Source organism: Paraburkholderia phenoliruptrix (assembly GCF_019511605.1).
Taxonomy (GTDB): Bacteria; Pseudomonadota; Gammaproteobacteria; order Burkholderiales; family Burkholderiaceae; genus Paraburkholderia; species Paraburkholderia phenoliruptrix_A.
This window is the reverse complement of the sequence record NZ_JAEUAV010000025.1, coordinates 1-108,996: the sequence shown is the minus strand read 5'-3', so window position 1 is coordinate 108,996 and position 108,996 is coordinate 1. Positions and strand designations below refer to the sequence as shown.

Here is a 108,996-nt window from a genome sequence, read left to right as displayed (position 1 = left end):
CTGGAAATGCGAGCTGGAGCGGATCAGGAAGCTTCAGTGGTGGGAATCGGTGAAGGGGAAGGTGGAGGGGTTTCCGTCTAGTCCGGTGGTGAATCATGTTCATCCGGTGGGTTTGGTGGGGAATTTCTCTACGTCCAGCTGCTGTGCAATTACAGTGGAATTTCTGGAAAAAGTACTTGGCAAGTCTGGGGACTGGTTCACAGGAAAGGGCGGCTCGGCGTCCTTTCAACTGCATTTTCCTCAGAAATATCCGAACATTTTCAAATACGATAAAGAGAGATTCGTTTCGCTACTGAATAGAAAATTGGAGGACTATGATATTGTCGATTGTTATCAGAAGGCACATTTCCTTTCCCAATGTTTCCACGAGTCTGCCCGGTTTGAAACGACCATAGAGTTTGCTTCCGGAGAGGGATACAATCCGGGAGTACATCCCGATGCCGCCAAGAACGGCAATACGACCATGGGTGATGGTCCCAAATACAAAGGAAAGGGACTCATTCAACTGACGTGGAAAAACACCTACAAAATGTACTCAGAGTACAGAGGGATTGATTTCGTTTCAAATCCCGACTTGGTCGCCTCGAATATGGAGAACGCGATTGATGCCTCTTGTTGGTTTTGGCGCCACAAAGGGGGGATCGAAAAAAAATATGATGCGAGAGGTGATATCAATGTCCTTATTGACCATGAGAAAAACAACGTCGCGATGATTACTCTTGCCGTCAATGGTGGACACAACGGATTAGCGGAGCGACAAGCGTTGTTTGATAAAATTAAGAAAGAATGGGGGCTTAAATGATTTTTTCAAATCTGGCCCATCTATTGGCTCGGGGACTTCTTTGTATGGCCGTAGCGGTGCCGCTCCCAGCATCCTCGGGTCAAGCAAAATACAACTTGCCTTCTATTTATGCTGTCGACAAAGTGCGGCTATGCAACGCAAAGTCGGTTTGCAAAAACATTACGCCGACTGCGGAGCTCAAGAAAGCGATCGATGAGGGGTATGAAAATTTGTCTTTAGTTGATATCTATAGGGATGGCGATGAGAAACTGGTAGCAACAAGCGCGGGTGGATGCTCAAAGTTCTTTTTATTCAACCGAGCGACACAGACCTTTTCGCCAATAAGCTTTGTTGGCAACGGTAGAGATATCTGCAACTACAAAGTCGAAGGACGCCGCTTAATCAGTTCGTACAAGCTCGACTCAAAGCAGTATGAAGATGTTTACCGCATCAAAGATGGTGCCTATCAGCTCATCGTCAGTGACGGGTGCGTTGGATGCGATCAGATCACGCGTTCCGTCTACCATGACGGAGAACTGTCCGCGAAGCTGTTGGTCACCAATGAGACAAAGTATGGCAAACGCCGGCCAATCATCTCGTCTGTGAGGGCTGAATGGGCTGCGCTGTACTCAGCGGCATCGGATACTTCAATGACCAAGCTATATCTTGTTGAAGGAGACAAAGTTCAACTGCTCGACTTTGACGATTCGAACGGTCTTTGGTATCTGGTCAGATACGTCTCAAAACAAAACAGGTCGATCACCAAGTGGGTAAGGTGCAAAGATTTAACGATATGTAATTAGCCACAACGTACCTTTGCAGAGTTTCGCGAAATATATTTATACTCTCTCGGTCGGGAGAAGGATCTTCGCACAAGCTGGCGAATGAAAGAATTATGAGGCGAAGAGACGATGATCAGAACACTTGCTTGTTCCATAAAGGCTATAGCTTGGTTGATGATGCTGCGATCGATGGTGGCGTATGCAGCAGCATCTGTCGAACCGCCCGGACCCAACGAGCTGCCCATTTGCTTTCTTTCGGTGCCCGACTGGGTTGGGGTAAGCCATATCGACGAAGTCCCTCATGAAATCATAATTGAGCTTATTACAAAGGAAGGGCGCGCTACCCGAATTGCCGCATTCGACCAAGACGGTCCGGCGCTTCCAGAACTAGTCAGCGTTTTTGCAGCTAAGGTTAGCCGCAGCAAGATATTGTTTGCAATAGTGAAATGGCGTTATTACCTACCGGGAGTCAACACGGAAGGTGACTACTATGAGGTGCACGCGTATAACGCGATAAAAAACCGGGCGAGAAATGTTGTTTTTTCTGAAAACATAAAACTTTCTAATTTATTTGGATCTGGATTCGATGGAAAGCAGGAAGGAAAGATTGTCAATTTCCCGTTCAAAACCGCCACTGCAATCAAGAAGACTCTGAACAAATGAACGGGGCAAGCCCGGAAATCGCCACGGTCCTGTACTGGAAAGGGCGCAAGATTATCGTGCTGGTAAAGTGGCCGACGAACTCGAGGGCCGCCGATTTTTCCGGTGATTATTACCGCGTAAATATCTATGAATACTCCCGCATGTCGAGCAGGCAAGGATCAAAAAAGACAAGGCGATGATGAGACATTTTTTGCCTGGCAAGGATGGCCTCGGTAAAAATGGCAGAGAGATACACTACCAATTCAAGGATGCCACCTCGATACTGAAGAAACTCCGGGCCATGTACCTGAATGATCAATGAATCCCTCAAGACAATCCGGCTGCGAGGTGGCAAGCCCCCACTTTTCCTCACTGGCGAACAGGCCAGCAGCGCAGTTGCACGATCAGAGAGTGAACGCCCCGGAAGGCTTTGAGATGGCAGCGTTCCCAAAGTCCTGGCAAAGCCCTAGTCTCCGCAGTGGTGACGGCAGGCATCTTTGTTTAATTACACCTTTCACCAACGCATCGCAGGAAATATCCGTCCTGACCGCGCGAAATTTCTGATTCTCCGCTCAAGAAAATCGAGACGTTATCCCAAAATCTCAGGGAAGGCATACGATGGTATGCTGAATGGTAGGCGTACTGAATATTAATTTAAGACTGTTGCTGCGATTCGAAAACGCCGCGCCGTTCTTGGGGAACAACGCCGAGAGAAATACTGCGGACCGTATTGCGCAACCCCGCAGTATTCCCGACAGCAAGTCCATCAAGAAAAGCACACAACACCGTCGCCAAAAATTTCCCCGATGTCCTGGCCTATTCCTGATTTCAAGAAGGTCGAGTATCCCGAGCCTATTTCCGTGCGTTTCTGGCTGCCGGCACTCGTCGCACTCGCATTGGCTGCGGTGGCTGCCGTATTGTTCTTCTGGCCACAAGGTAAGCCGACCAACACCTATCAGTTCTGGTGCACGCTGGTTGGCGCTCCGTTCATCACGTGCTTGCTGACGTTCGGCTACAGGGTGGACCGGTGGGAGAAGGACCAAACGAATGCAGAGGAAACCGAACGGAACCAAGTCCGGCTTAAAACCATGTGGCGCGGATGGACTCGCCGTCACTTGTGCGTCATCGAGGCGGCAGCCTTCCCTGCCGCTACATCTGAAATTGCCTGCTTCGCAGGAGCGAAAGACGATCTCCCCACCAACAACGGCCGAAGCGTAACTTTCGACTGGACCAAAGATCGTGGGACGGAATTCCGATGCGCTCGCTTGTTGCATCTCATAGCCCGGCGTTTTGCCGGCAAGCTTCGGCTCCATAAAGAAGTCTTCGTCACGCTGATGCTGGACGACGCATCGCTCGCACATGATCAAGATTGGACAGCACAGCTGCTGCGCATTTTTACGCGCTCGATCCCGCAAACGACCTTCCATGTCGACGTGCAGTCAGCAAAAAACGGTGTGGACTGGATCACCCGGCACGTGGACCTCGTCGATTCCGCTACTCGGCTTGTCATCGCCGCTCAACTGTGGGCAGACGATGAAGACAAGCAGCAGCACGAATTCAGCGAAGGCGCTGCGGCGTTCTTGACCTCGCCAGACGCGGCGCCAGCGGGCTTTATCTTCCGCCCTATGACCAGCCCGCGCGATACGCTGCAAATCGGTCTTTCGCAGATAAAGGACTATCAGATAACGGCGGAACGCTTGGAACTTGCGTGGTTTACCCGCTGCGAGGAGGCCGAGTCGACCGCCATCCGTTCAGCTCTCACACCGGGCGCGAACGACTCGGCAGATGAACGCCTGCTCGACAAGTCGCTGGGATTACCTGGGCCCGCGAGCGGCTGGATTGCACTCGCAATTGCAATGGAAGCAATGCGCGGAAGCGGCGCGCAACTTGTCGGCTGGCGGGAGCCAGCATCTGACTCACTGTACTTGTGCACTCTGTCATCCCTGCCTCAGAAGGAAACACCAGCTTGAATAACGAAAAGGTACGTATCCTGGGCGGGGGTATGGTGATTCTCGGGTTGGCCGTCGTCGTGGTGTTGCTGCTTGCCTTCACAATTGACGCAAAAGATCTGCTCGCCTGGTCAACCCGGAATCTAGCGCTGCTCGTTCCCCTTGCATTGGGAATCATCGGCGCACTCGGCTTTGCTCTTTATCGACGCAGACGGATGCGGAGCGGGATCCAGCAGACATCCAAAAAGGAGGGCAGCGAACCGCCGGAAAAGACCGATCCTGCCGCTGACGCCGCAAAGGGTCGCGCGGAGCAACTCGAAACGTGGGCGAGGCAACTGCGATCTCACCTGAATCAGAAGCGCTGGTATCGCTTCGCCCCCGCACAACCCTGGATACTAGTTGCCGGCGACGCAGCAACGGTCACGGCTCTGATGCCGGAACTGGCCGCAGACGGCTCGATAATGACAGACGACGCCGTTCTTATCTGGGGCGGTTTGGGGACCGACGGTCGTCTCGACGAAAACTGGCTGCGCCAGATCCGTCGGTTGCGCTGCATTCAGCCGCTGGAGGCGATTGCGCTCCTGCTCGACGGCAACACGGAGCTACCGAATTCCGCACGCAGCAAAAGCACTTGGGGACTTCACCTCGCGCATATCGTCGAGCTTCTGCGCTGGTCCCCGCCAGTGTATGTGGTGGACGTCGCGGGCACGGATTCCGTGCACCACATCGACTCGCCGGTAACGGGCTGCGAATTCACTCGCCCGCTCAATGCGTCTGCCATTGAGGCTGCGTTGCTTGACCTGCGCGACAGAATGGCCGACCGCAGCGTGCACCAGCTTGCCCTCAATGGCAACGACAGCTACACGTTCGGGCTATCGCGGCGACTCGACACCCGCGCGGCGCCGCTCGCACGCTGGATCACGAGCCTCGCTGACTGGCAGCGGCGAGCATTGCCGATCGGAGGCGTCTTCTTCGCTCCGCTGGCCCTCGCGGGCACCACCACATCGGACTTCGCGGAACGTTCCCGCTTGCCGTTGTGGCGCTATCTCGCGACCGCCGCACGCCACACGCCGGGACGACGGACGTTCTCCAATCCACTGACGATCGTCTCCACGATCGCGCTCGCCATCATCGGCCTGTGGAGCGCTGGCATGCTCGTCTCCGGCATGAACAACGCACATGAAGTGATGCTCACGAAAGAGTCCTTGCAGGCGCTAGACCGCGCGAGCGACACTGCCGGTCGTCTGCGCGCGCTGCACGGACTCCAGCAGCGCATCGCGGCGCATGAAGCGCGCGTTCGCGAGCACACGCCCTTGCTTACCCGTTTTGGTCTGAACCACGACCGGGCCATGCTCAATGCGCTTTGGACGCCGTACGCGCGTGCCGCAAAGCCGCTGCTGGTGGCGCCGGTCCAGCAGGACATCGAAGGTCAGCTGGTCGATCTCGGGCAGATGTCGACCGCGCAGGTCGGCGCGCAAATCAGCCAGGTAGCGCAGGATGGGCAGCAGGCACTCAAGACTTATCTCATGATGGCCGACCCGCAACGCGCTGACGCCGCAGTCATGACGCCGCAGCTTGCGCATCACTGGAATATCGACACGGGTCTGCCGCCAGGCGAGAAGCTCGACCTGTCCACGCAACTGTTGGGCTTCTGGGCGCAGCATCTGCCGACGCATCGCGACTGGCGCATCCAGCCGCGCGAGGATCTCGTGGGCAACGCGCGTCTGACGCTGCTCGCGATAATTGGCGTAAAGAATTCGCAAGACACGATCTACCAGGAAATTCTCGACTCGGTCGGCCACAAGTATCCGGACCAGACTCTCGCGTCGCTCACGGCCGGCACTGACACGCGCGGTCTTTTCTCGACGTCGGCAACAGTCTCCGGCGTCTTCACGCGTCAAGCCTGGGAGGGCTCAATCGAGGCAGCAATCGAGGCTGCCGCGAAGCACAACGGTGTGGAGGGCAACTGGGTACTCGGCAACAGCGGTGAATCACAGGCTGGCGGAGCGATGACGCCCGATGCCCTTCGCACCGCTCTGCGTGCTCACTACTTCGCCGACTACGCCGAGCACTGGCAGGACTTCATGAACAGCATACGGTGCGAAGCTGCGCCTACGCTTCCGGCTGCGGTGGGGCAACTCAAGGTGATCGCGGATGCCCGGCAGTCGCCGCTTATTGCCCTAATGAAAACGCTTGCCTGGCAAGGCGCGACTGGCACGCAGCAGGCCTCGCTTTCGGATGCACTGGTCACGAAAGCACAGAACCTCTTTGGCAAGAAAGACGACGCGCCGCAGGCTGCGCAGGCCGCCCCGGCTGGACCGCTTGACGCATCGTTCGGACCGGTGATGAAGCTGGTCGGCGTGGCGGGAAACGGGGCCGCTGCAGCTGCCGCCGGCGGCGACCTGAGCATGGAACGTTTCACTGAGCGGGTAACCACGCTGCGACTGAAGCTGCAGCAGATTAGCGACAGCGCCGACCCCGACGAACTGGCGCGCCAGGTGGCGCAGGGGCTCTTCCAGGGCAAGGGCTCGGAGCTTTCGGATACGCTGTCTTACGCCCAACTGGTCGCGGCAAGTTTGGGTGAACAATGGGCCGGCATGGGTAGTGCGCTTTTCGTTCAGCCGATCGAACAGGCTACTCAGACCGTACTACGGCCGGCGCAGGCAAGCCTGAACGATGCATGGCGGCAGACCATCGTTGCTGCATGGAACCGATCGTTTGCCGGGCGCTATCCGTTCGCGAGCACGACCAACGATGCGTCGCTGCCCGAGTTCGCGCGCTTCGTGCGTCCTCAGGGCGGCCTTATCAACACTTTCCTGGCTACCCAACTGGCAGGCGCGTTGCAACTGCGGGGCGATCAATGGGTCGCAGCGTCAGTCGGAACGGGCGCGAGCAGTACTACGCGGGCCTTTGATCCCGCGTTCCTGAAGGCTATCAATACATTGCAGCAGATTGCCGGCCACCTGCTCGCACAGGGCGAGCCGCAGTACATGTTTGCGCTCGAGCCCGTGCCCACACCCGGTATCACGGATACGCTGCTTACGGTCGACTCCCAACCGCTTCACTACTACAACCAGGCGCAGACGTGGCAGACGATGACATGGCCATCGCGCGATCCGCAAAGCGCCGGCACACGGATCGAATGGCAGACGGAAACGGCGGGCACCAACCGCACATTCGAATACGGCGGGCGCTGGGCCCTCCTGCGCATGCTCGAGCACGCGAGTGTCGAACCCGTTGATAGCGCCACTTATCAACTGACGTGGCAGGCCCGACCTGAGAATCCGGAGGTGAAGGCCATCCTCAAGAAGGTGGAGGACGGTGCGGACCCTGCGGCACTGACTGCGCAAGAGCCACGCGCGCTCGCGCCCTTGAGTATGACTCGCCCATTGCGCTATCTGCTGCGTACCGACGTCGGCAAGGGTCCGTTGGAGTTGCTTGCGCTTAGGGGCTTTGCGTTGCCCACTCGTATCTTCATGGAGCCCACGGCGCCTGGCGCGAAAGCGCCGAAATCGAGCGGACCTCCGCCGTTGCCCAAGGCAGCTCTCGCAGCCGCAAGACACGCGTCCGTGCCCATCCCGCAGGGACAGGTGCCGGAATGATCCATCCATGTGACACGCGATGCGATTGTCCCAAAGCCTGATGCATAGCCAGACAAAGAGTCAGTACCATGACAGACCCTACCCGAGATAACGAGATCCTGCGCTATTACGAGGCAGAAATGCGCTACCTGCGCGAAGCGGGTAGGGAGTTCGCGCAGGCGTTTCCTGATCGCGCACGCGAGCTGGACCTTGACCGCGTAGGCGAGCGTGATCCGCATATCGAGCGGCTCTTCGAGGGCTTTGCGTTTCTGATGGGACGCCTGCGCCACAAGCTTGACGACGAACTGCCTGAACTGACCGAGGGACTGGTCAGCATGCTGTGGCCGCACTACCTGCGTATGATTCCGTCGCTGGCCATTCTGGAGCTGATGCCGGAAAAAGGCGCACTGCAAAAGCACGAAACTCTCGAACCTGGTTTGGAGGCCACCTCCGACCCGGTGGGCGACGGCAATGTCGCGACCGAGTGTGTCTACCGCACTACTCAACCGGTCGACTTATACCCGCTGGCCTTGAGCGAAGCTGGCGTGTATGCGCGCGAAGACGGACGCTCGGTTATTCGCCTGCGCCTCGATATCCAGACGCAAACCGAACGCGGGCGCCTTCAGGTGCCGCGCCTGCGCCTGTACCTGAACGCGGACCGCCCTGTCGCGCTCGCCCTTTATGCCGCACTCACGGCAAAGCCGTTGGCGATGCAGGTGCGCGTGCCGGGCTGGCCCGAAGACCGGCCAGGTGCGCCCGTGGCGCTGCCGGGTTTGCGTCTGGCTCCCGCGGGGTTCGCTGCAGAAGAACGTCTCTGGCCGAAGGCAGACAATGCGTTTGGTGGCTACCAGCTTCTGCTGGAGTACTTTACGTTCCCGGAAAAGTTCATGTTCGTCGACCTGTTCGGGCTCGACCTGCAAGCGATTCCTGCGTCGGCCACGTCGGTAGAAGTGGAGGTGGTGCTCGAGCGCCCCTATCCGGACGAGATGCGCTTCACCGCGGACAACGTCCGCCTATATTGCACGCCGGTCATCAACCTTTTCGCAGTAGGCGCAGATCCGCTGACGGTCACGCAACACGAGACCGAATACCGGGTACGGGCGCGGACCGAGCATGGTTCGCTCATCGACATCTATTCGGTAGACGGCGTCGAGTATTTCGAGCGCGGCCGGCGCTTCGAGTATGTACCTTTTGCCGCGTTCAAACATCGCGGCGGCATGCTGCGCCATGACATGCCTGAGCGCTACTACCATACCCGCATGCGGCGCGGACCGTCCGGTCGTTTCGATACGTGGATCGTACTCGGCGGCCATGCCTGGGATCAGGAGGACACACTGCCCACCGAAACGCTCACGCTATCGGTGACCGGCACTAACGGTATGCTGCCGCGCAAAGCGCTGCGCGAAGCGGGCATTACTCGCATGCGTGGCGGCTTCACCAACATCGGCGCGGTACGCAACCTCACGGCGCCCACGGTCCCCGTCTATCCGCCCACCGGCGACCGATACCACTGGCGCGTCCTATCGCATCTTGCGCCGAACTACCTGTCGCTACTCGACGCCGAAATCCTGCGCGGCTCTCTCGCGCTCTATGACTGGACGGAGGGCGAGCTCAACAGTAGGAGAATCAACGCTATCAGCGACGTTCGGCACCGGCCGCTCAGCAAACTGGTGAAGGGCGGACTCATGCGCGGCGTGGAAATCACTGTCACGCTGGATTCGGGGCGCTTCGCCGGCGACGGAGACCTCGAGCTCTTTGGCAGCATGCTTAACCGCTTCATTGCACTTTATGCGACGTTGAACCTCTATACGAAGCTCGTTATCGTGGCGCGGCCAACTGGACGCCGTATCGAATGGCCCGAAACGAAGGGCGAAGGGGCGCCGTTTTGAACGCACGCGCGACGCCTGCGGATGCTCCGGCGAACGCCGCGCCGCTGCTACCCGCGCTGTTCGCTGAAGCGACGCGGATGAACTTCATTCGCTTCTGCGAGCTGCTCGAATTGGCCGCTCCCAACCGGCCTTCGCTGGGAACGACGGATTCTCCGGCTGCGGATCCGGTGCGGTTCCGCTCTCGTGCGCGGCTGGGCTTTCCTGGCCGTGAGATTGATGCGGTCAGATACGAGATCGACAATCCCGCCGGCCCGCCCTCGGTGGTAACGACGTTCCTCGGGCTCTACGGCGTCGATGCACGTATGCCCGCCTATTTCATCGACGAAGTAGCGCAGCATCGCGATGGGGCGGAGCCGTTGTCGGCGTTTCTCGACATCTTCCACCACCGCATCGTCACGCAGTTCTACCGCGTCGCGCGCAAGTACCGGTACCCCGTCGGCTTCAGGAAAGACGGCACGGATCCCGTGTCGCGCTATTTGCTCAGCTTCGCCGGGTTCGGGTTCAGCGCGCCGAGCCGCGGAGCCGTCCCTGTCCGCGACCTGCCTGCGGGTGCAGCACCGGGTGAAGAGCCGAACTCGGGGGGCGCGCGTCGCAGGCTCGCGAGCCTGGCAGATAAGCGCCGACTGCTGTCGATGCTCGGACTCGCCATGCAGAAAACGCGCACGGCCGAAGGACTCGCGGGCGTACTGCGGCATGCGGTACCGGACGCCACCATCACGGTTGAGGAATTTCACCCGGCCTGGCGAGAGGTCACTGACTTTGAACCTTCGGCGCTGGGTGAGCAGTGTCTGCTCGGTCGCGGCTTCTACGATCGCGCCAACGTAGTTCGGGTCGTGATCACGCCGGCTTCGCGCGAAACGGTACTGTCGCTTGTTCCCGGGCAACCGGACCATCGCGAGATCATGACGTTGCTGCGCTTTTATCTCGGCTATGAGAGCGAGGCAGACCTTGAGATGCACGTGCGCGCGGATCTAATGCCGAGGCCAACGCTTGATCCACGTCAGACAAGCCTGGGTTTTACCGCACAGCTGGAAGCGCCGCTAGCGGACGCGCGAAATGGCGCGACTCGAATGACCCGCGTCCAGTTGGGCCGCTGGAACGGAGCAGAAGAAGCGCACGCATGAAATGCCGCACACTGCCGCCTCCCGCACCGCCAGCAGATTCATCCACAGCGTCAAGCACTTGCATTGACTATGCGCATGTTGTCCACAGGCCTTTCAACAAAATATGTGGACAACCGCGCATCCTCCCATCACAGCGGACTGAAAGTTGCATTTGAACGGGTGCGTGAATCAATCAAACTTCCGCCACCCCTGCACTGCCCATACATCGACCGCGCGCCAATTGGTCCTTTGCGTCAACCAGTTAGGTTGGCTATGCGAACGTTGTCCACAGATTTGCGAACAGTTTGTGTGGATAGCTTCTGCCATGCCTAACATGGGACACGCGAGGCGTTTTGCGGGGAATATAGTCGGGCAAATGCTCTTCATGGTATCGGCGAAGGGTCGCTCCATAAACCCGGCGCTGCGAATCACGGCCATCATTCTGAATGATGGCTGCGGCCTGTCCGGCTGTGTGCATGCCGGGCGAAGGAATCAGAGTTGACTTGCGCGCCGCTACCAGTTCGAAAGGGGGCGCGTGAAACGCCGCCCGGAGTGTGACCGCGCCGGACGCCCGCCGCCGTCCGGCATGAGTGCAATGAAGCGGCCGCCGGCGGGTTTTTCGCGCGCCCGCTGCGCTTCGACGGTGGCAGAGCCGGCAAGCGCCAACTCCCTGCGGGAAGATACCTGGTCGAGCCCATTCTTATCCTTTAAAAACTGGCCACATCGGTTTCTGTAAAGCTGTGTCAAGAATCGTCCGTCTCAATTTAATTAAGTTGACCTGATTAGTATTGAGTGGTCAATTAGCAATTCCGCAGCGGAATGTGTGTCGCTGGTCTTTTTCAGGGGACGGGGAGTGGCAGAGTCTGATCCGTTAATCCAGAGCATGACGGGACAGCAGGCATATTTTCTGGATGTGCCGGGCACCGGCAGCGCCGCCGCGCTCTCGGTCGTGTCTTTCGAGGCAACCGAAAAAATGGGCGAGCCGAATGAAGTGCGCATCGTGCTCACCCATGCGCAGCAGCTCCCGCGCGCGGACTACCTGAGCCGCGATGCGGTGTTCACGATCAGGCCTCACAGCGGCACGGTGCGCAAGTTCTCGGGGTATATCGAACGCTTCTCGACGGTGCAGACCACGAAGGATTTCACCAGGTACGAGCTCGTGCTGAAGTCGCATTTCGGGCGACTCCAGGCTGTCACGAACACGCAGACCTTCCAGCACCTGAGCACACCGCAGATCATCCGCGAGATTCTGCGTAGCCACGGCATGCGCGACCATCAGATGTCGTTCCGCTTGCGCAGCGGGTATCCGGCGCACCGGTGGCGTTTCCAGTACCAGATGACCGACTTCTCCTATGTGCACATGCTCATGCAGAAGGCCGGTATCTACTGCTTCATGGTCGAGACGGAGTACGGCGACCAGATCGTGTTTGCCGACGACATCGACCACTACGTCTACGATCCGCAACTGATCGCCCCATACCGGGAGACGGCGGGGCTCGAGGCAGGCGGCGTCGAGGCCGTGACTGCGCTGAAGACGCACACGCAGACGGTGCCGCAGTCGTTTGCGGTCGCGGACTATAACCCCGAGGCCGCATGGGAGCGGATGAGGGACGAGGCCAACGTCGCGCCGCGGGACGAAACCACCTACGGCCAGCCCTACATCTATGGCACCCATCATCTCGACCGGGCGGGGGCGAAGTGGCAGGCGCAGCTGCGCCACGAAGCGGCCATCGCGCGGCAGGTGGTGTACGAGGGCGAGAGCAATGTGCTCGCGTTGCAGTGCGCGCGCGTGCTGGAAACGGATCTGGTTCTTCCCGATGCGCCCAAAGGACACGTCATCACCGAAGTCACGCACAGCGGTGCGCGCGACAGGTCCTACACGAACCGCTACCGGGCCATCCCTGCGGGGCGGCGCTTCCGTTTGCAGTTCGAGCCGGCGAAATGGGCGCGCATCTCGGGCACGCTCAGCGCCCGCGTATGCAGCCCGGACAAGTACACGTATGGCTTCCTGAATGTCGCGGGCTACTACGTGGTCCGGCTGGATGCCGACTTCGGAAGTTCGCCCAAGGGCGGCGAGAGCGTGCCGCTGCGTCTGGCAAAGCCCTTCGCGGGCAAGCTGCAGACCGGCATGCACTTCGTCGCACTGGACGGCGACGAAGCGGTCATCTCGTTCCGGGATGGGGATCCCGACAAGCCTGAAATCACTGCGTTCCACCATCACAGCCAGGCGCGCGATCTGGTCACCAGCGACCGCCGCTGGCTGTCGCGCAACGTCATCCGTACCCAGAGCAACAACAAGCTGCGCATGGAGGACTGGGCGGGCCAGGAAGGCATCAAGCTCAGCACCGAGCACTCAGGCAAGAGCCAGCTGAACCTCGGTTATCTCGTCAACAGCAGGCTCGAATACCGGGGGGAGGGCTTCGAGCTGCGGACCGACAAAGGCGGGGCGGTTCGTGCCGGCGGTGGCCTGTTCCTGTCGAGCGACATTCAGGAGAGCGCCTCAGGCAAACAGCTTGACATGGATGCGGCCCTGAACCAGTTGCGGATCACGGCGGCACAGGCGGACGGCCTGGCGCAGGCCGCTGCCGTTGCGAAGGCTGAAATTGCCGACCTGAAGGCAGAAAACGAGTGGCTCAAAAACAGCGTGGCGGGGCTTCGTGAAGCGGTCATGCTGCTTTCGTCTCCAAAGGGAATCGCGCTTGCGACGCCGGATCGCGTGTCCATTGCGGCGGGTAAGGACGTCAACACAGCGACGAGCGGCGGCTTTAACGTTAGCGCGCTGAAAAACATGGTGGTGTCGGCGGCGGGTGCGATATCGCTGTTTGCTCAGCGCCTGGGTATCCGCATGATCGCCGCGCGGGGAAAGGTGCTGATCCAGGCGCAATCGGACGGACTGGACTGCGTCGCGCAGCAGAACATCGAGTTGTGCAGCGCAGGCGGAACGCTCACGGCCCATGCTGCCAATGGCGTCGTGCTCCAGGGCGGTGGCACCGCATATATCAAGATTCATGGCGATAGCGTCGAGATTGGCGGCGCGGGCAGTCTCATCCTCAAGGTGCCGGATATCGACAAGCAGGGGCCGGGGTCGCTTTCGCTGCCGATGCCGAAGTTTGGGCAGAGGAACATTCTGAACAACGAGAAGTTTGTCCTTTGTGACGAGCTAACGGGGCGCCCGCTCGCAAACCGCAACTATCGTATCCAGTTGGCGAACGGAAAAATCGCCGAGGGCAAGACGAACTCGAATGGTGAGACTTCGCTTTCGACCGACGAGGTGGCGCAGGGTCTGAAACTGATGCTTTCGAAGAAAAGGGACGTCTGACGATGAGCGACATGACGGAGAACCAGCCGGATAAAACGGCTACGCCAGACAGCGGTCGGCAACACTATCAGATGAACGTTGCTACCAACGTAGTGCCGATGCAGCGGGACCATCTCGGTCAGCCGTTCTGGGAGTCTTACATGACGCCCGATAGTTACCAGGTCTATGCCAAGGCGCTCGTTCCTCCGCATCTGCCGGGGGTGATCATCTTTGTTCACGGCGTGAATTCAGAGGGGGAGTGGTATGACGCGGCAGAGGCGAATATCTGCACAGGGTTGAATAGCCGGTTAGGCCGAGCGGACCTCGCCCCAAATATTTATGCAGATGACAACAGGAGGAATCTACATCGCACAATCAGTGTAAAAAGGTCTCCCGTCATCCGCTTCTACTGGGGTTATCGCTCCAAGGACGGCGACGAGCGGAAATGGAAGGTCCCGCTTAGGAACATCAAAGGTGATAACCAGTGGACGGATACAGGTTCCAGGCAGAAAGGACCTTGGTATTGGGGCGGCGGCCCTTTCCAGAATGGCACTAACAACCTTCAACAGCTATGGAGCAACAAGGGTTTTAACAGGTACCTGCTCGGCGTATTCAATATGCAGTGGTTCAATACCGAATGGGACCGTGAACTGCACAACGCTCCCGGTCGGCAGTATTACGCGCATGCAGCGCAGCGTCTCGCCGACCTGATCGACCGGATCAGGAGCACCTATCCAAAGGATACGGTGACTGTCATGTCCCACAGTCAGGGGACCATGGTCGCTATGGCGGCGACGTTGATGTGCAAGACCCGTGCGCCAGACTCGCTGGTGGTCATGAACTCTCCGTTCGCCCTTGAGGACAAGACTACGGATGCACTTACGTGCTTTAACCAGCGTCCGACCACGCAGGCGCGGGTGAACACCTTCAAGGCCATTGCGAAGCGTATCCGCGATGATAAGAGAGTTCTCACCGCGAACGACCTGGAGCAACTGCATGTTGGGGCGACACAGGAAAACGAACTATGGACTCCGGATGCCGCTTCCAATGGGATTAGGGAGCGCGACAACCATGGCCGCTTCTATGTCTACTTCAACCCCCATGACCGCGTGATGGGAGCCTCGCCGCTGCAAAGCATCGGCTGGCAGGGTGTGTCCAATGAGTTGATCGGCGAACTGGGAGAGACGGTCAAGCAGCGCATGCTTGCGCGTGGAACGCCCTGCGGCGACGCACCGGGGATGAAGAACTTCGGCTCGTTGCCGCGCATTCCCAATCCGGAACCGGGCGCGAAGCCGGACGATTTCTGGAACGGCAACCGGCGTGCGGCCGGTATGCAGTTATGGGCAGTGCCGAGCCGGAACCAGCAGGTGAACATCAATGCAGAACAGGTGCCGCTGCCGATCACAGCGGAGGAAATGTCGCGGCGGGCCTTGCGAGAAGTCACCTTGATGAAGGACGGCAAGGTTGTCAAGGAGCCGGGAGTTCCACGGTACTTTGACGAGGCTCGCTCGGATCAGGACGCACTCGGAGCGCGTGATGAGGCGGGCAATTACCTGGACCCTGGTGTGCCTTACCTCGAATCGATCCACGACCGGGAAAAGGAAGTGATTACCCAAGACCCTTATTCTTCAAGAGGGTGGAACAGCCGTCTCGAAACCAGGGGAGAGATGCTGAACCGGATTGAGGACTATCAGCCCATGCCGACCAATCACAGCACGCTTCCGCAGTTTGAGCCGTTCATGACCCGAGTAGCTGCTTGGGACTTGCCAATCGGGTTTTGTGACTCGTACGAAAACCCGGACTTCTGGTCGCGATTGATGCGGGACGCGGACTGGCTGAACTTTACAGACCCGTACTTTGCGGACGGAACATTGGATGTTCCACCCGTCCCTGACGGAATCGACAAGGAAACGGTCGCTGATGCCGTCTCGGAGGCTCAACAGGCGCAATTGAAAATGAGGAGGGCATATGAGGGTAACTGACCTTCGCATCGCTGCAGGTTTGGCGCTCGTGCTTTCTCTAGGTGCCTGCCAGCAGCAATGGGTCTATGAAGCAGAGCGCAACCAGCGTGCCCTCGCTTCAGGGCAGTATGAAGAAGTCCAGTACAACGTGCCGCCCAAGGTCGTCTACCGCATTGACGAGCACCGGTTCGTCACGCTCGAGAACTACAACGGCTGCCTCGGTGATGGCTGGTATAACGACACGCGAACCGGGGTGCGCACGAAGATTGGCTTGCTGTGGCCGACTGGTTATCGTGGGCGGCTCATCATTGATGATCCGACTGGAGTGAATGTGGCTATTCCGCGCGTTTCAAGAAATGTCTGCGGCGATAGGGGATGTATCGACTACGTTGCTTATTCGACCGATGGTGGGCGTTCGTTCAATTGGGTGCGGTATGACAATTATTACGTCAGTTTTGATCCCGTGAAGGATTCAAAGAAGTACGTGATTTCGGTCACCAAGGATGCGATGTACATCACGATGTTCACCTACAAGTACATGCCGATTTCGCCTTCGGGAGAGCGCCCGGATCCAAGCTATGACCTTCAGGAAGACTCTTCGATTACAGACCAGTATCCAATGGCACCGGGATACGTCTACGGGAAGAACGCAACATTGCCTGAAGGCATAACCATTAGATCCAACGTTCGGTTGCCATCAGGTCTTCACACGCCCTCTGGTGCGGACCACTTTACCTGCGACGAACTCGTCAATGATTCAACGGCGGAACAAAAATGAGCAAGCCGCTATGCAAAGGCGACAGGGCGAGCCACGCGGGCGTCGCGAAGACTGTACCCGTCAGGTTCATGCTGGATGGGCGCGGGGTCGCGCTAGTCGAGGACATCGTCCGGCGTCCCCAGTAAGGCGACGGTTACGGGGGAGGCTCTGCGGTGAGTGGTCGATGGTTGCCACACGCAATGCGGCAGCCGAGTGATTGCCGGAACGGACGGGATGAGAATCCGCTGACTCCAGAAAGGTGAGGCGCATTCAGTGAGAGAACGAAAACCTGGTTCGTTAAATCATCACACTGGCGTTGTCTGCTGCCGCTGCCGGTGTGCAGCAAACCGACGAATCTCGACGCACCTTTGGCAAGAGAACATCAATGACAACGCCGCTATGTGTAGGAAGCCGAGCCAGCTACGACGGAATAGTCAGGACGGGGATCCTGCGGGTCTGCGAGATGCGTTTGGTCGGTAATGGTGAACATTTAAACCTTCAAGAGCCGTCCTTTCCGGATAGTGAGTCAGAAAGATACGGTTTCCGATGCAGTATCAGAGGCTGAAAAAGCGCAATTGAAATTGAGGAGGGCATATGAGGGTAACTGACCTTCGCATCGCTGCAGGTTTGGCGCTCGTGCTTTCTCTGGGTGCCTGCCAGCAGCAATGGGTCTATGAAGCAGAGCGCAACCAGCGGGCTCTCGCTTCAGGGCAGTATGAAGAAGTCCAGTACAACGTGCCGCCCAAGGTCGTCTACCGCATTGACGAGCACCGGTTCGTCACGCTCGAGAACTACAACGGCTGCCTCGGTGATGGCTGGTATAACGACACGCGAACCGGGGTGCGCACGAAGATTGGCTTGCTGTGGCCGACTGGTTATCGTGGGCGGCTCATCATTGATGATCCGACTGGAATGAATGTGGCTATTCCGCGCGTTTCAAGAAATGTCTGCGGCGATAGGGGATGTATCGACTACGTTGCTTATTCGACCGATGGTGGGCGTTCGTTCAATTGGGTGCGGTATGACATCCACGATATCAGCTTCGATCCAGTCGTTGATTCCGCCAAATATCTATTCACAGTAACGAGAGATTCGATGTACTTAACCTTCTTTCGGGAAAAGACCCATGGTGCTAATGATGTAAAGGGCTTCAAAAATTCTACGATTTACGACCCGCAAAGTGACTTGTCAACCACTGATCGCTTCCCTCTGGCACCGGAATACGTCTATGGAGTAAACGGGAAATTGCCGGAAGGGGTGGGCATTGAGTTCAACGCGACTTTGCCTTCTGGTCTTCGCACTCCCTCCGGGGCCGACCGTTTCACGTGCGACGCGACCGTTCAAGAAGGCAAGGCGAGCGATTAATGAGCAAACCGGTCTTGCTTCCATTAAACCCACTAGTTCCGACGCACCTTTGGCAGGAGGACATCAATGACAACGCCGCTGTGTGTAGGAAACGGAATCAGCCAGCAAGTTTGCGCGCGTTGTCGCGACCGGGTTTTCTAGCCGGTATTAGCACGCCCTCTGGAGCAGACCGTTACACCTGCGACGAACCCGTCAACGATCCCAAGGCGGAACAGAAATGACCAAACCGGTCTGTAAGGGCGACAGGACGAGCCACGGGGGCGTCGTAAAGACGGCGTCCGCCACGTTTACGCTGGATGGGCGCAAGGTAGCGTTAATCGAGGACATCGTCTCGTGCCCCGAGCACGGCGATAACCCGATTATCGAGCACGGGGAGGGCTATGGCGAAGGTGGCCGCAAGTGGGTGGTCGATGGTTGCCGCACGCAATGCGGCAGCCGGGTGATCGCCGGAACGGACGGAATGAAAATCCGATGAGCTTGGACTGGAAGTTCTGCGAGACAAAGCAGCTCGAATACGGCAAGCCTCCGTCTGCATGGATCGCCGTGGTGATCATCACACTCGTTGGTGTAGCAGGATTTGGACTGGCGGTATTGACATGGCAGAAGAGCCAACCCGTGGTGTCCGTCTCCTTCTTCGCTCGCGCTTTGCTGGCCCCGCTGCTCGGTAGCGGTCTTCTGTGCGTGTGTGTGTACGCAGGACATGAGGATCACACAGGCGCCGTGGACATATGGAACTTCCTGTGTCGGCGACGCCGGGCGCGGTGGCGGGCTTGGTCGCAGGGGGGCGTCGCCATGCTCGAAAGCGTGACGTTGACTCCGGAGAAAGATCTCGCCGAACGCATGCTTGGTCTTGAAGGCAGTGAACCGCGAAATGAAGGGAAGATGCTGGCCCTATCCGCCGGTCGGCAGAGCGCGACGGGCGAGGCAGCCGACGACGTGCTGCTTACCGGTACGCGGCTCGAGGCAGTTCTTGAAATGCTCGTGGCCCCCTTTGTGCCCTGCATGGTGCGCTTCGGAACCCGACATACCTTCACCGTCATCCTTCAGTCTGAAGATGAGGACGGGATCAAGGCGTTGCGCGCAGTGTTGCGAAGACTTGAAGTCCCGAATGCCGACCGTATCGGGATCGACCAGGCCGGGTGCCCTCCCGATGCGTCGCTGGTTCATCAGTGGCTGAACGACAGGGCGATGCCAGAATTTTGCCTCGTACTGGCCTGCCAGCTCCACAAGCGGGACCAGGAGCCAAGGTATTCGGAAGCGGCGGTCGGTGTCCTCTTTGTTCGCGAGGGCATCATCAGTCAATACAAAGGGGAACTGAGCGCGAAGGCGTATGTCTTCCAGCCTGTGTCGTCAGCGGCGGATTCAGTAGCAGATGCACTGCGAGGCATGATCAACGCCCAGCAGATCTCACCGGACCGTCTCAGGCATTTGTGGCTCACGTCGATGCCGCGCCAGGGCGTCCATGCGGCTGTCGCGGCGGCGTCTGACGCTGGGCTGAAAGTCGCCGTGCACAACATCGATCAGGCGATTGGCAAACACGGTCCGGCTAGCGCTCTACTAGCACAGGCACTGGCCGCCGAGATGGTGCAGCACGGCCAGGGCATGCAGATCGTTGCCACGTCGGGCGGTACTGGCATCGTGCTCAACGTGACGGGCACGAAAAGGGCGGCAGCGCCTGCCGAACCGGAGTTTGGACTGCGTTACTTCAGGCCGCTGACGACTCTCGGGATCGCCTGTATGTGCGGTCTTCTGGGAATCTTTCTGGACGTCACGATCGCTCCCGCTGGTCTGTATGCGACGGTCCCGGCATTGTTCATCATCCTCATGACAAACGAAGCGCTCGGCGCGCAGGCCAGATACAACGAAGTGGAAGACGTGTTCTACGGGCGTTCGTCCTGACTGCATGACGCCTACTGGCGCCATCCCTGCACTGCCCATACATCGACCGCGCGCCAATTGGTCCTTTGCGTCAACCAGTTAGGTTGGCTATGCGAACGTTGTCCACAGGTTTGCGAACACTTTGCGTGGACAACTCCCAGCATCTCTACTCTGACGTCCCCGCTCTCAAGCCTTCAACCCGGACCCCGCCGCAGCCTCGTCCCGCGCCTGCACCTGCAACACCGCATCGCGCTTATCCAGCAGATGCTGCCGCAAAATCGCGCTCAGCTTCTTGCCGTCCCGCGCCTCGAGTGCCTTGAGCATCTCGTCGTGATCATGAATCGCGCGGTCCCACTTCGGGATCTGGAAATTGGAGCGAAAGCGCAGCGCCTGCAGGCGCCGGTTCACTGACACGTAAGTCTGTCGCAGTGCCGAATTTCGCGCGGCTTCATTGATCTTGTCGTGAATCGCCTGATTGCGGCTGTAGTAGCCAGCCAGGTCGTTTTGCGCGCGGCACGCGAGCATTGCGTAATGCAACGCCTTGATCTCGGCGAGTTCGGCGGCAGTCATTCGCTCGGCCGCAAGTTCGCCGGAGAAAGCCTCCAGCCCGCTCATCAGTTCGAAAGTCTCGCGCAACTCGGCTTCGGACATTTTCGACACCGACGCGCCGCGGTTCGGTGAAATTTCGATCAGCCCTTCGGCGGCCAACACCTTCAGCGCCTCGCGCAACGGCGTACGTGAAATGCCGAGCGTTTCGCACAGTTCGCGCTCGTTCAACTTCTTGCCCGGCTCCAAGACACCTTCGACGATAAACCGTCGAATGTGCTCGACCACCGTGTCATGCAAGCGTTGCCGCTCGACCTTCGGCAGTGCCGGCGACGCCGGCAAGCTGCCTTCAAATTCGGAATTTTGCATACAAACGTACCTGAAGCCTCGTTGACTTCATTTTATCGGATCACCGCGAGCGGCGTAAGAGCGCGGGTAAACACCTGTCCGCTAAGGCAATTTTTGCCTTTCTAGTCATCCGGCACGTCTGATATAGTTTTTTGCATGCAAAATTCAATCGGAGGAGCGTAATGCTGAAGTTAGATTTTCATCCCGCCGGCCGTCACTTCCTGCAGATTCCCGGGCCAAGCCCGGTGCCCGATCGCATCCTCCGTGCGATGAGCTATCCGACCATCGACCACCGCGGGCCGGAATTCGGCGAACTGGGTCTGAAGGTGCTCGAAGGGGTCAAGAAGATCTTCAAGACGCAGCACCCCGTGGTGATCTACCCGGCGTCGGGCACCGGCGCATGGGAAGCGGCGCTCTCTAACACGTTGAGCCCCGGCGATCACGTGTTGATGTACGAGACCGGACATTTCGCGACGCTCTGGAAGAAGATGGCGGAAAGCCTGGGTCTGAAGCCCGAGTTTCTCGGCTTGCCGGGTATTGAGGGCTGGCGGCGCGGGGTTCAGCCGCAGATGATCGAGGAGCGTTTGCGCGCCGACACCGGGCGTTCCATCAAGGCAGTCTGCGTTGTGCACAACGAAACGTCCACAGGCGTGACCTCCGACATCGCCGCCGTGCGTCGCGCGATCGACGCCGCGGGCCATCCGGCCCTGCTGTTGGTCGACACGATTTCGGGCCTTGCGTGCGCCGATTACCGCCACGACGAGTGGGGCGTCGACGTCACTGTCTCAGGTTCGCAGAAGGGCTTGATGCTGCCGCCGGGCATCAGCTTCAACGCGATCTCGCCGAAAGCTCTCGCCGCCAGCAAGCACGCAAAACTGCCGCGCAGCTTCTGGGACTGGAACGAGATAGTGGAGATGAACAAGACCGGCTACTGGCCGTACACGCCGAACACGAATCTGCTCTACGGCCTGCACGAGGCGATCGACATGATTCTCGGTGAAGGGCTCGACAACGTTTTTGCGCGGCACGAGCGTCTTGCCGAAGCGACGCGTCGCGCGGTGCGAGCCTGGGGCCTGGAAATCCAGTGCATGGACCCGGCCGTATATAGCCCGGTGCTGACGGGTGTGATGATGCCTGAAGGGATCGACGCGGACGCGGTTCGCAAGCTCATTTACGAACGTTTCGACATGTCGCTCGGCACGGGCCTCGGCAAGATGAAAGGGCGCATGTTCCGCATCGGCCATCTGGGCGACTGCAACGACCTGATGCTGCTTGCCACGCTCGCCGGCTGCGAAATGGGATTGCGACTCGCGGGCGTGCCGCTCAAGGAAAGCGGCCTGCCTGCCGCTATGAACTGGTTGAGCGAGCCGACGCAAGCCGCAGGTTTGAAAGCGGCAGCCTGACGGACCGGCAAGCCGGACCGGCAGACCGCGCCGGCAGGATCACGGCAACGCATCAGTACAAAACGAACAACGTAAGCAGGCATCAACGAAGTCAGTTCCATCATGAAGCCGCGCGCAGAACGCGGCCCTGAAATGCGATGGCGAGGCGGCGCGTGCCGCCTCGCGACGACGCAGCGCGCCATCTCAGGAGCGCCGTCGATACATGCAAACGGAGAGAGACGATGAAGCGGTTTCGTGTGACCAGTGCGACCAGTATTGTTCTAGTGATGCTCTGCATCATGTACTTCATCACCTATCTGGACCGCGTCAATGTGAGTACGGCGGCGGCGGGCTTCGGCAAGGAATTTCATCTCTCGCATACGGAAGTCGGCCTGGTTTTCTCGGCTTTCGCGTATCCGTACCTGCTGTTCCAGATTATCGGAGGCTGGGTCAGCGACCGATTTGGCGCGAGGCGCACCTTGCTCGCATGCGGCGCGGTGTGGGGCATCGCCACTTTGCTCACCGGTTTTGCGGGCGGCCTGATCTCGCTGCTGGCGGCACGCGTGCTGCTCGGTTTCGGTGAAGGCGCAACCTTCCCGGCGGCAACCTCGGCGATGGCGCGCTGGGTCGCCAAAGAAAAGCGCGGCTTCGCGCAGGGCATCACGCATGCGGCCTCGCGCGTCGGCAATGCGGTTGCGCCCGGCATTGTCGTACTTGTAATGGCGAATTGGGGATGGCGCGAATCGTTCTACATTTGCGGTGCGTTCAGCCTGTTGTGGGTTGTCGTGTGGGCGTTGACATTCACCGAGCACCCGAAAGACCATCCGCGCATCACGAAAGAAGAGCTCGAAATCCTGCCTGCTCCGAAAGCAAAGTCGTCGGCCGGCGTGCCGTGGGGCAAGCTGTTTCGCCGCATGATGCCCGTCACGATCGTCTATTTCTGCTATGGCTGGACGCTGTGGCTCTTCCTGAGCTGGATTCCGCAGTACTTCCTGCACAGCTATAACCTCGAATTGAAGAAGTCGGCGATCTTCGCTTCGGTGGTGTTTCTCGCCGGTGTGATCGGCGACACGCTTGGCGGCATTGTCACCGACTACATTTACACGCGCACTGGCAACCTCAAGCGCGCGCGCAGCTGGATGGTCTCGTCCTGCATGCTGTTCTGCCTGCTGTCGCTGATTCCGCTGATGTTCACCCACAGCCTGTATCTGTCGATGGCGTGTCTCGCGTCAGGCTTCTTCTTCGCCGAAATGACGATTGGTCCGATGTGGGCTATCCCGATGGACATCGCGCCCGAAGCGTCGGGCACGGCGAGCGGCATCATGAATACGGGTTCCGCGCTCGCGGCCATCATCTCGCCGGTGGTGGGCGGTTTCCTGATCGACTATTTCGGCAACTGGGAATTGCCGTTTGTCGGCAGCATGCTGTTGATGGCGCTTGGCGTCGTGCTGGCCTTCCGCATGCAACCGGAGAGCAAGTTCGCCGGCGGCGCGGCCGACAAGGGGCAAGTCTCCACCAGCATGGGCGTATAAGCGATGCTCCGGTCCTTGCACGCCGACGCCATGAAACTGGGCAGTTCGCCACTCAGCCGCCTGCTTGCCGATGCCCGCCGCAATCATGCGACGCTCGGCAAGCTCCAGCCCGGCCGCGCACCCGCCAACGTCGACGCGGCCTATGCCATCCAGCACGAAATACTCGGCATCACCGGCGCGCAGGTCGGCGGCTGGAAGGCTGGGTCGAAGTCGCCAGACGGTCCGATTCAGGGCGCGCCGCTGCCGGACGTCGATCTGCATCCCGACGGCGTCAGCCTGCCGCGCACGGACTTTGCGCCGTTGGGGCTGGAACTGGAGATCGCCTTCCGTTTCGGCCGCCGCTTCGAGCCTGCGGCAACGCCGTATAGCGAAGCGGACGTGCTCGCGGCAATCGGCTCGTTCGGCGCGACCATCGAAATCGTTGCCAGCCGTTTCGCCGAGTGGCCCGACGTGGACAGGCTTGCGCAACTCGCCGACTTGCAGAACTACGGTGCGTTGATCGTGGGCGAGTTCATGCCGTATTACGACGATTATCCGTTTGCCGCGCCGCTTCTGCGGTTCGAATTCAACGGGCGCGATGTCGTGGAGTTGACGCCCGCAAACCCGGCGGGCGATCCGCGCCGCTTGCTCACCTGGCTCGTCAATCACGCGAGCTCGCGCGGCATCGCGGTGACGCCGGACATGGTCGTCACCACGGGTTCATACACCGGCATGTTTTTTCCACGAAACGCGGGCACGGCGCGCGGACGAATCGAAGGACTGTCGCCGGTCAGCGTCACGCTTTACTGAACCGCATGCGGGGCATTCGGCATTCAGCGCGCCGCAGCGCTGTCCTCCGGTGTACTGCATGCAGTGCAACGCCCGTAGTGCAACAACCATCGACGTTATGACGAATCCCACTTCCGCTTTGCTGGTTAAGCCGATTCATCTGGTGCCGTCGGCGGCGCGGCTGACGACGCCGCTCGCGCAACATTTGCGCAAGGCGTTGCGCGGCGACGTGCTGTTCGACGCGGCAAGCCGCGGCCGTTACGCGACGGATGCATCCATCTACCAGATCATGCCGGTCGGCGTGGTCGTGCCGCGCGATCAGGACGACCTGCGCACGGCGCTCGAAATCGCGCGCAGCGAAAAAGTGCCGCTGCTCGCGCGCGGCGCGGGCACGAGCCAATGCGGGCAGACCGTCGGCGAGGCGCTCGTAATCGACACGAGCAAGTGGCTGAACAATATCGTGCACTTCGACGCAGAAGCACGCACCGTCACGGTCGAGCCGGGCGTCGTGCTGGATCATCTGAACGCATGGCTCAAGCCGCATGGCTTGTGGTTTCCCGTGGATGTGTCGACGGCCGCGCAGTGCACGATTGGCGGCATGGCGGGCAACAATTCGTGCGGCTCGCGGTCCATCGAATACGGCAACATGGTGCACAACGTCGAGGCCATCGACGCAATTCTCGCCGACGGCAGCGAAGCGCATTTTGCCTCCTTGCGCGAGCCGCCGCAGGGGCTGCGCTTGCAGCAGATAGTGGAAGGCGTCAGGCAGGTTGCACAACGCGAGCGCGACGAGATAGCGGCGCGCGTGCCGAAGGTGTTGCGCCGCGTCGCGGGCTACAACATCGACCTGTTCGATTGTCAGAACCCGCGCGCCTATACCGACGACGGCATAGCGAATCTCGCGCATCTGCTGGTGGGCTCCGAAGGCACGCTCGCCTTCAGCCGTCAGTTGACGTTGAAGCTCGCGCCGCTGCCCGCGCACAAGACGCTGGGCGTGGTCAATTTTCCGACCTTCTGGCAGGCGATGGATCTCACGCAGCACATCGTCAAGCTGAAACCGGTTGCCGTGGAACTGGTCGATCGCACGATGATCGATCTGGCGATGAGCAACCCCGCGTTTCGTCCGGTGGTCGCGAAGGCGCTGGTAGGTGAGCCGCAAGCCGTGCTGCTGGTGGAGTTCGCGGGCGACTCGCGCGACGCGCAACTGCGTTCGCTCCGCCAGCTCACCGAGTTGATGGCCGATCTCGGCTTGCCTGGCTCGGTTGTCGAAATGCCGGACATGAATGCGCAAAAAGCGCTGTGGGAAGTGCGAAAGGCCGGGCTGAACATCATGATGAGCATGAAGGGCGACGGCAAGCCGGTGTCCTTCATCGAAGACTGCGCGGTGCCGCTCGAGCATCTGGCCGAGTACACGAGCAAGCTGACCGAGGTGTTCCATCGGCACGGCACGGAGGGCACGTGGTACGCGCACGCAAGCGTCGGCACGCTGCACGTGCGGCCGATTCTCGACATGCGCCGCGACGGCGCGACGAAAATGCGCGCGATCGCCGAAGAAGCTGCGGCGCTGGTGCGCGAATACAAGGGCGCATATTCCGGCGAACACGGCGACGGCCTGTGTCGCGGCGAATGGGTGGCGTGGCAATACGGTCCGAAACTGAATCAGGCGTTCAGCGAGATCAAGGCGCTTTTCGATCCGGAGAATCGCTTCAATCCCGACAAGATCGTGCGTCCGCCGAAAATGGACGACGCACGCAACTTCCGTTTCGCGCCTGGCTACCGCGAACAGCGCATTGAAACCGCCCTCGACTGGTCCGCGTGGAACGTGGAGCGCGATCCTCTGACCGGACGCGAGAGCGCCCCGGGCGGCGGCAACGATCTGTCCGGCGGCCTCGCGAAGGCCGTTGAAATGTGCAACAACAACGGACACTGCCGCAAATTTGATGCGGGCACCATGTGCCCGAGCTATCGCGTGACCAAAGACGAGCAGCACGTCACGCGCGGGCGCGCCAACACGTTGCGTCTGGCGATCTCCGGGCAACTGGGCGAAGCCGGCCTCGCGAGCGACGACGTGAAGGAGACCCTCGATCTGTGCGTGTCGTGCAAGGGGTGCAAACGCGATTGCCCAACCGGCGTGGATATGGCGAAGTTCAAGATCGAGGCGCGCGCCGCACGTGTGAAGCGCCATGGACTCACGCTGCGCGACAAGCTGGTCGCGTTCATGCCGCGTTATGCGGCAACGGCGAGCCGCGCGCCGGGGCTGATGGCGCTCGCCGACAACGTGCCGGTGCTCTCCGCGTGGTTCAAGCGCTCGGTTGGCTTTGCCAGCGAACGGAGCTTGCCGCGCTTTAACAAGCCGTTTCTGTCGAACGTGAAGCCGGCCGTGAACTCGCGGGGCGCGGCGCTGAAGGAAGTGCTGCTGTTCGTCGATACATTCAACAACAACATGGAGCCCGAGAACGCGCGTGCTGCGCAACGCGTGCTGGAGGCAGCCGGTTACACGGTGCACTTCAATGCGCGGGAGGGGGAGCGGCCGGTGTGCTGCGGCCGCACTTTTCTCGCGGCTGGGCTCGTCGACGAAGCGAAGCAAGAAGCGCGGCGCATGCTCGATCTCTTCAAGCCGTTCGTGGAGCGCGGGGTGCCGGTTGTCGGTCTGGAGCCGTCGTGCCTGCTGTCGTTGCGCGACGAGTTCCTGCACTACGGTTTCGGCGACGAAGCGCAGCGGCTCGCCAGCCAGGCATTTCTCTTCGAAGAGTTTCTCGTGCGCGAGCAGCAGGCCGGACGCATGCAGCTCACGCTGAAACCTTTGGCCACGCAGCAGGCGCTTGTGCATGGCCATTGCCATCAGAAGGCATTCGACGCCTTCACGCCCGTGCAAGCCGTGCTGAAGTGGATTCCGGAACTGACGGTCTCGACGGTGGAGTCGTCGTGCTGCGGAATGGCGGGCAGTTTCGGCTACGAAGCGGAGCACTATGCGACCTCGCAGGCGATGGCCGAGTTGTCGCTATTGCCCGCGGTGCGCAAGATGCAGCCCGGCACGATCATGGTCGCCGACGGTACTAGTTGCCGCCATCAGATTCACGACGGCGCGGGTGTCGAGGCGATTCACGTCGCGCGCGTATTGGCGATGGCGCTGCAATGACGTGTGCTTGAGAATTCGGGCTGCGCCTTCATTGCTTGCGCGGTCGCATAGCTGGCATAGCTGGCGCATTTCGTTTCTGCCGCGCAGATCATCCCCAGCGCGTCGCGCGCTCTGCGACAAACTTCGCCTAGCGGATCGCCACGGCCTGCCGGTACGCGCCCGGTGATACGCCCACGCCCTCGCGAAACCGGTGGCTGAAATGACTGGCGTTCGCATAGCCGCAAAGCCCGGCGATCTGCGCGAGCGGCAGCGCGGTAGTACGCAACAGCGTGCGCGCGCGTTCCAGGCGCTGCTGCGCGATCCATGCAGCGGGCGGTAAACCGAACGACTCGCGGAACATCCGCGCGAGATGGAACTCGGACAGCGCAGCCACCTTCGCCAGTTCACCGAGCGTAAGCGGCTCTGCGAGATGGTTCTCGATGTAATCGCGCAGGCGCCGCCGCGTGGCCACCGACAAGCCGCCCTTCAGCGCGGCACCGGTGCGCCGCACGCCCTGCGCGCGCAACAACAGACTCAGCACTTCGTGCGCGGTTTCGTTGGTGCGCAGCAGGCCATCGGCATCGTCCCAGTGTTCGTTTGCAAGCAACTGACACAATCCGGCGATGCGCGGATCTTCGAAATACGTGCGATCGGCGAGCGTGAGTTCCCGCGGTTCGCGGTCGAGCTCCTGCACGGCGCGCTGCGTGAAGTGTTCCGGCAGGAAATACAGGTGCATGAAGTGCATGTGCCCGCGCACCCACCAGCGCGATTCGTGATCGCCGGGCAACGCGCATAGCCGCGACGGCGCGCCGTAACGACCCGGCAGTTTCTGTCGCTCGGTGCGATAGCCGCCGTCCAGATAGCACGACAGCGTGTGGTGGCCGGGCCGCTCATAGACGGTTTCGGCAATCTCGGTGTCGCGCGTCCAGACCGCAATGGCAAGGCCGTCGCCGAGCCATGCGAAGCGCTCCAGGTTCGCATTCGAAGTGCTCAGGGTGTGACACACCGACTGAATGCCGAACGGCGTTTCAGCGGCATCGGTCACGGGGAGGGGCGCGCTCGTGTTCACGGGACTGGCCTGGCGGGTGTCGTTCTTGCGGAGATAAGCGCGAGTATACGGCTCGCGACGCGCGACGACACACGCAGCGGCGAGGCGCGCCGAAAAATGCGCAATCCTGGACAAGTCGCGCGAGCCGCGCTGCGTCATAGTGCGAGTCCCGTACTCCGCTGTATGCAGGCCTGACCATGAATCTGTTCCTTTATGCGATTACCGTGCTGATCTGGGGCACCACGTGGATCGCGATCAAATGGCAACTGGGCGCGGTGCCACCGCCGGTGTCGATCGCATGGCGTTTCTGGATCGCCGCACTGGTGCTGTTCGCGCTGTTGCGCATCATGCGCCGGCCCATGTGGCCGCCGCGCGCCGCCTGGCGCTTTCTCGTCGCGCAGGGGCTGGCGCTTTTCTGCGTCAACTTTCTGTGCTTCTACTACGCGGAGCAGGTCGTGCCGAGCGGGCTCGTGGCCGTGGTGTTTTCCACCGCGCCGCTTCTGAATTCGCTCAACGGACGGCTGTTCATGGGCCGCCCGTTGCAGCCTTCGGCGATTGCCGGCGCGATGCTTGGCCTCGTGGGCATTGTGTGTCTGTTTATTCAGCAGATGAGCGGGCATCTGGGCGATCACGCGGCCTGGCTCGGGCTCGGCATCGCGTTTCTCGGCACGCTGTGTTTTTCGGCGGGCAATCTGCTGTCGAGCCGCATGCAATCCATGGGCTTGCATCCGTTCGCCACGAATAGCTGGGCGATGCTGATCGGCGCGAGCGTCCTGACCGTGGGCAGCGCGTTAGCCGGCTTTCCGTTTGCGATCGAGCCGTCGGCGCGTTATGTCGGTGCGCTCGCATATCTCGCGGTGTTCGGCTCGGTGATCGGCTTTACCGCGTATCTGATGCTGGTCGGGCGCATCGGCCCGGAGCGCGCGGCTTATTCGACCGTGCTCTTTCCCATCGTCGCGCTGGCGGTGTCGACGGTATTCGAGGGCTACCAATGGTCTGCGTTGGCGGTGATCGGCTTGCTGCTGGTGGTGGCAGGCAATCTCGTCGCATTCGACATGAGCCGGCGTATCTTCGGGCGGCGCAGTCATGGCAGCAATATCAAGCGTAAAGCACACCCCTAAAAGGGGTAGCGGGTGGTCTCTCGCAAAGCGTCGCAATGTCGCGGGCGCCCCGCACGTCGCCGCGGGGCATGGTCGGGCGGCGAGTGCGCCGGCTCGACTCGCGCGGATCACGAATAGACGGCAACGCGTGATCGGTATATAACAAGCGTGAACGGATGGCTCGTTCATCGACGCTTTAACGGGGAGATGCATCATCATGACGCAAGACGTAACACCCAAGCCGCCCACGGGCGACCAGCCCGATCTGCAAAACCTCGACGCGGCGCTGAGTCACGTGGATCAGCAGGTGTCATCCGGCAGCATCGCGTCGGGTGCGGCGAAAGGCATTCTGTACAGCCTGATCGAAACGCTAGGCACGTTGGTCGGCGATCCCGACCTGCCCGAGCATGCCCGTTCGGGCTACGAAGGGTTGCTCGAAGCCGCTCGCGAAATGCGCGCGAAGCTGGACCACTGAGCGTCGCTCGCGAATTGTCCGCTTAAGCACTGATGGTTGCCATGGCCCTGATCGGTTGCGGTCGGTCATCGCGGCGCGGTTGCCGTGCGCGGTGCTAGTCCGCTTCTGTGATAAAAAGGCGCACCGTTTCTAATCTTGCGCCTTTCCATGTTCTCTGCGTCCGCTATCGCGTTGTTCGCCGTCGGCATTGTCGTCGTGCTGATCACGCCGGGCCCTACCAATACGTTGCTTGCATCAGCCGGGCTGCGCCAGGGCGTGCGGCGCTCCGTGCCGCTCGTCGCCGCGGAGCTCGCCGGCTATCTGGTGGCCATTTCCGTGTGGGGACGCTTTCTCACGCACGCGGCGCACGCGCTGCCGTGGCTGCCCGCGTCGCTGCGGGCGGCGGCGGGCTTGTACATTGCGTGGCTCGCCGTCGACATGTGGCGCGCAGCCGTCGCGCTGCCCGACTCCACGCAGAAAGCGAACGGCATGCGCAGCCTGTTCGTCGCGACTCTGCTCAACCCGAAAGCGCTGCTCTTCGCGGGCACGATCTTTCCGGCTGACGCTTTTGCGCACTGGCAGGCATATGGGGTGACTATGCTGGTGTTCGCGTGCCTGCTCGTGCCCATTGCGCTTGCGTGGATCGCATTTGGCGCGGCGCTTGGCAGCGGCAGGCTTGGCTGGCTCGATCCGGCGAAGATGCAGCGCGGCGCGTCGGTTGTGCTCGGGGTGTTTTCGTTGTCGCTTGCGTGGTCGGCGTTGCATTGATTTTTTTGCGGACGTGGTGGAGGGGGGCCGCTGGCGCGGCTGGTGCGATTGGCACTGCGACTGCCGTTGCCGTTGCGGCTGTCATTGCCACTGCCACGCCACTGCGGCCGCAACCGCTGACCCGCTACACCGCTAGAACGTTGAACCGCTGAACCGCTGAACCGCTGAACCGCTGAACCGCTGACCCGCTGAACCGCTGACCCGCAAGACCCGCAAGACCCGCTGACCCGCAAGACCCGCAAGACCCGCAAGACTACTAACCCGCTGATCCCCTCGCGCCGACGCCGCCACCGGGCTCACACGTCTGCGCTCGCATCCACATCCGCGTCCGCGCTCGCCTTGGCACTCAGGTCCGCATTTCCGCCCAGCGCCTCCATCCATTCCGGCGCCGCCGACGTGATCTGCAATTGCGGTGTGCCGTGCCAATCCGCACACCGTTGCAACGCTCGCCGCAAATCGCCTGCGAGCCGGGCGCTCGGGCGCACGCCCGCTTCCATATGCACCGCTTTCAGCTGGAAGACGCCTTGTGCGCGGTGCGCTTTGGCATCGACGCGGCCCACCAGGCGCCCGCGGCTCAGGAGCGGCAGCACGAAATAGCCATACTTGCGCTTGGCCGCCGGTGTATAGCATTCGATCGCGTAGTCGAAATCGAACAGTGCGGCCGCTCGCTTGCGATCCCACACGACCGGGTCGAACGGCGACAACACAGTCGTCACGGTTGACGCGAGTTTGCCGCTCGCAGCGTCGTCGACGAGGGGCGCCAAATCGCGATGCACGAACGTGTCCTGTTTCCAGCCAGGCACCTGCACGGCGATCAGTTCGCCCTGATCGGCCAGCGCCCGGAGATCAGCGTGATACGGGCGGCGCGGCAACCGATAGTAGTCCGCCACCCAGTCGGCCCGCACGACGCCTAGCGCCCGGCAGGTGCGGCGCAGCAGTTCGCCGGAGACGACATGCGCCGGCGGCAGGTCGCGAGCGTCGCTCCAGTGCGGCAACACGCGTTCGGTCACATCGTAGACGCGCTGAAAATTGCGCCGCTCCGTCACCATCAGTTGCCCGATCGCAAACAGCACTTCCAGGTGACGCTTCTCCGGCTTCCAGTCCCACCAGCCGTTACCCTTGCCGGACTCGCGCGCGAAATCCGCCGAGCGAACGGGGCCGCTCGCGCGAATGCGCTCGAGCAGCCTGTCGATTTCCCCTCGATGCCTGGCGTGCCAGTCGGCCGCGTACTTCCAGCCCATGCCGCTCGGGTCCAGCATGCGATGGCGCAGCAGACCGTAGTCTTCGATCGGCACGAAACAGGCTTCATGCGACCAGTATTCGAAGAGTTTGCCTTCGGCGAGATGCTCGTCGAGCCAGTGCTGCGGGTAGGCGCCGAGCCGGCTGAAAAGCACGAGATAAGGACTGCGCGCGACCACGTGGATCGTGTCGATCTGCAATTGCGCCATGCGCCGGATTGCGTCGAGCACGTCGGCTTTGGTGGCCTTGCGGCGCGGCGGCGACAGCAGACCTTGTGCGGCGAGATGAAGCGTGCGGGCGGCGGACAGCGAAAGAGTCTTCACGCGAACGTCGTTCAGTAGGTGGCTGCGATGGAGCGGGCAGGGAGCGCCCCGGAATCGGCAGACGATACTGTAGCGTGAATATAACGGGACGGTGCGGGGCAGTCGGTTCGGCGTCCGGTCGCGCAGCGGCGAGCGGACGTGAGGCCGAAGCGAAGCGGCGCGGCACTTGACGGCGCGGTGGGTGCGGTGGGTGCGGTGGGCGCCGTGGATGTGGTGGCGGCGTTGCGGCGGCCCTCGTTCCCGTTCGCGACGGCGGCTTACCAGCCGCGTCCGTGGTGCTTGTCCCAGCCGCGGTGGCGCCCATGACCGTGGTGCCAGCGGCGCTCCCGGTAATAGTCGTCGCGATAGCCGTAGCCGTAGACCGGCCGCGGTGCATAGACGACGGGCGGGGGCGGCGCGTACATCACCGGCGGCGCGGCGTAGATGGGGCCCGGGGTGTTGACGAACACGCCGACATCGACGCCGGCGAACGCAGTAGTCGATGCGCAGGCGGCGACAAGTCCCAGGGCGGCAATCACGTTGGCGCGTGTCTTCATGCTTTTCTCCTGTGTCCAGCCAGACAATGGCTGTTTTGATCGTCAGCATTCGCTGTCGAATAGCTGACGTTCATATTACGATTCAGAAAGAAAAGCAGGTGCAACGAGTTGCAGGTGTGTGTAACAGGTCATTACCCCGTGAGTGCGGCGATCCCGGTATATGAAAACCCGCGGGTTTGCGGCTGCCCGGCGTCGCCGTACCGCAACGCCGCCCCGACCACCGCCGCTCCCGCCGCGGCAACCGCCAGGCCGCCGCCCTACGTTCAAGCCAACTCAGGCCACAGAAGCAACGGCTTCTTCAGGGGAAAGCGCGAGCAGTTGGTGAATCTGCGCGACCACGGCAGCACCTTCGCCGACCGCCGCCGCCACGCGTTTCGTCGAGCCGGCGCGTGCGTCGCCGATCGCATACACGCCTTTCACCGTGGTCGCGAGGTCGCAAGCCGAGGCTCCCTCTGCGCGGGTGCCGGTGAGCACGAAGCCCTTGTCGTCCAGTTCGACGCCGCAGGTGCGCAGCCAGTCGGTGTTCGGGTCCGCACCGGTGAAAAGGAACAGATGCCGCGTGTCGATGCGGTCGGTGCCGTCAGGTAGCGGCTTTTTCAGCGCGACCGCCGCGAGCCCGCTCTCGTCCGCGATCAGCTGGCCGACTTCCGAGTGGGGATGGACGACCACATTCGGCAACGAGCGAATGCGGTCGATCAGATAGCGCGACATGGTCGCCTCGAACCCGCTGCGCCGGATCAGTACGTGGACCTTCGCCGCGTGCGTCGCCAGATAGACAATGGCCTGCCCCGCCGAATTGCCGCCGCCCACCAGCACGACTTCCTGGCGCTTGCACAGCTTGGCTTCGACCGGCGACGCCCAGTAGTACACGCCGCGTCCCTCGAAACGGTCGAGTCCTTCGAGCGCCGGGCGCCGGTACACGGCGCCGCTCGCAATCACGATGGTGCGAGCGCTGATATGGCCGCCGCATTTCAGTTCCAGGCGGTACGGCGCCTCGCCGCAATGCAGCGCCTTCACGTTGACCGGAATTGCGACGTGCGCGCCGAATTTCTGCGCCTGCACGAACGCGCGGCCCGCCAGTGCCTGACCGGAGATGCCGGTCGGAAAGCCGAGATAGTTTTCGATTCGCGAGCTCGCGCCGGCCTGGCCGCCGGGTGCGCGGCTGTCGAGCACGATCACCGAAAGACCTTCCGACGCCGCGTACACCGCAGTGGCGAGCCCGGCCGGTCCTGCGCCCACGATGGCGACGTCGTACACCGTTGAGTCGTCCAGATCGGGCAAGAGACCCAGCGCGGTTGCCAGTTCCGGCATGCTCGGACGACGCAGCACCGAGCCGCCCGGGCAGATCACGAGCGGCATCTCTTCCGGCTGCGCGCCGAATTGCTCGACGAGACGCAGTGCTTCCTCGTCGCATTCGTCGATGGTGGAGTGCGGATGGCCATTGCGCGACAGAAAGCCTTGCAGCATGACGAGCCGCGCGTCGGTACTGCTGCCGATCAGGATCGGGCCGCCCGCGCCTTTTTCGATCAACGACACGCGCCGCAGAATCAGCGCGCGCATGATGCGCTCGCCGAGTTCCGCTTCAGCAACGAGCAGCGCGCGCAGCTTCTCCGGGGGAATCAGGAGCGCTTCGACATGGCTGAGCGCCATGCCGCTGACGAGCGCATGGCGACCGGACAGTTGGCCGACCTCCGCAAGGAAATGCCCGGGTCCATGTTCGCCTATCACGACTTCGCGGCCGATACCGTCGCGTTGATAGATTTTCACGCGCCCTTCGAGCAGCACGAACATGCCGGGCCCAGTGTGGCCGGTTTCGAACAGCAACTCGCCCGACTGCCATGTGCCCATTTCGCCGAACTTGCGCACGCGCTCGATCTCCGCCGCGGTGAGCGCGGGGAACATCTGATGCATCCGAGTGGACAGATTGGAGAAAGGCGCGTCGGCGACTACGGCCTCAGGCTGTACTTCGGGTTCTGCAGTGGAAAGCATCGAACCGCTCCTTCGGTGTTCATTGATTGACTGAACGAAGGCGCGACCATGCACGTCCGGCAGCGCGAACAGAGGCGCCGCGGGATCAAACCGCTTTGGGCGCGATATGCTCGACGGCGGCTTCGGGCGGCGGCATGCCGGGCAGGGCCTCGACAGGCCGGCCGGAGTCGCGCCAGGCTTCCATGCCGCCGCGCAACGGCAGCACGTCATCAAAGCCTGCTTCGTTCAACTGCTTGGCCATCCATGCGGCCGAAATTTCATTGGGACAAGAACAGTAGATCACCACTTTCTGGTCGCGCGGATAAGCAGCGACGATCTGGTCCAGTTGCCGCTCGTCGGCGAATTGCGAGCCCGGAATCACAAACGGGTCGAGCTTACGTTTCTCGTGCGAGCGAATGTCGAACAGCACCGGTGTCTTGCCTGCGGCGACCAGCGCGGCGAGTTCGTCCACTTCCATACGCGCGGACGCGAGCTTGTGGATGAGCTGCCGACGGCGAATCCAGCGGTACACCGCGTACAACAGCAACAACGCGATCGCAACGGCGCCGGCTGTACGCCCGAGCCGCCCCGCCGCAGCGAACACCATGTCGATCTGGTGCGCGAACAACGCACCGACGATCAGTCCGGTGCCTGACCACAACGCGGCACCAATGCTGTCGTAAGTGAGAAACGTGCGGTAGCGCGTACCCATGGCGCCCGCCATTGGAATCGACACGATCGACAAACCGGGGACGAACTTGGCGACGGCCAGCACGCGCACGCCCCAACGTCCGAAAAAGCGCTCCGTTTTCTTGACGCAGGTGTCACGCGAAAGCGACAGCCGGCAGATGGTTTTCAGTGTATTGCCGCCGTACACGCGGCCGGCCAGATACCAGGCGCTGTCGCCGATCAGCGTCGCGAATATGGACAGCACCAGCACCGGCAGCAATTGAGTGCCGACGGAGCCCGGATGCATGGCAGCCATCGCGCCGAACAGCACGAGCGACGGCATGGCCGGCACCGGCAGGCCGACCGAGGCGGCGAGCACGTTGGCAAAGATGAGCGCCGGGCCGTATTGCTCGACGAGATCATGTAGCATCGACTTACATCCGCGGCCTTTTCAGGCCCGGTGCGCAGTGAAAGAGCAAAGGAGAATGGAGCGATTATGGACCATTTTCAAGGCATGCAAAGCCCTTGAAATACAGCGGTTATTCGGGGTCGCGAGGTGAGCGCCGCTGGTCCGGCGGCCCGTGCGCGCTGGCCGCGCACAGCCACGCAGCGCGACCCGGACTGAATGAATAACGATTGAAGCTCACGAAGCCCCAACGGGGCGGCGGTGACAATAACAGAAGCGGCGCGCGGCGAGTGCAACGCTTCACGCGGCGCGGCACCGCGCTCCTTGCCGCCGCCGCGTTCACGGCATGGCGGCGCCCGCGCCTTTTTGTGCTAGCTGTTGCCGTTACTGACGATGGTTGTGCTGCTCGCCCGGCAACTCGGCGCCGTGCGCGCGAATCGCGGCAATCAGCTCGGCCGGCGTGATCTCGTAGCGCACTTCCCTATGTATGCCTGGCTTGCGCTCATCGACCTCGATCAGCAGGATGCCTTTGCCGTCTTCTGTCGACTCGAGGCGCAGCGTGCGCAGTTCGCGCCCGGTTGCGTCGTCGTATTCGGTGAGCAGGGCCATTGACCCGGAGGACCCGGTAGTGCGCATCGAAGTTGTCCTTGTTCCGTTGTTGATCAAACCATTGTACGGGCAGCATGGCGCGCCGTCTGTCGCGCAAAGTTGACGCTTGAGCGATTCACCCACGCCGCGACGGCGGCCCTCAGCGCTTTGAGTTTAACGCGACTCGTCGCCACGACGCCTGCATTTTTCCTGCCCCGTGGCGGTGCAGCTGTTGTTGGCAACTGTCACGCGCGTGACGTGCGGTACGGATAGACGCAGTGGGCGGGCGAGCGCAACGCGATCGGCAAAAACGCCCGATGCGAAAAGCGCGCAAGAAGCGGTGCGCGTCGGAAGATCATGCGCGGCGGCGCCTAGCGCACGATGCTATTGCGGGTGGTTGCGCTCTGCGCGCATGCGCTGCAGTTCGCGAATGTCCTCGCCGCGCAAAGGCGCGTCGCCGTCGAGAAAGAATTCGTCCAGCTGCGGCGGCGCAATGGCGGTGCCGCTCAGCATCGCATGAACCTGCCCGCGGTGGTGAAGCTGGTGCACGAACAGATGCGGCAGCACCTTGCCGACGCTCTCGCGCTGCACGCCGACCGTCAGCCCGCGATCGATCCGCACCTCGCGCTGCAAGTCGTTGCTGGTGAGGGATTCACAGAAGGCGAGCAACTTCTGATCGCTGTGCGCCTGCGCATGCCACAGTTGCGCCGCGCTCGAATAGGGCACTTCGTCATCGAAAATCGCAAGGCCTTGGCCGCCGTCGACGAGCGCGTCGTAATAGTAGCGATCCACGAGCAAGATGTGATTCAACGTAAGTTGCAACGACGGAAAGAAACTCACCCTGCGCGCGGCGAACGCTTCATCGGTCAAACTCAGGCAAGCGCGATACAGGCGCAGATTCGACCACGCGTTGTTGTGCGCCATCGCGGTGAAATGCGCGCACAAGGCATCGCGCGGTGGGGCGCCCTGCGAATCGGAAGGAATCATGTCGGCCTCCATGAATGCTGCCGCACGTGAGTCGGCGCGCGCGAGTTTGCGCGCATAAACCGCCGCCCGCCATACCGCGTCGCGGGAGCGCATCAACCGTCGCACTCCGGACAGTGTCGTGAGTGCGCATAAACCGCCGCCCGCCGCACAGCATCGTGACCGCGCCAAACCTCCGCGCTCCAGGCAGCATAGCCCGCGCGCAAAAAAACGGCCCGTCTGCCTGGACGGGCCGCTTAACGCCGTTGTTACTCGGGTCAGTCTGCCCTTGCATTCATTGGGCACTGACGCTTGCATCGTGAGGCGCCAATACGCTGCTGTCGAGGTGGGAGTAATGCCGATCTTTCAGACCAATGCGTCCTCGTCCTGCCCGAGTGCCTTAACGTCGTGAGCACCGTGTGCAGATTGCCGCGGCGCGCTTGCCGGGCTGGCATCGGCTCCGGCGTCGGCTGAAGCCGGGCGACGGGCCGGCGCCGCGGCATGCGACGCAGCGAAAGGGGCCGGCGCGGACCCCGACCCAGGCTCCGCCACGGTGAACAGGCGCACCGCCTCGCTCAGTACATCGGCTTGCGCGGCCAGACGCTGCGCCGTTGCCGCCGCCTGCTCGACGAGCGCGGCATTCTGCTGGGTGGCGCCGTCCAGATGCGACACTGCCTGGTTCACCTGGCGAATGCCCTCGGCCTGTTCGCTGCTCGCGTTCGCCACTTCCACGATGATGGACGACACGCGCTCCACCGCTTCGTCGATGGCACGCATTTGCGACGTGGTGCGGGTGACCAGTTCGGTGCCCGCCGCGACTTCGGCGGCGCTTGCTTCGACGACCGACTTGATTTCCTTCGACGACGCCGCGCAGCGTTGCGCGAGCATCCGCACTTCGCCCGCGACCACCGCGAACGAGCGTCCCGCTTCGCCCGCGCGCGCCGCTTCCACGGCGGCGTTCAGTGCGAGAATGTTGGTCTGGAAAGCGATGCCGTCGATTACGCCGGTGATATCGGCGATACGTCGCGAGGCGGCCGTAATGCCGGCCATGGTCTGCTCGACCTGACCGGCGATCCTGCCGCCCTCGGCAGCAGCGGCCTGAGCGTCTTTCGCGAGATCGAGCGCGCGCACACTGGCGTCTGCGTTCGCTTGCACGGTGGTGGTCAACTCTTCCATCGTCGCGGCGGTTTCCTCCAGCGAGGCTGCCTGCAATTCCGTGCGGCGCGCAAGGTCCAGGTTGCCGCTCGAGATTTCGCGCGCGTTGTCGAGCATGCCGTTGATCTGCTCGCGCACGTCGTAGACGATCGCTGCCAGGTTGGCCTTCAACTGATTCAGTGCCTGCAGTACGTCGCCGAGATCGTCATGACGCGCGACTTGCAGATCGACGGTCAGGTCGCCCGCGGCGAGGCGGGTAGCAAAGCCGCGCATGTCGCGCACCGGCGCACCGACGTGCTTTGTCAGCAGGCACCACGAAACGAAACTAACGGCGCTTGCCGCGGCGAACGCCATCCAGAACTGCGCAGGCGGCGCACCTTGCCACGCAGCGAGGCCGGTCGCTGCGAGCGCGAGCGGCGTGAGCGCGTAGCCTGCGGCGGCGCGCGTCGCCACGGGCAGACGCGTCAGCGCCTGTAGACGGCCGCGCAGCCCGGTGCGTACTACCACGCCGCGCAGCAGCTTCACGCCGCGCGCTTCGCCCGTCCGCATGCGCGCGTACAAGGCTTCGGCGGCGCGCACCGCGTCGCGGGTGGGCTTGATACGCACGCTCAGATAACCGACCACGGCGCCTTGCTTCACCACGGGCGTCACGTTCGCCTGAACCCAGTAATGGTCGCCGTTCTTGCGGCGATTCTTGACGAGCGCAGTCCACGGGCGGCCATCGCGAATCGTCGCCCACATGTCCGCGAAGGCTTCGCGCGGCATGTCCGGATGGCGGATCAGGTTGTGCGGCTGGCCGATGAGCTCGTCGTGCGTAAAGCCCGACACGGCGACAAAGGCCGGATTGCAGTACTCGATGCGGCCGGTCAGGTCGGTCGCCGAAACAAGCATTTGCGACGAGGGAAATTCGTACTCATGCCCTGTGACAGGCTGGTTATTGCGCATGGCTTTCCTTGCTGTACTGTCGCCGCGCAGTGCGCGGTCTTACGTCGTTGCAAGGAATAACGGCATTAGCCCTCATGTCTTGAGGGATTCCCACCATTCCACTCAGGTTTAGGGGCGCCCGCGCCGTTAACGCAGGGTTCGGGTGAGTTGGCGCGGGGGCGGATTTTCAAGTGCCGGATGCATCGCGCGGCACCTTCAAAACGACTACACTGCGCCGATGTAGGCCAGCAGACGTGGTTCGCCGGAAATCGCAGCGGTCTGCCTGCGGGAACCGCAACTTACTCGAGCCGATGCAGAAAATCCTTGATCGTAGTCAAGAGTCACTCGCTCAAGCGTTTGCCTCGCTCGCAAAAAATTCGAAACGCCAGCAGCGGGTTTATCTCGCGACAATCGGCCTCCTGATGCTGATGGTGGTGGTCTTTGCGCTCGTGCTGGCGGTGGTCGCGGCGTTCAAGCAACTCGAATACCGCCGCTCTTACGCCTCGCAGAATGCCACCGACCTGTCGCTGCTGCTGCATCGCGAAGAGTCGTTCTTGCGGCGCGCCGAATTCACCCTCGACTATTACTACAGCGCAGCCGACGTGCGGCGCGCGCCCGAAGCGGTCGAGCAATCCATCGCGCAGACGGGCGTGGCGCGCGGCAAGGTGGATCGTGTCGACGCGGACTTCGACATTCTGGTTGGACCGGCCGCGCGCACCGCCTGGGGCACGCAATCCGGCGACAAACTCGGGCGGCTCTACGAAGCGGCGCAATCCACGCTGGTGACGCAGCAGGCGTTCGAACTCGCGCAGCGCGCGGCGCTGATCGGACTCGATGACGATTACGCCGTGCTTCTGCCTTCGCTCGCGGGGTCCGCAACGGATGCCTGGGCCGGGGCAACCGGTCTCGCTGCGTCTGCGCCGCAGGTGGAGGTCATCGCCACGTTGCGCGAGGCGATCCAGCGGGAACTGCAGGCGCAAACGGGCAAGCGTGTGCCGGCCAAGGGCGAGCGCGTGTGGGTGGGGCCTTATCGCGACCCACTGGGCAACGCGCAGGTGATCTCCGCGGTGAGCGCATATTACCAGGGGAACACGCCCGTCGCGCTGATCAGCGCAAGCATTCCGCTCGATGTGCTCGCCGCGCGCATCGCGCCGCCAGGCGGCGCGGGCACGACGCTGCTGATGGCGCCTGAGCGCCGCATCCTCGTGTCTTCGGCCGCGCTCGACGCGCGAACCAGCGCCATGCTGCAACAGACGGTGGCGGCTACTGCGCCGCATGCTTTCCACTTCGGCGCGGAAGGGGTGGTTTTCCACGAGCCGTTGATGCCCGGCTTCGGCTCGCTGGTCGGCTATGTGCCGTGGGGCGCGCTGGCGGCGGCGCTCGGTTGGCAACTGGGCGTGATCGGCGCACTCGCGTTGCTGGTGCTGCTCGCGATTGCGCTGACGGCGCGCTTTTTCGGACTGCGACTTTTGCGCAACGCGTTCGCCGAGACAACGCGCGCGCTGGAAAGCGAGACGCTCAATCACATCCTGGTGAGCGCAACGCCAATTGGGCTGTGCATTGTCGGGCGAAGCGATTATTCGATATTGACCGCGAACGCGCTCGCGCTCGAATTGCTGCGTATCGAGCCGGGCACGGGCACGAGCCGCCTGCCGTCGCATATTGCCGCTGAGTTCATTGCCGAGGCGCCGCAGCAGGATTCGGCCGCGGCGTTTGCGCGGGTGGCCGCGTTTGTCGCGCCAGCTGAGCCGCTGCAGCCGGCGCATGCCGCGGCCGCCCATTCTCGCGACGCTTCGACGTCGGCGGAAGCCGGCGCCGAGCCTGCCCGGTTTCTGCAGTTCACCTATGCACCCGCGCGCTATGCGGGCGAGGACGTGTTGTTCTGCGCGGTGCTCGACGTGACCGCTCAGCACACGCTCGAGCAACAGTTGCGGCACGCGCAGCAGACCTCGGAAGCGATGATGCGTGCGCGCACGAATTTCTTTGCGGCGATGAGCCACGAGATCCGCACGCCTTTGAACGCGCTGCTCGGCAATCTGGAGCTGTTCGCGCGCACGCCCGGGCTCGAGGCGCATAGCCAGCGGCTTGCCAGTCTGAACGTGGCGGGCGATGCGCTGCGCCGTGTCGTGAACGACATTCTCGATTTCTCCAAGATCGACGCGGGCGAAATGCTGCTGGTGCGCGAACCGTTTGCGCTGCTCAATGCGTTCGAGAATATTGCGCTTTCGTATGCGTCCATGGCCGGCGATCGCCCCGTGCGCTTCTATTCGCTGCTGTCGCCGACGCTGGATCGGACTGTCGTCGGCGATAGACAGCGCATCGCACAGGTCGTCAATAATCTGTTGAGCAATGCGTTCAAGTTCACGTTGAGCGGCAAGATCACGCTGCAGGCGGAAGTTGTCGCGAATGCGCAGGGTCAGCCGGTTTTGCAGTGCCGCGTGTCCGATTCGGGGCCCGGCATGAGCGACGAGCTGGTCGCGCGTCTGTTCAAGCCGTTCGTGCAAGGCGAGGCGGGCGCGTCGCGCGGCGCCGAAAGCACCGGCCTCGGGCTCGTGATCTGCGCGCGCCTGTGCGAACTGATGGGCGGCGCGATTTCGGCGGACAGCGTGGTGGGCGTGGGCAGCGTGTTCAATGTATCGATTCCGCTCGCCGCGACACCGGACGAGCGGCCGGCGCAGCCGCGGCAAGCGGACCGCGGACCGCTCCTCGCGCTGTTCCACGACCGCCAGGTGGTCGATCTGCTTGGCCGCTGGCTCGAATATTTCGGCTGGACCGCACACGTCGTGTCCACGCTCGCGGACGCGCAGGCCTGGTTGCGGGTCAACCGGCCGAAGGCGCTAATCGTGTCGGGTGCCTACGATCTCGCTACGATTGCCGGCTTGCGTGCTTTGCAGCCGGTGGGCGCTGTCTGGATCACGCGGGAGGGGCCGCATCGGCCGCAGGCGCGCGGCGAGGGCGTGCTCGAAGTGACCGAATTCAGCGGGACGGCGGTCCGCACTGCTATCGAGCTGGCCGCTGAAGGCATGCCCGTTGCCGCCCCGGCATCCGCGGCGTCTGACGGCACGCCCAGCCCGACGCCTGCACTGGCGGCGCAGCGGGCATTGCACGGGCTTGCGGTTCTCGTCGCTGAAGACAATCCGCTGATACAAAGCCTGATTGCCGAACAGCTTGCCACGCTCGGTTGCGCGCCGACCGTCGCGGCGGACGGCGCACAAGCGCTCAGCCTCTTCGAGTCGACGCCGTTCGACGTTGTGCTCACCGACATCCACATGCCGGACATGGACGGCCACGGACTTCTCGCCGCGCTGCGCAAGCGCGACGCGCAGGTGCCGGTGCTTGCGTTCAGCGCGGTAGCCGAGAATCACGAGGCGCAAAGCTGGCTGGAACGCGGTTTTAGTGGTCATGTGTCGAAGCCCGCTTCGTTGGGCGAACTTGAAGCCGCGTTGGTTGCGGTAGCGCCTGCGCTGGAAGACCGGGTTGTTCGAGCGCAGCCGAGAGCGGGGACGACAGAAGGAGCAACAGCGGTTGCCGCAGCGGGCGTCGCATCGGGCGTCGCAGCGCCCGGCGTCATGCACGCCGCCGCGTCCGGCGCCATGCCTCGCGCCGATCACGCCGCAGCGCCCGAGCCCGCGTCCCGGTCCATATCCACACTGCCATCCACGGCCGCGGCGCCTACGCCCTCCGCCCAACCCGCGCCGCTCGCCGCAGAGGACAAAGCCCGCTACACAGCCATGCTCAAGGAGCACTTGCGCAACGACCTGCCACGGCTTCTTGCCATAGTCGACGAAGAAGACCGCGAGGCGCAGGCCGGCTGGGCGCATAGCGCGACCGGCGCATTTGTCATCGTGCAGGAGCCGAGGTTCGTCGAAGAATGCAGGCAGTTGCAGCGGCTATGCAACGACAGCGAACGCTGGACCACGGAAATGGACGAGCGCGCCATTTCGCTGCACGACGCCTTGTGCGACCACTATGGGATGGACGAGGAGTCGGCGCATTGAACCCCGGCGCCCGCGCCGCATTTAGCCGGGCCGCCGTGCGATGAAATCGATTTCCACCAGCGCGTCGCGCGCCAATGCAGTGACGCCGATGCAGGTTCGCGCAGGCAGGGCGTCGGCGGGAAAGTACGCGCGGTAGATCTCGTTCATCGCCGCATAGTCGCGCTTGAACTCGGTCAGAAAAATGCGTACGGCAACCACGTGTTGCAGGCCGAGACCGACGCCGTTCAGCACGAGCATGAGGTTGTCCATCACGCGCTTCGTCTGCGCGACCACGCCTTCGGGAAGCGGCGCGGCGTCGTCAGTAGGCGAAGTCGGCATCTGGCCGGTGACGAACACCCAGCCGTCGGCTTCGGTGGCGTGGGAAAAGGGGCCGACCGGCGTCGGAGCGCCGGGGATCATCCAGAAAGCGGGGGTCGGGCTCATGGAGCGTGCACCTCACGGCTGCGAGTGTCGGGTGCACACCATAACCGATCAAAACTCACGATGCCGACGCGCCGGCCGGCATCGTGACCCCGACTCGTGCTTAATCGTGCTTAAACCAGCCCGGTCGCGTAATAAACACCGATCACGAAGAACACGGCCAGTGTCTTGATGACCGTGACCGCGAAAATGTCGCGATACGACTGACGGTGCGTAAGCCCGGTCACAGCCAGCAACGTGATCACCGCGCCGTTGTGCGGCAACGTGTCCATGCCGCCGCTCGCCATGGCGACCACGCGGTGCAGCACTTCCATCGGAATGTGCGCGGCTTCGGCGCCCTTGATGAACACGTCGGACATGGCCGCGAGCGCGATGCTCATGCCGCCCGACGCGGAGCCCGTAATGCCCGCCAGCGAACTGACCGACACCGCTGCGTTGACGAGCGGATTCGGAATGCTCTTGAGTGCGTCGCTGACCACGAGAAAGCCAGGCAATGCAGCGATCACGCCGCCAAAACCGTATTCCGACGCGGTATTGAGCGATGCCAGCAGCGCGCCCGCCACGGCTGCCTTGGTGCCGATGGCAAAGCGCTCGCGCACGCGACCGAAGGCCGTCAGCACGACGAGGACGATGCCGAGCAGCAGCGCGCCTTCGACAGCCCAGATGGCGACCACGGTCTTGATCGTCGTGGTGAGCGGCGTGTGGACACCCGGCAGGATATCCGGCGCGACGGTGTACGAAGTGCCGTAGGCAGCCGGGATCCAGCGGGTCAGCGCGAAGTTTGCGACGCCCACCAGCACGAGCGGCGCAATCGCCAGCAGCGGATGCGGCAGTTGCCTGGACTCCACGCGCTCCGGCTCGTTGACGAGATCCGTGCCGTAACCCTCGCCCGCCGCCATTGCGGCGCGACGGCGCCATTCGAGATAGCTCAGACCGACCACGATGATAAACAGCGAACCGATCACTCCGAGCGCGGGCGCCGCCCACGACGTCGTCTTGAAGAACGTGGTCGGGATGATGTTCTGGATTTGCGGCGTGCCCGGCAGAGAATCCATTGTGAACGAGAATGCGCCGAGTGCGATGGCGCCCGGCATCAGCCGCTTGGGAATATTGCTCTGCCGATACAACTCGGCCGCGAACGGATACACCGCGAACACCACCACGAACAGCGAGACGCCGCCGTAGGTGAGCAGCGCGCACACCGCGACGATCACCGCATTGGCACGCGAACGGCCAATGTAGCGAATTGCGGCAGCCACGATGGACTCGGAAAAGCCGGACAGTTCGATGACCTTACCGAACACGGCTCCCAGCAGAAACACCGGGAAATACAGTTTGACGAAGCCGACCATCTTCTCCATGAAGATGCCGGTGAATACAGGCGCGACGGCGGCCGGGTCGACCAGCAGGACGGCGGCCAGCGCGGCGATAGGTGCGAAGAGAATAACGCTGTAGCCGCGATAGGCGGCGAACATCAGGAACGCCAGCGCGGCAAGGACGATGACAAAGGACATTGAGTCTCCAGAAGCTTGGTTTGTTCTACGTGTGCGCCGTCTCCAGCCAGCGACGGCATGGCGCCCGCGAACGCAGGTTCCATGCCATGCGAGCCGCAACGGCCAGCGCGCGGGGCGCGCCGGGCCGAAGCCGACAATAACCGGAGGACAGGGTGCCGCTGATTGTACCGAAACGTCTCCAATCGGGGACGTCAACCGTGCGATGTTTGTTGCTGTCAGGGTAAAACCCTTGTCGCACGAGGTTGTCGGCGATCTCCGCATTGAGATAAGCTTGTCTACGAACAGAGACAGGCGGCGACCAGAACGATAGACGGAGACAGCGACAAGATGATGAACGACTGGGCGGGACTTCCCGCCGCCTATAGCGACGTGCTCCGTCGCGCAATGGACTCGCTTTTTCGCACTTTCGAAAACTTCAGCGAAGGCACCTTTATCGTCGACGCCGCAGCGCGCGTCGTCTGGATCAACAAGCGCTACGCGGCGCGCTTCGGCTTTGCCGACCCGCAGCAGGCCATAGGCCGCGACTGCGAAGCGGTGATTCCCAACAGCCTGATGCGCGAGGTCGTGAAGACCGGCAAGCCGATCCTGCTCGACATTCTGGAGACGGACCGCGAGCCGCTCGTCGTCACGCGCCTGCCGTTAAAGGACGATGCGGGCGCGACGGTCGGCGCAGTCGGTTTTGCGCTCTTCGACGAGTTGAAGGCGCTCACGCCGCTCTTTTCGCACTACTCGCGCGTGCAGGAAGAATTGATCGCGACGCGTCAGTCGCTCGCGCAAGCCCGGCGGGCCAAATACACGTTCGGCAGCTTTGTCGGCACGAGCACGGCCAGCCTGGAAGTAAAGCGCCAGGCGCGCCGCGCGGCGCAGCTGGAATCGCCGGTGCTTCTGCTCGGTGAAACGGGCACGGGCAAAGAACTGCTCGCGCACGCGATTCACGGCGGCTCCGCACGCGCGAACCAGCCGCTCGTCACAGTGAACGTAGCGGCAATTCCGGACACGCTGCTGGAAGTCGAGTTCTTCGGCGCCGCGCCCGGCGCGTACACGGGCGCGGACCGCAAGGGGCGCGTCGGCAAGTTCGAACTGGCCAACGGCGGCACGCTCTTTCTCGACGAGATCGGCGATATGCCGTTGCCTTTGCAGGGCAAGCTGTTGCGCGTGTTGCAGGACAAGGAATTCGAGCCGCTCGGCTCGAACCGGATCGTGCGCGCGGATGTGCGGATCATCGCCGCGACCTCGGCGGATCTGCCCGCGCTCGTCGCGGCCGGACGCTTTCGCGCGGACCTGTTCTACCGCCTGAACGTGCTGACCCTTCATGCGCCGCCGTTGCGCGAGCGCGCTTCCGACATCGAGGCGCTTGCGTATGCCATGCTCGAGGACCTGTCGACCCAGACACGCAGTGGCAGCCACTACGAATTGCAGGATGACGCATTGCGCCTGCTCTGTTCGTATGCGTGGCCCGGCAACGTGCGGGAATTGCGCAACACGCTGGAGCGCGCCGTCATGCTGTCGGACAGCGAGCGTATTGACGCGCGCGCGCTCGCGCCGTTCATCGGTTCCGGGCAGACGAGCGGCGGGCCCGGCGCGCCGATTCCCGCATCGGGCGGCGAGTCGCCGGCGGCGAGCGCTGCCACTGCGACCGCTGCCACCGCTACGGATATAGCGTCCCAGCCGCTGTCATGGAGCGACGCAATGGCGGCATTCGAAAAACGCTTTCTGAGCGATGCGCTGCGCGCGAACGGCGGCCGCGTGATCGAGACCGCCGCGCAAATCGGCATGGGGCGGGCAACGCTCTACAAGAAGATCGCGGCGCACGGCATCGAGGTTTGAGCGAGCCCGCTGCGCCGTGGGGCACGCAGTGTAAGAGTCGCGTGGCACAATCGCGTGATCGAAAAACAAGACGTGATCGGGGTCTCACATGAACCGCAGCTTCTCTTTCCTTGCGCGCCGTGCCCATTACGCGGTGCTGACGGTCGCAGCCAGCGTTACGCTGGCCGGCTGCGGCAGCAGCCCGCCGCTCTTTCTGTCAGACGGCCGTCCGACTACGCTCGTCGAATGTCCCGCAGGTTCGGATTCCTGCACGCAGCAGGCCGCCGCAAGCTGCGGCGGCGCATTCGATACGGTGCGCCGCTCCACCAGCAACGGCACGCTCAGCCTGATCTACGCCTGCCGGGCCAAATAAGTCAGCCGGCGCAGGTGAGCCGGCGCGCTGTGTCCCGCGCGCGCCGCCATAGCCACGGTCTCCTTCGACGGCAAAGCGCCCGCTTTTGGTTTGAATCGCGGCTTTGACGCTAATTGCGAATCAATTCGCCTCCTATGCTTCTCACCATTGACGCCGATAGCCGCATTTCCGATAAGTGCGGCGGCGTCATGAATATCTGCGTCTAATGAGTCCCAACGCCGAATAGCACGACTATGCGCCTCGCATATTCTGAGCGCTTTCGCGCGATTTATCCCAAACGGATCGACAGCGATAAAAAGTCACGGTATTTTTTCGCACTGGAGTGAAGTCGGTGCGCCAGGCAACGGAACGTGAAATCCCGCGGCAGTATTCTTTTTTCACAGGTTCGCTAGCGCATGCGATCAGCAGCTTTTGCCGGACAAAGAGAGGTCGCCGGTAGAAGCGGGCAGAACTTGCCGATCCAAAAAGCCGTCGGGTAAGAGCGGCACGACCAGTGCAACACGTTCGTTTTGAATTAAGTCAACGAGTATTCCGGGGAAAAGAATGAATCACCACCAACTCGAAAAAGACATCCAACATCTCGAACACGTCATTTCGCATATTTCCGCTGAAGATCGTATACCGCTGTCGTATTGGCGTAATCGGATCGATTCCGTTTCGGGCGCGGTTCGTATGCCGACGCAGGTCAATCGCATCAAGCGTTTGAATGCGGCGCTGGCCGCTCTTGAAGAGAGGCAGAAAGACTGACGCGGGCGGGGGCCACTGCGACATCACTTCCATCGACTACGCCACGCCGGGGACACGCATCGACATGCAAGCAGCGGGATTTTCATCGGCCCGGCTCATGGCCCTGACGAGGACTTTGCAGGACTATGTGCAGCGGGGCGATGTGTCCGGCGTGGTGGCGCTCGTGTGGCGGCGTGGAGCCACCGGCTACTTCGAGGCACTCGGCCTGCGCGACGAGGCCGCGCGCTTGCCGATGGAGCGTGACACGCTGTTTCGTATTGCGTCGATGACCAAGCCGGTGACGAGCGCCGCCATCCTGATGCTGGTGGAGGAAGACCGGCTCGCGCTCGACGCGCCGATCGCGCAGTGGCTGCCGGAGCTCGCCGCACCGCGCGTGTTGCGCGACCCCGGCGGCCCGCTCGACGACACGCAGGCGGTGCGCACACCGCTCACCGTGCTCGACCTGCTCACGCATCGCGCCGGCTTCGCTTATCACTTCACGGCGACGGGGCCGCTCGCGCAAGCGTACGCGGCCGCTTTCAACGGCTTCGACGCGCACGGCGATGTTGACGGCTGGCTCGCGCGCATCGCCGGGTTGCCGTTGATGTTTCAGCCCGGCTCGCGCTGGCACTACGGCATTGCCACCGACGTGCTCGGCGCGCTGATTACGAGAGTGACCGGCATGTCGTTGGGCGAGTTTTTCCGCACGCGGATCTTCGAGCCACTCGGCATGCGCGACACCGCTTTCTGGGTGCCCGAGCCGCAGCTCGCGCGACTAGCCACGGCGTATGGCGTGGACGCAGTCACGCGGCGGCGCGTGGTGGAAGATCACGCGTCGTCGAGCCGTTGGGCGAATCCGGCGCGTTTTCAGAGCGGCGGCGGCGGGCTCGTTTCCACCGCGAAGGACTATCTGCAGTTTGCGCAACTGCTGTTGCGACGCGGACGCGTCGGCGACACGCGCCTGCTGTCGCATCGCTCGGTGGATTTGATGCGCTCGAACTTCCTCACGCGCGACCAGCGACGCCTGCCGGCATTCGGTCATGTGATGTGGGCGGGACAGGGGTTCGGCCTCGGTCTCTCGGTCGTCGACGACCCGGCGCAGCAGTTGCCGCAGGGCTATCGCTCGGTGGGCTCGTTCGGCTGGCCCGGTGCCTTCGGCACAAGCTGGTTCGCGGATCCGGTGGAAGACCTGATCGGACTCATGCTGATCCAGCGCCGCTCAATCGAGCCGTTTCCCATGGCGGTCGACTTCGAGCGCCGCGTGTACGATGCAATCGACGATTGAATGCGCGCCCGTCGTCGGCCTCGCTGCCGCTCTTTTACGCGTCGCACTTTGACAGGCTCTCTATCCGGCGTTTTATTTGTCTGGTAGCGTCCGCAGTTCGGTTCGCCACAATCATTCGGAGCATCTGTCATGGCCTCATACAAGCAGTTGACCGCTCAGTTGGAAAAGCTTCACAAAGAGGTGGCGGCGGCCCGCGAAAAGGAGATCGCACAGGCGATCGCCGACATCCGGCAGAAGATTGCCGAATACGATCTGACCGCGGAGGAACTCGGTTTGGCAAAAGTTCGCCCGGCGGCGCGCAAAGGCGCCGCGATCGCCAAGTATCGCAATCCTAAAACCGGCGAGACATGGAGTGGCCGGGGCCGCTCGCCGGCCTGGCTTGTCGGCAAGAATCGCGATCGTTTTCTGATCGAAATCTGAGGTGGGGCGGTGCGCCTTCGTGCACATGCGCTTGCACTTGCACGGCCACTTGCGCGCCGCGTCAAGCGAAACTCCTAAGCGGTGATGCTGCAAGCGGTCCTTTTCGCACCGCTGAGCAGTTCCCGAAAACGCTCACCTTTCGAATCAGTCGGCACCTATTGGCTGAGAGTGAAGCGTCGTTGCGTCGACGTTCAAGTTTGCTTCGGTGAACTTGGCTTCGGCGCTGCCCGCACCTCAAGTGTGGTGAGCCGATCGTAGTCCGTGCGCCTCACCAATACGCCGCTCGCCCGCGCCAGCCTTTGCTGACGGGCGTTCCCAGGCTGTACGAAGAATCCGAAAGGATTCGCAGACGCGCAAGTCATCGCTTCAAGACATGCGCCCGCATCGAACCATGAAGTCGTGCAGGTGCGATACGCGCTTCACGCGTGCTCACCTTTCGCTGTCCTGTGCAAGCCTGACGCGCCGGGTCCCGAAAACGCTCACCTTTGCATGCGTCGCGCTTGCTGACCGCCCGCTGCGTCTTTGTGTGCCTGTGCAGAAATCCAGTGTTGGGTTCGCCTCGTGTGCGGTAGCAAAACTCACCGTGACGCAGTGCCAGGCGCTGAATGCCACCATCCGTCATCGCATTGCACGCCACGGCTGAGCCTGAGGTACACCGCCCCCGCGCCGGTGGCTTTCCCACGTCGGCCGTCCCGGCGTGTATCATTCGTTCCCTGCGCTGTTCTGCGCTGGCGATTATCCGTATTGTCGAACGCTCGTTCCCGACCTGTTTTCCGACGCGGCCCGGTTGCCATTGTGATGCGGGTTCCCGACCCGAGTCGCGCAGCTCGACGCCGCCGCGCCACGCGCGGCAGCCCGGAGGCCATTCGCTTCCGGAGACCGCCGAACCCCTATCTGTGACCGCCAGACCCGATGTCAGTCTCCGAACTCAAACGCCGCCGCACGTTCGCGGTCATTTCCCACCCGGACGCGGGTAAAACCACGCTGACCGAAAAGCTGCTGCTGTTCTCCGGCGCGATCCAGATTGCCGGCACCGTGAAGGGCCGCAAGAGCAATCGCTACGCGACGTCCGACTGGATGGAAATCGAAAAGCAGCGCGGCATTTCCGTCGCGAGTTCGGTGATGCAGTTCGAGTACGGCGATGCGGTCATCAATCTGCTCGACACGCCGGGCCACGAAGACTTCTCCGAAGACACCTACCGCGTGCTGACGGCGGTGGATGCCGCCGTCATGGTGATCGACGGCGCGAACGGTGTCGAAGCGCAGACGCTCAAGCTGCTCGAAGTCTGCCGCAGCCGCAAGACGCCCATCGTCACGTTCATCAACAAGCTCGACCGCGAAGTGCGCGAGCCGCTCGAACTGCTCGACGAGATCGAGCAACACCTGGGCGTCGCGGCGGTGCCGTTCACTTGGCCGATCGGCATGGGCAAGGATTTCCAGGGCGTCTACGACATTCAGCGCGACCAGGTGCGCCTGTTCCGCGCAGGCCAGGACAAGGCGGGCGGCGAAGTCGAAACGTTGCAGGCGTTGAGCGACGAAGAAGGCGAACGGCGCTTTGGCCACGCCTGGGTGAAGGCGAAGGAAGAAATCGACCTGATTACCGGCGCCACGCCTGACTTCGACCGCGAGCAGTTTCTTGCCGGCCAGCAGTCGCCGGTGCTGTTCGGCTCTGCGATCAACAACTTCGGCGTGAAGGAAATTCTCGACGCGCTCGTGGATCTTGCGCCGCCGCCGTCCATGCGCATGACCGTGCAGCGTCCGGTGATGCCCGACGAGCCCAAGTTCACCGGCGTCGTCTTCAAGGTTCAGGCGAACATGGACCTGGCGCACCGCGACCGCGTGGCGTTCATTCGCGTCTGCTCGGGCCGTTTCGAGCGCGGCATGGCGGTGAAGGTCACGCGCTCGAACAAGACCTTCCGCGCCAATAACGTGGTGACGTTTCTTTCGCAGCGGCGCGAGACGGTCAGCGAGGCGTATCCGGGCGACATTATCGGGATTCCGAATCACGGCACGCTGAGTCTCGGCGACACGCTGACCGAAGGCGAAGCGCTGCAATTCGTCGGCCTGCCGTTTTTCGCGCCGGAAATTTTCCAGACGGTCGAAGTGGTCGACCCGATGCGCGCCAAGCAACTCGGCGAAGCATTGAAGCAACTTGGCGAAGAAGGCGCGATTCAGGTGTTCCGTCCTGAAGTGGGCGGTTTGATGATTCTCGGCGCGGTCGGCCAACTGCAGTTCGAAGTGGTGTCGCACCGTCTTTCGACTGAATACAAGGTCGACGTGCGGATGGCGCCGGCGCGTTACCGCATGTCGCGCTGGGTGACCTGCGACGACCCGGCGGAGCTGCGCCGTTTCACGGATTCATACGCCGCGCGCATTGCGCTGGACGCGTCGGACGCGCCGACGTATCTTGCGTCGCATGTGTCGGAGATCGAGGTCGCGCAAAAGGCGTGGCCGAAAATTGTCTTCAACGAGTTGCGCGAGCACTCCGGCGCGCCGTTCAAGAAGGCGATGTAACCGGCACGGCGCTCGCACGCCGCTGGCGCCCTTTGCAACAAGACAAAGCCGCGTGGTGCAGTCATGCACACGCGGCTTTTCCATTGCAGATGTTGGCGGCGACTTGCCGACACTGGCGGTTTGCGCCTCCTCAGCCAATTTCAGTACTTCCTCGCGCAGCCAGTCGGCAAACGCTGTTACAGATGCGCCGCGCGTTTGCGCCACTTCGCCTATCCTGACGAAGACGCGCGCGTCGACAACTGAGCGGCGCGCCCTTTTATTCGCGGAGTGCCTGTGACCGTTCGCAATCTCGACGCGTTGTTCCGACCCAGATCCGTCGCTGTGATCGGCGCTTCGGAGCGGCCCGGCAGCACTGGCGCGATGGTGTGGGCGCGCTTGCTGGAAGGCGGCTTCGAGGGCCGGCTGTGGCCGGTCAATCCGAAGTACGAAACGCTTGGCGGCCACGCCGTGATTGGCGACACCGGCGACTTGCCGCAAGCGCCCACCGTCGCGCTGATTTGCACGCCGCCCGCAAGCTGGCCCTCGATCATTCACAAGCTCGGCGGTTTGGGAACACGCGCGGCGATCATCGTCGGCGAAGCGCGCACCGACGACGACCGGCTCGCGTTGCGGCATGCGCTTGCGGCGGCACGGCCGCATCTGCTGCGAATCGTCGGGCCGGGCAGTCTGGGCGTCGTCACGCCGGCGCTGCGCGCGCAGCTCGGCGCGCCGTCCTGCACGGTAAAGGCGGGCGGCGTCGCCTGGGTGTCGCAGTCGAACGCGCTGACCAATGCGGTGCTCGGCTGGGCACAGGCGCGCGGCCTCGGCTTCTCGCACGCGGTGGCGCTAGGCGCAGAGGCCGACGTGGACGCGGGCGACGTGCTCGACTATCTGGCGAGCGACCCCGGCACCCGTGCGATTCTGCTGGAGCTCGACAGCGTGCGTGCGGCGCGCAAATTCATGTCGGCGGCACGCGCGGCGGCGCGGAACAAGCCGGTGCTGGCGCTGCGCTCCGGGCGCGCCGATCCGGCAGACGCGCTGTACACCGCTGCGTTCCGCCGCGCGGGCATGGTACGCGTGGACGCGCTCGACGATCTGCTCGACGAAATCGAAACGCTCGGCGTGGGCCGCGTCGCCGCTGGCGCGACGGCCACGCTGATCACGAGCGACCGCGGCCTCGCCACGCTGGCGCGCGACGCCTTCGCGGCAGCCGGCGAGACGCTCGCGCCGTGGCCGGAGGAAGCATCGCAGGCGTTGCGCGAGGCGTTGCCGCACGCGGTGGGCGGCAACCCGTTGCAACTCGGCGACGACGCGCGTCCCGAGCATTTCGGCACCGCGCTGAAACTGCTGGCCGGACATCGCGGCACCGGCACGGCCTTCGTCGTGCACGCGTCGACGCACAGCGCACCGGTCGGCGAGGTTGCGCAGGCGCTCATTGCGAATCAGCGCTTCGCGTATCGCGGTCTGCTCGCGTGCTTTTTCGGCGGCGTGGACGCCGCGACGCGCGACGCGCTGCATGCGCAAGGCATTCCGGTCCACACGACGCCGCAGCGGCTCGCCCGCGCGTTCGCGCGTCTTGTCGATTACCGGATGGGGCGCGAACTGCTGATGCAGACGCCCGAGGGCCTGCCGGCCGAAGTGCCTGAAGCCATTGACGCCGCGCAGTCAGAGGCGCGTGCCGCGCTCGCCGCAGGTGAGCGCCAACTCACGGGCAAAGCCGCGGCAGCCTTATTGGAACGCTTCGGGCTGCAGATCGAGGCGGCGCATCCCCAAGCGGACGCCGCGACCGAGGCGCCCGCACGCGATTCAGGCGACTGCGCCGAGAGCGATGCAGACTCGATGCGCAAGCCGGTGGTCGACATCGCCGTCGAGCTTCACGACGACGACAATTTCGGCCCGGTGTTCCGCTTCACGGCACCCTCGTCCGACGGCGTCGGCGAGCCGCTGCGCATTTACGGGTTGCCGCCGTTGAACCCGACGCTCGCCCGCGACATCGTCACGCGTTCGCCGTATGCGCGCCTCGTTGCGCCGGAGCCCGCGCTCGCCGCATTGACTGCGCTGTCACAGGCCGTTTGCGATGTCGGCGAGATCGTCGGTCTCAGGCTCACGCTACGCGTATACCGCGACCACGTGACGGTTGCCGATCCCACGCTCGCCATTGCGCCGACGCGCAGCCGCCTCGCGATCGTGCCGTATCCGCGCTGCTTCGAGGAGACGCTCGACTGGCAAGGGCTGCGCATCACCGTGCGGCCGATACGTCCCGAAGACGAGGCGGCGCACCACGATTTCGTCGAAGCAATGACACCGGAGGATTTGCGGCTGAGGTTTTTCGGCGCCGTGGGCAGCTTCGATCACTCGCAGCTCGCGCGCATGACGCAGATAGACTACGACCGCGAAATGGCGCTGATCGCGACCGTGCAGGGCGAAGACGGCGTGCCGCGCACCCTCGGCGTGGTGCGCGCGGTCGCCGATCCTGACAACGAAACGGCGGAATTCGCGGTGGCCATTCGCTCGGACCAGAAAGGCCGGCGGCTCGGGCGGCTGCTCACGGACCGCATTATCCGCTATGCGCGGGCGCGCGGCACGCACTGGCTCGTCGGCGAGGCGCTGCGGGAGAACACCGCCATGATCGCGCTCGCCAAAGCGAGCGGCTTCACGATTACGCCAACCGAAGACCCGGCGGTGGTGGGTTTCCGGATGGCGCTGGAGGAAGATGCGGGCGAGCGCGGCTAGCGGTGTAGCCGGCGCAGGCAAGCAGTTAGCCTGCCAACTTCGCCGCTGCCTCGTCCACCTGCGCACGCGTCACAGCCAGCTCCTCGAGCCACGCATCCGCATACACGGCACCGGTCTCGCGCTCGAGCCGTGCAATGGTCGCAGCGCAGCGATTCGCGTCCTTGGGCGTCGCGATGAACGACTTCACCGACTGCCCGGCCTTGAACGCATCGAACAACGGCACGCGAATGTCGTCCGGCAGCGCGCGCGTGGTCCACTGGTACGGCTTGCCATTGAACGTGAACGACGGCGGCAGCACGCGCTCCTTCTTCGCGGCCGGAATCAGACCATACGTGCGAGCGGCTTCGCCGATCTGTTCTGGCGAAAACAGCTCGTCCGGGCTGATGTCGAATTGCTGGATGAAAGTCTCGATGCTTTGCATGGCCGCCGCGCGGTCGTCGCGGCGTTTTTGCGCATGAGCGACGATGTCGCGCAGTTCGTCGGCCTCTTCCGGTGTGATCGTGAAGCTCGACTGCTTCTGCTGGAGTTCGGAAAAACGCTGGAATTCGGAGTCGGTCAGAAGTTTCGCCATTGCTATTCGAGGGGCGCGCACGAATGACTTCACGCGGCGTCGTTTTTTGAGAGGGCCGCCATTCTAAACCATGTGGGCGCGCGGCCCGCTTCAAAAACTGAAGTTCGGTGGCGCGGGTTCTGCCAACGAGCCGCGATCACGCGACATGCAGAGCTCACACGCCGCTCATGCGGCGCTTATACAGCGCTTAAAGGGCCGCGCTCAAAGGCCGCTCACATGCGCTCAAAGCGCCTGCTCGCGAAACATCGAAAGCGCCTGCACTGTCTCGCGCAGCAGCGCCGTGGCGGCTGCTAGCGTGGGCGCCACATATTCGTCGATACGCTTCAGATACGGGCAGGTGAGCGCCGCAATCGCCTGCCCGGACGGGCCGAGCACGGGGAAGGTGACGTCGGTCACGCCGAACGTCTGCTGGCTGTCCTTCTGCGAAAAACCGGCTGCGCGAATCCGCTCGCACGCTGCTTCGAGCGCCTCGCGGTCTATCGTCACTTCGCCTTTTACCTTGGTGTGCTCGGCGAGCATCTGCGCGCGCTGTTCGACGGTCTGGAAGGCGAGCATTACGCGCCCCGAGCCCGTGTCGATCAGACCGACCCGCGAGCCGAGCCGCACCGACATGCCCCAGGTGCCCGGGCCATCCACTTGCGCGATGACGAGCAGATTGCCTCGGTCGTATACAGCGAGGTGACACGATTGCTCGGCGGCATCGGCGAAACGTTGCATGAGCGGCAACGCTTCGGAGATAAGCCGGTTCATCGGCGGGTGACGATGGGCCAGCGCGTAGAGCTTCAGGCTCAGCGAATAGCGGTCGCCGCCTTTTGAGCGCACCACATACTGGCGCGCGACCAGACGTTCGAGCATCCGGTACATCTCGCTGGCATTGCGCCCGAGCAGCTTGGTGATCTCGGCGCGCGTGAGCCCCTCTTTTTGCTCGGCGAGCAATTCGAGAATGTCGAGGCCTTTGTCGAGCGCGGGCGCGCGATAACGGTCGGCATCGTCTTTGTCGTCTGCGTCCATCGTGAGGAATTCCGTGAGCTGTTCCCGGTAGCCGGCGCTTGAGTGTAAGTGCGGCGGCTGGTTCCGTGCGAGCCGATGCGTCCAGGGAAAATACGGACCCTTGATGCAGTGCACATTCCTTGACTTCGAAAAGTCCGCATATGAATAATATGTTCATTGGTGAATGAATGCACGCCGGTACCCGTCAGTATCCATAATCGAGGTGCCCTCGTTCTGGTCAGGCGATTACGGCGCGATCATTCCCGGCTCGCTGATGGTCGCCCGCCTCACAAGCGGCTAAGACAAGCGGCGAAGACAAGCGGCGAAGGTCGGAACTGAAGCAAGGTGAACCCAACCGCCTCACGGAGAACCCATTTGACGAGCCGCACCCAGGAAACCGATCCGCGACTGATCCTGCTGAGTCCGGAGGACAACTGCCTCATTGCGGGGGCGCGGCTGGACGCCGGCACGCACCTCGAGATCGAGGGCGAGCGCGTCACGCTCGCGCGCACCATCGAGCTCGGCCACAAGCTGGCGCGCCGCGATCTCGCGAAAGACGACAAGGTGCTGCGCTACGGCGCCGTGATCGGTCACGTCACTGAAGACGTGCGGCGCGGCGAGCATCTGCATACGCACAACCTCGAAAGCGATTACCTGCCGACGTACACGCACGACGCGGGTCATCAATTCGTACATCACTGATTTGCGCATAACGACGCGGCATTGCGCCGCGCGGGAACGATCATGGCTGAGACCTCCGTAGCAAGCGCCTTTGCGCAACCGCCGATGCTGCAAGGCTACCTTCGTAGCGACGGCCGCAAGGGCATCCGCAATGTGGTCGCAGTGGCGTATCTGGTCGAATGCGCGCATCACGTGGCGCGCGAGATCGTCACGCAGTTTCGGGAGCCGCTCGACGCATTCGACGACGGGCGAGCGGCGCACGAGCCACCGGTTCATCTGATCGGCTTTCCTGGCTGCTATCCGAACGAATACGCCGAGAAAATGCTCGAGCGGCTCACCACGCATCCGAACGTCGGCGCGGTGCTGTTCGTCTCGCTTGGATGCGAGAGCATGAACAAGCACTATCTCGTCGATGTCGTGCGTGCAAGCGGCCGCCCGGTCGAAGTGCTCACCATTCAGGAGAAGGGCGGCACGCGCAGTACGATTCAGTACGGCGTGGACTGGGTGCGCGGCGCGCGCGCGCAACTTGCCGGGCAACAGAAAGTGCCGATGGCGTTGAGCGAACTGGTGGTCGGCACGATTTGCGGCGGCTCGGACGGCACCAGCGGCATTACCGCGAATCCGGCAGTGGGCCGCGCGTTCGATCATCTGATCGACGCGGGCGCGACCTGCATTTTCGAGGAGACCGGCGAACTCGTCGGCTGCGAGTTTCATATGAAGACGCGCGCGGCGCGGCCGGAACTCGGCGACGCGATCGTCGAGTGTGTCGCCAAGGCAGCGCGTTATTACTCGATTCTCGGCCACGGCAGTTTTGCAGTCGGCAACGCGGACGGCGGCCTCACCACACAGGAAGAAAAGTCGCTCGGCGCGTATGCGAAAAGCGGTGCGTCGCCGATTACCGGCATCGTCAAGCCGGGCGACATTCCGCCGACCGGCGGACTGTATCTGCTCGACGTCGTGCCGGACGGCGAGCCGCGTTTCGGCTTTCCGAACATTAGCGACAATGCCGAAATCGGCGAGCTGATTGCGTGCGGCGCGCATGTGATTCTGTTCACCACCGGGCGCGGCTCGGTGGTCGGCTCAGCCATCTCGCCGGTCATCAAGATCTGCGCGAATCCGGCCACGTATCGCAATCTGTCGGGCGACATGGATGTCGACGCGGGCCGCATTCTCGAAGGACGCGGCACGCTAGACGAAGTGGGCCGCGAAGTGTTCGAGCAGACGCTGGCCGTGTCGCAAGGCGCCGCGTCGAAATCCGAAATGCTGGGGCACCAGGAATTCATCCTCACGTATAAGACGTTCGAGCCGGTCGGGCCTGGCTGCCTGCCGTCGAGCGCGGGCGCGCCGCGCCGTGCAATGGTTGTGCAGCAGCAGTGATGAATTGCAGTGAGCGCTGGTTGTCGGGTGTGATACAAAGAACGTTCTACAGGAGACGCGTTAAATGACCGCAACGAACGGTTCAAAAGTCCAGCAGCGCCGCCGCGTTGGCCGCGGCACGCTGCAAGTGACGGGACTGAGCCTCGGCACGGCGCCGCTCGGCGGCCTGTATCGCGATCTGTCGGACGAAGATGCGTACGCAACGGTCGCCGCCGCATGGGACGCGGGCGTGCGCTATTTCGACACCGCGCCGCATTACGGCAACACCAAGGCGGAGCATCGGCTGGGCAACGCGTTGCGGCGCTATCCGCGCAGCGAATATGTTCTGTCGACCAAAGTCGGCCGCCGTTTCGTGCCGCGCACGACACCTTACGAAGGCAAGGAAGGCTGGCAGAATCCGCTGCCCTTCGAGGCCGTCTACGACTACACGCACGACGGTATTCTCCGTTCGTTCGAAGACAGCCAGCAGCGTCTGGGCATTATCGACATCGACATTCTGCTGGTGCACGACATTGGCCGTGTGACGCACGGCGAGATGAATCCCCACTACTGGCGGCAACTGACGCAAGGCGGCGGTTTTCGCGCCCTCGACGAATTGCGCTCGGCAGGCGCGGTCAAGTCCGTGGGACTCGGCGTGAACGAAGGCGCGGTAATACTCGAGGCGATGGCCGAGTTCGATATCGATTGCGCGTTGCTCGCCGGGCGTTATACGCTCCTCGAACAGACCACTCTCGACGACCTCTTGCCGGCATGCGTGAAGCGCGGCGTCAGCATCCTGTTAGGCGGTGCGTTCAACTCGGGCATTCTGGCGCGCGGCGTCGAAGGCGATCTGAAATTCAACTACGGCGAGGCGCCGCGCGAAGTGATCGAGCGCGTTGCGCGGCTCGAGGCGGTATGCCGCGATCACGGCGTGCCGCTCGCGGCCGCGGCCTTGCAGTTTCCGTATGCGCATCCGGCGGTCGCCACCGTGCTGACCGGCGCGCGCAGTGCCGACGAATTGCGCGAGAACGCGGCGTCGTTCGAGTTGCCCATCCCAGCGGCCCTGTGGTCCGCGCTGCGCGAAGCGGGCCTGCTCGACGCCCGCGCGCCCGCGCCAGAGGACTGATCTGACGATGCATATCGACGCTCACCAGCACTACTGGGACCCATCCCGCGGCGACTACGAATGGCTCACGCCGGAGCTCGAGATTCTGTTCAGGCCGTTCGGCCCGGCCGACCTCAAACCGTTGCGGGAGCGAGCGGGCATCGGGAAAACGGTGGTCGTGCAGGCGGCGCCGACCATCGACGAAACGCGTTATCTGCTCGACATTGCGCGCGACGAGCCGTCTATTGCCGGCGTGGTCGGCTGGGTGCCGCTGCTGTTGCCCACCGCGCCGGCCCTGATCGGCGCGCTCGCGCACGAGCCGAAGTTCAAGGGCGTGCGGCCCATGCTGCAAGACCTGCCCGACGACACGTGGATCGCGAATCCGGATCTCGCGCCGGCCATTGAAGCGCTGATCGCCCACGACCTCGCGTTCGACGCGCTGATCTACGCGCGCCACGTCGAACATGTTGAGACGTTCGCGCGCCGCTTCCCGGCGCTGCGCATGGTGGTGGATCACGGCGCGAAGCCGCCTATCCGTTACGGTCAGGCCGGCTGGAAGAGCTGGGCCGATGCGATTGCGCGGCTCGCACAGTTGCCGCACGTGCATTGCAAGCTGTCGGGCCTCGCGACGGAGGCGTCGCCGGGCTGGACCGAGGAAACGCTGCGGCCCTACGTCGAGCATCTGTTGGCCACCTTCGGTCCGGCGCGGCTCATGTGGGGTAGCGACTGGCCGGTGCTCGAACTGAACGGCGATTATCTGCTGTGGCATTCGGTGGCGAACACCCTGCTTGCGTCGCTCAGCGAAGGCGAGCGCGAAGCGGTTTTCGGCGGCAATGCCGCTGCGTTTTATCGACTGTGACGTCGCGAGCAAATGCGTCGCGAACACAAGTTAAGCCCACTCAACTGGAGTCGTAGATGACACAAAGACTGGCCGGCAAGACAGCATTGATCACCGCGGCGGGACAAGGCATTGGCCTTGCGACCGCCGAAGCGTTCGCCCGCGAAGGCGCACGCGTGATTGCCACCGACATCCGCATCGAGGGACTCGCCGGCAAGCCGGTCGAGGCGCGCAAGCTCGACGTGCTCGACGGCGACGCGATCAAGGCACTGGCCGCCGAAGTGGGTCCCATCGACGTGCTGTTCAACTGCGCGGGCTTCGTCCATGCAGGCTCGATTCTCGAGTGCAGCGAGGAAGACTGGGACTTCGCGTTCGACCTGAACGTCAAGGCAATGTACCGGATGATCCGCGCGTTCCTGCCTGCCATGCTCGAGCGCGGCGGCGGATCGATCATCAATATGTCGTCGGCGGCTTCGAGCGTGAAGGGCGTGCCCAACCGCTTCGCGTATAGCGCTTCCAAAGCGGCGGTGATCGGGCTCACCAAGTCGGTCGCCGCGGATTTCATCACGCGTGGTGTACGCTGTAATGCGATCTGTCCCGGCACGGTGTCGTCGCCGTCGCTCGAGCAGCGGATCGCAGCGCAGGCCGAGGCACAAGGCGCGACGCTCGAAGCGGTGCAGGCGGCGTTCGTCGCGCGCCAGCCGATGGGCCGCATCGGCAAACCCGAGGAGATTGCCGCGCTCGCGCTGTATCTCGCGTCGGACGAGTCTTCGTTCACGACCGGTTGCGCACATGTGATCGACGGCGGCTGGTCGAACTGAAAAACTGAAATGCGGCCGCATGAGTGCGGCCGCTGATGTATTAACCGAACACCACTGAAACCCAGAGGAAAGTGCAACGATGAAACTGCTTCGTTACGGGCCGAAAGGCCAGGAAAAGCCAGGCTTGCTCGACGCGCAAGGCAAGATTCGCGACCTGTCAGGCGTGGTTGCCGACATCGACGGCGCGGCGTTGACCGACGCGGGCCTCGCCAAACTGCGCGCGCTCGACCCGGCCACGCTGCCGGTCGTGGAAGGCAATCCGCGTATGGGCCCGTGCGTTGGCAAGATCGGCAAGTTCATCTGCATCGGCCTGAACTACGCGGACCACGCAGCCGAATCGAATCTGCCCGTGCCCGCCGAACCGGTGATCTTCAACAAGTGGACGAGCGCGATTTCCGGTCCCAACGACGACGTGGAAATTCCGCGCGGCTCGAAGAAGACCGATTGGGAAGTCGAGCTCGGCGTGGTGATCGGCAAGCACGCCAAGTACGTCGACGAGGCGAACGCGCTCGATTACGTGGCCGGCTATTGCGTGATCAACGACGTGTCGGAGCGCGAATGGCAGATCGAACGCGGCGGCACGTGGGACAAAGGCAAGGGCTTCGACACCTTCGGACCCATCGGCCCGTGGATGGTCACGCGCGACGAAGTCGCCGATCCGCAGAACCTGAGCTTGTGGCTCGAAGTGGACGGTCACCGCTACCAGAACGGCAATACCAAGACGATGGTGTTCGGCGTCGCCAAGCTGGTTTCGTATGTGTCGCAGTGCATGAGCCTGCAACCGGGCGATGTCATTTCCACCGGCACGCCGCCTGGCGTGGGCATGGGTGTGAAGCCCAATCCGGTGTATCTGAAGCCGGGGCAGACCATTCGCCTGGGTATCGAAGGTCTCGGCGAGCAAACGCAGAAGACCTACGCGGCCGAATAAGCCGTGCCTGGAGCCGTGCCGAGAGTCGAGTTGAGAGTCGAGCTCAGCCGGCTTGCAGCAGGCTCGTGCTTCAAGCCGCGAGCCCGCCCACGCGCGGCAACTCGCGTCAACTGGCGGGTTCCTGCTCGCCGTTCTCGCCGATCCGGTTGACGGTGCCTTGCGCCACCGCGACCAGTTTCTCGCGGTTGCCGTCCATCACGAAGATGTTGCATTGGCAGGTCGCCTGATGGCGGCCTGCATACACCACCTCCGCCCGCGCTACCAGCGTGCCGTTCACGGCCGGCCGCAGATAGTTGATCTTATATTCCCCCGTCACAACCTTGGGCCCGAGCGAGAGCGCGCCGGCAAAGGTCAGCGCATTGTCGGCCAGATAGCTGATCACGCCGCCATGCACGAAGCCGTGCTGCTGCCGCAGTTCGTCGCGAATCGGCAGGCTCAGCGCGAGTTCGCCGGTGCCGGTGTACATCAGCTCGGCGCCCAGCAGCATGCTGAACGGCTGGGCGTGCAATGCGCCGCGCGCCCGGTCGAGTAGGTCAGTCATTGTGATTCCTTCGAGGAAGGCCCGCGGTGGCATCGCGCGCGAGCGTGCGCGCATCAGTCCCTACCCACTCTAGGAAGCGCCCACGCACGCCGTCAAGGTGAATCGGAAATCTCGGCGCCGCGTTGCTGTGTCGAATGAGGAAATTTCAGACGTTGGCCGAAGTAAGTACAGCGTAAACGCAACGTAAGGCGAACTTTGACGAATTTAGCCTTCAGCTAGCCGGCATGCTGCCGTTAACCCTGACGTAGCTCCCGTAATTCTTTGCCTTCAGGTGTTCACGATGTTCAGCAAGATAAAGGTCGCATCCGGCCTGTTGTGTGTTCTGGCCGCGTTCTGCGTTTTCCAGCTTGTCACGGTGGGGCTGGGGTTCTGGTCGTTGACGCGCACCCACAACGACGTTGGCGATCTTTCGAACATAGCGCTTAAGCAGGTGAACGCGGTCAACGAAACCACGCAGCATCTGATGGACGCGCGCATCAACCTGTCGCGCGCCGGCACGCGTATGGTACGCGGCGGCGCGGAGCCGACCGACATCGTCCAGCACGCCCGCGAGCAGCTCGCGGCCGCCGAGCAGTCGTTCAGCGCCTTCGCGAACGTACCGAAAACCAGCGACGAGAACAGCGCCCGCGCGGCGGCGCTCGGCGAGCGCTACAAGAAGCTGCACGGCGCGCTGACCGAACTCGCCCAGTTTCTCGACGCGAACAATATCCAGGCGTTTCTCGACCAGCCGACGCAGTCGTTCCAGGACGCTTATCTGAGCGAGCTGCACAACTTCACGCAGTTCGGCAACGCGGCGAGCCGCGCGTCGCTCGACTCGATCGACACCCGCATGGCGGCTTTCCGAGTCGTCAGCATCGTGATTCTGGTGGCGCTCGTCGGCGGGACGTTTGCGGTTCATCTTGCCTTGCGCCGCGGTGTGGTCGCGCCGCTGGAAGAAGTCGGCCGCCACTTCGAGCGCATTGCGCAAGGGCGTCTCGATCAGCCGATCGCCGCGCGCGGCACCAACGAAATCGGCCGGCTGTTCTCGGGTCTCGCGAAGATGCAGGCCAGTGTCGCCCGGACGGTGCAGACCGTGCGCGAATCTGCCGACTCGATTCATCTGGGCGCCGATGAAATTGCAACCGGCAACGCCGATCTTTCTGCACGGACGGAGAATCAGGCGGCATCGCTCGAAGAAACGGCGTCCAGCATGGAGGAACTCACCGCCACGGTGCGTCAGAATGCCGACCACGCGCGTGAGGCAAATGCGCTCGCCGAGACCGCGCTCGAAGCGACGTCGCGCGGCAGCGAAGTGGTCGATAAGGTCGTCGACAAGATGCGCGGCATTGCGCAGAGTTCGGACAAGATCGCGGAGATCATTTCGGTGATCGACGGTATCGCGTTCCAGACCAACATCCTCGCGCTGAATGCGGCCGTGGAGGCGGCGCGTGCGGGCGAGCAGGGCCGCGGTTTTGCGGTCGTGGCCGGCGAAGTGCGTGGTTTGGCCCAGCGCAGCGCGCAGTCGGCGAAGGAAATCAAGACGCTGATCAGCGAGTCGGTTGCCGAGATTCAGGGCGGTTCGGCGCTGGTCGAGCATGCGGGCGAGGCAATGAGCAACGTGTCCGCGTCCATTTCGCGCGTCACGCAGATGATGGCGGAGATCAGCGCCTCGTCGCTCGAGCAGAGTACCGGCATCGAGCAGGTCAACCAGGCCGTGGTCCAGATGGACGAGATGACGCAGCAAAACGCGGCGCTCGTGGAAGAAGCTGCCGCAGCGGCGGCTTCGCTGCATCAACAGACGCAGCAATTGAAGGAGGCGGTTTCCGTCTTCGAAATTTCGGAGTCTGTGTTGCGTACACAACAGTTCGATGAAAATCCGCCCAAATCTGCGCAATATGCGTTGTCGCGGATGCGCGCAATTTAAATTGTCTGCGCTTAAAAATCAGGCAGCGGGAAAAAGAAAATGGCCCGCAAAAGCGGGCCATTTTTGTATTGGACGCGAGCGTTCGAGCCTGCGTCAGCCTACCTCGTACCGTGGGTACTTAGGCCGGCGTGATGTTCGCAGCTTGCTTGCCCTTCGGGCCTTGCTTCACTTCGAACGACACCTTCTGGTTTTCCTGCAGGGACTTGAAGCCGCTGCCTTGAACTTCCGAAAAGTGCGCAAACAGGTCTTCGCCGCCGTCGTCCGGCGTGATGAAGCCAAAGCCCTTTGCATCGTTAAACCACTTCACAGTACCTGTTGCCATTTTTGATCCAGTAAATGTTGTGTATTGCATTCGCACCCGCGGTTTCTCAACCCAAGATCGAGCGCGAAGTACGAGTTGTATCACGTCTTTATGACAGACGCCAATCAAGCCGTATTCGGGTATTCCCCGGCTTTGGTCTTTTTTTGTCCTCGGGAACGCGAAAAAACCCGTGTTTGATGCCAGGGTAAACCATTTGGCATAAAATTCCGCGCGCCTTCGGCGGCGGCTTTACCTGCTTAGGCCGGCAAGGCTTCGAAAGCCGTGGCCAGGTGATAAGGCGTGGTCGACGGCATGTCGGCGCGGGCCACTTCGCCACTCGCCGTTTTGCATTCGAACCAGCCTTGCGGTCGCAGAAAGCGCTGCCGGAACAGTTCGATCTGCCGTGGCAAGACCACGCGCATGGCCGCTTCGTCGTGGCTGGCGAGCGCGCGCAGATATTCCGTTTGCGCCCAGATGCGCTGAATCGGGTCTTTGATGCTTCCGTCTTCGTTGAGTGACGCGACCACGCCGCCGGTTTGCTGATCCACGCCAAAGCGCTGCGCGAACTCGAACGCGCGCGAGAGGCTTTCCGCCAGCCCCGACCCTTCGAACAGCCCGCCCGCCTGCTTGACCAGCCAGAACCACTCGAATTGATGACCGGGTTCCAGGCGATTGTCTGCCGCGCCGACCGGCAATTCGGCGATGCAACCCGAAGGCGCGTGCACGAAGTGACCAGCCACCGCGCCGGCGAGGCGCCTCAGCGCCGCGTCGAAAGCGTTGTCGCGCGTGGCCTCGCGGGCGGCGAGCCATGCTTCCGTCAAATGCATCAACGGGTTTTGAATGGGCGTGCCGGTGACTTCCGCAAAGTCCGCGCTGAGCGCGGCATTAAAGAGATCGCCGGGCGCGGCAAAACGCGTTTGAATGAGCGCCGACGTGCGATGCACGATCTCGAGCGCGTCCCGATTGCCGGAGCGCCGGCCATATTCGGCACATGCGAACACGACGAACGCATGCGTGTACAGGTCTTTGACCGTGTCGAGCGGGGCTCCGTGCTGATCCACGCTGTAGAACCAACCGCCGTGTTGTGTGTCCTGAAAAGTGTGCGTGAGCGAGTCGAACAGAACCTGCGCATGGGCGGCGTCGCCGGCCTGCGAGAACACGAACAGTTGACGCGCGCACGCCATAGCCCGGTAACGGTGGACCGGCTCCGGACGATGATCTTCGCCGAGTGCCTCATATGGCAACCTGAGCGCGGAGTTAAAGCCCGCGTTGCGCCACATGGGCAGGATCACGCCGTTGAAGTGATCGCGCAGTGCGGCGGCGAGCGCGGTCGTCGAGGCGGCGTCAAGGTTCGGGCTGGGCATAGTCAAATTTCAAACGCATTGATTCAAAGCGCCCGCGAGCGGGCCGGATTCCGGCGGCCGTGCGGGCGCGGCGCCGCACCACGGGTATGCCGCCTGGCAAACGCCGCAGCAGCGACAGTACGCGGCTTAGCATAATGCAAACGGATGCCTGCCGGCGCCCGAAATGGGTGGGGAAAACGCTGCAAAAAATTTCAATAAGGAGAGAACGATGCTGGGTGATCTCGAACTCATCTCCCGACTGGTGTTTGCCGCCGCGCTCGGCAGCGTAATAGGCTTCGAGCGGGAGCGGCTCTCGTGGGCGGCCGGCTTGCGCACGCACATGCTCGTGTGCGTGGGCTCGGCGCTGATCATGATCGTGTCGGCCTACGGCTTTGCCGACGTGCTCGGCAGCGAACACGTGGTGCTCGACCCTTCGCGAATGGCGGCCCAGGTTGTCTCCGGCATCGGCTTTCTGGGCGCGGGTTCGATTCTGCTGCGCGGCGAAATCGTGCGCGGGCTGACCACGGCGGCGAGCCTCTGGTCGGTCGCGGCCATCGGGCTCGCGGTCGGCGGCGGGCTCTATACGGCGTCGATTGCAGCGACCGTCATCATTCTGATCATCCTCGCGGGCATCAAGCCGCTCGAGCGGCGTTTCATTACTGCGAAGCAGCGGCGCCAGGTGACCATGCTGGTCGAGCGCGGCGCCGTGACCTTCCACTCGCTGCACGACGAGCTCGGCGCGGCCAGCTCGCGCGTCAAACAGTTCGTGATGCAGCAGAACGACGAAACGCCCGAATGCGACGAGGTGATGATCACGCTGCATCGCGTGTCGAGTGCCGAATATGAGGCGATCTGCACGCGCTTGCGTCAACTGCGGGGCGTGAGGGAGTTCCGGCAGGACGACGCGGCCGGTTGAAACGGAAAATCGTCGGCGAATAACTTCGGCGGCGGTGGAGGCCATGCGACAATGCGGTCTCGAAAAATTCCAATGGCATTGACGAGCGGTGCCGGCGCCCGCTCTCCGGCGACCACCGCGTTTTTCTCTATGGCAGATTCCGCAGTATCCAAGCAGTCCCGGCCTGAGCGCGCCGCTTCGAAGAAGCGTCGGCAGGCCACCGTCTCCACCGAAACCGAAAAGAAACTGGCGCGCGCCGCGCGCTCTGCACAACGCCTTGCGCAACTGAGCGATGTCGTGCGCGACGACAGCACGCTCGACCTGTTCCCCGACGATCCGACCCGCGCCACCCTCGAAGCGATGAATATCGACATTCGCCAGGGGACGCTGCATGGCTTCGAATTGCCCGATGTGGTGCTCGCGGCGGTCGGCGCGCTGGATACGGCTGACACCGCATCGCTCGATGCAAGGACCGGGCGCCGCCTGCCGCGCGCGGCAAAGACCGATGAGCCGGTTGCGGTCCACGCGCAATTGAGCGGGCTGGAGATGGAGCCGTTGCCGGCAGAGGCGGCGGGGGCTGGGGCGGCGCAGGAACCGCCGGCTGGAGGTGTCGCTGACGCGGCCAACGCAGCGACTGCGCCACTCACGCCCGCGATGGCGGCCGCCACGGTGGCCCGGAGCGTCGCCGCGCTGCGTCAGGCGGCAGACCGGAGCGCTGCGGAGGCGGCAGAAGCGAATGGCGTGCGCAGCGGTGCGAGGCTGGTGCAGCCGGTGCAGCCGGTGCCTGTGAAGGGGGCAAGCGAGGCGGCGTCGGCAGGGATGAGCCGCAGCGACGGAATGCCAGCGGCGGCCACGGGCCTGCCAGGTGAGCGTGTGACGCTGGGCACCGGACGGAGGTTGCCGGCCGAGGGGGCCTCATCGCCGACGATGGATCCGAAGGTGCGACCGGCGGCGGCATCGACGACGATTACGGCGATAAATACAGGAGCGTCCGGTACGGCAGCGTCCGCAGGGGCGGATACAGAAGCGCCCGGCGCGGCCGCATCGGCAAGAGGGGCTATTGGGGTGCCCGGCCAAGCGGCTTCGGCAAAAGTGGGTACTGGAGCGCCCGGTTCGTCGGCTTTAGCCGGAAGGGGCGCAGAAATGCCCGGGCAGGCGGCTTTGGCAAATCCGGGTAGAGGGATGCCCGGCCAGGCGGCTTCGGCAAAAGTGGGTACTGGAGCGCCCGGTTCGGCGGCTTCGGCGGGAAGGGGCGCAGAAATGCCCGGGCAGGCGGCTTCGGCAAATCCGGGTAGAGGGATTCCCGGCCAGGCGGCTTCGCCAAACGTGGGTACGGGAGCGTCCGGCTTGGCCGCTTCAGCAGGAAGGGGCACAGAAGCGCCCGGCCCAACGGCGTCGTCAAAAATGGATACAAAACCGCCCGGCCCAGCAGCATCGGCAGGGCGAGGTACAGAAGCCCCCGGCTTCGCCGCATTGGCAGGCGTGCGCACCAAAGCGCATGAAGCGCGATACCCGGAAGCCGCCTCACCCACCGCGCCGGAACTCGACCGGGCACGCGCGACAGCCTTCGCGGACACCGTCGACGCGTTGTACGGTGTGATCGCCGACCAGCGCCGCGCGGCCACCGATCATTCGCGCCGCATGAAATGGATGCTGTCCATTGTGGTCGGCGCGCTGCTGATGACCGTCGCGATCGGCATCACGCAAACCGTGCTTTTGATGCGCCTGACGCGCGAGACGACAGCACAACAGCATCGCGTCGAGCAAATGATGCAAAACCAGCAGGCCGCAATGGCCAGTCTGCTCGACACCCAGATGGCGATGGCCAATGCCGCCGCCCAGGCCGCTGCACCGGCGGTCGCGCCAGCGTCGGCGTCGCCGGCATCTCAGCAGCCGGCCGCGGCGCCGGCGTCCGCGAACAGCAAGCGCGCGGGCCATGCGCAGCGCCTTCACAAGCCGAAAACGCCCGCCACGCATTAAGAGGATGCGCTGCCTGCCGGGCCGGCTGCAGCGCTCTCTTACCACCCCTCCGATAGATGCCGTAAGGCAGGCGCCGCCTGCCGCTCGTCGCAAGCCTGTCAGGCCGCTCTACACTCTGCATGCTGCTGCCGCGGACTGAATCGGACACGCCAGCGCCTCATTGCACCGAAGCCAACATGCCGACTAGCGAACACAAATACTCCATCGACGACCTGATCGCCGCACTCCTGCGCGATCAGGGGATACATCACGGACACTGGGCGTTAAACGTCGAGTTTTCCGCTACGGGCGCTGCCGTCAAACCGCAGGACCAGCCCACGCGCACGCTGCCCGGTCTGATCGTGTCCGTGAACAGTGCCACGCTGGCGGCCGCCGACCCATCGGCACAAGGGGCCGTCGACGCAGCGGTCGTCAATCCGCGCAAAACTGCGGTGGCGAGGCGGCGCGCTTCGAACCGCAAACCCGCGCCGCCCACGCTTCAATAGGCGCAAGAGCCGCCGACATGCCGGGCCGCCCGGGCGCAAGAAACGGGGACGTTGTCATGTTGCAACGCAATATGGCTGTATCCCGGGTTTTCAAGCGCTTTTTCAAGGTTATGTTGCATTGCACTAGCTTTCGCCTAGGGAAAACCCTATAATGCTTCTTAAGGGAAAACCCTAGCAATTGCAGCAACTAACCGGGAGTCGCCATGAGCTTCATCTTTGCATTGTTCCAAAAGGTCAGCGACCTCTTTGCGTCGCCCCACCTGCCGCTGGACACGGACTACTCGTACGCGGCGCGTGCCCGCGAAGCCGAACGTCAGCGCAAGGCGCAAGCTACGCTGTTCGGCATCAAGCTGACCGACTGATAGCCAGCGGTCCAACCGGCGCGCTAGAACCGCCGGGTGCGCACGAAAAGTGCGCGTGCATCAATTCAAGCCACTGCCCGCGAGAGCGTGCGGTGGCTTTTGTTTGTGCGGCGCTAGGCCGGGCTTCTGCCGCTCGCTTGGGCCTATCAATAATTTCCCGTCCGAAATGGATGTAACGGCGGCTGACAGGATCCCGCTGCGACACACCCGCGTCCAATCCGGCAAGCCTTGATGGGCGGGAGTTCTGAGAGAAAACCCGGTTCCGCTATCCGTCCCTCTCTTTGAAATGCACGCTTACAAGTGCTCACGTCTTCGTGCGGTTTCGGTCGTTAAAGTGGTTTCCAGACGCGCCGCACAGTGTGCAGGCCCTGAAGTCCGGGCTCTACCGCGCGGCGTCGACGTGATTCAACTTTGATGGGAGAGAACCATGAAAACTTTCAACAAGACATCGCGGACCGTTCTCGCAGCATTGCTGGCCGGCGGCGCCATGCTGGCTGCAGGCGGCGCATCCGCTCAGGAACGTGTAATCGTCGACCACGGCCCGGCGCCGGTTGTTTATGGCGAGCCGCATCTGATGCCGGTGGGCGTGTCGATCGACATCGGCTGGCACGGCGACCGTTATTACGACGGCCACCGCTACTGGAACCATGACGAGTGGATGCGCCATCATCCGCACGACTACGATCCGCGTCATCATGGCCGCGACGAACATCGTCCGCCTCCGCGCTACTGATCCGCGTGACCCCGCGCCGCTTCACGCGGCGCGAATCCGCAAAGCCGGCTTTTCCGCGAGGAGGGCCGGCTTTGCCGCATTTGGCATAGCGTCTGCGCGGGCTGCGCTATGCTTGAATGCTTTACGCGATCTGAGAAAGGGAGTGTCGTGAGCGAGGCAGACAAGGCAGTTAGCACAGCAAGCACAGCGAGCGCAGGCAATGCGGTGATAGGCGTGGTGGGCACCGGCCTGATGGGCGTGGGCATCGCGACGCAAAGCGCATTGCACGGCTTTCGTACGGTAGTCCACGACGTCGACCCGGCGCGCCTCGCGAGCGTCGCGCCGAAAGCGCAAGCGGTGCTCGACGAACTGATCGACGCCGGCCGCATCGGCCCCGAGGCAAAGCAGGCGGCGCTCGCGCGCATCGAGACGCATGCCGACCTCGAAGTCATGCGCGCGGCTGATTTCGTGATCGAAGCCATTCCCGAGGTGCTCGAACTGAAGCACCGCCTGTACGAAAAGCTGACCGCGCTGCTCGCCGATCACGCCATTCTCGCCAGCAACACGAGCGGCTTTACTCCCGATCAGCTCGCCGCGCCGTTGCGAGCCAAAGAGCGCTTTGTCATCGCGCATTTCTGGAACCCGCCGCACATGATTCCGCTTGTGGAAGTGGTGCCTGGAAGCGCGACCGCGTCCGACGTCACCGCACAAACCGCCGCGTTGATGACCGCGATCGGCATGGAACCGGTAGTCCTGACCAAGGCCATCCCGGGGTTTGTCGGCAACCGTCTGCAGTTTGCGGTATTGCGTGAGGCGCTGAACATCGTGCGCTCGGGCGCGGCGACGCCGGAGGTGGTGGACCGCGTGATGAAGGCGTCGCTCGGGCGCCGCTGGGGAATCGTCGGTCCGCTGGAAGCGGCGGACATGGGCGGCCTCGATACTTTCCTCGATATCTCCACGCATCTGATGCCCGAACTCGCAAAAGACGAAGACGTGCTCGACCTGCTGCGCGAGCAGGTTGACGCCGGGCGTGTCGGCGTGCGCAGCGGGGCCGGGTTTTATGACTGGGACGACGTGCATCTCGCGCAGGTGAGCGAAGGGCGCAAGCGGGTCATTGGGCGAGGGTAGAACCCACGCCGCGCCGGACTCTGCGGTATAACTGCCCGTTATTCTTTCCTTTCCCCTAGCGAATGTCTCATTACTTCTACGATCCCGCCGCCGGCCACAATCTGCCGCACGATCCCTTCAAGGCAATCGTCGCGCCGCGTCTGATTGGATGGATTGCTTCGCGCGACACCCAAGGCACGCTCAATCTCGCGCCTTACAGCTTTTTCGGCGCATTCGCGACCTTTCCGCCGATCATCGGTTTTTGCAGCGAAGGGCGCAAAGACAGCGTGTCCAACATCGAGGCCACCGGCGAATTCGTCTGGAATCTCGCGACCAAACCCCTTGCCGAGCAGATGAACCGCTCGTCGGCGCCGGTCGCGCCGCATGTGGACGAATTCGAACTGGCGGGGCTCACGCCCGCGCCTGGGCGCAACGTGCGGGTGCCGCACGTTGCCGAGTCGCCGGCCGCGCTCGAATGCAAGCTGCTGCAGGTGGTCCGCCTGCACGATCTGGACGGCAAGCCGATGGACAACTATCTGTCGCTGGGTCAGGTGGTGGGCGTGCACATCAACGAGGCGTATCTCAAGGACGGCCTTTTTGATACTCACGCGGCGCAGCCGATCATGCGCGCAGGTTACCGAGCGGATTACGCGGAAATCGGCGCGATGTTCCAGATGTTCCGGCCGACCGCCTAGGGCATGGGCGCGGCGCGAAGCGGCGCGGTCCAGGCACGCGCAAACCGCGCCGGGAGATAGCCGGCAGCGCCAGCCGGCGCACGCTTTCTGAGCGCGGGCCGGACCTGCTCAAGGCCGCTAGCAAGTCCGCTCGCAAGTCCGGCCGTCACCCGCCTTCACGGCCTTCACCGCCGCTCGTTTTCCAGCTTGAACACGCTGACCACTTGCGCGAGACGCGCGGCGTGATCGCGCAGTTCGGCGGCGGCCTCTTCGGCCTGGCTGACAATCGTCGCATTCTGCTGCGTCGCTTCGCCAATTTGTGTGACGGCGAGGTTGACCTGCTCGATGCCGCCCGACTGCTCGCGCGACGCGACGCTGATTTCCGCCATGATCGCGCGTACCTGGCCGACCTGCTGGACGATGCCCTGCATCGTGCTGCTGGCCTGCTCGGCGATCTGGAAACCGCTTTGCACGGTCGTCGTCGATTCGGCTATCAGCCCTTCAATCTCCTTCACCGAAGCCGCGCTGCGCTGCGCGAGCGCGCGCACTTCGGAGGCGACGACCGCAAAGCCTTTGCCGTGCTCGCCCGCGCGCGCTGCCTCGACGGCCGCGTTGAGCGCGAGAATGTTGGTCTGGAATGCGATGCCTTCAATGACACTCGTGATCTCGGCGATTTTCTGCGACGAGCGGCTGATGTCGCCCATTGTCGACACCACACGTTCCACCGCGCGACCGCCTTCGAGCGCCGCGTCGGCCGCGCGCGTAACGAGCGTATTCGCCTGCGTCGCGTGATCGGCATTCTGCTGCACCGTGGACGTGATCTGCTCCATGCTCGCCGCGGTTTCTTCCAGGCTGCTCGCCTGGGTCGCGATGCGCGAGGCGATGTGGCCGCTGCCCGTGGCGATTTTCTCGGTGCCTTCGGACATATCGGTCGACGCGCTGCGCACTTGCGAAACAATGCGCGCGAGACCTTCGCCGATGCCGTCTATCGAACGCATCAGCCGGCCGATCTCGTCGCCGCGCCGGCTTGCGCTGGCAGCGACGCGCACGCTCAGGTCGCCCGACGCAAAGCGCTCCGACGCCTTGACGGCTTCTTCGAGCGGCCGGCTGACGAGGCGGCGGACCGCGAACAGGAACACCACCGCAAACACGCCGACCAGCACGAAGCCCGCAACAAGAAAACGATTGCGCGTCGCGTTGACTTCTGCCATCACTTCGTCGCGCGGCGCGACTCCGCCCACCAGCCATTGCCACTCGGGCACGGTGACGAACGAAACGAATTTGTCGCGCGCGCCTTGCTCGCCGAGCGTGGTGTCGGCGGAACTGTATTCGAGCCGGCCTTGCTTCATGTCGAGCATCTGCTGATACGGCGCGTTCGCATTGTCCGCGGCCTGGCCGGCGGCGGCCGGATGGACGATCAGCTTGCCGCGATCCGCGCCTTTCGACGCGTTCACCACAAAGTAATAGCCGCTATCGCCGATCTTCAGGTTGCGGATGCCGTCCTGTACCTGCTGGATTTCCTGGTCGACGTTCACGCCGACAAAGAGCGCGCCGATCACGCGGCCGCTTGCGTCCGTCACCGGGCGGTATTGCGTGATCCAACGTTTGCCGAACAGCGCAGCAAGCCCGGTGTACGTCTTGTTGGCGACGAGAAGTGCATACGCCGGTCCGTTGCGATCGAGCAGCGTGCCGATGGCGCGCGAACCGTCCTGTTTTTTCAGTGATGTCGTGACGCGCACGAAGTCGTCGCCGGTACGGGCGAAGATGGTCGCCACCGCACCGCTGCGTTCCAGAAACTGGTCGGGAATACTGAAATCCATGTTCAGTACCTTGTCGCCGGCTTTGAACACGGGCGTGGCCACGCCGTTCACGTCGATTTTCTGCGTTTCGTCGAGCGTATAGGTGCTCGGCAGGAAGCTCGCGAACAGCGAGGTCGAGCGGTCGACTTCGGCGGAGAGCGCCTTATCGAACAGCGTGATCATTTCGGCGATGGAGCGGTCTTTTTCTGCGATGCGTTCGAGCACCTGGTCGCTGACCTGCTTGCCGGCGCTGCGTGTCAGCGCCCACGTGAAGGAGGCGAAGATCAACGCCACCAGCACGCATGACAGTACGGCGAGCCGGGCGCCGACGCTGGCACGGCGTAAAGAGAGAAGTTCCATGGGCGTGTGTGGAGTGAGAGGGACTAAGCATGCCGGGTGCGCAGGCACTTTCCGGCATCGTGGCTTGTTTACGGCCGCTGGTAACGGTTCCTTTAGCAAGCTTAAGCATTCGTGGTGTTGCGGCGCCCTTCCCACGCCCAGCGGCGCCGCAGCGGTGCTTCTAGCGTCTTGGCAGCGTCTTAGCGCTTTGCCTTCCACGTGCGCAGCAGTAACGCGTTCGTCACCACGCTCACGCTTGAGAACGCCATGGCGGCGCCTGCCAGCATCGGATTGAGCAGCCCGAACGCCGCGAGCGGAATGCCGACCAGGTTGTAGACGAAGGCCCAGAACAGATTCTGCTGGATCTTGCGCCAGGTTTTGCGCGAAATGTCGATCGCGTCGGCCACCAGCGCCGGGTCGCCGCGCATCAGCGTGATGCCGGCTGCATGCATGGCGACGTCGGTTCCGGTGGCCATGGCAATGCCGATGTCCGCGGCGGCGAGCGCGGGCGCGTCGTTGATGCCGTCGCCCGCCATCGCCACAATGCCCGCGCTGCTGATCTTCAGGTCGCGGATCACGCGAGCCTTGTCTTCCGGCAGCACTTGCGCGTGATATTCGTCTATGCCGAGCGCACGCGCGACGCTCGCCGCGCTGCCGCGATTGTCGCCGGTCACAAGCACGCTCTTCACGCCCATTGCCGAAAGGCGGGCGACGGCGGCGCGCGCGCTCGGCTTCGCGGTGTCGCCGAACGCCATCAGCGCGAGCGCGGCGGGCGTCGACGCATTGCGTTGCATGAGCCAGGACACGGTATTGCCCGCCGCCTCGAGTTCGCGAGCCCGCGCTGCGATTTGCGGCGACAGTTCAATGCCCAGCTCTTCGAGCCAGCGCGTGCTGCCGAGCGCCAGCGTGCGGCCTTCGACTTGCGCTTCGACACCGCGGCCAGCCACGGCGCGCGCGGCGCTGGCGGTGAGCGAGCGCGCTTTGCCCGCCGCCTCGTACGCGTTGACGACGGCCCGTGCGAGCGGATGGTCGCTCTGGCGCTGCACGGCGGCCGCCAGAGCGAGCGCCTCGTCGCGGTTCATGTCGCCGACCGGTTCGAACGCCGTCATCGAAGGTTGGCCGACGGTCAGCGTGCCGGTCTTGTCGAATGCCACGATAGTCACGCGATGAGCGGTTTCGAGCGCTTCGGCGTCCTTGATCAGCACGCCGTGCCGCGCCGCGACGCCGGTCCCGGCCATGATCGCGGCCGGCGTGGCCAGCCCGAGCGCGCACGGGCAGGCAATCACCAGCACGGCGACCGCGTTGAGAATCGCGGTTTCGCCGCCGGCGCCCGCCAGCAGCCAGCCGATCAGTGTGAGCGCCGCAATCGCCAGAATCGCCGGCACGAAAGTTTCGCTGACGCGGTCGACCAGCCGCTGGATCGGCGCTTTCTCGGCTTGCGCGCTTTCCACGAGGCGAATGATCCGCGCGAGCGTCGTTTCCGCGCCTATCGCGGTGGTGGTCACGGCAATCGCACCCTCGCCGTTGATGGAGCCGGCGGTCACCGCATCGCCCACCTGCTTCGCCACCGGCAGGCTTTCGCCGGTAATCAGCGACTCGTCGATGTGAGTGCGGCCCTCGAGCACCGCGCCGTCCACCGGAACGCGCTCGCCCGGACGCACGACGACCACCGTGCCGAGTTGCACCTGCGCGAGCGGCACCTCACGCTCGCCCGCGCCGGCGCGGATTCGCGCGCGGTCTGGCCGGAGCGCCTGGAGCGCGCGGATCGCGTCGGTGGTCTGGCGCTTCGCGCGCGCCTCGAGCCATTTACCGAAACGCACGAGCGTGATGACCACCGCCGACGCTTCGAAATACAGGTGCATGGTGTCGTTCGGGTGGCTCGCGAGCTGATAGACGCTGATGCCATACGCCGCCGACGTGCCGAGCGCCACCAGCAGGTCCATGTTGCCCGCGCGGGCGCGGACTGCGCGGTAAGCCGCTCGGTAAAAGCGCGCGCCGAACACGAATTGCACGACCGACGCGAGGCCGAACTGCAGCCACGCCGGAAGCATTGCGTGCGCGCCGAACCATTCGGCCGTCATCGGCACGATAAGCGGCAGCGTCAGCAGCGCGCAGAGCAGCACGGCCGCCAGTTCGCGGCGCGTTGCATTGCGTTTGCGCTCGGCTGCGCTGGGCGCGCTCGCGGTGGCAGCGGCGGGCGCGCCGGAATTGGCGTCCAGAGGCGCGTCGGCGTCGGCCTCGGCGTCTGGCATCGGCGCGAGCTCCGGCGCGGCGACCGGCGCCGCTTCGTAGCCGGCTTTCCTGACGGCGGCGATCAGCGCGTCCGCGCTGGTTGCGGCATCGGTCAAATTGACGGTTGCTGTTTCGGTCGCCAGATTGACAGATGCCGCGGCGACGCCCGGCACCTTCGCCAGTGCTTTTTCGACGCGCATCGCGCACGACGCGCAAGTCATCCCGCCGATCTCGAGTTCGGCGGTGCGGGCCGGGGCCGGATTCGCGCCGGTGGGGCGCGCAGCAGTGGCAAGTTCAGTCATGATGGCAATGGCTCGTGGCGGCATGGGCCGCGTAATGGACCCGGTAGAACCCAGTATCGACCCTCCCATGATGGGAAGGTCAAGGGGCTGTGTTCGTCGCCCGGCGCCTTTGCTGCAACATGCTATTCACGCCTTTGCGCTTGCCTGGGGAGCGCGGATACGATACAACGCGATGTTGTCGGCGATGCGACGCAATCGGGCCGCGCTGGGTTTGGGAGACCGCGCGAGCACCGTTGCGCCGCGCCGGCGTCTCCCTTTGGACAGCACGTTCCGCCCTCTGAACGAATGATAAAAAATCGCCGAGCAGTGTTTACGAATTACTGGACCTGCGCATCGCTCGCAGGCCTCGCATTCCTGGCTGGTTGCGCCTCGACGCCGTCCACGACGCAAAAGTCCACCGGCTGGATCAAGGACGAAGTCGCCGATTCCTATGTATTCGGCTATCCACTGGTGCTGATGGGCGTCGCGCGTGACGCGGCGGTCGGCACCGAGCCCGGCCGTGCGCCGCTCAACACGCTGCGCCACGCGCAGGCGCTGCCGCCCATCGGCGCGGCCAACCCCATGCTGCCGAGCCTCGACACGCTCGACTCCACCGGCTGGCTGGATGTAGGCAGCGAACCCGTGATCGTTGCGCTGCCCGATTCGCGTGGCCGCTATGTGGACGCCCGCGTTCTCGATATGTGGACAAACGTGGTCTGGTCGACGGCGGATCAATTCACGACTCGCGCGAACGGCATCAAGGCGCAGGCTATTGCGTTCGTCGGACCTGGCTGGCAAGGCGACCTGCCGAAAAACGTCAAGCGCGTCGACGTGCCGACCCGCAACGCATGGGTGAGCGTGCGCATCCAGTCGAACGGCACGCGCGACCTGACCGCGGTGCGCAAGCTTCAGCGCGCGATTCGCGTCGCGCCGCTTTCGGTCTATGTGGGCGAGACGCGCTCGGCGTCGGTCGTGCCCGCCCGGAGTGCGGCGGATGCGGCGGCTGGCGCGGTCGGCGCTGCAGGCACGCCTGCCGCGCAGGTCGCCGCGCTCGACGCGAACGGCTTCTTCAACCGGCTCGCGGAAGCGCTCGCCGACAACCCGCCGGCGCCGGCCGATCCCCATGCGCTCAAAATTCTCTCTGATCTCGGCGTGACGCCGGGCGAGCCTGTGAAGCTGCCGGGCGCGGCGGACGCGATCGCCGCCGGTCTCGCCGACGGTCACGAGCGCGTGGTCACTCCTCCGTCGAACCTGCTGACGGGCAATGGCTGGAGCTGGTTCGGCGACGGCGTGGGCAACTACGGCCCGGACTACGCGCTGCGCGCTTACGCCGCGTATGCGCAGCCGGGCATCGGCACGAAAGACGACGAAGTGCGCGCGGTCGTGACTCAGGACAGCGACGGCCATGCGCTGAACGGCGCGAATCGTTACGTGATTCACTTTGCGCCGAATCAGTTGCCGCCGGTGCGCGGCTTCTGGTCGATCACCGCGTATACGAAAGACGGCGCGCTCGGCGAAAGCGCACCGGCCCGTATCGCGGTGGGCGATCGCAACGGCGCGCGCCGCAATCGTGACGGTTCGCTCGACGTGACGGTCTCGTCCACGCGCAGCCGCAGCGGCAACTGGTTGCCGGCGCCGCGCGCCGATCTGCAACTGGTGCTTCGCTTATATGCGCCCAAGCCCCAGGCCACCGACGGCAGCTGGCAACCGCCTGCCGTCGTGCGTCAGTAAATCAGCGCGAGCAGTCGGCGTATGTCCGGCTACTGCGCAAATTTCGAAGCCCGGCCGCGCGAGTCCGTCAAACGATCGCAATAAGAACGCAATAAGGTCGCGACAGGATCGCGGGACCGCAATAAGAGACACGCGCGCGGCTGCGCCGCGCGTGTAATTGTGTAAGCACGGCTTACATTTCTATCCCCGGAAAGATTCACGACTTATACTGCCGCTTGCGGGATTTTCGTGTCGCGGCGGGCTTGCCGCCGCATCATCCAGAACCAGGCATGGCAAGCATCAACAAAGCATCAATCGCCTCTTCCATGCAGACCATGCGCGATCTCGCGCAGTCGCGCCGCACACGTCGCGTCATGACAGGTCTGCTGATCTTTATCGTACTGTTCGGTCTGCTAGGCTTTTTCGCGGCGCCGCCGCTGATTCGCCACGTCGCCGAACAACAACTGAGCAAACAACTCGACCGGCCGGCAAGCATTGGCCGCATTGCGCTCAATCCGTATACGCTGAAACTCGAGGCGGACCGCGTGCATATTGGCGAGCGCGGCGGCGCGGGCAATTTCGTGGATATTGAACGGCTTATCGTTCAGCCCTCATGGAGCTCGCTGTTTCGCGCGGCGCCGATTATCGACGAAATACAGCTTGATTCGCCGCGCTTTCATATTGTTCGCTACGACGCGCAGCGCTTTAATTTCACCGATCTGATCGAAAAATTTTCGAAGCAGCCGAGCGCGCCGGACAGCAAACCGACGCTTTTCTCGGTGTCCAACATTCGTCTCGAAAATGGCCAGATCACGTTCGACGACAAACTGCTTGGCGCAACGCATGTGATCGATCAATGGAAGCTCGGCATTCCGTTCATCGCCACGTTGCCCTCCAAAACCGATATCTTCGTCGAGCCGTTGCTGCGCGCGCGGATTGACGGCAGTCCGATCGCTATCGACGGAAAAACCAAACCGTTTGCCGCGTCGCGCGAATCCGAGGTGTCGTTGCGCTTCGAGGGGCTCGACGTGCCGCGCCTTATCTCGTATGTGCCCACCAGACTGCCGGTGATCGTGCAGGCCGGCAAACTCTCCACGGATCTCAAGCTCAACTTCGTGATGTCGAACGAAGCGCCTTCGCTGCGCGTCGCGGGCAGCGTCGATCTGAACGACGTCGACGTGCGCGATTCAACGAAGGCGCCGTTTTTTGCGGCCCGCACGGTGCACGTCGCGGCGCGCACGCTTGAGCCGCTGAAGAGCCTCTATCATTTCGACGACATTCGTATCGACGCGCCAAGCGCAAGCCTCGCGCGCGACAGGAACGGCGTACTGAGCGTCGAGCGGATGTTCGCGCCCGCGCCCGCGTCGGCACCTGCTGCGGCGAAGGCTGCGGCTGAAGCGGCAAGCGCGCCGGCAAATGCGTCAGCAAGCGCGCCGGCAGTTGCGTCGGCAGTTGCGCCGGTCACGTCCGCGTCGGTGCCTTCCGCCGCGTCGGCTCCGCAGGCTGCGCCTCAAAACGCAAAGGCCGCACCGCAAACCGCACCGCCGCTCGACCTGTCGATCAAACGCTTCGTACTCAACGACGGCACGGTGAACGTGCATGACGAAGCGGCTTCGCGTCCCGTCGACGCCGGCATGCAAAAGCTGGCGGTCACGCTCACCGATTTCTCGACGCTCGGCACAGCGCCCGCGCACTACACGCTCAACACCAGCTTCACGCGCAACGGCGGCTCGCTCGGCGCGGCGGGCGCGCTGAGCCTGGCCGCAAAAACCGCCAGCGCGAAGCTCGATATCAAGTCACTGAACCTGCCGCTGCTGCAGCCGTATCTCGACGCAGCAACGGCGGCGGACGTGACCGACGGTGCACTTTCCGCGACCGCCAATATCGGCGCGAACTGGTCGAAGTCGCCGGCTGCGGTCATGGTCGCGGATTCGCAGCTCGATCTGCAATCGCTGAAGCTGGCGCCGCGCGGCACCCGGCAACCGGTGATCTCGCTTGCGCAAGGCAGCGTGAAGGTCAGGCAAGTCGACGTGAACGCACGCACGGCAGACGTGGCGAGCGTCGACACGACGGGCCTCGCCGTCGATGTGCAACGCCTGAAGGACGGCAGCATCAATCTCGCTTCGCTCGCCGGCCCGCATCAAACCGAACCGCAACGCACGGCCATTCATGCGGCGAAGAAGGCGCAAGCCGAAGGTCCGGCGTGGCATTACAAGATCGGTGAGTTGAACGTGAAGGACGCCACGGCCAATTTCACCGACAACACCACGCCGCAGCCGGTCAAGCTCGGCATCGCGCCGCTGCAACTGAAAGTGCAGCAGATCAGCGACGACCTGAGCCGCCCGCTGCCCGTCGAACTGCAAGCCACGCTGAACAGGAAAGGCACGCTCGGCCTGAAGGGCGACGTCACCGCGACGCCGCTTAAGGTCGCGGTCAAAGTGAATGCGAACCGGCTGGACGCAGCCGCTTTCGAACCGTACTTCGGCAGCAAGCTGAATGCGACGATTGCAAGCGCGCTGCTCAACGGCAGCGGCGAGCTTGCGTTGAGCCAGGCAAAGTCGTTGAAGGCGGCCTATCGCGGCGACGTTGCACTCGTGGATGTCCGCATGCTCGACAAGGCAACTTCGGATCCCTTTGCAGGCTGGCGCTCGCTCGCGCTTTCCGGACTGAAGGCCGATTACGACGAGCGCGGCACGTCGGTGGACGCCGAGCGCGTGACCTTCAGCAGGTTCTACGGTCGCGTGCTGCTCGACGCGCAAGGCAAGCTCAATCTGAACGACGTGGTCGCGCACGAAAGCGGCGCGGCGCAGTCGCTCACGCGCGACAAGAACGCCAGACCCGGCGCGGAACCCGTGCCGCTGACGCCGCCGACGGCCTCTGCGGTGGTGGCGGCCTCGGCACCCGTGGTGGCGTCGGCGTCGGCTCCGGCGTCGTCCGCTGCGCCTGCGCAGCCCGCTACGGTGACCGCCGCGACGCCGCCGCAAAGTCCGGTGAAGCTGCACTTTGGCCAGCTGATCTTGCAGCAGGGCCGCGTGACTTATACCGACAACTTCATCAAGCCGAACTTCACCGCCAACCTGGTCGGCATTCAGGGCACTGTCGGCGCGTTCGGCACGCAGTCGACGACCTCGGCGCCCGTCGACATCGCTGCGAAGCTCGCGGCCAATGGTCCGCTGTCGATTCGCGGCAGCGTCAACCCGCTGATCGCAAAGCCCGCACTCGATCTGACCGCGACGGCCCACGACATCGAGCTGACCAATCTCACGCCGTATTCCGCGAAGTATGCGGGTTATCCGATCACCAAGGGCAAGCTGAACGTCGATCTTCACTACAAGCTGGAGAACGACCAACTGAACGCGGACAACCACCTGTTCATCGATCAGCTCACATTTGGCGATCACATCGAAAACGACACGGCGACCAAGCTGCCTGTGCGGCTCGCGATTTCGCTGCTGAAGAATTCGCGCGGCGAGATCGACGTCAATCTGCCGGTGTCCGGCTCGCTGTCGAACCCGGAGTTCAGCATCGGCGGGCTGATCTGGCATGCGGTGCTCAATCTGCTGCAAAAAGCCGTGACCGCGCCGTTCTCGCTGATCGCCAACGCGTTCGGCGGCAGCGGCGAGGAGTTGGGTTACGTGGAATTCGAACCGGGCCTGGCGCAATTGACCGACGCCGACACCAAAAAGCTCGACACGATCGTCACGGCGCTCAGTTCGAAGCCGTCCATCCGGATGGACCTGATCGGCCGCGTCGATCCCAAGGTGGACGAGCCCGCCTTGCGAGCGCTTTACGTGGATCGCCTCGTGAAGCAGCAGAAAATCAAGGACGTCGTGGGCAACGGCGAAAGCGTGGATCTGTCGGCTGTGAAAGTCGACGCAAACGAATACGACAAGTATTTGACGAAGGCCTATAAATCCGCGGACTTCAAGAAGCCGCGCAATTTTGTCGGCCTGACCAAGAGCCTGCCCGACGACGACATGAAGAGCGCGCTGGCCGCCAACGCACCCATCGACGAGGCGAGCCTGCGGCGGCTCGCGCAGCAGCGGGCGCAGAGCGTGCAGCAGTACCTGGAAGGCAAGATCGACAGCAGCCGCGTGTTTATCGTCGCGCCGAAGCTCGACGCCGACGGTATCAAGGATAAAGGCGCCACCACGCGGGTCGATTTCGGGCTCAAATGAGCGGCGTCGCCGCGCGGCGTTCGCAAGCCGCCGCCGCGCGCGTGGCGGCCGCGGTGTTCAGGCGGCGCGCGTCGGCTTTTTCAGGGCAGTTTGCTCGATGACGCGCGCGAGCGTGTCGAATGCGGGACCGATCCTGTCGTTCGGCACGCACGCATAGCCGAGCAGCAGTCCGCGTCGCGCGGGCGGATCGCAGCTGTAATAGCTCGCGAGCGGCCGCACGATGACGCCCGCGTCGAACGCGGCCGCTGTTACAGCGCGGTCGTCCGCATGGTCCGGCAGACCGAGCACCAGGTGCAAGCCGGCTTCGTCGCCCATGACCGGCAGTTCGCTGCCGAAACGTGCGGTAATCGCGTCGATCAGAATCTGCCGGCGCTCGCCGTACAACGCACGCATGCGCCGCACGTGCGAGGTGAGGTGGCCGTCCATGATGAAATCGGTCATCACGGCCTGCTGCATCAACTGCCCCTCGCGATACAGCTCGGCAATGCCCATGCGGAACGTGTCGACCAGATGCTCCGGCGCGATCATGTAACCCATGCGCAGGCCCGGAAAGAGCATCTTGCCGAGACTGCCCACATAAATGACCTGGCCGGCGTCGTCCAGTCCCTGGAGCGATGCGAGCGGCCTGCTGCCGTAGCGGAACTCGCTGTCGTAATCGTCCTCGATGATCCACACGTTGTGCTGGCGCGCGTATTCGAGCAGGGTGCGGCGCCGCGCGAGACTCATCACCATGCCGAGCGGATATTGGTGTGACGGCGTGACGAGCGCAAGGCGCGGTGGCTGCCGCAGATCTTCTTCGCGCGGGTTGAGGCCCTCGTCGTCGACCGGCACCGGCACGAGCGTAATACCCGACGACTGCAGCACGCTGCGCGCGCCCCAATAGCAAGGCTCCTCCACCCAGGCGCGATCGCCGACGTCGGTCAGCAGGCGCACTGCCAGATCGATGGATTGGTGAATACCCGTAGTGATGATGATCTGATCCGCCGTGCAATTCACCGAACGCGCGACGCGCAGATAGTCCGACAACGCGCGGCGCAGTGGACGGTAGCCGCCGCCGGGCGCATAGGTGAGCAGATCGGGGTTCGCTTCCTTCCAGAGGCGCGCTTGCAGGCGGCTCCACGTTCGCGCCGGAAATTCCGCGACATCGGGCACGCCCGGCATGAACGCGCCCCACTGTTTCGCGGATACGCCGGCTTGCCCGATCAGGCGCCGGCCGCGGCTGGACAGGTCGTTCAGGTCCCGCTTTGCCGGCTTGTCCTGCGCGTTCGCAGCCCCGACGGCCGCGACCGCCGGCTTTCTGCGCGCATTGACGGCAGCCTTGTCGGGCTGCGTGTCGGCCACATAAGTGCCGCTGCCGGTGGTCGACAGCACGTAGCCTTCGGCGGTCAACTGGTCGTACACATGCAGCACCGTATTGCGCGCGATGCCGAGATCTTCAGCCAGTGTGCGGGAGCTCGGCAGCTTGGTGCCGGGCGGCAGCTGGCCGGTCAGGATGGCCTGCTGCATGAGCCGCAAAGTCTGCCGGTAGAGCGGCTCTCCGGCCGCGCGATCGAGCCTGGCGGCGAGCCAATCCGACAAGATGATCGTGTCCAAGTGGTTCTATCCGGAATAATGAAATGGTTCCATATTGTAGAACCGTAACGGTCTATAGTGGGCCACGCAATTGATGCAAGCCCGCTGTGACGCAGCAGCAGCCGGCCCGACCGCAGAGGAGACTACGGCGATGAAAACGGATGAAGTGATCGTCAGCTTTCGAGGCGTGCGCAAGACGTACGACGGCGAAACGCTGGTCGTCAAACAACTGGATCTGGACATCTATCAGGGCGAATTCCTGACGCTGCTCGGGCCGTCGGGCTCCGGCAAGACCACCTGCCTGATGATGCTGGCGGGCTTCGAATTTCCCACCGGCGGCGAGATCTGGCTCGACGGCACGCTGCTCAATACCGTGCCGCCGCACAAGCGCAACATCGGCATGGTGTTTCAGAACTATGCGTTGTTTCCGCACCTCACCGTCGAGCAGAACGTCGCGTATCCGCTGACGGTGCGCAAGGTCTCCGCCGAAGAGCGCGCGCATCGCACGAACAACGCATTGAAGATGGTGCGCATGGAGAGCTTCGCGAAGCGTTATCCGGCGCAGCTCTCCGGCGGCCAGCAGCAGCGCATTGCGCTCGCGCGCGCGCTGGTGTTCGAGCCGAAGCTCGTGTTGATGGACGAGCCGCTCGGCGCGCTCGACAAGCAGTTGCGCGAACACATGCAGTACGAATTGAAGTCGCTGCACGAGAAGCTCGGCGTGACCTTTGTCTACGTCACGCACGATCAGGGCGAGGCGCTGACCATGTCCGACCGCGTTGCTGTATTCGACAAAGGCGTCGTGCAGCAGCTCGATACCGTGGACCGATTGTACGAGTCGCCGTGCAACGAGTTCGTTGCCAACTTCATCGGCGACAGCAACAAGCTGCGCGGCACGATTGCAAACGTGAACGGCGAGTACTGCGAGTTCCATCTCGCCGACGGCACGCGGCTGACCGGCCGCAATATCGGCGGTGCGCGGGCGGGCACGCCGGCCGTCGCCTGCATCCGACCCGAACGCATGAAGCTCGCGACGGGCGGCCAGCGCAACGGCGCTGTGCGGCCGGGCGCCAATGCGCTTGCCGGCGAAGCGCGCGGGCTCATCTATTTCGGCGACCACGTGCGGATGCGCTGCGGTTTGCCGCAGCAGGACGAGTGTTTCGTCAAGGTGCCGCTGGGTACCGACGCGCTCGAGTCTTTCGCGCCCGGCGCGCCTGTCGCACTGGAGTTCGCGCCGGAGCATCTGCGGGTATTCGCGGGGGCGTGAGCCCGCCAAACGCGCGCATGATTGCATGGAGCGGGGCAATCAGCAGCACATAACAAAGTCGCATGACTGAAGCTGGAAACCACCATTAAGGAGAGCAACTCACCATGAGCAAGATCGGGAAATCGCGCTGCGCTATCGCTGTCGGTGCTGTGGCGTTCGCGCTGGGCGCGGCGCAGGTCAACGCGGCCGAACTGACGGTCGTCAACTTCGGCGGCGCCAACGGGGACGCGCAAAAGGCGGCCTTCAACCAGCCGTTCGAGTCGCAGACCGGCAACAAGGTGACTGCTGTCGAATACAACGGCGAGCAGGCCAAGGTCAAGGCGATGGTGGAGGCCAAGCATGTGAACTGGGACGTGGTGGAAGTCGAGTCGGGCGACATTGGCCGCGGCTGCGACGAAGGGCTGTATGAAAAGCTCGACTGGTCGAAGATCGGCAAGAAGTCGGATCTGATTCCGGAAGCGCCGCAAACCTGTGGCGTGGGCTTCTTCGTGTGGTCGACGGCGCTCGCGTATAACGCCGACAAGCTGAAAACCGCACCGACCGGCTGGGCCGATTTCTGGGATGTGAAGAAGATTCCGGGCAAGCGTGCGATGCGCAAGGGCGCGCGCTACAACCTCGAGTTTGCGCTGATGGCCGACGGCGTCGCGCCGAAAGACGTGTACAAGGTGCTCGCGACGAAGGAAGGCCAGGATCGCGCGTTCAAGAAGCTCGACGAATTGAAGCCGAACATCCAGTGGTGGGAAGCCGGCGCGCAGCCGCCGCAGTTTCTCGTGGCGGGCGACGTGGTGATGTCGACGGCCTATAACGGCCGGATCGATGCCGCGCAGAAGGAAGGCAAGAACCTGAAGGTCGTGTGGAACGGCAGCATTTATGACCTCGATTACTGGGCAATTCCGAAGGGCTCGCCGAACAAGGCGCTGGCCGAGAAGTACATCGCCTATACGCTTTCGTCGAAGCCGCAGCAGGACTACGCGCACCACATCGCTTACGGCCCGGTGAACGTGGCGGCGATCAAGGGGCTCGACGCGAAGACGCTCGCAAATCTGCCGAACTCGCCGGCCAACGGCAAGAACGCGGTGCTGCAGAACCTGTCGTTCTGGACCGACCACGGCGACGAACTGGAGCAGCGTTTCTCGTCGTGGGCTTCGAAGTAAGCGATGCGATCACGCGCCGCACGGCGAAGCCGTGCGCGCGCGGTTGCGTGTGGCAAGGGATATTGCATGGGGCTGGAGTAACGCGCTGAAGCGCGAACTCCAGCCGACAGCTCTGCATGGAGATCAGGTGTGACTACGATGACGATCGCCGCCGATTCCACGCCGGAATCAACCGGCCGGCTCAAGCGCGAACTCAAGGCCGCGGAAGCGCGAAAGCGCGCCATGGCGCTGCTGCTGATCGCGCCGCTGGCAATTTTTCTGCTGCTGATCTTCGTCGTGCCGATCGGGGCGCTGTTGACCCGCGCCGCGCAGAATCCCGAGGTTGTGAACGCGCTGCCGCATACGCTGAGCGCGCTCAGCACCTGGGATCGCAAGACGCCGCCGCCCGACGCCGCCTACGCCGCGCTCGCCACCGACCTGACGGCGATTGCCGACAGCGACGGCATGGGTGCGCTCGCCCGCCGGCTCAACGTGGAAATTCCCGGTTATCGGTCGCTCGTCGCCAAGTCGGCGCGCGCCATGCCGTTCGTCGACGACAACAGCAAGCCGCTGCAACTGACGCCCGCGCAATTCCACGCGAAATTCGCCGAACTCGACGAGCGCTGGAACAACATCGCGTACTGGCAGGCCATCGCGAAAAACGGCAGTCCGTATTCGCCGTTCTATCTGCTCGCTTCGCTCGATCACAAGCAGGACGCGTTCGGCCACATCATTCCGACCGACCCCGACCAGCAGATCTACCTCGCCGTGTTCAGCCGCACCTTCGTGATCGGCGCGGCCGTCACGTTGTTCGCGCTGCTGCTCGGCTATCCGCTCGCCTACTGGATCTCGACGCTGCCGGAGCGGCGCGCGAACCTCGTCATGATTCTGGTGCTGATTCCGTTCTGGACCTCGATTCTCGTGCGCGTCGCCGCATGGATCGTGATTCTGCAAAGCGAAGGGCTCGTGAACAAGGCGCTGGTCGGCAGCGGCCTGCTGCACGATCCGCTTGCGCTGCTCTTTAACCGCACCGGCGTCTATATCTCGATGACGCATATTCTGCTGCCCTTCATGATCCTGCCGCTTTATAGCGTGATGAAGTCGATTCCGCCCACTTATCAGCGCGCGGCGGTTTCGCTCGGCAGTCATCCGTTTGCCGCGTTCTGGCGCGTGTACGTGCCGCAGACTTATCCCGGCATTGGCGCGGGCGCGTTGCTCGTGTTCATTCTCGCGATCGGCTACTACATTACGCCCGCATTGCTCGGCGGACCGAACGACCAGATGGTCAGCTATTACGTCGCGTACTTCACCAACGTGACGATCAACTGGGGCATGGCCTGCGCGCTCGGCGCGCTGCTGCTGGCCGCCACGCTCGTGCTGTACGTAATCTATGGGCGCTTCACGCGTTCATCGCTGAGCCTCGGCTGAACGGAGTCTGCCGCTATGAAACTTGCCAAGCCCCTGTTCGCGCCGCACACGTCGCTCGTCGAGCGCGTGTGGTACTTCGCGCTGCGCGCGCTTGCCGTGCTGACGCTGTTGTATCTGATCCTGCCCGTGCTGGCGATCGTGCCGCTGTCGTTCTCGTCGAGCACTTTTCTGGTGTATCCGATTCCAGGGTGGTCGCTGCGCTGGTATCAGAATCTGATTGCGTCTGATGAGTGGCGTATGGCGGCTAAGAATAGCTTCATCGTCGCGCCGTCCGCGACCGTGGTGGCCACCGTGCTCGGCACGCTGGCTGCCATCGGGCTCACCAAGGCGAACTTCCGCGGCAAGGGGCTGCTCATGGCGATCCTGATTTCGCCGATGATCGTGCCTGTCGTGGTGGTCGGCGTCGGCATGTATCTGTTCTTCGCGCCGCTCGGGCTGGCCAATACCTACATCGGGCTGATTCTTGCGCACGCGTCGCTTGGTGTGCCGTTTGTCGTGACGACCGTGGCGGCGACGTTGCAGGGCTTCAATTACAACCTCGTGCGCGCGAGTCTTTCGCTCGGCGCGAATCCGGTGAAAACGTTTTTCCGGATCACGCTGCCGGTGATCGCACCGGGTGTGATTTCCGGCGCGCTGTTCGCGTTTGCGACGTCGTTCGACGAAGTGGTGGTCACGCTCTTCCTGGCGGGCGCAGACCAGACGACGCTGCCGCGCCAGATGTTTACAGGCATTCGCGAGAATATCAGTCCGACTATTGCAGCGTTGGCCACGATCCTGATTGTGTTTTCGACGTGTCTGCTGCTCGCGCTCGAGTGGCTGCGCGGCCGAAATGCGGCGCGCGCAGTGAGGGCATAACGGCGAACCAGAAAATGTCGCGCACTTCATTGACGCAGGGCGACAATCAACAACTCTTTGCATCGTTCTAAGATTCATCCCATTCCGCAGGTCTCTGCGTCTCGTCATACTTTTATCCCTCGATAAAAAATGCGCGAGACGCAGACCGCTGATGAAGACCTCGCTAACCGTGCTTGTGTGCGCGCTGACACTTACAGCTTGCGCAGACCACGCCGCTCGTGCACGGCTCGGCATTCAAGACCCCACCCTGCTGACGTCCGGCCTGGGCGCCCCGCAAGACGAGGCGGCAGGCGCCGCCAACCCCCAATGGGTCAATACGTACGCCCCCGTCGCCAACACCGGCGCAGCGCTCAAGTCATTGCAGGCGCGCCTCGATCTCGTGCAACCGCAACAGAACGGCTACTTCCGCAGCAAGGCGCAATGCTGGATCGACGCCGGCCAGCAGGAACGGCAGGCGGGCGATCATTGGGGTTTCGTCGAAGAGGCAATCGGCCAGGCGGCGGTTATCACAAGCGGGCTTGAAAAAGGCGTGTCACTCTCCGCTGCCAACCCTGCTTTGCGCACTGTCTCGGTAGTGCGGCCCGATCTGTGGAAGATCGTCAATACCATCAAGTCCGATCCTGTCATCGCTTCGTGCCCCGAGGCGCAGCCGCCGCTCGCGTGTGCCGAGGTCGAGCTCATGCAAGCCGGCCACGATGCATGGATGCGCAGCTTCGCTCGTGCCGAGCAGCGTCTGCCCGACGTGCAGGAGAACTTGCGCAAATCGGCTGAAAGCGCGTTGCAATGCAAACACGCGGCGCTCGCGGCGCCAGCAGCAACCCCAGCCGCAGCGCCGCCCACCGTGTCGCGCACCATCGCGCTGCGCGCCGACCTGCTGTTCCGTTTCGACGGCGGCAACGATGCCGCGATGCTGCCCGCGGGCCGGCGCGAGCTTGACGAAGTGGCGCACAGCCTGAAGACAGTTACCGCGCTTCGCGAACTGGCGATCACCGGCTACACCGACCGTCTTGGCGAAAACGCACATAACCAGAGGCTGTCGCTGCAACGCGCACAAACGGTGGCGCGCTATCTGCGCGCTCACGGCGTCACCTCGCCCATCTCGGTGCACGGACTCGCCAGCGCGAAGCCGGTAACCGAATGCCGTCAAACCAGGCGCGATGAATTGGTGCGGTGTCTGGCGCCCAATCGCCGCGTTGAGATCCAGTTTGTCGTTGCCGCTTCCTGACGCGTGTTCGCTGCGCGCGCCAGCGCTCTCGGCGTCTGGACGACAACGGCCTAACGCTGCGCGAAGCTGGCGGCGAGCCACTGGAAATCTACGGTCGGCCTCAACCGGAAACGCAAGTTTTTTCAGGAGAAATGCAACACATGTCAACCATTCTGATTATCGACGACCACCCAGCGTTCCGGATGATTGTCAGGCTGCAGCTCATGCAACTGCTGAGTGTCGAAGAAGTGGTGGAGGCGGACAACGGCCAGACCGCGGTGGAGATGGCTCGCCAGTACAAGCCCGACCTGGCGATACTCGATCTCGACATTCCGCGCATCAGCGGCCTTGATGTGATTCCGCGCCTGAAGCTCGTGCACCCGCCCATTCGCGTAATGGTGCTCTCGGGCCACGACCCGGCCACGTTTGCGCCGCGCGCCATGCGTTCGGGCGTGCACGGCTTTGTCGGCAAGTCGCAGGAAATGAAGGAGATCATGCGCGGCGTGGAGGCTGTGCTTGCCGGCTACACGGTCTTTCCGGTGGGGCCCAACGGCGCGAGCATTGCGCCGGGCGTGGCATCGAGCGGTGAGGAAGGGCGCATCATGCTGCTTTCCGACAAGGAACTCGTGATTTTGCAGATGCTGTCGAAGGGCATGTCCAACAAGGCAATCGGCGACGCGCTGTTTATCAGCAACAAGACGGTAAGCAGCCACAAGACCCGCATCATGCACAAGCTGGGCGTAAAGTCGCTGGTCGAGTTGATCGATCTGGCGCGTCGTTGCCGCATTGCCTCGGCGTGACGAGCGAGGTACGCACAGCATGAAAGCCGCAATATCCTGCCCGGACTCCCGCCTGCTGCGGGACAATGCAGAGCAACTGGTCGGCGACGACGAGCGCGCCATCAAGCGCATGCTTGAGCTGATCGCCGAGACAAACCGAACCGGGCTCGCGTCGTTACAGGAGAGTTTCAAGGCCGGGTGCTGGGCCGAAGTGGCAAGCGCCGCACATCGCATGGCCGGGTCGGCCCGCATGCTGGGTCACGATGCGCTGATTGCTGCGTTGTCCGAACTAGAAATGGCGGGGCGTGAGCGGAATCGTGAGCTTGCAACGACGTTGATGCCGGTGGTTGCAGACGCGCTGATCCATCTCGATAAAGCGATCGAAGAAGCGGTGCGCCTGGATACTGGCGCAGGCGCGTAACGTCTGCTTTCCGGTCATCGTTCAGTTCCTGGACGGCGAACCTACCGCGAACAGACGCCCATTGCCGCCGTCGGCTATTTCAGCTCCCCACGCGCTCGCCGTTGAAGACGCTGCACTCCGATACCACCGGTAGCGCGCGATGACCCTCGGCACATAGCTCTGTGTTTCAGCATACGGCGGAATCTGGCCACCGTACTTTTGCACGGCTCCCTCGCCGGCGTTATAAGCGGCCAGCGCAAGCGGCAGTTCGCCGAACTGGCGCATCAGCTCTTTCAGATAGCGGGCGCCCGCAGCCACATTTTGACGGGCGTCGAACAAGTCTGACGCACCGTGCCGTGCGCCCGTGTCGGGCATCAATTGCATGAGGCCGGTTGCGCCTTTGGGCGACACCGCTTGCGGATTGCCTCTTGATTCGACGTCGATCACCGCCATCAGCAGCGCGCTGTCTAGCCCGGCCGCGCGCGCCGCCTCGTTGATGATCGGCCACAGCCCCATGACGCGCGCAGCGACCGACGCGGACGACTGCCGCAACGCGTCGCTCAATGATGCACGGCCAGCCTGGATCACGACGGATTGGCGAGCGTCGGCGTCGTCAGGCGGATAGGCCAGCACGGGCTGGGGACCGATTGCATCGTCATGCGCAGACGCGAGCGTACGCGGCGCGGCGCGAGCTGGCCGCGCGACCGGCTCCGCGGCGCCTGCCATTCCGCCCACCATCATCACTACGCCCGGCGCTGCTCGTAAGCCAGTCACGATTGCGTCCACGGCGTGAGCGCAAAGCGGCAGGTAAGCGCTGCACGCGGCGGCCACGACCAGCAGTAGCCGACGCGCCATCAATCTCCGACGCGGCATCAATCGCCCGTCGGATTCGGCGAGTCGCTCAGTGCCGACGCTCTCACCGGCGACTGCATGCGCACGATCGCTTCCGAATCCAGCGAGATCGGCCAGCGGCCTGTCTTGATGCCATCCGCGAGTTTGACTCTGCACAGCGAGTCGCTGTTCTTCGGAAAACCGTAGGGATCGATGTCGGGCCTCGCCGGCTCACGTGTCAGAATACCACCAGTGCCGATAGGGCCGATCACGTTGGCCGCGTAGTAGATCACTTTGTTCACGAGCGGCACATACATGTTGTAGCAGTAGTGAACATGTATTTTCAGAATATTGGCGTCCTGAACATTCATGCCCGACGCCGACGTGCTCGGTATCGAAGGGTCGCGATACATCAGCGAGTCGTTTGGAATCTCCGTGTAGGTCACCCCCTCATCGGGGTAGTAGCGTGGCCGCGCGTAGTCGCTGATCGCGGCCGGCGTCGGATTCAGGACGGTGATGACGGTGAAATTGCTTGCGTCGGCCTGCGCTTGCGCGAGCGCTGCCGCGGCGCCCTCGGCGCTTGCCTGCCGCGCATAGATGGGCGCGAGTCCGCGAGCAAGGCCCGAGCGCATTGCCTGCATCGAGCCGTGGTTGACGGCACCTTCGCGCGCGGCTTCCAGCACCGCCACGTCCAGTGTCGATTTCGCCTGATACAGCAGTACGAACTGCAGCGTGCCGAAACAGACGAACAGCAATAACGGCGCGATGACGATGAACTCCACCATCGACTGACCCGACTCTCTGCGCTTGCGTGTGCCGCGTGTCGCTGCGCGGGGCAGCGGCAATTTCCGTAACGGGAAAGAAAAAAGACTCACGACGTGGCCTCGAAAGTCAGACAATCGCCGACCGCGAGTCCGTGCTCAGCCGCTGCCCCGGCCGGCATTTCCAGGGTGTGGGCCGCGCGCAGGTTGAAAAGCGTGCGGCGCTTGCGCACATCGCGATGAATTGCGACGACGCGTTCGCGCCGGTCCAGAAACAGCACATCAATCTCAAAGCGCATGCCGAATGTGTGCACCGAGCCGCAGCGTTTGAGCAGCAGTGCTTCGCCTCGCGGCAGCGAGTCGCGGCCGAGCAGACCGCGCATGCGTTCCCACATGGTTTGTGCAATCGACACCTTGACGTTCGCGTCGCGCCCCTGAACTTTCAGACACGCGAGCTTCATAGGAATCCCTCTTGCACGAACTTCATTGCGATCGGGAATCCCAGCACGATGAAGGTGATCGGAAAAATAAACACGAGCAGCGGAAAGACCAGCTTGACCGGCGCTTCCATTGCTTTTTTCTCCGCCCGCTGGAAACGTTCGGAGCGGCGCTGCTCGGACTGAAAGCGCAGCGACTTCGCGAGCCCGGCGCCCATCCGCTCGGCCTGCACGACTGCGCCGACAAAATTCGTCACTTCCTTGATGCGCAGCCGGTCGTCCAGACGGCGCAAGGCTTCTGTCCGGTTGAGGCCCGATTTCAGGTCGCGCAGCACGTGCTCGAGTTCCCAGCGCAAAGGCCCGGCCGGACCTTTTTCCACTGCCTTCTGGATCGCGCCGTTAATGTTCAGACCGGCTTCGACGGCAAGTGTCAGAAAGTCGAGGTAGATAGACAGATGTTTGAGGATTTGCGCGACGCGGCGGCGCCGCACGTCGCGCGTCCAGATGCGTGGATAAAAGTAGCCAAGCAACGCGGCGCCGAGTAGTACCGGCACGAAGAAGACGCCGAGCGCGAGCATGGCCAGCAGCGCGAGGAGCGCAGCGATGACCGCGCCGATGACAGACAGCGCAATGAACTGATGCGCGTTCATCAGGAATGTCAACGAAGTGAGGCGCAATTGCAGCTCGGTCTTCGCGACCAGCTTGTTGCCGAAGCGCGAGCCGAAATGATGGACCACGAAATTGACGAGCGGCCACAAAGGGCGCAGCGACTTCGGCAGGGGGTCGAGATAGGTACGATCTTCCGGCGGCACTACGCCGGCGAGGCCGCTGATCGACCGGTACGCGATGCCCGCAATAACGAGCAGCCCGATACTGACAACGAGAGCGATGAATAGCAGCATGGTCAGACGTCAATATTGGTGATTTTCGAAATCGAGAAATAGCCGAGAAGTTCCATTACACCGATCACGGCGAGCGTGGCCCAGCCAACCGGCTGCGTGAAGAGCGGCGCCATTGCCTTGGGTTCCATTAAGCGCAGCACCAACATCAGAAAGAGCGGCAGACAGGTCATCACGATGCCCTGCATGCGTCCTTGCGAGGTCAGCGCCCTGATCTTGCCTTCCATGGTCAGCTTCTCGCGCAGCGTGCGCGCGACGGATTCGAGCGCTTCGGCCAGATTGCCGCCGACCTCGCGCGCGATGGTCACGGCCGCCGTCATCATCAGGAAGTCGGGAACGGGAATGCGCTTTTCGACGTTGCGCATGGCAATGTCGAGGTCTATGCCGAGGCGGATCTCACGCATCAACAGATCGAACTCCTGCGAAATGGGCGGGGGCGTTTCATGCACCACGGCTTCAAGCGCGGTTGGAAAACTCGCGCCCGCGCGCAACGCGCCGGACATCATCAGCAGCGCATCGGGCAGTTGCTTTTCGATGGCTTCAATGCGTTTCTTGCGCATGCGCTCGAAGTACTTGCGTGGCAACATCATCGCAACCGGGATGGAAGCCGCCGCGATGATCAGGCTGCGGCTGAGCACCAAAACGAGCACCGGCAGACCGACAATGACGAGCATGCTCCATGCAGCCGCCTTTTGTCGGCTCACGAACACGAACGTGTCGGCAAGCGACGACTCGATCTCGCCGGCCATCTGGCGCGAACCGGCTCGCAGCGTGGAGGTGCCCATGCGCGACACGAGGAAGATCAGAGACAGGGTGCCGACGAACGCGAGCGTGAGAATGATCGGAAGGCTCATGGTCGTCCTCAATCTGGATGCGTGAAGATGTCGGTATTCACGGGAATGCGCCGGCGAATCAGTTCCTGATAGAAGTCCGGAATATAGGCAGTGGGCACGAACTTGCCCTGAACCTTGCCTTGTTCGCTGAAGCCTTCTTCCTTGAAGACGAACACGTCTTGTAGCGTGATGACGCCCGATTCCATGCCGCTTACTTCGGTGATATGCGTAACGCGGCGCGAGCCGCATGAGAAACGCGACTGCTGCACGACAATGTCGACCGCCGAGCAGATCTGTTCGCGAATTGCCTGGACCGGCAAGTCGAGCCCAGCCATCAGGGTCATCACTTCCAGACGCGCAATGCAGTCGCGCGGCGTGTTGGCGTGAGCAGTCGTGAGCGAGCCGTCGTGACCGGTGTTCATGGCTTGCAACATGTCAAGCGCTTCGCCGCCGCGGCATTCGCCGACCACGATCCGGTCCGGGCGCATGCGCAGACAGTTCTTCACCAGATCGCGGATGGGGACCGCGCCTTTCCCTTCCATATTCGCAGGGCGCGCTTCGAGCGAGACGAGATTGGGCTGCGAGAGTTGCAGCTCTGCGGCGTCTTCCACGGTCACAATGCGCTCGTCGTCGGGAATGTAGCTCGACAGCACGTTCAGCAACGTGGTTTTGCCGGAGCCCGTGCCGCCCGAAATGATGATGTTGGCGCCCTGCTTGACGGCGGTGCGCAGGAATTCGAGCATATGCGGCGAGAGCGTGCCGAACCTGATCAGGTCTTCGCCGGTGAGCTTGCGCCGGGAGAATTTGCGGATCGTTATGCTCGGCCCCTTTAGCGCGAGCGGCGGAATGACCGCATTCACGCGCGAGCCGTCGGCGAGGCGCGCGTCGACCATCGGCGAGCTTTCGTCGATGCGGCGGCCGATTGGTGCGACGATCCGTTCGATCGCGCCCAGCACCGCGCGGTCGTCGGTGAAGATGACCGGCGAGCGCGTCAATTGCCCGTCTTTCTCGACAAAAATTTCGTTGTGGCAGTTGACCATGATCTCCGATACGGTCGGGTCCGAAATCAGTTCCTCGAGCGGACCGAGGCCGATAATTTCGTCGAACACGCTTTTCTTCAGCGTTTCGAGCGGAATGTCCGGCGTGCGAAACATCGGGTCGTGATTCAGAATGTCGTCGAGCGCGGCGCTGACTGTTTTGCGCAGTTCGTCGTCTTCCATGCGCGCGACGTTCAGCCGCCGCAGGTCGAGCGCCGCGATCACTTTCATGTGAGCCTGCTTGCGCAATTCAATGCCGAGCGGACTGTTGATCGGTGCGATGGTCAACGGTTCGGCGGTCGTCTTGCCGGCGGGTGCTGAACTGGACAACGTGCCTGGCGGCGCTGTGTCTGCCTGCTGTTCGCGACGCGCGGTTTGCTCTCGTGCGGCATAAGCAGTCGGGGCTTGAGAAAGCGGCCGCGGATGCGGTGCAGCCGCGCCTGTTTCGACAGAGCGCTGCGGCTCCGCTCGCCATTCTGGTTCGGCGGGGCGCTGTGCCGAGTACGGCGCGACGGGTGCGGATTCCGCCGGGTGCACCGACGGCGAAGTGTGCACCGAGCGCGCGTGTGCCGAATGATGACTCGGCCTAACGGAATGCTCATTGGCTTCGGCGCGAACGATTCTGATCGTCGTCATGCCGATCTCGATCTGGTCAGCTTCAGTCAACGGCCCATAGCGTGTGATCGGCGAGCCGTTGACCAGCGTTGCCGCAATGCCGCCCTGGTCCTCGATGTAATAGGCGTTGTTCTCGCGCACGATGCGCGCCTGCAATTTTCCGATCAGAAGACCCTTGACGCTGATGTCGCAACTCGCGTCCTTGCCGATCGTGCAACCGTGTTCGACTTGCAGCGCGCGCACCGGCGCGTTTCGCGTGTGTATCTGAAGATTGAGCATGGCGATTCTCCGCAGGGCGTGTTCAATTCGGCGCGCTGCCGAGGACGCCGAGCTGCTGCGGCGGCACTTTGCCGTTTGTGGTGGAGAGCGCGGCGTCCGGCGCGGCGCTCGGCGCGGTTGACGGCTGACCCGCGGCGTTCAGCATGCGCAGGGCCTCGGCGACGCCCTCGGGTGGAGTGCTTGCCGAGGGCGGTGGAGTTTGCGGTTGTGTCTGCGGCTGTGCTTGCGTCTGGGGCTTCAATCCCGATGCACGCTGTACTTGCTGTTGCTGCTCCCGTTGCGACCCTGTCTGCGCTTGCGTTAGCGCTTGCTGCCGAGCTTGCGTTTGCGGCTGCGCCTGCGGGACCATCGGAGAGGAAGGCAAAGTCGCCGCGTCGTGTCCGACCGCCGCGAAAGACGCACGCAGTTGCGGTGCTTGTGACACACCTTCAGCGGCCACCTGCTCGACATCGGATGTCCGCGCTCCTTCGGCCGCAGGCGCAAGTGGCGGCGTGCTGCGGATAGGTCCCGGCAGCAATGCGGGCGTGGGCTGAATCGGCTGATGCGCTGCATTGATGTGAGCCGCCTTTTCCTCGTCGGCAACGAGCGGCTCGGGATTGCCAAACTTTTTGACGTACTCACTGTCGATGCGATCGGCACGCGCCAGCAGATCCGAGTTGGGTGCGAGTTCTGGATCGGAAATGAGCGGCGTCACGAAAATCACCAGATCGCTTTTCTTCGCGCGGAAACTGTCCGAACGGAACAGCTGACCGATGACAGGTATCTGGCCAAGGAACGGCATGCCGTCGCTGTCGTTGACTGCGTCCGCGCTGATCAGGCCGGAAATGGCGAGCGTCTCGCCGGTGCGCATGGAAATGTCCGAACTCGTGCTGCGCGTGAGAAAGCCGGGCAGACCACCGTAGCTCACCGTTGGGTCGATCTGGCTGATCTCGGTGGTCAGATGCGCCGAGATGATGCCGTTCGCGTCGACGACCGGATTGATGCTCAGCTTGACGCCATAGTCCTTGTACATGACGTTCGTGGTGCCGAGCGCGCCTGACTGCGGTATCGGCACCTGTCCACCGGCGAGGAAGCTGGCGGTGCCGCCGCTGCGCGTGTTCAGTTCGGGCGCGGCAAGAATGAACGCATCGCCATTGTTCACGGCGAAGTTGATTTGCGAACTGATGTTCGACGCAATGCCCGCAAGAAAGTAGCTCGTACCCGCCGTGACAGCCTTTGCTGCGCCTGTCGCAACGCTCGCAGCGCCACCTATCTGCGGTCCACGGAAGGCGCTGTCCCACGCAATACCCAGGTTCCTTTGGGCATTGCGTGTCACTTCCATGATCTGCACCTTGAAGTGCACGGTCTTTCTGAGTGCTTCCCCCTCGTCGACGGTGGTTGTGTCGACTACGTTCTTCATGTCCTGGGTCGCCGATTTGACGACCGCCACCATGTCGCGGTGGATGACGCCCGACAGCACGATGTTCGAGCCGATCGCGTCGATGCGAAGTCCGGATACCGACTTCAGCACTGCGCGCAACTGCTGCAGTGACGCGTTGACTTCAGACTTCGCGATGCGCACGGTGGTCTGAAGGGCGATGCCTTTCTCGTTCCACACCACGAGCGACGTCATGCCGTCCTGCTCGCCGAGCAGCATGAGGTTGCCGTCGACCACATTCGCGGTAATCAGCTTGCCGTTACCTATCGCGATGCGTTTGATGGTGCCGGGCACACGCAGAATCCGCACTTCGCCGCGGAACATTTCCAGCACACGGCTCGCCGCCGATGCGTCGTCTGCTGCCGGCGAGGAGATGCTCTGAGCGAGCGTGAGCGGTGCGGCTTCGCACAACAATACGCCGACCAGCACGGACGGCAGGACTCGACGGCGCAATCGCACCGCATTGTTTTTGACTTTCATTGGTTGAAACCTGTGCTCGATGCTCTAGTTCTGCTGAGACGCGCTGGGCGCAACGCTCTTCTGCAGTTGTTGGGCGATGGCGTTGGCCTGCTCGTAGACGCTTGGTTGGCGCTGTGGCGAAACAGAGGCGGGTGCAACCGCGACAGACGGCGCATTGGCAGACGTCGAGGTTTCGCGCGACGAGTCGGACTGCATGCTCGGAACAATGTTGGCGCTGGCCGCGCCGCCACCCGAGATGACTTCGACCACAGGCGCCTTCGCGCCCGACTTCTTGCCGCCCGAGCCGCTGAAAGAGGCCGGGTCCGCGAACACGTCCTGCTCTTCGGTCAACACGGGGCCGCCGCTGGCCTTGTCGTCCGCGTTGCGCAAGATCAGGCGCAAGCCGCCGATCTTCTGCGCGAGGGCAATGCGCCCCGCGTCTTCCGCGGGCACCTGAAGCGTCACGGTCGTGTAGCCCATGCCCTGCTGCCGGCTCATTGCGCTGCTGTTCGCATTCGCCTGGTCCTGCTCGCTCGCCTCGCCCGCGTCGCGCGGGCGCAAGTCCTGCCCGGTGGCCAGCACCAGCACGTTAGGCATAATGAGTTGCGCAACTCTCTGGTCGTCGGATGTGCGGTCCTGATGGAAGGCTTTGCCGATCCAGTACACGTCGACACGATTGCCCGGGCGCACCAGCAACGCAGTGGAGTTGACCGTGTCGATCTCTACCGTCACGGCGCGCTGTCCCGCCGGCAGAATGTCGGAAAAGTCACGGCCGCGCAGTGCGTCGATGTCGGCGGCGCGCAAGGGCAGTCCGCGGCGCACCGGCTTTACGAGGTGAGACGTGCGGTACTGCTCGAAATTGTCCGGACGGATCATGTCGTCGTAGACGAGGTCGCCCTGGATTTCGCGCGAGACGAAATCGCTGCTCGACAACGGCGTGCCGGCCGGCAGGTCGCGTGCGGGCACCACCACCTGGACGGCGGCATGCACCTTGTTCGCGGCCATTTCCTGCTTTAGCCTCGTTTCACGCTCATTGAGATATTTGTAGAGGAGAAACGTCAGGCCGCCTGCAACGCACACGGCGGCGAACAACAGTACCCACGAGTTCGACAAAAGCGAACGGATTTTAATTTTCTTAAGCATGACCAAACGACCGTTGCCGGTCAGGGAAGCGAGAGGGTGAAGCTGTAGGCGCTAAAAAGCGACTTGAAACTCGAGACGAGCGACGCGAGCGGCGAGGCGGTGTCGCCAGTGGCCACGAGAAGGACGCCGATCAGGGCGGCCGTCACCACAAGGTATTCCGCATAGGCCTGGCCGCGCTGTCGGCGAGGCCGCGCGATAAAATCAAAGCGTTGGTGCATCTCAACGGTTCCTGGTTGCATTGATGACCGCGACGGTTCGTCCGTCGCGGTCTGAAAAACTGGCGTCTAGGCTGTCTTTTCCGCGTTGCATCGCGAACGCTTTGCCTTGCATGACTCGCGTGCCGGCCGATAGATAGTCGGGCTCGCGGCCCACGTTCACCCAGCCCTGCAACGTGAGGCGGTTGCGGTATCGCTGCGCGTTCCAGCGGGCTTCGCCGGGCAGATCGAGCAGCCACGTGCGTCCGGCCTGAGCGCCATCGTGGCTCTCCACGTCGGAGAGAACCTTGCTTTCTTCCGGCAGCGGGATTGCCGAGTCCGCAATGCGATGCTCCGCCTTGTCCGCACCAAGGCGGACCACGCTCATCAGCCCGCGAGTGTGGGCGCCGTCACGTTGCGGCGGCAGACTCAGCAGGTAGAAACAGTCGCCGTCGATTGCGCTCAGCATGAGGCCGGATGCGGTGCTCCGGCCTTTCGCCGGTGCGTTTTCGGTGGACCAGAAGTCGCGGAAAGCCTTGGATACATCGTCGACCGTGCCGTCGAATTGCATACCGACCACCGAAGTCGGCACGCCGTTCACGATCATGTCGCGCCCGATGGCTTCCACGCTTCGCGGCCGAACCGGAGTCTTGTCACATGCGTTGCCCGCGACCGCGAGGCCGGCAATAAGCGCACACGCGGCGGCAGCGCCGCGCGCAAAGTGAGTAATCAATCTCATTGGCTCAAGCGGTTGGGCGGGACGACGTCCTGCTGAATGCGGCCGAACTGGAGTGTGGAAATCTCCGGTGCGTACTTCTGCAAGGACTGATAGCCGTTGGGCGGCACCAGCGTGACGTTGGCTGCCGGAACCGCCTGACTGAACAGCGCGCGATTGCTGTTCGAGCCGTCCGGCACCCACGTGTTGGTCATGAGCACGTTGGTATCCGAGAAGGTGAGGCCGCTGAATGCGGGCGATTGATTGTCTTTCGGCCACAAGCGCTTGAGCACGCTGCTGTCCTGAGCGATGGCCACGCTGACCGTGCCGGCTCGCAGCGTGCGCGTGGGCAGGGCGAAGTGCGCCGTGAAGGGGGTACCGGTCGCAGTTGGAATCTGCCACGTGGCCAGGGCTGAGACCGTCTGACTGCTCGCGGGGTCGTCCGCAGTGCCTGTGCTGAGCTGAACGTCCGAAGCGGAGGCCAGCAGAGCGTCGCCGCCATAGTCGTGCCACATGGCTGGCTGTGTCGCGGCTAGCTCGCTCTGCTGGCGATCTGTGCCTGAAACGGGCGCGCCGTCGCCAGCCATGATGCGCTCCAGGACTTCGCCCTTGATGTCCGAGTCGGTCTTGCCTACGGCGAGTGCCGCGGCGCCGTAGCTGTTCGACCAGCCCTCGGTGGTGCTGGCATCTGCGGCGAGATTCTTGCTTGGGTCATTGTCGGTCCAGACCGTACGCTCCCACGCAGCATAGCGCGAGCCCATCAGCGTACGGTTACGAACGTCGTTGAACTTGGCAAGCATGATCACCGCGAGCATCAGCACGCTCATGACGGAAATCATGGCGACGAGGAATTCGACCATCGCCTGGCCGGATTGCGGCGCATTTCTAGCGGGTGTTCGTTTCATCATCGTTGCGCCTGAAGGTCTACCGGAATCTGGTTTGCCTGAGCCGCCGCGCGCTCGCTCGCGTCGACCGGTGCCAGCGCTGCTTGCCAGTACGGGCTGAAGAGGCTCGGGTACTCGGTTTCATGGTCGGCGCGCGCCCATTGGTCCGCGTGCACGAGGCCGCCCAAGATCGAACTGCCGAAAGGCGTCTCATCGGGGCGCGCAAAGTAGGCGTTCGCGCTCGACAGTGCGCGCATCGCACCGCCTGCTGCACCGCTATCCAGTTGCATTCGTCCGCCACCCTGCAGGCCCACGGTTTTGACGAGCGTGTCGCTGCCGCGCGTGACTTCGATAGTGATGCGCGGTGCCTTGGCGGAGAGCTGCTGTCCATTCACTTCCTGATAAGGCAGCAGGCCGCCGTTGACGGGGTCCAGCGAAGGCCCGGGCCCCGCGCGGAACTGTTCCGCCATAGCGTCCGGCACTTGCCAGCCAGGCGTCGAGCTGCCCGTATAGCCGAAGTTGAAATATCCGCCATAGCCCTCCCAGTCCTGCCACGCAGCAAACGGCGGGTGGGTCATGTAGCTCGTGACGTTGCCGTTGGCGCTGCCGCCGTAGCCGGCTTCCGCTTCGATCGGCCCAATGCAACTGATGCGCAGGTGCGCCGTGCTTGCGTCTATGGACTGCCAGCCCTTTTTATCGTTGCGCAACTGGGTGCCGCCGTCGTGTGTCACGTAGATGGTGAAAGAGCTGCCCTGTCCGCAGATCATGTTGGCGCTGTCGTTCAATTGCTGGAAATTGGGCGCGACGCTGCGCAATGAGTCGCGATTCTTGACGAACCGGTCGAGCGTGGCGGGATTCGTGACCACGTCGGCGAAGTCGTCCTGCCCGACCGTGCCCGCAGGTGTGATGGTCGCCGTGTACGAGTTCCACGCCGCCAGTTGCGCAGCATTGCGCGCGCTCGTGAAGTAGCCGGCGGTGACGTGAGTGTCGGGCTGGTTCAGTTGTGCGACGGCCTCGGCGGTGTCGGGCACAGCAGCAAACACAGCTGCGTGATAGTTCGCCTGGGCGTCGCTGAGCGCGCGATTGAGCACGCCGATTTTGCTGGCAACAGTGGGCAGCAGCGCGTCCAGGGTGGCGCGCACCGGTGCAATGTCGGCCTTGCCGATCTGCTTGGGGATAGTCCATTGCGCTGGATGGTCTGCAAGTGCGTTGACCATGTTGTCGAGGTCGGACAGCGAGTAGGTCGCGTCCAGTTCGTCGATCCACGATTTCAGCGCGACTATCTGCGCGGCGGTGACCTGATTCGCAATTGCCGCGCGGTTCGTATAAGCAGAAAAATTGTAGTCACGCGCCTGCAGCACGGCGGCGCTGTACGCTGCCGCGTCGGCAGTGTTTTGCAGTTTGATTTTGGCGCTCGTCATCTGGAACGAGTTGAACGCCACAAACAGGCCGATGCAGCCGACCAGTAGAAAAATCAGAGCAGGGACCAGCGCCTGCCCGCTAGCGCCGGCGACCCTGGCCCTGCCCTTGCGGGCAGAGCTTTGCATGATGGCTATCGCTAACCGGAGTCGATTAGTTGCCGACGTTGTTAGCGTCGTTATACGTACCCATGTTCTTGGTCTTGTTGGCGTTGGTTGTCGCCGTGTTGGCGTTGGTTTGCGCCGTCGTGATATTGCTCTGGGCGTTCTGACCGGACATTTCGACGGCGAGGCCGGCGGTCTGGTTACGCAGTGTCTGACCGAACAGCGAATACACGCCGATTGCCGACACAGCAATCAAAGCGACAATAATGATGTACTCCGTCATGCCCTGACCGAGTTGCTTATTTTTGCGACGGATTTGTGCGATTTTCATGATTTCTCTTAAAGAGGATTGGAAGTGCTCAGACACGGCTGTGCAAGCTGTGTTGTCCTAGATATAAATGTAAAACTAGGAATGTTCTTGCCTAATAAATATCAGCAACGGTGTCGCGCAGAAGTATAAGAAGCTACGCGGCATATGGATCGGCGAAATTTCCCAATTTCGGCATTGCAATTCCTGTATCGGATGTCGTCCGCATACGCCGGCTAGTTTGTGTCCTTTTTCGCCAGATGCGGTTGCGCAACCCCGAAGAGGAGGCTGCATGCCGGCATCAGCACCCGACTGCTTGATGCAAGCGCGCGGAAAGACGAAGGTCGTCTTTATGGTCAATAGGCCCACTGTCGCACTGGTAACGCATTGTTTCTATAGCTGCGATTTATCTTGCGTATGTGCGGAAAATTCCGACTTGTTTTTCCTGTTTCCTGATTTTTAGAGATACATCCCCCAGTTAGATTCGCGATGCGTGAAAACTTTGGATCGAGCTTTAAACGTGCCGGTCGGTTTTTTGTGCGGGGAGCGTGTGCGCACGGTTTCTCAAATCGAACTGCAAGCGGGGCTTGCCCTCTATTTAGGGAATTTATGAATAAGTCGTATATCAGCGTCTGGAATGACGTATCCGGAACATGGGTGGCTGCGCCCGAGACCGCGAAGACGCGTGGTCGTGCGACAGCTTCGTCTTCCACTATCTCGTCGGACGCCGGTGCGCAGAGCCGCCCGGCAACCTCGTTGAAGACTGCTTTCATGCCAATCGCCATGGCAATCGGTGCAATGGGCATGTCGATGGCCCCCGGCATGGCGGCGGCCCAGGCGGTGACAGGTAATGGTGGTTTGGAGTTGTGTCCCGGACAGTTGGGAATGAACGCCATGGGCTCCGCGTGGGGGCCGGTGTCGAGCGCAGTGCAGAGCATGGTCTGCAACCTCAACGACGGCATGTCGTTCTCGTTGAACAACGGCGCAACAGACAACGGTGCGAACGGCTATACCGACGGGGCGATTACCGCGCGTGTGGCAGGCTACGCCGATGGCCACCTCGAACTCGCGGCATTGAGCGGAATCTACATGCTCAACACCGTGAACATGACCGGCAACAAGATCACCCAACTGGGAGCTGGTGACGTCTCGCTCGGCAGCTCCGACGCCGTCAACGGCGGGCAGCTTTACCAGTACACGCGCTATTTCCAGGCGAATTCGCCTTCGACGGAAACGGCTAGCAGCGCGCGTGCAACCGGCTCCAGCTCGGTGGCATCCGGCCCGTACTCACTGGCCGCCGGCGCCAATTCGAGCGCATACGGTGCGAATGCTGTGGCATTGGCGTCGAACTCCGTTGCGTTGGGCGCGGGCTCTGTGGCGAGCCGCAGCGACGCCGTGTCAGTCGGCTATCTGTCTTCGGACGGCAAATCGCAGTACACACGGCAAATTACTAACGTGACCGCCGGCGCAGCGGGCACCGATGCGGTCAACGTGAACCAGTTGAATGCCGCAATCGCCAGCGTGAGCGGTGGCGGCGGTGGCGGCACAGTTCAGAATGCCGTCACCTACGACAGCTCCTTGTCGAACCTGATCACACTCAAGGGTACGAGCGGTACCAAGATCACGAATCTGACTGCTGGCGACATCAGTTCGACGTGGAGCACAGACGCAGTCAACGGTGGGCAGCTGTTCCAGACGAACCAGAACGTGGCGAACGTTGCTAACAACGTGGCTAACGTCGCGAACAATCTGGCCAATGTGACCAATGTGGTCAACAACTTCGTCAACAACGGTATTGCGGGCAATCCGCTGATCGTGACGTACGATTCGTCGGCGCGTGACATCGTGACGCTCGGCGGCACGGCACACACGGCAGCGGTCAAGCTGACGAACGTCGCGCCCGGCGATATCTCGTCGGCCAACAGCACGGACGCGGTCAACGGCGGCCAGCTGTTTCAGACGAACCAGACGATCAATTCGCTCGGGAATAACCTGAGCGGGGCGATCATCAATATCTACAACCACGGCGTCAAGTACTTCCATACAAATTCGACGCTGGGAGACGGGTCAGCAGACGGCACGGACTCGGTCGCCATCGGCGCCCTGGCGATTGCATCGGCGAACAACTCGGTGGCGTTGGGCTCGAATTCGGTGGCTGACCGCGCGAATAGCGTGTCCGTCGGCTCGACCACAGCACCGCGCCAGATCATCAACGTCGCCGCAGGTACTCAGTCTAACGACGCAGTGAACCTCGGCCAGATGAACGCCGCGATTGCAGCCGTTGCGGGCGGCGGTTCGCCGGACGCAGTGATCTACGACTCGTCCGCGCATAACCAGCTGACGCTTGGCGGCGCGCAGGCCACGGCAGCGGTCGGCCTCACCAACGTGGCAGTTGGGCAGGTCAATTCGACCAGCAAGGACGCGGTGAACGGGGCACAACTGTATGGCACCGCCAGCAGTGTCGCCAATGCGCTGGGCGGTGGCTCGAGCGTGAGCGCAACGGGTGCTGTCACCAACCCGGCGTACATCGTGCAGGGCAGTACGTACAACGACGTGGGCTCCGCACTCAGCGGGGTCGACACCGCTATCAGCGGCCTGAGCAATGACGTCGCCAATTCGTCCAAGTACATCAAGGTCGTATCGGCAGCGTCGTCGGCTATCGCCACGGGCTCGGAGTCGGTCGCGATCGGCGGCGCCGCATACTCGAGCGGGGCCAGCTCCGTCGCTATCGGTTCCGGCGCGCGTTCACAGTTTGCCAACTCCGTGGCGCTGGGCGCTAACTCTCGCGTCACGGTGGCGAATACTGTTTCTGTAGGCGACGTGGGTGCGGAACGCCGCATCATGAATGTGGCGAACGGCATCTCAGGAACTGACGCTGTCACATACAGCCAGTTGTCGGCTGTTCAGGCTGCGCTGTCGCAACAGATTACTCAGTCGACCGGCCTCAAATCCATGCTACTGGGCGCAACTACGCTCGGTGCCACTCCAGTCACTGCCTACATCGCGGTGAGTTCGAACGTTACGGCAGGCACGTCAACGAGTACTGACAACTCGTTGGATGCAATGGCGATTGGTCCGACGGCTACGGCGCTGGGTCAGGGCTCCCTTGCAGTCGGTGCAGGCGCCGGCACCGCGTTGGCAGGTTCTACCGCCGTAGGTAGCGGAGCAGCTGCGCTGGCTCTGGACACAACCGTAATCGGCGCGGGCGCGACCACGAGCAATGCTGCCACGAACGCCGTTGCAATCGGCTACAACGCGGCCGCACAGGGCGCCAACGCGCTGTCGCTGGGCTCCACCAGCATGGCTAATGCGTCCAACGCGTTGGCGATGGGCGGCAACGCCGTGGTGACAACAACAGGCCTGAACGCCATGGCTCTGGGCGCGAATGCAATGGCCAACCAGGCGAATGCAGTGGCTCTGGGCTATGGCGCTACGGCCAGCACAAGCAATGCCGTCGCCCTGGGTAGTGGCTCCGTTGCAGACCGTGCGAACACGGTCTCAGTTGGCAGTGCAACGGCACAACGCCAGGTGGTGAACGTAGCAGCGGGTACGCTCGGTACAGATGCGGTGAATATCAACCAGCTGACCGGCGTTACCAGCATGATCGGCGGCGGCGCGGGAGTGAACGCTGACGGCACCGTCAAAATGCCTTCGTTCACGATTGGCGGCCAGACGTATTCCGACGTGGGTTCCGCTATCACGGCTGCAACGGCGAGCGGCTCGGCAAACGCGGTTCAGTATGACTCGTCGGCACACAACAAGGTGACGCTCGGTGGTCTTGCCGGCACGCCAGCGCCGGTCACGCTGACCAACTTGGCTAATGGCGTCGCGGCCAGCGACGCAGTCAACGTCGCGCAATTGCAGGCCATGGGCGGCACGTTTAACAGCAGTGGCGTGGCGACCAACGCATTCGTCGCATACGACGACACGACGAAGAGCAAGGTCACGCTGGGCGGCGCGGGCACGACCAAGGCGGTCACGCTGACCAACGTCGCGAACGGTATCGCGACGAACGACGCAGTCAACGTTGCCCAGCTCCAGGCGATGGGCGGCACGTTCAACAGTAGCGGCGTCGTGACCAACGCATTCGTCGCGTATGACGACACGACGAAGAGCAAGGTCACGCTGGGCGGCGCGGGTACGACCAGGGCCGTCACGCTAACGAACGTTGCGAACGGCATCTCGACGAACGACGCAGTCAACGTTGCGCAGCTCCAGGCAATGGGCGGCACGTTCAACAGTAGCGGCGTCGTGACCAACGCATTCGTCGCGTATGACGACACGACGAAGAGCAAGGTCACGCTGG

84 protein-coding genes are annotated in these 108,996 nt (G+C 62.9%); 52 read left to right on the top strand and 32 right to left on the bottom strand.

From position 1 onward, the window contains the following. The 13 genes from JNB89_RS25150 to JNB89_RS25090 all read left to right on the top strand — a co-directional run. On the top strand, positions 1 to 802 hold an 802-nt coding region (locus JNB89_RS25150; RefSeq protein WP_276572779.1), incomplete at its 5' end, for a glycoside hydrolase family 19 protein. After that, positions 799 to 1,584, top strand: coding sequence for a hypothetical protein (locus JNB89_RS25145; RefSeq protein WP_220364000.1), 786 nt, complete (start codon positions 799 to 801; stop codon positions 1,582 to 1,584). The genes JNB89_RS25150 and JNB89_RS25145, both read left to right, overlap by 4 nt. Before the next feature lie 108 nt (positions 1,585 to 1,692). Next, entirely contained in the window at positions 1,693 to 2,226 is a 534-nt protein-coding gene (locus tag JNB89_RS25140) for a hypothetical protein (protein ID WP_220363999.1), read from the top strand. A 785-nt stretch (positions 2,227 to 3,011) separates the two neighbouring features. Continuing rightward, complete coding sequence (locus JNB89_RS25135) at positions 3,012 to 4,175, top strand: hypothetical protein (RefSeq protein WP_220363998.1); 1,164 nt, start codon at positions 3,012 to 3,014, stop codon at positions 4,173 to 4,175. Beyond that, positions 4,172 to 7,756 (top strand): ImcF-related family protein, encoded by a 3,585-nt coding sequence (locus JNB89_RS25130; RefSeq protein WP_346656225.1) that lies wholly within the window; start codon positions 4,172 to 4,174, stop codon positions 7,754 to 7,756. Before JNB89_RS25135 ends, JNB89_RS25130 begins: the two co-directional genes overlap by 4 nt. 68 nt (positions 7,757 to 7,824) lie before the next feature. Continuing rightward, positions 7,825 to 9,624 (top strand): type VI secretion system baseplate subunit TssF, encoded by a 1,800-nt coding sequence (tssF, locus tag JNB89_RS25125; RefSeq protein WP_220363997.1) that lies wholly within the window; start codon positions 7,825 to 7,827, stop codon positions 9,622 to 9,624. Between the two features lie 77 nt (positions 9,625 to 9,701). Further along, on the top strand, positions 9,702 to 10,748 hold the full coding sequence (tssG, locus tag JNB89_RS25120; protein ID WP_223216855.1) for a type VI secretion system baseplate subunit TssG: 1,047 nt from the start codon (positions 9,702 to 9,704) through the stop codon (positions 10,746 to 10,748). 862 nt (positions 10,749 to 11,610) lie between these two features. After that, entirely contained in the window at positions 11,611 to 14,046 is a 2,436-nt protein-coding gene (locus JNB89_RS25115) for a type VI secretion system Vgr family protein (RefSeq protein ID WP_220364003.1), read from the top strand. A 2-nt stretch (positions 14,047 to 14,048) separates the two neighbouring features. Beyond that, positions 14,049 to 16,007 (top strand): T6SS effector phospholipase Tle3 domain-containing protein, encoded by a 1,959-nt coding sequence (locus JNB89_RS25110; RefSeq protein WP_220363995.1) that lies wholly within the window; start codon positions 14,049 to 14,051, stop codon positions 16,005 to 16,007. Beyond that, positions 15,994 to 16,764 carry a T6SS immunity protein Tli3 family protein gene (locus JNB89_RS25105; RefSeq protein ID WP_220363994.1) on the top strand — a complete coding sequence of 257 codons (771 nt, stop codon included), beginning with the start codon at positions 15,994 to 15,996 and terminating at the stop codon, positions 16,762 to 16,764. The genes JNB89_RS25110 and JNB89_RS25105 overlap by 14 nt, the downstream gene beginning before the upstream one ends. Positions 16,765 to 17,337: 573 nt before the next feature. Continuing rightward, positions 17,338 to 18,108 carry a T6SS immunity protein Tli3 family protein gene (locus tag JNB89_RS25100; RefSeq protein WP_220363993.1) on the top strand — a complete coding sequence of 257 codons (771 nt, stop codon included), beginning with the start codon at positions 17,338 to 17,340 and terminating at the stop codon, positions 18,106 to 18,108. A gap of 217 nt (positions 18,109 to 18,325) precedes the next feature. After that, positions 18,326 to 18,583 carry a PAAR domain-containing protein gene (locus JNB89_RS25095; protein ID WP_220363992.1) on the top strand — a complete coding sequence of 86 codons (258 nt, stop codon included), beginning with the start codon at positions 18,326 to 18,328 and terminating at the stop codon, positions 18,581 to 18,583. After that, a complete protein-coding gene (locus JNB89_RS25090) occupies positions 18,580 to 20,007 on the top strand; it encodes a hypothetical protein (protein WP_220363991.1) in 1,428 nt (475 codons plus the stop codon). The genes JNB89_RS25095 and JNB89_RS25090 overlap by 4 nt, the downstream gene beginning before the upstream one ends. A 165-nt stretch (positions 20,008 to 20,172) precedes the next feature. On the opposite strand, the gene JNB89_RS25085 is transcribed toward JNB89_RS25090, so the two are convergent. Then, on the bottom strand, positions 20,173 to 20,901 hold the full coding sequence (locus JNB89_RS25085) for a GntR family transcriptional regulator (protein WP_013342153.1): 729 nt from the start codon (positions 20,899 to 20,901) through the stop codon (positions 20,173 to 20,175). 161 nt (positions 20,902 to 21,062) lie between these two features. Between JNB89_RS25085 and JNB89_RS25080 the strand changes: the two genes are divergently transcribed. The 4 genes from JNB89_RS25080 to JNB89_RS25065 all read left to right on the top strand — a co-directional run bounded on the left by JNB89_RS25080 (position 21,063) and on the right by JNB89_RS25065 (position 27,701). Then, positions 21,063 to 22,283 (top strand): pyridoxal-phosphate-dependent aminotransferase family protein, encoded by a 1,221-nt coding sequence (locus JNB89_RS25080; RefSeq protein ID WP_220363990.1) that lies wholly within the window; start codon positions 21,063 to 21,065, stop codon positions 22,281 to 22,283. 221 nt (positions 22,284 to 22,504) lie between these two features. Beyond that, positions 22,505 to 23,794 carry an MFS transporter gene (locus JNB89_RS25075; protein WP_013342151.1) on the top strand — a complete coding sequence of 430 codons (1,290 nt, stop codon included), beginning with the start codon at positions 22,505 to 22,507 and terminating at the stop codon, positions 23,792 to 23,794. Between the two features lie 3 nt (positions 23,795 to 23,797). Next, entirely contained in the window at positions 23,798 to 24,583 is a 786-nt protein-coding gene (locus JNB89_RS25070; RefSeq protein WP_220363989.1) for a 2-keto-4-pentenoate hydratase, read from the top strand. A 97-nt stretch (positions 24,584 to 24,680) separates the two neighbouring features. Next, positions 24,681 to 27,701, top strand: a complete 3,021-nt coding sequence (locus JNB89_RS25065; protein ID WP_220363988.1) for an FAD-binding and (Fe-S)-binding domain-containing protein — start codon at positions 24,681 to 24,683, stop codon at positions 27,699 to 27,701. Positions 27,702 to 27,828: 127 nt separating this feature from the next. Here the strand turns inward: JNB89_RS25065 and JNB89_RS25060 are convergent, their stop codons facing one another. Continuing rightward, entirely contained in the window at positions 27,829 to 28,749 is a 921-nt protein-coding gene (locus JNB89_RS25060; protein WP_220363987.1) for a helix-turn-helix domain-containing protein, read from the bottom strand. A 176-nt stretch (positions 28,750 to 28,925) separates the two neighbouring features. Between JNB89_RS25060 and JNB89_RS25055 the strand changes: the two genes are divergently transcribed. The 3 genes from JNB89_RS25055 (at position 28,926) to JNB89_RS25045 (ending at position 31,050) form a co-directional block, all read left to right on the top strand. Beyond that, positions 28,926 to 29,849 carry a DMT family transporter gene (locus tag JNB89_RS25055; RefSeq protein WP_220363986.1) on the top strand — a complete coding sequence of 308 codons (924 nt, stop codon included), beginning with the start codon at positions 28,926 to 28,928 and terminating at the stop codon, positions 29,847 to 29,849. A 196-nt stretch (positions 29,850 to 30,045) separates the two neighbouring features. Further along, complete coding sequence (locus tag JNB89_RS25050) at positions 30,046 to 30,303, top strand: hypothetical protein (RefSeq protein WP_220363985.1); 258 nt, start codon at positions 30,046 to 30,048, stop codon at positions 30,301 to 30,303. Positions 30,304 to 30,450: 147 nt separating this feature from the next. After that, complete coding sequence (locus JNB89_RS25045) at positions 30,451 to 31,050, top strand: LysE family translocator (protein ID WP_220363984.1); 600 nt, start codon at positions 30,451 to 30,453, stop codon at positions 31,048 to 31,050. A gap of 296 nt (positions 31,051 to 31,346) precedes the next feature. Here JNB89_RS25045 and JNB89_RS25040 read toward each other — a convergent pair whose 3' ends face one another. From JNB89_RS25040 to JNB89_RS25010, 7 genes are all read right to left on the bottom strand, one after another. After that, positions 31,347 to 32,612 (bottom strand): winged helix-turn-helix domain-containing protein, encoded by a 1,266-nt coding sequence (locus tag JNB89_RS25040; RefSeq protein WP_220363983.1) that lies wholly within the window; start codon positions 32,610 to 32,612, stop codon positions 31,347 to 31,349. Positions 32,613 to 32,869: 257 nt separating this feature from the next. Next, positions 32,870 to 33,148: a hypothetical protein gene (locus JNB89_RS25035; protein WP_220363982.1), complete on the bottom strand. Its 279-nt coding sequence runs from the start codon at positions 33,146 to 33,148 to the stop codon at positions 32,870 to 32,872. A 273-nt stretch (positions 33,149 to 33,421) separates the two neighbouring features. Beyond that, complete coding sequence (locus tag JNB89_RS25030; RefSeq protein ID WP_220363981.1) at positions 33,422 to 35,137, bottom strand: FAD-dependent oxidoreductase; 1,716 nt, start codon at positions 35,135 to 35,137, stop codon at positions 33,422 to 33,424. 85 nt (positions 35,138 to 35,222) lie between these two features. Beyond that, positions 35,223 to 36,215 (bottom strand): DedA family protein/thiosulfate sulfurtransferase GlpE, encoded by a 993-nt coding sequence (locus JNB89_RS25025; protein WP_013342141.1) that lies wholly within the window; start codon positions 36,213 to 36,215, stop codon positions 35,223 to 35,225. 360 nt (positions 36,216 to 36,575) lie between these two features. Then, the gene (locus JNB89_RS25020) at positions 36,576 to 36,827 is read right to left on the bottom strand and encodes a hypothetical protein (RefSeq protein WP_013342140.1); all 252 of its coding nucleotides are present in this window, start codon (positions 36,825 to 36,827) and stop codon (positions 36,576 to 36,578) included. Positions 36,828 to 37,163: 336 nt separating this feature from the next. Then, positions 37,164 to 37,766: a DinB family protein gene (locus JNB89_RS25015; protein ID WP_220363980.1), complete on the bottom strand. Its 603-nt coding sequence runs from the start codon at positions 37,764 to 37,766 to the stop codon at positions 37,164 to 37,166. A gap of 342 nt (positions 37,767 to 38,108) precedes the next feature. Continuing rightward, on the bottom strand, positions 38,109 to 39,842 hold the full coding sequence (locus JNB89_RS25010) for a methyl-accepting chemotaxis protein (RefSeq protein ID WP_220363979.1): 1,734 nt from the start codon (positions 39,840 to 39,842) through the stop codon (positions 38,109 to 38,111). Between the two features lie 290 nt (positions 39,843 to 40,132). Between JNB89_RS25010 and JNB89_RS25005 the strand changes: the two genes are divergently transcribed. Next, positions 40,133 to 43,819, top strand: coding sequence for a response regulator (locus JNB89_RS25005; protein ID WP_220363978.1), 3,687 nt, complete (start codon positions 40,133 to 40,135; stop codon positions 43,817 to 43,819). Positions 43,820 to 43,840: 21 nt separating this feature from the next. Here JNB89_RS25005 and JNB89_RS25000 read toward each other — a convergent pair whose 3' ends face one another. Continuing rightward, the gene (locus JNB89_RS25000; protein WP_013342136.1) at positions 43,841 to 44,242 is read right to left on the bottom strand and encodes a RidA family protein; all 402 of its coding nucleotides are present in this window, start codon (positions 44,240 to 44,242) and stop codon (positions 43,841 to 43,843) included. Positions 44,243 to 44,352: 110 nt separating this feature from the next. After that, a complete protein-coding gene (locus JNB89_RS24995) occupies positions 44,353 to 45,753 on the bottom strand; it encodes a GntP family permease (RefSeq protein ID WP_220363977.1) in 1,401 nt (466 codons plus the stop codon). A 327-nt stretch (positions 45,754 to 46,080) separates the two neighbouring features. Here JNB89_RS24995 and JNB89_RS24990 point away from each other — a divergent pair, with 327 nt between their 5' ends. The 7 genes from JNB89_RS24990 to JNB89_RS24960 all read left to right on the top strand — a co-directional run bounded on the left by JNB89_RS24990 (position 46,081) and on the right by JNB89_RS24960 (position 55,589). After that, positions 46,081 to 47,580 carry a sigma-54 interaction domain-containing protein gene (locus JNB89_RS24990; RefSeq protein ID WP_220363976.1) on the top strand — a complete coding sequence of 500 codons (1,500 nt, stop codon included), beginning with the start codon at positions 46,081 to 46,083 and terminating at the stop codon, positions 47,578 to 47,580. Between the two features lie 88 nt (positions 47,581 to 47,668). Continuing rightward, positions 47,669 to 47,932: a hypothetical protein gene (locus JNB89_RS24985; protein WP_220363975.1), complete on the top strand. Its 264-nt coding sequence runs from the start codon at positions 47,669 to 47,671 to the stop codon at positions 47,930 to 47,932. 543 nt (positions 47,933 to 48,475) lie between these two features. Then, positions 48,476 to 48,679, top strand: coding sequence for a hypothetical protein (locus tag JNB89_RS24980; protein ID WP_013342132.1), 204 nt, complete (start codon positions 48,476 to 48,478; stop codon positions 48,677 to 48,679). A 64-nt stretch (positions 48,680 to 48,743) separates the two neighbouring features. Then, the gene (locus tag JNB89_RS24975) at positions 48,744 to 49,943 is read left to right on the top strand and encodes a serine hydrolase domain-containing protein (RefSeq protein WP_220364002.1); all 1,200 of its coding nucleotides are present in this window, start codon (positions 48,744 to 48,746) and stop codon (positions 49,941 to 49,943) included. 129 nt (positions 49,944 to 50,072) lie between these two features. Next, positions 50,073 to 50,363: an H-NS family nucleoid-associated regulatory protein gene (locus JNB89_RS24970; protein ID WP_220363974.1), complete on the top strand. Its 291-nt coding sequence runs from the start codon at positions 50,073 to 50,075 to the stop codon at positions 50,361 to 50,363. A gap of 912 nt (positions 50,364 to 51,275) precedes the next feature. After that, a complete protein-coding gene (locus tag JNB89_RS24965) occupies positions 51,276 to 52,877 on the top strand; it encodes a peptide chain release factor 3 (protein ID WP_013342125.1) in 1,602 nt (533 codons plus the stop codon). A 273-nt stretch (positions 52,878 to 53,150) separates the two neighbouring features. Then, positions 53,151 to 55,589: a GNAT family N-acetyltransferase gene (locus JNB89_RS24960; RefSeq protein ID WP_220363973.1), complete on the top strand. Its 2,439-nt coding sequence runs from the start codon at positions 53,151 to 53,153 to the stop codon at positions 55,587 to 55,589. A 25-nt stretch (positions 55,590 to 55,614) separates the two neighbouring features. On the opposite strand, the gene JNB89_RS24955 is transcribed toward JNB89_RS24960, so the two are convergent. Both JNB89_RS24955 and JNB89_RS24950 read right to left on the bottom strand, forming a co-directional pair. Continuing rightward, positions 55,615 to 56,160, bottom strand: coding sequence for a hypothetical protein (locus JNB89_RS24955; protein ID WP_013342122.1), 546 nt, complete (start codon positions 56,158 to 56,160; stop codon positions 55,615 to 55,617). Positions 56,161 to 56,382: 222 nt separating this feature from the next. Further along, on the bottom strand, positions 56,383 to 57,171 hold the full coding sequence (locus tag JNB89_RS24950; RefSeq protein WP_220363972.1) for an IclR family transcriptional regulator: 789 nt from the start codon (positions 57,169 to 57,171) through the stop codon (positions 56,383 to 56,385). Between the two features lie 354 nt (positions 57,172 to 57,525). Here JNB89_RS24950 and JNB89_RS24945 point away from each other — a divergent pair, with 354 nt between their 5' ends. The 6 genes from JNB89_RS24945 to JNB89_RS24920 all read left to right on the top strand — a co-directional run bounded on the left by JNB89_RS24945 (position 57,526) and on the right by JNB89_RS24920 (position 62,879). Beyond that, positions 57,526 to 57,852 (top strand): UxaA family hydrolase, encoded by a 327-nt coding sequence (locus JNB89_RS24945; RefSeq protein ID WP_220363971.1) that lies wholly within the window; start codon positions 57,526 to 57,528, stop codon positions 57,850 to 57,852. Positions 57,853 to 57,894: 42 nt separating this feature from the next. After that, positions 57,895 to 59,208 carry a UxaA family hydrolase gene (locus JNB89_RS24940; protein ID WP_220363970.1) on the top strand — a complete coding sequence of 438 codons (1,314 nt, stop codon included), beginning with the start codon at positions 57,895 to 57,897 and terminating at the stop codon, positions 59,206 to 59,208. Positions 59,209 to 59,272: 64 nt separating this feature from the next. Continuing rightward, entirely contained in the window at positions 59,273 to 60,313 is a 1,041-nt protein-coding gene (locus tag JNB89_RS24935) for an aldo/keto reductase (RefSeq protein WP_220363969.1), read from the top strand. Between the two features lie 7 nt (positions 60,314 to 60,320). Next, positions 60,321 to 61,151, top strand: a complete 831-nt coding sequence (locus JNB89_RS24930) for an amidohydrolase family protein (protein ID WP_220363968.1) — start codon at positions 60,321 to 60,323, stop codon at positions 61,149 to 61,151. Positions 61,152 to 61,207: 56 nt separating this feature from the next. Beyond that, a complete protein-coding gene (locus tag JNB89_RS24925) occupies positions 61,208 to 61,951 on the top strand; it encodes an SDR family oxidoreductase (RefSeq protein WP_013342116.1) in 744 nt (247 codons plus the stop codon). A 79-nt stretch (positions 61,952 to 62,030) separates the two neighbouring features. Beyond that, a complete protein-coding gene (locus tag JNB89_RS24920) occupies positions 62,031 to 62,879 on the top strand; it encodes an ureidoglycolate lyase (RefSeq protein WP_013342115.1) in 849 nt (282 codons plus the stop codon). A 106-nt stretch (positions 62,880 to 62,985) separates the two neighbouring features. Here JNB89_RS24920 and JNB89_RS24915 read toward each other — a convergent pair whose 3' ends face one another. Next, on the bottom strand, positions 62,986 to 63,420 hold the full coding sequence (locus tag JNB89_RS24915) for a PaaI family thioesterase (RefSeq protein WP_013342114.1): 435 nt from the start codon (positions 63,418 to 63,420) through the stop codon (positions 62,986 to 62,988). A 280-nt stretch (positions 63,421 to 63,700) separates the two neighbouring features. Here JNB89_RS24915 and JNB89_RS24910 point away from each other — a divergent pair, with 280 nt between their 5' ends. Next, positions 63,701 to 65,323, top strand: coding sequence for a methyl-accepting chemotaxis protein (locus JNB89_RS24910; protein ID WP_220363967.1), 1,623 nt, complete (start codon positions 63,701 to 63,703; stop codon positions 65,321 to 65,323). A 118-nt stretch (positions 65,324 to 65,441) separates the two neighbouring features. On the opposite strand, the gene JNB89_RS24905 is transcribed toward JNB89_RS24910, so the two are convergent. Beyond that, positions 65,442 to 65,645, bottom strand: coding sequence for a cold-shock protein (locus JNB89_RS24905; RefSeq protein WP_006047528.1), 204 nt, complete (start codon positions 65,643 to 65,645; stop codon positions 65,442 to 65,444). A 236-nt stretch (positions 65,646 to 65,881) separates the two neighbouring features. After that, entirely contained in the window at positions 65,882 to 66,988 is a 1,107-nt protein-coding gene (locus tag JNB89_RS24900; RefSeq protein WP_220363966.1) for an AGE family epimerase/isomerase, read from the bottom strand. A 208-nt stretch (positions 66,989 to 67,196) separates the two neighbouring features. Here JNB89_RS24900 and JNB89_RS24895 point away from each other — a divergent pair, with 208 nt between their 5' ends. The 7 genes from JNB89_RS24895 to JNB89_RS24865 all read left to right on the top strand — a co-directional run bounded on the left by JNB89_RS24895 (position 67,197) and on the right by JNB89_RS24865 (position 73,203). Beyond that, complete coding sequence (locus JNB89_RS24895) at positions 67,197 to 67,883, top strand: MgtC/SapB family protein (protein WP_220363965.1); 687 nt, start codon at positions 67,197 to 67,199, stop codon at positions 67,881 to 67,883. Positions 67,884 to 68,012: 129 nt separating this feature from the next. After that, positions 68,013 to 69,842, top strand: coding sequence for a hypothetical protein (locus JNB89_RS24890; protein ID WP_223216853.1), 1,830 nt, complete (start codon positions 68,013 to 68,015; stop codon positions 69,840 to 69,842). Positions 69,843 to 70,018: 176 nt separating this feature from the next. Next, positions 70,019 to 70,327 (top strand): hypothetical protein, encoded by a 309-nt coding sequence (locus JNB89_RS24885; protein ID WP_223216852.1) that lies wholly within the window; start codon positions 70,019 to 70,021, stop codon positions 70,325 to 70,327. Positions 70,328 to 70,530: 203 nt separating this feature from the next. Further along, positions 70,531 to 70,689: a hypothetical protein gene (locus JNB89_RS24880; protein ID WP_013342108.1), complete on the top strand. Its 159-nt coding sequence runs from the start codon at positions 70,531 to 70,533 to the stop codon at positions 70,687 to 70,689. 427 nt (positions 70,690 to 71,116) lie between these two features. Further along, positions 71,117 to 71,422: a hypothetical protein gene (locus tag JNB89_RS24875; RefSeq protein ID WP_013342107.1), complete on the top strand. Its 306-nt coding sequence runs from the start codon at positions 71,117 to 71,119 to the stop codon at positions 71,420 to 71,422. Positions 71,423 to 71,569: 147 nt separating this feature from the next. Continuing rightward, positions 71,570 to 72,529 (top strand): 3-hydroxyacyl-CoA dehydrogenase family protein, encoded by a 960-nt coding sequence (locus JNB89_RS24870; RefSeq protein ID WP_220363962.1) that lies wholly within the window; start codon positions 71,570 to 71,572, stop codon positions 72,527 to 72,529. Positions 72,530 to 72,591: 62 nt separating this feature from the next. Then, entirely contained in the window at positions 72,592 to 73,203 is a 612-nt protein-coding gene (locus JNB89_RS24865; protein ID WP_013342105.1) for a flavin reductase family protein, read from the top strand. 164 nt (positions 73,204 to 73,367) lie between these two features. Here JNB89_RS24865 and JNB89_RS24860 read toward each other — a convergent pair whose 3' ends face one another. Continuing rightward, complete coding sequence (locus JNB89_RS24860) at positions 73,368 to 75,341, bottom strand: methyl-accepting chemotaxis protein (RefSeq protein WP_135895155.1); 1,974 nt, start codon at positions 75,339 to 75,341, stop codon at positions 73,368 to 73,370. Positions 75,342 to 75,520: 179 nt separating this feature from the next. Further along, positions 75,521 to 77,878 carry a heavy metal translocating P-type ATPase gene (locus JNB89_RS24855; protein WP_220363961.1) on the bottom strand — a complete coding sequence of 786 codons (2,358 nt, stop codon included), beginning with the start codon at positions 77,876 to 77,878 and terminating at the stop codon, positions 75,521 to 75,523. 261 nt (positions 77,879 to 78,139) lie between these two features. Between JNB89_RS24855 and JNB89_RS24850 the strand changes: the two genes are divergently transcribed. Beyond that, positions 78,140 to 79,564, top strand: a complete 1,425-nt coding sequence (locus tag JNB89_RS24850) for a DUF1254 domain-containing protein (protein WP_220363960.1) — start codon at positions 78,140 to 78,142, stop codon at positions 79,562 to 79,564. Between the two features lie 269 nt (positions 79,565 to 79,833). Then, entirely contained in the window at positions 79,834 to 83,721 is a 3,888-nt protein-coding gene (locus tag JNB89_RS24845; RefSeq protein ID WP_220363959.1) for a DUF748 domain-containing protein, read from the top strand. Positions 83,722 to 83,778: 57 nt separating this feature from the next. Here JNB89_RS24845 and JNB89_RS24840 read toward each other — a convergent pair whose 3' ends face one another. Then, positions 83,779 to 85,314: a PLP-dependent aminotransferase family protein gene (locus JNB89_RS24840; protein ID WP_220363958.1), complete on the bottom strand. Its 1,536-nt coding sequence runs from the start codon at positions 85,312 to 85,314 to the stop codon at positions 83,779 to 83,781. Between the two features lie 130 nt (positions 85,315 to 85,444). Between JNB89_RS24840 and JNB89_RS24835 the strand changes: the two genes are divergently transcribed. The 7 genes from JNB89_RS24835 (at position 85,445) to JNB89_RS24805 (ending at position 92,377) form a co-directional block, all read left to right on the top strand. Next, positions 85,445 to 86,557, top strand: a complete 1,113-nt coding sequence (locus JNB89_RS24835; RefSeq protein WP_013342099.1) for an ABC transporter ATP-binding protein — start codon at positions 85,445 to 85,447, stop codon at positions 86,555 to 86,557. Positions 86,558 to 86,661: 104 nt separating this feature from the next. Further along, on the top strand, positions 86,662 to 87,711 hold the full coding sequence (locus JNB89_RS24830) for an ABC transporter substrate-binding protein (protein ID WP_220363957.1): 1,050 nt from the start codon (positions 86,662 to 86,664) through the stop codon (positions 87,709 to 87,711). Positions 87,712 to 87,840: 129 nt separating this feature from the next. Further along, complete coding sequence (locus tag JNB89_RS24825; RefSeq protein ID WP_135895160.1) at positions 87,841 to 89,118, top strand: ABC transporter permease; 1,278 nt, start codon at positions 87,841 to 87,843, stop codon at positions 89,116 to 89,118. 15 nt (positions 89,119 to 89,133) lie between these two features. Beyond that, a complete protein-coding gene (locus tag JNB89_RS24820; protein ID WP_013342096.1) occupies positions 89,134 to 89,973 on the top strand; it encodes an ABC transporter permease in 840 nt (279 codons plus the stop codon). A gap of 151 nt (positions 89,974 to 90,124) precedes the next feature. Beyond that, positions 90,125 to 91,198 (top strand): OmpA family protein, encoded by a 1,074-nt coding sequence (locus JNB89_RS24815; RefSeq protein WP_220363956.1) that lies wholly within the window; start codon positions 90,125 to 90,127, stop codon positions 91,196 to 91,198. A 140-nt stretch (positions 91,199 to 91,338) separates the two neighbouring features. Continuing rightward, the gene (locus tag JNB89_RS24810) at positions 91,339 to 91,977 is read left to right on the top strand and encodes a response regulator transcription factor (RefSeq protein WP_013342094.1); all 639 of its coding nucleotides are present in this window, start codon (positions 91,339 to 91,341) and stop codon (positions 91,975 to 91,977) included. 19 nt (positions 91,978 to 91,996) lie between these two features. Then, entirely contained in the window at positions 91,997 to 92,377 is a 381-nt protein-coding gene (locus JNB89_RS24805; protein WP_220363955.1) for an Hpt domain-containing protein, read from the top strand. A gap of 21 nt (positions 92,378 to 92,398) precedes the next feature. On the opposite strand, the gene JNB89_RS24800 is transcribed toward JNB89_RS24805, so the two are convergent. The 13 genes from JNB89_RS24800 to JNB89_RS24740 all read right to left on the bottom strand — a co-directional run bounded on the left by JNB89_RS24800 (position 92,399) and on the right by JNB89_RS24740 (position 104,714). Continuing rightward, a complete protein-coding gene (locus JNB89_RS24800) occupies positions 92,399 to 93,211 on the bottom strand; it encodes a lytic transglycosylase domain-containing protein (protein WP_223216850.1) in 813 nt (270 codons plus the stop codon). Positions 93,212 to 93,228: 17 nt separating this feature from the next. Further along, positions 93,229 to 93,972 carry a TadE family protein gene (locus JNB89_RS24795; RefSeq protein ID WP_222859055.1) on the bottom strand — a complete coding sequence of 248 codons (744 nt, stop codon included), beginning with the start codon at positions 93,970 to 93,972 and terminating at the stop codon, positions 93,229 to 93,231. Between the two features lie 86 nt (positions 93,973 to 94,058). Then, on the bottom strand, positions 94,059 to 94,409 hold the full coding sequence (locus JNB89_RS24790) for a DUF192 domain-containing protein (protein ID WP_220363952.1): 351 nt from the start codon (positions 94,407 to 94,409) through the stop codon (positions 94,059 to 94,061). Continuing rightward, a complete protein-coding gene (locus tag JNB89_RS24785; protein WP_220363951.1) occupies positions 94,406 to 95,287 on the bottom strand; it encodes a type II secretion system F family protein in 882 nt (293 codons plus the stop codon). Before JNB89_RS24785 ends, JNB89_RS24790 begins: the two co-directional genes overlap by 4 nt. Positions 95,288 to 95,289: 2 nt before the next feature. Then, complete coding sequence (locus tag JNB89_RS24780; RefSeq protein WP_220363950.1) at positions 95,290 to 96,138, bottom strand: type II secretion system F family protein; 849 nt, start codon at positions 96,136 to 96,138, stop codon at positions 95,290 to 95,292. 8 nt (positions 96,139 to 96,146) lie between these two features. Then, positions 96,147 to 98,048 carry an ATPase, T2SS/T4P/T4SS family gene (locus tag JNB89_RS24775; RefSeq protein ID WP_220363949.1) on the bottom strand — a complete coding sequence of 634 codons (1,902 nt, stop codon included), beginning with the start codon at positions 98,046 to 98,048 and terminating at the stop codon, positions 96,147 to 96,149. A 22-nt stretch (positions 98,049 to 98,070) separates the two neighbouring features. Then, positions 98,071 to 99,945 (bottom strand): type II and III secretion system protein family protein, encoded by a 1,875-nt coding sequence (locus JNB89_RS24770; protein ID WP_220363948.1) that lies wholly within the window; start codon positions 99,943 to 99,945, stop codon positions 98,071 to 98,073. Between the two features lie 24 nt (positions 99,946 to 99,969). Further along, positions 99,970 to 101,067, bottom strand: a complete 1,098-nt coding sequence (gene cpaB, locus JNB89_RS24765; protein WP_220363947.1) for a Flp pilus assembly protein CpaB — start codon at positions 101,065 to 101,067, stop codon at positions 99,970 to 99,972. A gap of 20 nt (positions 101,068 to 101,087) precedes the next feature. After that, positions 101,088 to 101,285 carry a hypothetical protein gene (locus JNB89_RS24760; RefSeq protein WP_220363946.1) on the bottom strand — a complete coding sequence of 66 codons (198 nt, stop codon included), beginning with the start codon at positions 101,283 to 101,285 and terminating at the stop codon, positions 101,088 to 101,090. Position 101,286: 1 nt separating this feature from the next. Further along, a complete protein-coding gene (locus JNB89_RS24755) occupies positions 101,287 to 102,000 on the bottom strand; it encodes a hypothetical protein (protein ID WP_220363945.1) in 714 nt (237 codons plus the stop codon). After that, on the bottom strand, positions 101,997 to 102,884 hold the full coding sequence (locus JNB89_RS24750) for a hypothetical protein (protein ID WP_431026601.1): 888 nt from the start codon (positions 102,882 to 102,884) through the stop codon (positions 101,997 to 101,999). Before JNB89_RS24750 ends, JNB89_RS24755 begins: the two co-directional genes overlap by 4 nt. Then, positions 102,881 to 104,407 (bottom strand): pilus assembly protein TadG-related protein, encoded by a 1,527-nt coding sequence (locus tag JNB89_RS24745; RefSeq protein ID WP_220363944.1) that lies wholly within the window; start codon positions 104,405 to 104,407, stop codon positions 102,881 to 102,883. Before JNB89_RS24745 ends, JNB89_RS24750 begins: the two co-directional genes overlap by 4 nt. 25 nt (positions 104,408 to 104,432) lie before the next feature. After that, positions 104,433 to 104,714, bottom strand: a complete 282-nt coding sequence (locus JNB89_RS24740; RefSeq protein WP_013342080.1) for a Flp family type IVb pilin — start codon at positions 104,712 to 104,714, stop codon at positions 104,433 to 104,435. A 585-nt stretch (positions 104,715 to 105,299) separates the two neighbouring features. On the opposite strand from JNB89_RS24740, the gene JNB89_RS24735 reads away from it, so the two are divergent. Next, on the top strand, positions 105,300 to 108,996 hold a 3,697-nt coding region (locus JNB89_RS24735; RefSeq protein ID WP_262928136.1), incomplete at its 3' end, for an ESPR-type extended signal peptide-containing protein.

Bases quoted from the DNA above. Each gene is read 5' to 3' on its own strand.
- JNB89_RS25010 (WP_220363979.1), bottom strand. From the start codon at position 39,842: ATGCGCAATAACCAGCCTGTCACAGGGCATGAGTACGAATTTCCCTCG.
- JNB89_RS25070 (WP_220363989.1), top strand. From the start codon at position 23,798: ATGCTCCGGTCCTTGCACGCCGACGCCATGAAACTGGGCAGTTCGCCA.
- JNB89_RS24985 (WP_220363975.1), top strand. From the start codon at position 47,669: ATGAACCGCAGCTTCTCTTTCCTTGCGCGCCGTGCCCATTACGCGGTG.
- JNB89_RS24745 (WP_220363944.1), bottom strand. From the start codon at position 104,407: ATGCAAAGCTCTGCCCGCAAGGGCAGGGCCAGGGTCGCCGGCGCTAGC.
- JNB89_RS24975 (WP_220364002.1), top strand. From the start codon at position 48,744: ATGCAAGCAGCGGGATTTTCATCGGCCCGGCTCATGGCCCTGACGAGG.
- JNB89_RS24800 (WP_223216850.1), bottom strand. From the start codon at position 93,211: ATGGCGCGTCGGCTACTGCTGGTCGTGGCCGCCGCGTGCAGCGCTTAC.
- JNB89_RS24930 (WP_220363968.1), top strand. From the start codon at position 60,321: ATGCATATCGACGCTCACCAGCACTACTGGGACCCATCCCGCGGCGAC.
- JNB89_RS24980 (WP_013342132.1), top strand. From the start codon at position 48,476: ATGAATCACCACCAACTCGAAAAAGACATCCAACATCTCGAACACGTC.
- JNB89_RS25140 (WP_220363999.1), top strand. From the start codon at position 1,693: ATGATCAGAACACTTGCTTGTTCCATAAAGGCTATAGCTTGGTTGATG.
- JNB89_RS25045 (WP_220363984.1), top strand. From the start codon at position 30,451: ATGTTCTCTGCGTCCGCTATCGCGTTGTTCGCCGTCGGCATTGTCGTC.
- JNB89_RS24880 (WP_013342108.1), top strand. From the start codon at position 70,531: ATGAGCTTCATCTTTGCATTGTTCCAAAAGGTCAGCGACCTCTTTGCG.
- JNB89_RS24865 (WP_013342105.1), top strand. From the start codon at position 72,592: ATGTCTCATTACTTCTACGATCCCGCCGCCGGCCACAATCTGCCGCAC.
- JNB89_RS24855 (WP_220363961.1), bottom strand. From the start codon at position 77,878: ATGCCGCCACGAGCCATTGCCATCATGACTGAACTTGCCACTGCTGCG.
- JNB89_RS25145 (WP_220364000.1), top strand. From the start codon at position 799: ATGATTTTTTCAAATCTGGCCCATCTATTGGCTCGGGGACTTCTTTGT.
- JNB89_RS24790 (WP_220363952.1), bottom strand. From the start codon at position 94,409: ATGAAGCTCGCGTGTCTGAAAGTTCAGGGGCGCGACGCGAACGTCAAG.
- JNB89_RS25080 (WP_220363990.1), top strand. From the start codon at position 21,063: ATGCTGAAGTTAGATTTTCATCCCGCCGGCCGTCACTTCCTGCAGATT.
- JNB89_RS24990 (WP_220363976.1), top strand. From the start codon at position 46,081: ATGATGAACGACTGGGCGGGACTTCCCGCCGCCTATAGCGACGTGCTC.
- JNB89_RS25075 (WP_013342151.1), top strand. From the start codon at position 22,505: ATGAAGCGGTTTCGTGTGACCAGTGCGACCAGTATTGTTCTAGTGATG.
- JNB89_RS24995 (WP_220363977.1), bottom strand. From the start codon at position 45,753: ATGTCCTTTGTCATCGTCCTTGCCGCGCTGGCGTTCCTGATGTTCGCC.
- JNB89_RS25110 (WP_220363995.1), top strand. From the start codon at position 14,049: ATGAGCGACATGACGGAGAACCAGCCGGATAAAACGGCTACGCCAGAC.
- JNB89_RS25005 (WP_220363978.1), top strand. From the start codon at position 40,133: ATGCAGAAAATCCTTGATCGTAGTCAAGAGTCACTCGCTCAAGCGTTT.
- JNB89_RS25030 (WP_220363981.1), bottom strand. From the start codon at position 35,137: ATGCTTTCCACTGCAGAACCCGAAGTACAGCCTGAGGCCGTAGTCGCC.
- JNB89_RS25105 (WP_220363994.1), top strand. From the start codon at position 15,994: ATGAGGGTAACTGACCTTCGCATCGCTGCAGGTTTGGCGCTCGTGCTT.
- tssF (WP_220363997.1), top strand. From the start codon at position 7,825: ATGACAGACCCTACCCGAGATAACGAGATCCTGCGCTATTACGAGGCA.
- JNB89_RS25020 (WP_013342140.1), bottom strand. From the start codon at position 36,827: ATGCGCACTACCGGGTCCTCCGGGTCAATGGCCCTGCTCACCGAATAC.
- JNB89_RS25095 (WP_220363992.1), top strand. From the start codon at position 18,326: ATGACCAAACCGGTCTGTAAGGGCGACAGGACGAGCCACGGGGGCGTC.
- cpaB (WP_220363947.1), bottom strand. From the start codon at position 101,067: ATGCTTAAGAAAATTAAAATCCGTTCGCTTTTGTCGAACTCGTGGGTA.
- JNB89_RS25135 (WP_220363998.1), top strand. From the start codon at position 3,012: ATGTCCTGGCCTATTCCTGATTTCAAGAAGGTCGAGTATCCCGAGCCT.
- JNB89_RS25090 (WP_220363991.1), top strand. From the start codon at position 18,580: ATGAGCTTGGACTGGAAGTTCTGCGAGACAAAGCAGCTCGAATACGGC.
- JNB89_RS24965 (WP_013342125.1), top strand. From the start codon at position 51,276: ATGTCAGTCTCCGAACTCAAACGCCGCCGCACGTTCGCGGTCATTTCC.
- JNB89_RS25050 (WP_220363985.1), top strand. From the start codon at position 30,046: ATGACGCAAGACGTAACACCCAAGCCGCCCACGGGCGACCAGCCCGAT.
- JNB89_RS25000 (WP_013342136.1), bottom strand. From the start codon at position 44,242: ATGAGCCCGACCCCCGCTTTCTGGATGATCCCCGGCGCTCCGACGCCG.
- JNB89_RS25115 (WP_220364003.1), top strand. From the start codon at position 11,611: ATGACGGGACAGCAGGCATATTTTCTGGATGTGCCGGGCACCGGCAGC.
- JNB89_RS24920 (WP_013342115.1), top strand. From the start codon at position 62,031: ATGAAACTGCTTCGTTACGGGCCGAAAGGCCAGGAAAAGCCAGGCTTG.
- JNB89_RS24925 (WP_013342116.1), top strand. From the start codon at position 61,208: ATGACACAAAGACTGGCCGGCAAGACAGCATTGATCACCGCGGCGGGA.
- JNB89_RS24750 (WP_431026601.1), bottom strand. From the start codon at position 102,884: ATGATGAAACGAACACCCGCTAGAAATGCGCCGCAATCCGGCCAGGCG.
- JNB89_RS24755 (WP_220363945.1), bottom strand. From the start codon at position 102,000: ATGAGATTGATTACTCACTTTGCGCGCGGCGCTGCCGCCGCGTGTGCG.
- JNB89_RS24810 (WP_013342094.1), top strand. From the start codon at position 91,339: ATGTCAACCATTCTGATTATCGACGACCACCCAGCGTTCCGGATGATT.
- JNB89_RS25025 (WP_013342141.1), bottom strand. From the start codon at position 36,215: ATGCTACATGATCTCGTCGAGCAATACGGCCCGGCGCTCATCTTTGCC.
- JNB89_RS24905 (WP_006047528.1), bottom strand. From the start codon at position 65,645: ATGGCAACAGGTACTGTGAAGTGGTTTAACGATGCAAAGGGCTTTGGC.
- JNB89_RS24895 (WP_220363965.1), top strand. From the start codon at position 67,197: ATGCTGGGTGATCTCGAACTCATCTCCCGACTGGTGTTTGCCGCCGCG.
- JNB89_RS24850 (WP_220363960.1), top strand. From the start codon at position 78,140: ATGATAAAAAATCGCCGAGCAGTGTTTACGAATTACTGGACCTGCGCA.
- JNB89_RS24845 (WP_220363959.1), top strand. From the start codon at position 79,834: ATGGCAAGCATCAACAAAGCATCAATCGCCTCTTCCATGCAGACCATG.
- JNB89_RS24910 (WP_220363967.1), top strand. From the start codon at position 63,701: ATGTTCAGCAAGATAAAGGTCGCATCCGGCCTGTTGTGTGTTCTGGCC.
- JNB89_RS25100 (WP_220363993.1), top strand. From the start codon at position 17,338: ATGAGGGTAACTGACCTTCGCATCGCTGCAGGTTTGGCGCTCGTGCTT.
- JNB89_RS25055 (WP_220363986.1), top strand. From the start codon at position 28,926: ATGAATCTGTTCCTTTATGCGATTACCGTGCTGATCTGGGGCACCACG.
- JNB89_RS24775 (WP_220363949.1), bottom strand. From the start codon at position 98,048: ATGCTCAATCTTCAGATACACACGCGAAACGCGCCGGTGCGCGCGCTG.
- JNB89_RS24760 (WP_220363946.1), bottom strand. From the start codon at position 101,285: ATGCACCAACGCTTTGATTTTATCGCGCGGCCTCGCCGACAGCGCGGC.
- JNB89_RS24740 (WP_013342080.1), bottom strand. From the start codon at position 104,714: ATGAAAATCGCACAAATCCGTCGCAAAAATAAGCAACTCGGTCAGGGC.
- JNB89_RS25015 (WP_220363980.1), bottom strand. From the start codon at position 37,766: ATGATTCCTTCCGATTCGCAGGGCGCCCCACCGCGCGATGCCTTGTGC.
- JNB89_RS24885 (WP_223216852.1), top strand. From the start codon at position 70,019: ATGCCGACTAGCGAACACAAATACTCCATCGACGACCTGATCGCCGCA.
- JNB89_RS24770 (WP_220363948.1), bottom strand. From the start codon at position 99,945: ATGAAAGTCAAAAACAATGCGGTGCGATTGCGCCGTCGAGTCCTGCCG.
- JNB89_RS25085 (WP_013342153.1), bottom strand. From the start codon at position 20,901: ATGCAAAATTCCGAATTTGAAGGCAGCTTGCCGGCGTCGCCGGCACTG.
- JNB89_RS24820 (WP_013342096.1), top strand. From the start codon at position 89,134: ATGAAACTTGCCAAGCCCCTGTTCGCGCCGCACACGTCGCTCGTCGAG.
- JNB89_RS24915 (WP_013342114.1), bottom strand. From the start codon at position 63,420: ATGACTGACCTACTCGACCGGGCGCGCGGCGCATTGCACGCCCAGCCG.
- JNB89_RS24795 (WP_222859055.1), bottom strand. From the start codon at position 93,972: ATGGTGGAGTTCATCGTCATCGCGCCGTTATTGCTGTTCGTCTGTTTC.
- JNB89_RS24875 (WP_013342107.1), top strand. From the start codon at position 71,117: ATGAAAACTTTCAACAAGACATCGCGGACCGTTCTCGCAGCATTGCTG.
- JNB89_RS24835 (WP_013342099.1), top strand. From the start codon at position 85,445: ATGAAAACGGATGAAGTGATCGTCAGCTTTCGAGGCGTGCGCAAGACG.
- JNB89_RS24890 (WP_223216853.1), top strand. From the start codon at position 68,013: ATGGCAGATTCCGCAGTATCCAAGCAGTCCCGGCCTGAGCGCGCCGCT.
- JNB89_RS24950 (WP_220363972.1), bottom strand. From the start codon at position 57,171: ATGGACGCAGACGACAAAGACGATGCCGACCGTTATCGCGCGCCCGCG.
- JNB89_RS24900 (WP_220363966.1), bottom strand. From the start codon at position 66,988: ATGCCCAGCCCGAACCTTGACGCCGCCTCGACGACCGCGCTCGCCGCC.
- JNB89_RS24935 (WP_220363969.1), top strand. From the start codon at position 59,273: ATGACCGCAACGAACGGTTCAAAAGTCCAGCAGCGCCGCCGCGTTGGC.
- JNB89_RS24970 (WP_220363974.1), top strand. From the start codon at position 50,073: ATGGCCTCATACAAGCAGTTGACCGCTCAGTTGGAAAAGCTTCACAAA.
- JNB89_RS24785 (WP_220363951.1), bottom strand. From the start codon at position 95,287: ATGCTGCTATTCATCGCTCTCGTTGTCAGTATCGGGCTGCTCGTTATT.
- JNB89_RS24805 (WP_220363955.1), top strand. From the start codon at position 91,997: ATGAAAGCCGCAATATCCTGCCCGGACTCCCGCCTGCTGCGGGACAAT.
- JNB89_RS25065 (WP_220363988.1), top strand. From the start codon at position 24,681: ATGACGAATCCCACTTCCGCTTTGCTGGTTAAGCCGATTCATCTGGTG.
- JNB89_RS24955 (WP_013342122.1), bottom strand. From the start codon at position 56,160: ATGGCGAAACTTCTGACCGACTCCGAATTCCAGCGTTTTTCCGAACTC.
- JNB89_RS24860 (WP_135895155.1), bottom strand. From the start codon at position 75,341: ATGGAACTTCTCTCTTTACGCCGTGCCAGCGTCGGCGCCCGGCTCGCC.
- JNB89_RS24780 (WP_220363950.1), bottom strand. From the start codon at position 96,138: ATGAGCCTTCCGATCATTCTCACGCTCGCGTTCGTCGGCACCCTGTCT.
- JNB89_RS25035 (WP_220363982.1), bottom strand. From the start codon at position 33,148: ATGAAGACACGCGCCAACGTGATTGCCGCCCTGGGACTTGTCGCCGCC.
- JNB89_RS24830 (WP_220363957.1), top strand. From the start codon at position 86,662: ATGAGCAAGATCGGGAAATCGCGCTGCGCTATCGCTGTCGGTGCTGTG.
- JNB89_RS24815 (WP_220363956.1), top strand. From the start codon at position 90,125: ATGAAGACCTCGCTAACCGTGCTTGTGTGCGCGCTGACACTTACAGCT.
- tssG (WP_223216855.1), top strand. From the start codon at position 9,702: ATGAACTTCATTCGCTTCTGCGAGCTGCTCGAATTGGCCGCTCCCAAC.
- JNB89_RS24940 (WP_220363970.1), top strand. From the start codon at position 57,895: ATGGCTGAGACCTCCGTAGCAAGCGCCTTTGCGCAACCGCCGATGCTG.